General features: G+C 68.0%; 93 protein-coding genes (2 of these 93 only partly in view). 48 read left to right on the forward strand and 45 right to left on the reverse strand.

All coding sequences use genetic code 11. From position 1 onward, the window contains the following. From ACGLHS_RS24260 to ACGLHS_RS24300, 9 genes are all read left to right on the forward strand, one after another. Positions 1–212 carry the final stretch of a DUF1439 domain-containing protein gene (locus ACGLHS_RS24260; protein WP_093238998.1) on the forward strand. Its footprint begins 373 nt before the window's first position, so only the last 212 of its 585 coding nucleotides appear in the window; its start codon lies off the left edge, out of view; the stop codon is at positions 210–212. Continuing rightward, complete coding sequence (locus ACGLHS_RS24265; RefSeq protein WP_394483934.1) at positions 209–1,201, forward strand: glycerophosphodiester phosphodiesterase; 993 nt, start codon at positions 209–211, stop codon at positions 1,199–1,201. Before ACGLHS_RS24260 ends, ACGLHS_RS24265 begins: the two co-directional genes overlap by 4 nt. Further along, positions 1,198–1,482, forward strand: coding sequence for a hypothetical protein (locus tag ACGLHS_RS24270; protein WP_394483936.1), 285 nt, complete (start codon positions 1,198–1,200; stop codon positions 1,480–1,482). The genes ACGLHS_RS24265 and ACGLHS_RS24270 overlap by 4 nt, the downstream gene beginning before the upstream one ends. A 24-nt stretch (positions 1,483–1,506) precedes the next feature. Further along, positions 1,507–1,929 carry a hypothetical protein gene (locus tag ACGLHS_RS24275; protein ID WP_394483938.1) on the forward strand — a complete coding sequence of 141 codons (423 nt, stop codon included), beginning with the start codon at positions 1,507–1,509 and terminating at the stop codon, positions 1,927–1,929. 167 nt (positions 1,930–2,096) lie between these two features. Continuing rightward, on the forward strand, positions 2,097–3,524 hold the full coding sequence (locus ACGLHS_RS24280; protein WP_394484346.1) for a TolC family protein: 1,428 nt from the start codon (positions 2,097–2,099) through the stop codon (positions 3,522–3,524). Position 3,525: 1 nt separating this feature from the next. Further along, positions 3,526–4,917, forward strand: a complete 1,392-nt coding sequence (locus ACGLHS_RS24285; RefSeq protein WP_394483940.1) for a multicopper oxidase family protein — start codon at positions 3,526–3,528, stop codon at positions 4,915–4,917. A gap of 25 nt (positions 4,918–4,942) precedes the next feature. Then, positions 4,943–5,461, forward strand: a complete 519-nt coding sequence (locus ACGLHS_RS24290) for a plastocyanin/azurin family copper-binding protein (RefSeq protein ID WP_394483942.1) — start codon at positions 4,943–4,945, stop codon at positions 5,459–5,461. A 19-nt stretch (positions 5,462–5,480) separates the two neighbouring features. Continuing rightward, positions 5,481–5,948 (forward strand): DUF411 domain-containing protein, encoded by a 468-nt coding sequence (locus tag ACGLHS_RS24295; RefSeq protein WP_394483944.1) that lies wholly within the window; start codon positions 5,481–5,483, stop codon positions 5,946–5,948. 32 nt (positions 5,949–5,980) lie between these two features. Continuing rightward, complete coding sequence (locus tag ACGLHS_RS24300; protein ID WP_394483946.1) at positions 5,981–6,271, forward strand: copper-binding protein; 291 nt, start codon at positions 5,981–5,983, stop codon at positions 6,269–6,271. Between the two features lie 83 nt (positions 6,272–6,354). Here the strand turns inward: ACGLHS_RS24300 and ACGLHS_RS24305 are convergent, their stop codons facing one another. Continuing rightward, positions 6,355–7,656 carry an NAD(P)/FAD-dependent oxidoreductase gene (locus tag ACGLHS_RS24305; RefSeq protein ID WP_394483948.1) on the reverse strand — a complete coding sequence of 434 codons (1,302 nt, stop codon included), beginning with the start codon at positions 7,654–7,656 and terminating at the stop codon, positions 6,355–6,357. 39 nt (positions 7,657–7,695) lie between these two features. On the opposite strand from ACGLHS_RS24305, the gene ACGLHS_RS24310 reads away from it, so the two are divergent. The 5 genes from ACGLHS_RS24310 to ACGLHS_RS24330 are packed head-to-tail and all read left to right on the forward strand — an operon-like array spanning position 7,696 to position 12,858. Then, a complete protein-coding gene (locus tag ACGLHS_RS24310) occupies positions 7,696–8,727 on the forward strand; it encodes a P1 family peptidase (protein WP_394483950.1) in 1,032 nt (343 codons plus the stop codon). Between the two features lie 18 nt (positions 8,728–8,745). Continuing rightward, positions 8,746–10,143 carry a TAXI family TRAP transporter solute-binding subunit gene (locus ACGLHS_RS24315; protein WP_394483952.1) on the forward strand — a complete coding sequence of 466 codons (1,398 nt, stop codon included), beginning with the start codon at positions 8,746–8,748 and terminating at the stop codon, positions 10,141–10,143. Further along, positions 10,118–11,932: an aminodeoxychorismate synthase component I gene (gene pabB / locus ACGLHS_RS24320; RefSeq protein ID WP_394483954.1), complete on the forward strand. Its 1,815-nt coding sequence runs from the start codon at positions 10,118–10,120 to the stop codon at positions 11,930–11,932. Before ACGLHS_RS24315 ends, pabB begins: the two co-directional genes overlap by 26 nt. Positions 11,933–11,984: 52 nt before the next feature. Continuing rightward, positions 11,985–12,476 (forward strand): MerR family transcriptional regulator, encoded by a 492-nt coding sequence (locus tag ACGLHS_RS24325; protein ID WP_394483956.1) that lies wholly within the window; start codon positions 11,985–11,987, stop codon positions 12,474–12,476. Beyond that, positions 12,400–12,858, forward strand: a complete 459-nt coding sequence (locus ACGLHS_RS24330) for a carboxymuconolactone decarboxylase family protein (protein ID WP_394483958.1) — start codon at positions 12,400–12,402, stop codon at positions 12,856–12,858. Before ACGLHS_RS24325 ends, ACGLHS_RS24330 begins: the two co-directional genes overlap by 77 nt. Positions 12,859–12,926: 68 nt before the next feature. Here the strand turns inward: ACGLHS_RS24330 and ettA are convergent, their stop codons facing one another. Further along, a complete protein-coding gene (gene ettA, locus ACGLHS_RS24335; protein ID WP_394483960.1) occupies positions 12,927–14,588 on the reverse strand; it encodes an energy-dependent translational throttle protein EttA in 1,662 nt (553 codons plus the stop codon). A gap of 288 nt (positions 14,589–14,876) precedes the next feature. Here ettA and ACGLHS_RS24340 point away from each other — a divergent pair, with 288 nt between their 5' ends. Beyond that, complete coding sequence (locus ACGLHS_RS24340; protein WP_394483962.1) at positions 14,877–16,670, forward strand: DEAD/DEAH box helicase; 1,794 nt, start codon at positions 14,877–14,879, stop codon at positions 16,668–16,670. A 110-nt stretch (positions 16,671–16,780) separates the two neighbouring features. Then, the gene (locus tag ACGLHS_RS24345) at positions 16,781–17,821 is read left to right on the forward strand and encodes an endonuclease/exonuclease/phosphatase family protein (RefSeq protein WP_394483964.1); all 1,041 of its coding nucleotides are present in this window, start codon (positions 16,781–16,783) and stop codon (positions 17,819–17,821) included. A gap of 19 nt (positions 17,822–17,840) precedes the next feature. Here the strand turns inward: ACGLHS_RS24345 and ACGLHS_RS24350 are convergent, their stop codons facing one another. The 5 genes from ACGLHS_RS24350 to ACGLHS_RS24370 all read right to left on the reverse strand — a co-directional run bounded on the left by ACGLHS_RS24350 (position 17,841) and on the right by ACGLHS_RS24370 (position 22,930). Further along, a complete protein-coding gene (locus ACGLHS_RS24350) occupies positions 17,841–18,911 on the reverse strand; it encodes an ABC transporter ATP-binding protein (protein ID WP_093238975.1) in 1,071 nt (356 codons plus the stop codon). A gap of 19 nt (positions 18,912–18,930) precedes the next feature. Then, positions 18,931–19,782, reverse strand: a complete 852-nt coding sequence (locus ACGLHS_RS24355; RefSeq protein ID WP_394483966.1) for a carbohydrate ABC transporter permease — start codon at positions 19,780–19,782, stop codon at positions 18,931–18,933. Next, complete coding sequence (locus ACGLHS_RS24360) at positions 19,779–20,660, reverse strand: carbohydrate ABC transporter permease (protein WP_093238972.1); 882 nt, start codon at positions 20,658–20,660, stop codon at positions 19,779–19,781. Before ACGLHS_RS24360 ends, ACGLHS_RS24355 begins: the two co-directional genes overlap by 4 nt. A 40-nt stretch (positions 20,661–20,700) precedes the next feature. Then, the gene (locus ACGLHS_RS24365; protein ID WP_093238970.1) at positions 20,701–22,083 is read right to left on the reverse strand and encodes an ABC transporter substrate-binding protein; all 1,383 of its coding nucleotides are present in this window, start codon (positions 22,081–22,083) and stop codon (positions 20,701–20,703) included. Between the two features lie 103 nt (positions 22,084–22,186). Then, positions 22,187–22,930 (reverse strand): FadR/GntR family transcriptional regulator, encoded by a 744-nt coding sequence (locus ACGLHS_RS24370; RefSeq protein ID WP_093238969.1) that lies wholly within the window; start codon positions 22,928–22,930, stop codon positions 22,187–22,189. Between the two features lie 147 nt (positions 22,931–23,077). Between ACGLHS_RS24370 and ACGLHS_RS24375 the strand changes: the two genes are divergently transcribed. The 5 genes from ACGLHS_RS24375 to ACGLHS_RS24395 all read left to right on the forward strand — a co-directional run bounded on the left by ACGLHS_RS24375 (position 23,078) and on the right by ACGLHS_RS24395 (position 27,692). Then, positions 23,078–24,814 carry an IlvD/Edd family dehydratase gene (locus tag ACGLHS_RS24375; protein ID WP_093238967.1) on the forward strand — a complete coding sequence of 579 codons (1,737 nt, stop codon included), beginning with the start codon at positions 23,078–23,080 and terminating at the stop codon, positions 24,812–24,814. Then, on the forward strand, positions 24,815–25,723 hold the full coding sequence (locus tag ACGLHS_RS24380; protein WP_394483970.1) for a 2-dehydro-3-deoxygalactonokinase: 909 nt from the start codon (positions 24,815–24,817) through the stop codon (positions 25,721–25,723). Next, a complete protein-coding gene (locus ACGLHS_RS24385) occupies positions 25,720–26,361 on the forward strand; it encodes a 2-dehydro-3-deoxy-6-phosphogalactonate aldolase (RefSeq protein ID WP_394483972.1) in 642 nt (213 codons plus the stop codon). The genes ACGLHS_RS24380 and ACGLHS_RS24385 overlap by 4 nt, the downstream gene beginning before the upstream one ends. Beyond that, positions 26,361–27,149 carry an aldolase gene (locus ACGLHS_RS24390; RefSeq protein WP_394484348.1) on the forward strand — a complete coding sequence of 263 codons (789 nt, stop codon included), beginning with the start codon at positions 26,361–26,363 and terminating at the stop codon, positions 27,147–27,149. The genes ACGLHS_RS24385 and ACGLHS_RS24390 overlap by 1 nt, the downstream gene beginning before the upstream one ends. A gap of 219 nt (positions 27,150–27,368) precedes the next feature. Continuing rightward, positions 27,369–27,692, forward strand: a complete 324-nt coding sequence (locus tag ACGLHS_RS24395) for a hypothetical protein (RefSeq protein ID WP_093238961.1) — start codon at positions 27,369–27,371, stop codon at positions 27,690–27,692. A gap of 69 nt (positions 27,693–27,761) precedes the next feature. Here the strand turns inward: ACGLHS_RS24395 and ACGLHS_RS24400 are convergent, their stop codons facing one another. The 4 genes from ACGLHS_RS24400 to ACGLHS_RS24415 all read right to left on the reverse strand — a co-directional run bounded on the left by ACGLHS_RS24400 (position 27,762) and on the right by ACGLHS_RS24415 (position 31,859). Continuing rightward, complete coding sequence (locus ACGLHS_RS24400; protein ID WP_394483974.1) at positions 27,762–28,478, reverse strand: SDR family oxidoreductase; 717 nt, start codon at positions 28,476–28,478, stop codon at positions 27,762–27,764. 26 nt (positions 28,479–28,504) lie between these two features. Continuing rightward, positions 28,505–29,938, reverse strand: a complete 1,434-nt coding sequence (locus ACGLHS_RS24405) for an MATE family efflux transporter (protein ID WP_394483976.1) — start codon at positions 29,936–29,938, stop codon at positions 28,505–28,507. A 30-nt stretch (positions 29,939–29,968) separates the two neighbouring features. Continuing rightward, entirely contained in the window at positions 29,969–31,294 is a 1,326-nt protein-coding gene (locus ACGLHS_RS24410) for an MFS transporter (RefSeq protein ID WP_394483978.1), read from the reverse strand. Between the two features lie 109 nt (positions 31,295–31,403). Continuing rightward, a complete protein-coding gene (locus ACGLHS_RS24415) occupies positions 31,404–31,859 on the reverse strand; it encodes a MarR family winged helix-turn-helix transcriptional regulator (protein ID WP_394483980.1) in 456 nt (151 codons plus the stop codon). A gap of 75 nt (positions 31,860–31,934) precedes the next feature. Here ACGLHS_RS24415 and ACGLHS_RS24420 point away from each other — a divergent pair, with 75 nt between their 5' ends. The 8 genes from ACGLHS_RS24420 (at position 31,935) to ACGLHS_RS24455 (ending at position 39,798) form a co-directional block, all read left to right on the forward strand. Then, entirely contained in the window at positions 31,935–32,486 is a 552-nt protein-coding gene (locus tag ACGLHS_RS24420) for a PaaI family thioesterase (RefSeq protein ID WP_394483982.1), read from the forward strand. A 371-nt stretch (positions 32,487–32,857) separates the two neighbouring features. Further along, a complete protein-coding gene (locus tag ACGLHS_RS24425) occupies positions 32,858–34,183 on the forward strand; it encodes a hypothetical protein (RefSeq protein ID WP_394483984.1) in 1,326 nt (441 codons plus the stop codon). 294 nt (positions 34,184–34,477) lie between these two features. Beyond that, positions 34,478–35,545 (forward strand): Fe(3+) ABC transporter substrate-binding protein, encoded by a 1,068-nt coding sequence (locus ACGLHS_RS24430; protein WP_394483986.1) that lies wholly within the window; start codon positions 34,478–34,480, stop codon positions 35,543–35,545. A 43-nt stretch (positions 35,546–35,588) separates the two neighbouring features. After that, positions 35,589–37,274, forward strand: coding sequence for an ABC transporter permease (locus ACGLHS_RS24435; protein ID WP_394483988.1), 1,686 nt, complete (start codon positions 35,589–35,591; stop codon positions 37,272–37,274). Beyond that, the gene (locus ACGLHS_RS24440; RefSeq protein ID WP_394483990.1) at positions 37,271–37,957 is read left to right on the forward strand and encodes an ABC transporter ATP-binding protein; all 687 of its coding nucleotides are present in this window, start codon (positions 37,271–37,273) and stop codon (positions 37,955–37,957) included. Before ACGLHS_RS24435 ends, ACGLHS_RS24440 begins: the two co-directional genes overlap by 4 nt. Positions 37,958–38,060: 103 nt before the next feature. Next, positions 38,061–38,741, forward strand: coding sequence for a glutathione S-transferase family protein (locus ACGLHS_RS24445; RefSeq protein ID WP_394483992.1), 681 nt, complete (start codon positions 38,061–38,063; stop codon positions 38,739–38,741). Between the two features lie 63 nt (positions 38,742–38,804). Continuing rightward, a complete protein-coding gene (gene gloA, locus ACGLHS_RS24450; protein ID WP_081268016.1) occupies positions 38,805–39,218 on the forward strand; it encodes a lactoylglutathione lyase in 414 nt (137 codons plus the stop codon). Between the two features lie 22 nt (positions 39,219–39,240). After that, entirely contained in the window at positions 39,241–39,798 is a 558-nt protein-coding gene (locus tag ACGLHS_RS24455; RefSeq protein WP_093239452.1) for a DUF1697 domain-containing protein, read from the forward strand. On the opposite strand, the gene ACGLHS_RS24460 is transcribed toward ACGLHS_RS24455, so the two are convergent. From ACGLHS_RS24460 to ACGLHS_RS24475, 4 genes are all read right to left on the reverse strand, one after another. Beyond that, positions 39,799–40,527 (reverse strand): haloacid dehalogenase type II, encoded by a 729-nt coding sequence (locus ACGLHS_RS24460; protein ID WP_394483994.1) that lies wholly within the window; start codon positions 40,525–40,527, stop codon positions 39,799–39,801. It lies immediately after the preceding gene. Between the two features lie 5 nt (positions 40,528–40,532). Then, on the reverse strand, positions 40,533–41,168 hold the full coding sequence (gene eda, locus ACGLHS_RS24465) for a bifunctional 4-hydroxy-2-oxoglutarate aldolase/2-dehydro-3-deoxy-phosphogluconate aldolase (protein ID WP_093238945.1): 636 nt from the start codon (positions 41,166–41,168) through the stop codon (positions 40,533–40,535). Positions 41,169–41,214: 46 nt separating this feature from the next. Then, positions 41,215–43,050: a phosphogluconate dehydratase gene (gene edd, locus ACGLHS_RS24470; protein ID WP_394483997.1), complete on the reverse strand. Its 1,836-nt coding sequence runs from the start codon at positions 43,048–43,050 to the stop codon at positions 41,215–41,217. A gap of 189 nt (positions 43,051–43,239) precedes the next feature. Then, positions 43,240–43,788: an OmpA family protein gene (locus ACGLHS_RS24475; RefSeq protein WP_394483999.1), complete on the reverse strand. Its 549-nt coding sequence runs from the start codon at positions 43,786–43,788 to the stop codon at positions 43,240–43,242. A gap of 135 nt (positions 43,789–43,923) precedes the next feature. Here ACGLHS_RS24475 and ACGLHS_RS24480 point away from each other — a divergent pair, with 135 nt between their 5' ends. Together ACGLHS_RS24480 and ACGLHS_RS24485 are read left to right on the forward strand one after the other, a co-directional pair. Then, positions 43,924–44,640, forward strand: coding sequence for a gamma-glutamylcyclotransferase (locus ACGLHS_RS24480; protein ID WP_394484001.1), 717 nt, complete (start codon positions 43,924–43,926; stop codon positions 44,638–44,640). After that, positions 44,637–45,176 carry a superoxide dismutase family protein gene (locus ACGLHS_RS24485; RefSeq protein WP_093238939.1) on the forward strand — a complete coding sequence of 180 codons (540 nt, stop codon included), beginning with the start codon at positions 44,637–44,639 and terminating at the stop codon, positions 45,174–45,176. The genes ACGLHS_RS24480 and ACGLHS_RS24485 overlap by 4 nt, the downstream gene beginning before the upstream one ends. 7 nt (positions 45,177–45,183) lie before the next feature. On the opposite strand, the gene ACGLHS_RS24490 is transcribed toward ACGLHS_RS24485, so the two are convergent. Next, the gene (locus ACGLHS_RS24490; RefSeq protein ID WP_394484003.1) at positions 45,184–45,750 is read right to left on the reverse strand and encodes an NTP transferase domain-containing protein; all 567 of its coding nucleotides are present in this window, start codon (positions 45,748–45,750) and stop codon (positions 45,184–45,186) included. A 30-nt stretch (positions 45,751–45,780) separates the two neighbouring features. On the opposite strand from ACGLHS_RS24490, the gene pdxH reads away from it, so the two are divergent. Then, positions 45,781–46,434, forward strand: coding sequence for a pyridoxamine 5'-phosphate oxidase (gene pdxH, locus ACGLHS_RS24495; RefSeq protein ID WP_394484005.1), 654 nt, complete (start codon positions 45,781–45,783; stop codon positions 46,432–46,434). A gap of 102 nt (positions 46,435–46,536) precedes the next feature. Here the strand turns inward: pdxH and ACGLHS_RS24500 are convergent, their stop codons facing one another. Further along, a complete protein-coding gene (locus ACGLHS_RS24500) occupies positions 46,537–47,760 on the reverse strand; it encodes an OmpA family protein (RefSeq protein ID WP_394484007.1) in 1,224 nt (407 codons plus the stop codon). A 30-nt stretch (positions 47,761–47,790) separates the two neighbouring features. Here ACGLHS_RS24500 and ACGLHS_RS24505 point away from each other — a divergent pair, with 30 nt between their 5' ends. Beyond that, complete coding sequence (locus tag ACGLHS_RS24505) at positions 47,791–48,156, forward strand: hypothetical protein (protein ID WP_394484009.1); 366 nt, start codon at positions 47,791–47,793, stop codon at positions 48,154–48,156. A 140-nt stretch (positions 48,157–48,296) separates the two neighbouring features. On the opposite strand, the gene ACGLHS_RS24510 is transcribed toward ACGLHS_RS24505, so the two are convergent. The 6 genes from ACGLHS_RS24510 to msrA all read right to left on the reverse strand — a co-directional run bounded on the left by ACGLHS_RS24510 (position 48,297) and on the right by msrA (position 55,208). Next, positions 48,297–49,247, reverse strand: a complete 951-nt coding sequence (locus tag ACGLHS_RS24510; RefSeq protein WP_394484011.1) for an AEC family transporter — start codon at positions 49,245–49,247, stop codon at positions 48,297–48,299. Between the two features lie 146 nt (positions 49,248–49,393). Further along, positions 49,394–51,496 carry a TonB-dependent receptor gene (locus tag ACGLHS_RS24515; protein WP_394484013.1) on the reverse strand — a complete coding sequence of 701 codons (2,103 nt, stop codon included), beginning with the start codon at positions 51,494–51,496 and terminating at the stop codon, positions 49,394–49,396. A gap of 79 nt (positions 51,497–51,575) precedes the next feature. After that, entirely contained in the window at positions 51,576–51,962 is a 387-nt protein-coding gene (locus ACGLHS_RS24520; protein WP_394484015.1) for a hypothetical protein, read from the reverse strand. An 8-nt stretch (positions 51,963–51,970) separates the two neighbouring features. Next, positions 51,971–54,169: a TonB-dependent receptor gene (locus tag ACGLHS_RS24525; protein WP_394484017.1), complete on the reverse strand. Its 2,199-nt coding sequence runs from the start codon at positions 54,167–54,169 to the stop codon at positions 51,971–51,973. A gap of 78 nt (positions 54,170–54,247) precedes the next feature. Further along, positions 54,248–54,637 carry a hypothetical protein gene (locus ACGLHS_RS24530; RefSeq protein WP_394484019.1) on the reverse strand — a complete coding sequence of 130 codons (390 nt, stop codon included), beginning with the start codon at positions 54,635–54,637 and terminating at the stop codon, positions 54,248–54,250. A gap of 19 nt (positions 54,638–54,656) precedes the next feature. Then, positions 54,657–55,208 (reverse strand): peptide-methionine (S)-S-oxide reductase MsrA, encoded by a 552-nt coding sequence (msrA, locus tag ACGLHS_RS24535; RefSeq protein ID WP_394484021.1) that lies wholly within the window; start codon positions 55,206–55,208, stop codon positions 54,657–54,659. A gap of 102 nt (positions 55,209–55,310) precedes the next feature. Between msrA and ACGLHS_RS24540 the strand changes: the two genes are divergently transcribed. The 4 genes from ACGLHS_RS24540 to ACGLHS_RS24555 all read left to right on the forward strand — a co-directional run bounded on the left by ACGLHS_RS24540 (position 55,311) and on the right by ACGLHS_RS24555 (position 58,677). Continuing rightward, positions 55,311–55,988: a TetR/AcrR family transcriptional regulator gene (locus ACGLHS_RS24540; protein ID WP_093238922.1), complete on the forward strand. Its 678-nt coding sequence runs from the start codon at positions 55,311–55,313 to the stop codon at positions 55,986–55,988. Between the two features lie 89 nt (positions 55,989–56,077). Beyond that, positions 56,078–56,755: a protein-L-isoaspartate O-methyltransferase gene (locus tag ACGLHS_RS24545; protein WP_093238920.1), complete on the forward strand. Its 678-nt coding sequence runs from the start codon at positions 56,078–56,080 to the stop codon at positions 56,753–56,755. A gap of 16 nt (positions 56,756–56,771) precedes the next feature. Then, positions 56,772–57,110 (forward strand): rhodanese-like domain-containing protein, encoded by a 339-nt coding sequence (locus tag ACGLHS_RS24550; protein WP_093238919.1) that lies wholly within the window; start codon positions 56,772–56,774, stop codon positions 57,108–57,110. 22 nt (positions 57,111–57,132) lie between these two features. Then, positions 57,133–58,677, forward strand: coding sequence for a TolC family outer membrane protein (locus tag ACGLHS_RS24555; RefSeq protein WP_394484024.1), 1,545 nt, complete (start codon positions 57,133–57,135; stop codon positions 58,675–58,677). Positions 58,678–58,815: 138 nt separating this feature from the next. Here the strand turns inward: ACGLHS_RS24555 and ACGLHS_RS24560 are convergent, their stop codons facing one another. Both ACGLHS_RS24560 and ACGLHS_RS24565 read right to left on the reverse strand, forming a co-directional pair. Then, positions 58,816–60,198: a 3-deoxy-D-manno-octulosonic acid transferase gene (locus ACGLHS_RS24560; RefSeq protein ID WP_394484026.1), complete on the reverse strand. Its 1,383-nt coding sequence runs from the start codon at positions 60,196–60,198 to the stop codon at positions 58,816–58,818. 168 nt (positions 60,199–60,366) lie between these two features. Continuing rightward, positions 60,367–61,749 (reverse strand): phosphomannomutase/phosphoglucomutase, encoded by a 1,383-nt coding sequence (locus ACGLHS_RS24565; protein ID WP_394484028.1) that lies wholly within the window; start codon positions 61,747–61,749, stop codon positions 60,367–60,369. A 110-nt stretch (positions 61,750–61,859) separates the two neighbouring features. On the opposite strand from ACGLHS_RS24565, the gene ACGLHS_RS24570 reads away from it, so the two are divergent. From ACGLHS_RS24570 to ACGLHS_RS24580, 3 genes are read left to right on the forward strand one after another with little or no spacing between them, the layout of a single operon-like run. After that, entirely contained in the window at positions 61,860–63,455 is a 1,596-nt protein-coding gene (locus tag ACGLHS_RS24570; RefSeq protein WP_394484030.1) for a DNA-3-methyladenine glycosylase 2 family protein, read from the forward strand. 6 nt (positions 63,456–63,461) lie between these two features. Further along, positions 63,462–63,959, forward strand: a complete 498-nt coding sequence (locus tag ACGLHS_RS24575) for a methylated-DNA--[protein]-cysteine S-methyltransferase (RefSeq protein ID WP_093238909.1) — start codon at positions 63,462–63,464, stop codon at positions 63,957–63,959. A 34-nt stretch (positions 63,960–63,993) separates the two neighbouring features. Next, positions 63,994–64,932, forward strand: coding sequence for a DMT family transporter (locus ACGLHS_RS24580; RefSeq protein WP_394484032.1), 939 nt, complete (start codon positions 63,994–63,996; stop codon positions 64,930–64,932). Positions 64,933–64,961: 29 nt separating this feature from the next. Here ACGLHS_RS24580 and ACGLHS_RS24585 read toward each other — a convergent pair whose 3' ends face one another. The 4 genes from ACGLHS_RS24585 to ACGLHS_RS24600 all read right to left on the reverse strand — a co-directional run bounded on the left by ACGLHS_RS24585 (position 64,962) and on the right by ACGLHS_RS24600 (position 69,204). Continuing rightward, a complete protein-coding gene (locus ACGLHS_RS24585) occupies positions 64,962–65,615 on the reverse strand; it encodes a DUF1345 domain-containing protein (protein WP_093238906.1) in 654 nt (217 codons plus the stop codon). 37 nt (positions 65,616–65,652) lie between these two features. Then, on the reverse strand, positions 65,653–67,194 hold the full coding sequence (locus ACGLHS_RS24590) for a long-chain fatty acid--CoA ligase (protein WP_394484034.1): 1,542 nt from the start codon (positions 67,192–67,194) through the stop codon (positions 65,653–65,655). Between the two features lie 5 nt (positions 67,195–67,199). Continuing rightward, on the reverse strand, positions 67,200–68,339 hold the full coding sequence (locus tag ACGLHS_RS24595) for a DUF5938 domain-containing protein (RefSeq protein ID WP_093238902.1): 1,140 nt from the start codon (positions 68,337–68,339) through the stop codon (positions 67,200–67,202). A 61-nt stretch (positions 68,340–68,400) separates the two neighbouring features. Then, positions 68,401–69,204: an SDR family NAD(P)-dependent oxidoreductase gene (locus ACGLHS_RS24600; protein WP_394484036.1), complete on the reverse strand. Its 804-nt coding sequence runs from the start codon at positions 69,202–69,204 to the stop codon at positions 68,401–68,403. A 241-nt stretch (positions 69,205–69,445) separates the two neighbouring features. Between ACGLHS_RS24600 and ACGLHS_RS24605 the strand changes: the two genes are divergently transcribed. Then, entirely contained in the window at positions 69,446–70,090 is a 645-nt protein-coding gene (locus tag ACGLHS_RS24605; RefSeq protein ID WP_218121919.1) for a TetR/AcrR family transcriptional regulator, read from the forward strand. A gap of 36 nt (positions 70,091–70,126) precedes the next feature. Here the strand turns inward: ACGLHS_RS24605 and ACGLHS_RS24610 are convergent, their stop codons facing one another. Further along, complete coding sequence (locus ACGLHS_RS24610) at positions 70,127–70,564, reverse strand: nuclear transport factor 2 family protein (protein WP_394484038.1); 438 nt, start codon at positions 70,562–70,564, stop codon at positions 70,127–70,129. Between the two features lie 158 nt (positions 70,565–70,722). Between ACGLHS_RS24610 and ACGLHS_RS24615 the strand changes: the two genes are divergently transcribed. Both ACGLHS_RS24615 and ACGLHS_RS24620 read left to right on the forward strand, forming a co-directional pair. Continuing rightward, the gene (locus ACGLHS_RS24615; protein ID WP_394484040.1) at positions 70,723–71,682 is read left to right on the forward strand and encodes a TIGR03571 family LLM class oxidoreductase; all 960 of its coding nucleotides are present in this window, start codon (positions 70,723–70,725) and stop codon (positions 71,680–71,682) included. Positions 71,683–71,733: 51 nt separating this feature from the next. Next, positions 71,734–72,438, forward strand: coding sequence for a glutathione S-transferase N-terminal domain-containing protein (locus ACGLHS_RS24620; RefSeq protein WP_394484042.1), 705 nt, complete (start codon positions 71,734–71,736; stop codon positions 72,436–72,438). Between the two features lie 73 nt (positions 72,439–72,511). On the opposite strand, the gene ACGLHS_RS24625 is transcribed toward ACGLHS_RS24620, so the two are convergent. From ACGLHS_RS24625 to ACGLHS_RS24645, 5 genes are all read right to left on the reverse strand, one after another. Beyond that, positions 72,512–73,675 carry a glutamate carboxypeptidase gene (locus ACGLHS_RS24625; RefSeq protein WP_394484350.1) on the reverse strand — a complete coding sequence of 388 codons (1,164 nt, stop codon included), beginning with the start codon at positions 73,673–73,675 and terminating at the stop codon, positions 72,512–72,514. 225 nt (positions 73,676–73,900) lie between these two features. Then, positions 73,901–76,339: a penicillin acylase family protein gene (locus tag ACGLHS_RS24630; protein ID WP_394484044.1), complete on the reverse strand. Its 2,439-nt coding sequence runs from the start codon at positions 76,337–76,339 to the stop codon at positions 73,901–73,903. 89 nt (positions 76,340–76,428) lie between these two features. Beyond that, positions 76,429–76,680, reverse strand: coding sequence for a hypothetical protein (locus ACGLHS_RS24635; protein ID WP_394484046.1), 252 nt, complete (start codon positions 76,678–76,680; stop codon positions 76,429–76,431). A gap of 137 nt (positions 76,681–76,817) precedes the next feature. Then, complete coding sequence (locus tag ACGLHS_RS24640; RefSeq protein ID WP_394484048.1) at positions 76,818–78,119, reverse strand: lysine N(6)-hydroxylase/L-ornithine N(5)-oxygenase family protein; 1,302 nt, start codon at positions 78,117–78,119, stop codon at positions 76,818–76,820. Positions 78,120–78,181: 62 nt separating this feature from the next. Then, entirely contained in the window at positions 78,182–79,861 is a 1,680-nt protein-coding gene (locus tag ACGLHS_RS24645; protein WP_394484050.1) for a cyclic peptide export ABC transporter, read from the reverse strand. A gap of 262 nt (positions 79,862–80,123) precedes the next feature. Here ACGLHS_RS24645 and fhuF point away from each other — a divergent pair, with 262 nt between their 5' ends. The 4 genes from fhuF (at position 80,124) to ACGLHS_RS24665 (ending at position 85,379) form a co-directional block, all read left to right on the forward strand. Continuing rightward, a complete protein-coding gene (gene fhuF, locus ACGLHS_RS24650) occupies positions 80,124–80,915 on the forward strand; it encodes a siderophore-iron reductase FhuF (RefSeq protein WP_394484052.1) in 792 nt (263 codons plus the stop codon). A gap of 115 nt (positions 80,916–81,030) precedes the next feature. Beyond that, on the forward strand, positions 81,031–81,894 hold the full coding sequence (locus ACGLHS_RS24655) for a formyltransferase family protein (protein ID WP_093238882.1): 864 nt from the start codon (positions 81,031–81,033) through the stop codon (positions 81,892–81,894). After that, on the forward strand, positions 81,891–83,003 hold the full coding sequence (locus ACGLHS_RS24660) for a GNAT family N-acetyltransferase (protein WP_394484054.1): 1,113 nt from the start codon (positions 81,891–81,893) through the stop codon (positions 83,001–83,003). Before ACGLHS_RS24655 ends, ACGLHS_RS24660 begins: the two co-directional genes overlap by 4 nt. A 150-nt stretch (positions 83,004–83,153) precedes the next feature. Then, entirely contained in the window at positions 83,154–85,379 is a 2,226-nt protein-coding gene (locus tag ACGLHS_RS24665) for a TonB-dependent siderophore receptor (protein WP_093238878.1), read from the forward strand. 118 nt (positions 85,380–85,497) lie between these two features. On the opposite strand, the gene ACGLHS_RS24670 is transcribed toward ACGLHS_RS24665, so the two are convergent. The 10 genes from ACGLHS_RS24670 to ACGLHS_RS24715 form a co-directional block, all read right to left on the reverse strand. Beyond that, positions 85,498–89,583 carry an amino acid adenylation domain-containing protein gene (locus ACGLHS_RS24670; RefSeq protein WP_394484056.1) on the reverse strand — a complete coding sequence of 1,362 codons (4,086 nt, stop codon included), beginning with the start codon at positions 89,581–89,583 and terminating at the stop codon, positions 85,498–85,500. Positions 89,584–89,588: 5 nt separating this feature from the next. Beyond that, positions 89,589–97,517, reverse strand: a complete 7,929-nt coding sequence (locus ACGLHS_RS24675) for an amino acid adenylation domain-containing protein (protein WP_394484058.1) — start codon at positions 97,515–97,517, stop codon at positions 89,589–89,591. Next, positions 97,517–100,870, reverse strand: a complete 3,354-nt coding sequence (locus ACGLHS_RS24680; RefSeq protein ID WP_394484060.1) for an amino acid adenylation domain-containing protein — start codon at positions 100,868–100,870, stop codon at positions 97,517–97,519. Before ACGLHS_RS24680 ends, ACGLHS_RS24675 begins: the two co-directional genes overlap by 1 nt. A 79-nt stretch (positions 100,871–100,949) precedes the next feature. Next, positions 100,950–105,527, reverse strand: a complete 4,578-nt coding sequence (locus ACGLHS_RS24685; protein ID WP_394484062.1) for an SDR family NAD(P)-dependent oxidoreductase — start codon at positions 105,525–105,527, stop codon at positions 100,950–100,952. Positions 105,528–105,529: 2 nt separating this feature from the next. After that, complete coding sequence (locus tag ACGLHS_RS24690) at positions 105,530–110,833, reverse strand: amino acid adenylation domain-containing protein (RefSeq protein ID WP_394484064.1); 5,304 nt, start codon at positions 110,831–110,833, stop codon at positions 105,530–105,532. A gap of 22 nt (positions 110,834–110,855) precedes the next feature. After that, the gene (locus tag ACGLHS_RS24695) at positions 110,856–111,848 is read right to left on the reverse strand and encodes a TauD/TfdA family dioxygenase (RefSeq protein WP_394484066.1); all 993 of its coding nucleotides are present in this window, start codon (positions 111,846–111,848) and stop codon (positions 110,856–110,858) included. A gap of 75 nt (positions 111,849–111,923) precedes the next feature. Next, positions 111,924–112,676, reverse strand: a complete 753-nt coding sequence (locus ACGLHS_RS24700; protein WP_394484068.1) for a thioesterase II family protein — start codon at positions 112,674–112,676, stop codon at positions 111,924–111,926. A gap of 8 nt (positions 112,677–112,684) precedes the next feature. After that, positions 112,685–112,930 carry an MbtH family protein gene (locus tag ACGLHS_RS24705; protein ID WP_394484070.1) on the reverse strand — a complete coding sequence of 82 codons (246 nt, stop codon included), beginning with the start codon at positions 112,928–112,930 and terminating at the stop codon, positions 112,685–112,687. Between the two features lie 262 nt (positions 112,931–113,192). Beyond that, the gene (locus ACGLHS_RS24710) at positions 113,193–113,465 is read right to left on the reverse strand and encodes a FecR/PupR family sigma factor regulator (RefSeq protein ID WP_394484072.1); all 273 of its coding nucleotides are present in this window, start codon (positions 113,463–113,465) and stop codon (positions 113,193–113,195) included. Positions 113,466–113,582: 117 nt separating this feature from the next. After that, positions 113,583–114,116, reverse strand: a complete 534-nt coding sequence (locus ACGLHS_RS24715; protein WP_394484074.1) for a sigma-70 family RNA polymerase sigma factor — start codon at positions 114,114–114,116, stop codon at positions 113,583–113,585. 167 nt (positions 114,117–114,283) lie between these two features. On the opposite strand from ACGLHS_RS24715, the gene ACGLHS_RS24720 reads away from it, so the two are divergent. Beyond that, positions 114,284–114,530 carry the start of a 4'-phosphopantetheinyl transferase family protein gene (locus ACGLHS_RS24720; protein ID WP_394484076.1) on the forward strand. The gene runs 716 nt beyond the window's last position, so 247 of the gene's 963 nt are visible here — the first part of the coding sequence; its start codon is at positions 114,284–114,286; its stop codon lies beyond the right edge, outside the window.

Here is a 114,530-nt window from a genome sequence, read left to right on the forward strand (position 1 = left end):
ACCAGCCCAAGGCGGAAAAGCTCGAACTGCAGGGCGTCGAAGGCCGCGATGCGCAGCGGCTGCAGAAGGTCGGCGGCGTGGTCGCGCAAGAGCTGCTGCAAGGCCAGGTGCTGCGCAGCTTCACGGCCGATGAACTCACGGTCGGCCGCAAGACCTACGAGATCGGCGACATCACCGTGACAGACAACGGGATCAAGGTCCAACTCAAATGAAACACGTCCTTCTTGCCGTCGCCCTGGCAGCCACCGGCTGCGCGGCCATCATGCCCACGGCCCGGCAGCACTTCGACCTGGAAGCCCACCGCGGCGGGCGCGGCCTGGCGCCCGAGAACACGCTGGCCGCGTTCTCGAACGCCATCGACATGGGCGTGACCACGCTCGAACTCGACATCGGGCTCACGGCCGACGACGTGGTGGTGATCTCGCACGACACCTCGCTCAACCCCGACCACACGCGCGACGCTGGCGGTACTTGGCTTGCGCCGAAGAGCGGCGCGTCGATCCGCTCGCTCACGCTGGCGCAATTGCAGACCTACGACGTGGGCCGCCTCAACCCCGCGAGCGACTATGGCAAGCAGTTCGCGCTGCAGCAGCCGCGCGATGGCGAGCGCATCCCGACACTGGCAGCCCTCTTCGCGCAGGTGCAGGCACGCGGCGCCGATGCAGCCACGGTGCGCTTCAACATCGAGACCAAGATCGACCCGAACAAGCCGGGTGAAACCGCCGCGCCGGAGCCCATGGTGCGCGCGCTGCTGGCCGAGATCGACAAGGCGAAGATGGCCGACCGCGTGACCATCCAGAGCTTCGACTGGCGCACGCTGGCGCTGGTCGGCCAGCTCGCGCCGCAATTGCCGCGCGCCTACCTCACGACGCCCCGCACGCTGAAAGACAGCCGCTGGACGGCCGGCTTCGACGCGGCCGGCTTTGCCTCGGTGCCGCAGATGGTCAGGGCCGCATCGGCCAATGCGCCGGGCCCGGTGATCTGGTCGCCGGCCTACGCCGACCTCACGCCCGCCGTCATCAAGGAAGCGCAGAAGCTCGGCCTGAAGGTGCTGCCCTGGACGGTGAACCAGCGCGCCGACATGCTGCGGCTGATGGACTGGGGCGCGGACGGCCTCATCACCGACTACCCCGACGTGCTGCGCGACCTGATGCGCGAGCGCGGCCTGTCGCTGCCGCCTCCCGGAAAGGCTTCTTCATGAGCGCAAATGCCAGCCAGCAGCTCGACGCCATCGCCACGCACCTGGGCGCCTTGCGCAACGGCGGCAGCGGGTCGGTCACCGCGCTGTCGAACGAGGCCCGCGCCAGCACCGAGCTGCTCGCCGCCTTGCCACCGCGCTACGGCGAGGTGCTGCTGAACCTGCTCGACCGGCTCGAATCGAGCGCACTCTTCAGCGAAGAGAGCTGCTCCTTCAGCCAGAAAGACCTGCTCGACAACCTGCAGGTGTGGGCCGGCAAGGCCCGCGGCCAGCTGGTGTCTTAGGCCACCGGTTTATCATCGCGCCCCATGCGCACCCTGCTGCTCGCCTTGATGATCGCCCTGCTGCCCATTCGCGGCTGGCTCGGCGACGCCATGGCGTTCGAGATGGTGCGGCATTCGCTGCCAGCGGCGGCAGCCGTGTCGATGGCTTCTTCGGCCACCACGGCCAGCGAAGCGCATTGCCATGAAGGCATGGCGGCCGAGAGCGGCGCCATGTCGATGGACATGAACATGGCCGACCACACCGGCGGCCACGACAACAGCGACAACGGCGCGGGCCACCAGGGCTGCGGCACCTGCACCGCCTGCCAGGTCTGCCACACCGTCGCACTCGGCGGCATGCCCCTCATCGACATCGTGCACAGCGCGCCCCAGGCGCCACCGGCTGCACACGCGGCCCGCTTCGCCAGCGCGGAGCCCGCCCCGGGCCTGAAGCCGCCCATTTCCTGATCTCCCTGCCCGTAGTCCGTCCGCAGTGAGCCTTTGCAGGCTCGCGGCGTCCGTCGAATTGCTCATGGAGATCGAGCGTGAACCCTTTTGTTCGCTGGCAAGCTGCCGGCATTCCCGGCCATGCGGCACCGCCGCCGCATGCCGATCCGCGTCCGCCCGGCGGCCGCATGGTCCCTCATTCATTCATCCGCAGCGCCATCGCGCTGGCCGGCGTGTTGACGCTGGCCGGCTGCGCCAGCCTCTCGTCCGACGGCGGCACGGCCGACGTGCAGGCGCTGGTCAACGGCAACCCGCTGATGGCGGGCACCACGGCCCAGCGCGCGCCTGACGAGGCCTCGCAAAAGAGCGTCGATGCACTGCTCGCCAAGCCGCTGGACGCCGAAGCCGCCGTGCGCATCGCACTGGTCAACGGCCCGCGCGTGCAGGACGCCTTTGCCACGCTGCAACTGAGCGACGCCGACCGCGTGCAGGCCGCGAGCCTGCCGAACCCGGTGCTTTCGTTCAGCCGGCTGGCACAGGGCAGCGAGCGCGAGTTCGAGCGGATGCTTCGCTTCAACGTGCTGGGCCTCGTCACGCTGCCGTGGCAGGCCCGCTGGGCCGGCCAGCGGCACGAGGCCGCCAAGCTGCAGGCCGCGCAAAGCGTGCTGATCCTGGCCGCCGACACGCGCCGCGCCTGGGTGCGCGCGGTGGCGGCGCAGCAAAGCGTGGCCTACCTGCGCGATGCGAAGGAGGCCACCGAAGCCGGTGCCGAACTCGCGCACCGCATGGCCAAGGCCGGCAACTGGAGCGCCCTGCAGCGCACGCGCGAACAGCTCCTGCTGGCCGACGCATCCGCACAGCTTGCGCGGGCCGAACAGGCCGCCGTCGCGAGCCGCGAGCAGCTCACGCGCCTGATGGGCCTGAGCGGCACGCGCACCGGCTACACGTTGCCCGACCGCCTGCCACCGCTGCCGCAAGCCGCGCCCGAACTGGGCGACGTGCAGGCGTTGGCCTTGCGCGACCGGCTCGACGTGCGCGCGGCACAGGCGCAGAACTCGGCCGTGGCCGGCTCGCTGGGTCTCACGCATGCAACCAGCGTCATCAACGCGATGGAGTTGGGCGTGGTGCGCAACACCACCTTCGACAACGACGCCGATCGCACGAAGAAAACCAAGCGCGGCTTCGAGCTCGACCTGCCCATTCCGATCTTCGACTGGGGCCAGTCGCGCAACGGCCGTGCCGAGGCGCAGTACCTGCAATCGGCCGCGCGCGTGCGCGACGTGGGTGTGCTGGCCACGAGCGAGGCGCGCGAAGCCTGGCAAGGCTGGAACACCGCCTACGCCATCGCCCGCCGCTACCGCGACGAGGTGCTGCCGCTGCGCAAGCAGGTGAACGAAGAGATGGTGCTGCGCTACAACGGCATGCTCGCGAGCGTGTGGGAGCTTCTCGGCGAAACGCGCGCAAGCATGTTGCTGGTGAACGCCGGCATCGAGGCGCAGCGCGACTTCTGGCTGGCGGACACCGATCTGCAGCTGGTGCTCACGGGCAGCTCGCCCGGTGGAATGACGGCCCTGCAGACCGCGGCGGCCAGCGAACCCGCGGCGGGAGGCCACTGACATGAACCGTCGCAATTTCTTTGCTGGCGCAGCCACGGCCGTTGCCGCCACCACGGTCAGCCGCGTGTCGATGGCCGCGCTGCCCGAGCCGGTGACGCAAGGCTCCACGGCCACCGCGCCGCCGCTCGTGCCGCCGAACGGCCGGCCGTACAACCCGGTCGTCACCCTCAACGGCTGGACCTTGCCGTGGCGCATGAATGCCGGCGTGAAGGAGTTCCATCTGGTCGCCGAGCCCGTGGTGCGCGAGATGGCGCCCGGCTTCAAGGTCAACATGTGGGGCTACAACGGCCAGTCGCCAGGCCCGACCATCGAGGTGGTCGAGGGCGACCGCGTGCGCATCTACGTCACCAACAGGCTGCCCGAGCACACGACCGTGCACTGGCACGGCCAGCGCCTGCCCAACGGCATGGATGGCGTGGGCGGCATCACGCAGCCGCACATTCCGCCGGGCAAGACCTTCGTCTACGAGTTCACCGCACGGCGCCCCGGCACCTTCATGTACCACCCGCATGCCGACGAGATGGTGCAGATGGCGATGGGGATGATGGGCTTCTGGGTCACGCACCCGAAGGCCGAACACCCGCTGATCGAGAAGGTCGACCGCGACTTCTGCTTTCTGCTCGGCAGCTTCGACGTCGAGCCCGGCAGCGCCACGCCCAAGGTCAACACCATGACCGACTTCAACATCTGGAGCTTCAACAGCCGCGTGTTCCCGGCCATCGACACGCTGAACGTGCGCAAGGGCGACCGCGTGCGCATCCGCGTGGGCAACCTCACGATGACCAACCACCCCATTCACATCCACGGCCATGAGTTCGAGGTGACCGGCACCGACGGCGGCCCCGTACCGCGCACCGCGCGCTGGCCCGAAGTGTCGGTCGACGTGGCGGTGGGCCAGATGCGGCAGATGGAGTTCATCGCCGATGAAGAAGGCGACTGGTCGCTGCACTGCCACAAGGCGCACCACACGATGGGGCCGATGGGCCACGACGTGCCCACCATGATCGGCGTCGACCAGAAAGGCGTGGTCGACAAGATCCGCAAGCTTGTGCCCGACTACATGGTGATGGGCGACAAGGGCATGGCCGACATGGGCGAGATGGAAATGCCCATCCCCGACAACACCGTGCCCATGATGACCGGCACCGGCCCCTTCGGATCGGCCGAGATGGGTGGCATGTTCACGCTGCTCAAGGTGCGGCGCGACCAGAAGCCGGGCGACTACCGCGACCCAGGCTGGTTCAAGCACCCGGCCGGCACCGTCGCGCGCGAAGTGCCCGGCGCGGCCGTTCCACCGGCCGCGCGCAACGCCCCTGCCATCAAGGGCGGCGACAGCAACAAGACCGACGCCACCGTGCGCAAGCCTTCGGGCCAGGGCGCGCACAACCACTGACCACTCTTTTTCTGGAACCCATCTCATGAACAAGACACTCGCATCCATCGCCGCCTGCCTTGCCCTTGCAGGCGTCGCCGCCACGACGGCACAGGCCCACGAGAACCATGGTGCCAAGCCCCACGGCACCCGCACGGCCGCACCCGAGCAGAAGCCCTGGGGCATCGCCGGCGAAGCGCGCGCGGTGAAACGCACCATCGACATCGCGATGGCCGACGACATGACCTTCACCCCCTCGGTGATCGAAGTGCGCGAGGGCGACACCGTTCGCTTGCGGCTGAAGAACCGCGGCAAGGAGCTGCATGAACTGGTGCTGGGCACCACGGCCGAGATCGAGGCGCACGCGGCCATGATGAAGAAGTTTCCAGACATGGAACACGACGACCCGTGGATGGTCCACGTGCCCGCCGGCAAGACCGGCGACATGGTCTGGACCTTCAACCGCGCCGGCGATTTCGACTTCGCCTGCCTCGTGAAAGACCACTACGAACTCGGCATGGCCGGCCGCATCCGCGTGCTGGCCGCCGCCGCACCCAAGCCATGACGACAAGGAGAGAAAAAGCATGCAACGACGAACCCTGCTGAAGCGCGCCGCCCCGCTGCTGGCGCTGGCCTCCACCGCCACGCTGCCGATTGCCGCACTGGCGGCGGCGCCGATGGTCGAGATCTGGAAAGACCCGAACTGCGGCTGCTGCCAGGACTGGGTCAAGCACCTCAACAAGAACGGCCTGGCCACCCGCGTGCACGACGAAGGCAACAGCGCCGCGCGCGAACGACTGGGCGTGCCCGCCAAGCTGGGCTCGTGCCACACCGGGCGCGTCGGCGGCTACGCCATCGAAGGCCATGTACCGGCACGCGAAGTGCATCGCCTGCTGAAGGAAAAGCCCAAGGCCATCGGCCTTGCGGTGCCCGGCATGCCGGTCGGCTCGCCCGGCATGGACGGCCCGGCGTATGGCGACCAGCGCGATCCGTATGACGTGCTGCTGGTGCTCGCCGATGGCAGCACACGCGTCTACCAAAGCTATCGCTGAACCCTCTGAAAAACCTCGAAAGAAAATTCATCATGAAGAAACTAGTTACCGCTCTCTCCGCTGCCCTGCTCGCCGCAGCCGCCTTTGCCCAGGCCGCACTGCCGTCCGTCGAAGGTGAAGTGCGCAAGATCGACACCGACGCGAAGAAGATCACCCTCAAGCACGGCGACATCCAGAACCTCGACATGACCGGCATGACGATGGTCTTCCGCGTGAAAGACCCGGCCCTGCTCACGAAGGTCAAGGCAGGCGACAAGGTGCGCTTTACCGCCGACAAGGTCGATGGCGCGCTCACGGTCATGTCGATCGAAGCGGCCAACTGACGCACTGAGTCACGCGAAGCTGTCGACGCTTCGTTAGCATCAAGGCCAGCGCCGGCGGTCGCTGACCGCCGGCGACCAAAGGCTCAGCCGAAGCGCTTCGGAGCGAAGGGCACCAGCGAGATTTCGGGCGCGATGCCGGCGAGCAACTGGGCCGCGAGCCGGCCTGTGCGCGCCGAGCCGCAGAGGCCCACGTGGCCGTGGCCGAAGGCCAGCACGATGTCGGCACTTGCGGCCGACGGGCCGATGCAGGGCAAGCCATCGGGCAGGCTGGGGCGATGGCCGAGCCAGTGCTTCACGGCGGTGGCACCGGCCGTGTCCGCCAACGCCGGAAACATCGATTGCAGATGGCGATGCAATATCTCTGCGCGGCGCCAGTCGGGCGCGGCGTCGAGGCCGCCGATCTCGACCTGGCCCGCGGCGCGCAGGCCACTGTCCATCCAGTGGGCGATGAGCTTGCCGTCCGCCACCATCACCGGCGTGCGCGGCCCCACCGGGGCCCCTTCGACGACGACGTGGTAGCCGCGCTCGGATTCGAGCGGCACGGCAGAGCCTGCCGCTGCCGCCAGCGCGCCGGAACGCGCACCGGCACAGATGGCCGCGGCGTCGCAGGCGATCTCGCCGGCCTCGGTCAGCACCGCGCGCAATCGGCCGCCTTCGATGCGAAAACCCGTCGCGCGCGCGGCAAGGCGATCGGCACCACCTGCCTGCGCATGCCGTGCCAGTGCCGCCACATAGGTGCCCGGATCGCGGCAATGCCCGGCTTCAGGCACGAAGATGCCGAGGGTGTAGCGCGCATCAAGGTCCGGCTCGCGGCGGTGCAGCTCCTCGGCCGACCATTCCTCCCAACGGACACCCGTGCGCTGGCGCACGCGCCACGCCAGCGCATCGCCCTCGAATTCGGCGCGCGAGCGATAGGCATGCAGCAGGCCGCGCTGCTCGATGAGCTGCGGCACGCCCGCCTCGGCCGCGAGCCGGGTGTGCAACGCAGGCGCATCCGCCAGCAGGGTGCGCAGGGCGTCGGCGGTGCGCTGCACGCGCGCCTCGGTCCAGCCCGATGCCAGGTAGCGCAGCAGCCAGGGCGTGGCGCGCGGCAGGTAGCGCCAGCGCAACGCGAGCGGCCCCAGCGGGTCGGCCAGCCAGCCCGGCACCTTGCGCCAGGCACCAGGCAGCGCGGGCGGCACCACCGAATGCGACGAAAGCCAGCCCGCGTTGCCGTAGCTCGTGGCGTGCGGACCACCGGGTTCGCCGGGCTCGACCACCGTCACGCGCAAGCCGGCACGCAACGCCTCGATGGCGGTGGCACTGCCCACGGCGCCCGCGCCGATCACCACGACGTGACGCCTCGTATCGCCGGCCCCCGAGAAACTACTTCTTGCAACTGTCATGGCGCCTATCGTAGAGGCGCGGTCTCATAATCGGCCGCCATGTCAGCCCCCTCTTCCATCTCTTCTCGTTCCGCCGGTTCCATCACCGACGTCGCCGGCATCGAAGTCGGCCATTTCTCCGACACCCGCCGCCCCACCGGCTGCACCGTGGTCATGGCGCGCGACGGCGCGGTGGGCGGCGTGGACGTGCGCGGCGCGGCGCCCGGCACGCGCGAGACCGACCTGCTCGCACCCGGCAACCTGGTGCAACAGGTGCACGCCGTGATGCTCGCGGGCGGCAGCGCCTGGGGCCTGGCCGCCGCCGAGGGCGCCATGCGCTGGATGGAAGAACGCGACATCGGCATGGACGTGCGCTTCGGCACCCTGCCCATCGTGCCCGCCGCCGTGCTGTTCGACCTGCCGATGGGCGACGCACGCATCCGCCCCGATGCAGCCGCCGGCTACGCGGCCTGCGAAGCGGCCAGCACCGCCGCCCCCGCCGAAGGCAATGTGGGCGCGGGCACTGGCGCGCTGGTGGGCAAGCTCTTCGGCGTGAACCGCGCGATGAAGGGCGGCGTCGGCACCGCGTCGGTCACGGTCGGCGGCGTCACGGTGGGCGCGCTGATCGCGGTCAATTCGCTGGGCGACGTGATCGACCACAACACCGGCCAGCCCGTGGCCGGTGCGCGCACCGAAGACGGCAAGGCCCTGCTCGACACGCGCCGGGCCCTGCTGCGCGGCGACCTGCCCAAGCCGCTGCTGGCGGGCACCAACACCACCATCGGCGTGATCGCCACCGACGCCGTGCTCACCAAGGTGCAGGCCAACCGCCTCGCCAACGTGTCGCACGACGGGCTCGCGCGCGCCATCAACCCGGTGCACACCATGAGCGACGGCGACACGCTGTTCGCGCTGGCCACCGGCCGCGTGCCGCTCGAAGGCAACGCACCGGGCATGACGGTGCTGAGCACCATGGCGGCCGAGGTGGTCGCCATTGCCACGCTGCGCGCGGTGCACGCGGCGCGCGCCGTGACGGTCGGCGAGCTGCACATCCCGTGCGCCGCGGACCTGGCCGCAACGCGCGGCAGCTGACATACCGAAAGGACCACCATGGCGTTCCCCAGAACCCTGAAGCTGATCCTGCTGTCGATCCGCGACCTGATCGCGTCGGCGGGGCCCATCGTGTTCCTCGTCATCGGCCTGCTGATCGCTGCCTACTGGTGGCTGCAGCCGCAGCCGCCCAAGCACGTGACGCTGGCCACCGGCCCGACCGGCAGCGCCTACGCACAGTTCGGCAAGCACTATGCCGAGGCCCTGAAGCGCAGCGGCATCGAGGTCGAGCTGAAGGCCACCTCGGGCTCGACCGAGAACCTGCAGCTGCTGCGCACCGGCGGCGCCGACGTGGGCTTCGTGCGCGGCGGCAGCGCCGACCCGGTGGCCGACGAAGAGGCGGGCCTCAGCTCGCTGGGCAGCCTGTTCTTCGAGCCGATCTGGCTGTTCTATCGCACCGACTCGGCGCAGAAGATCGACCGCAAGACCAGCACGCTGAGCTCGCTCACGCAACTGCGCGGCCTGCGCGTGAACGTCGACATGCCGGGCAGCGGCCTGCCCGACATCATGGAACGGATGCTCAAGGCCAACAAGCTCGGGCCCGACGACGTGCTGCTGTCGAACCTCGAACAGGCCGCCGCGGCCGGGGCCCTGGAGGCCGGGTTGCTCGACGCCATCGTGCTGTCTTCGGCGCCGCAGTCGCCACAGGTGCAGCACCTGCTGCGCGCGGACGGCATCAAGCTGATGGACTTCGGCCAGGCCGATGCCTACTCGCGGCGCTTTCCCTTCCTGTCGGCGGTGACGCTGCCGCGCGGCGTGGTCGACCTGTCGAAAGACCTGCCGCCGCACGACGTGTCGCTGCTCGCGGCCACCACCTCGCTGCTGTCGCGCGAAGAAACCCATCCGGCCCTGCGCCAGCTGTTCGCGCAGGCGGCGCAAAGCGTGCACAGCGGCGCCGGCTGGTTCAACCGCGCGCGCGACTTCCCGAACACGCGCACCAGCGAACTGCCGGTGAGCCCCGAGGGCGACCGCGCCATCAACGGCACGCCGCCGGTCTGGCAGCGCTACCTGCCCTTCTGGGCCAGCAATCTCGTCGAGCGCATGTGGCTGGTGCTGGGCGGCCTGCTGGTGCTGATGCTGCCGCTGAGCCGCGTGATTCCGCCGCTGTACCAGTTCCGCGTGCGCCGCCGCGTGTTCCGCTGGTATGCGCGGCTGCGCGACATCGAAGCCAAGGTGGACGCCCGTCGCGGCGAACCCGACACGCTGCTCAAGGAGCTGGACGAGCTCGACCGCGTGGTCAACAAGGTGGCCGTGCCGCTGTCGTATGCCGACGAGCTCTATGCGCTGCGCAACAACATCTACGCGGTGCGCAAGCGGGTGCTGGCGGGCTCGCCACCGAAGGACGGCATGCCACCGCCGCCCGCCAGAACCGGTGAGCCTGAAGCTGAAGCAGCCTGACGACGCCACGCCCTTCGTGCAGACGCTGATCGATTTCGCCGAGCCGCGAAGCGACGGAAGGACGCGGCTGCGCGCGGCCTTCGGTGCGCCATCGCGCGTGCTCGTGGCGCGCACGCCCGACGAAGTGCGGCCCGTGCTGGAAGCGGTCGAAGCCTTCTCCCGCGAGGGCCGTTGGTGCGTGGGCTACCTGCGCTACGAGGCGGCCGCCGCCTTCGACCCCGCATTCGCCGTGCATGCGAGCGACGGGCCGCTCGCGTGGTTCGGCGTGCACGATGCCGCACTGCCCTGGCCTTCGGAAGCATCGGATGCGCAGGCGCCCGCGGTCGAATGGCAATCGGCACTGTCGCGGGCGGCATTCGACAAGAACATGGCGGCCATCCACCGCGCCATCCGCAACGGCGAGCTCTACCAGCTCAACTACACGGCACCGTTGCGGGCCGGCTTCCACGCCGATCCGCAGGCCTGGTTCATGGCGCTGCGGCGGGCACAGCCGAATGGCTACGCCGCCTTCATCGACACCGGCGAAGAGCAGGTGCTGTCGGTATCGCCCGAGCTGTTCTTCGACTGGCAGGGCGAGCGCATCCTGTCCCGCCCCATGAAAGGCACCGCCCCGCGCGGCGCGACGCCCGCCGAAGACGAGGCATTGGCGCTGCAGTTGCGCACCGTGCCCAAGGAGCGGGCCGAGAACGTGATGATCGTGGACCTGATCCGCAACGACCTGTCGCGCATCGCGCAGCCTTTTTCGGTGCGCGTGCCCCGGCTCTTCCACACCGAGGCGCTGCCGACCGTGTGGCAGATGACCTCCGACGTCGAGGCGACGGTGCGCGAAGGCGTCTCGCTGGTGGATGTGTTCGCGGCGCTGTTCCCCTGCGGCTCGATCACCGGCGCGCCGAAGGTCAGCGCGATGCGGATGATCCGCGCGCTGGAGCCCGAGGCGCGCGGCGTGTACTGCGGTGCGGTGGGCGTGGTGCGGCCGGGTGGCCATGCGACCTTCAACGTGCCGATCCGCACCGTGACCCTGCACGGCACCGACGCGCGATGCGGCATCGGCAGTGGCATCACGGCCGATGCGCGCGCCGATGCGGAATGGGACGAATGGCGGCACAAGCGGGCCTTTCTCGGCAAGGGCTCCGCGCCTGCGCCCGCGCCAGTGGCTGCCGAAACGCCCTTCGACCTGCTCGAAACCATGGCGCTGGTGCAAGGCGATCTGCGCGATGCACACGCGCACCTCGCGCGCATGCAGAACGCGGCTGCGCACTTCGGCTTTGCGTGGAACGAAGCGCTTGTGGCGAACTGCCTGCATCGCCTGGCCGCCGCGTATCCGGCGGGCGCATGGCGTGTGCGCCTGCTGCTCGATGCACAAGGGCAGCCGCGCGCCGAAGCCTTTGCCATGGACGCGGCCCCGGCGCGTGTTCGATTGCAACTCGCCGCACACGCCTTCGACGAGGCCCACAGTGCGTTCTCGCGCTTCAAGACCACGCGCCGCGCCCACTACGAGGCCTTCGCCCCCACCGAGCCGGGCGTGTTCGACACCCTGCTCTGGAACCGCCACGGCGAGATCACCGAATGCACGCGCGGCAACATCGCGCTGCAACTCGATGGCCGCTGGGTCACACCGCCGTTGCGCTGCGGGCTGCTCGATGGCATCGGCCGCGCCCGCCGCCTTCGCGAAGGGCAGCTTGCCGAAGCCGTCGTGCGGGTGGACGATCTGCCCCGGGTGCAGGCCTTCGCCTTCGTGAACAGCCTGCGCGGCTGGCTCGATGCGGACCTGCAGCTTCCGCAAAAATAGTTCGACAAAAGCGCTTGACTTAGAGCGCGCTCTAATTTCGAGAATCAACGCCATGGAAACCAGTCTGACCATTGCGGAAGTCGCCCAGCGCACGGGCCTTACGGCCTACACGCTGCGCTACTACGAACGCATCGGGCTGATTGCCGCGGTGCCCCGTGCGCCCGGCGGTCAGCGGCGCTATGCGAGCGCCGACATGGACCTGCTGGATTTCCTGTTGCGCCTGCGCGAGACCGGCATGTCCATCCAGGGCATGCAGGCCTTCGTCAGGCTTCGAAGCCAGGGGGACGCCAGCGTCGGCGAACGGCGCGAGATGCTCGAGGAGCACCTTGCCGAAGTTCAGGCCAGGGTGGCGGCGCTGCAGCAATCCATGCAGGCGCTGTCGTTCAAGATCGACCACTACCGCGAGGTCGAGAAGACGAACAAGCGTCCTCCTCTGTCGGGCAAGGCCCGGGAAGGAAAGACGAGCAATGACGAACAACACACAACAGGACCTGAGCCAAAGCGACAGCCTGCGCTACGTGCGTGGCCTGGCCAAGCTTCATGAGATCGATGGCGAAGGCGGCGTCAAGGTGGTCGAGAGCCTGGCCAGCATCGCGCCGGACTTCGGCCGCCTGGTGATCGAGTTTCCGTTCGGCGACATCTACTCGCGCCCCGGCCTCGACCTGCGCGCCCGCGAGATCGCCACAGTGGCCGCGCTCACCGCCATGGGCAATGCCGCGCCGCAGCTGAAGGTGCACATCCACGCGGCGCTGAACGTCGGCGTGACGCGCGACGAAGTGGTCGAGGTCATCATGCAGATGGCGGTGTACGCAGGCTTTCCGGCGGCGCTGAACGGCCTCTTCGCGGCGCGCGAGGTGTTTGCGGCCGAGGATGAAAAAAGCGCGCGGCCCCTTGCGGAACCGCGCGCTCTTGTAGAAGCAGACTGAGCTTATTCGAAGGCCGTCGTGCCCCCACCCCGACCCTCCCCCGGAAGGGGAGGGAGAAAGACCAAGTCTTACTTGAGGGCCTTGTAGCGCATGCGCTTCGGCTTGGCGCCTTCTTCGCCGAGGCGCTTCTTCTTGTCGGCTTCGTACTCCTGGTAGTTGCCGTCGAAGAAGGTCCATTGGCTGTCGCCTTCGGCCGCGAGGATGTGCGTGGCGATACGGTCGAGGAACCAGCGGTCGTGGCTGATGACCATGACCGTGCCGGCGAATTCGAGCAGCGCGTCTTCGAGCGCACGCAGCGTTTCGACGTCCAGGTCGTTCGAGGGTTCGTCCAGCAGCAGCACGTTGCCGCCGGCGATCAGCGTCTTGGCCAAGTGCAGGCGGCCGCGCTCACCGCCCGACAGCGTGCCGACCTTCTTCTGCTGGTCCGCGCCGTTGAAGTTGAAGCGGCCCGCATACGCGCGGCTGGCCATCTGGAACTTGCCGACGTTGATGATGTCCAGGCCGTTCGAGATGTCTTCCCACACGGTCTTCTGGTTGGCGAGTTCGTCGCGGTGCTGGTCGACGAAGGCCATCTTCACGGTCTGGCCGATGACGACCTCGCCGGTGTCAGGCTGTTCCTTGCCCGCGAGCAGCTTGAACAGCGTCGACTTGCCGGCGCCGTTCGGGCCGATGATGCCGACGATCGCGCCCGGCGGCACGGTGAAGCTGAGGTTGTCGATCAGCATGCGGTCGCCGAAGGACTTGCTCACGCCGTGGAACTCGAACACCTGCTGGCCCAGCCGCTCCGCCACAGGAATGAAGATTTCCTGCGTTTCGTTGCGCTTCTGGTATTCCATGTCGCTCAGCTCTTCGAAGCGGGCGAGACGTGATTTGCTCTTGGCCTGGCGTGCCTTCGGGTTCTGGCGCGACCACTCCAGTTCCTTCTTCAGCGCCTTGGCGTGGGCTTCTTCGCTCTTTTGCTCCTGTGCCAGGCGTTCGCCCTTCTGCTCGAGCCAGGTGCTGTAGTTGCCCTTCCAGGGAATGCCACGACCGCGGTCCATTTCCAGGATCCACTCGGCCGCGTTGTCCAGGAAGTAGCGATCGTGGGTGATGGCCACCACGGTGCCCGTGAAGCGCTGCAGGAACACTTCGAGCCACTCGACCGATTCGGCGTCCAGGTGGTTGGTCGGCTCGTCGAGCAGCAGCATGTCGGGCTTGCTCAGCAGCAGGCGGCACAGCGCCACGCGGCGCTTCTCGCCGCCCGACAGCACGCCGATCTTGGCGTCCCAGGCCGGCAGGCGCAGCGCGTCGGCGGCGATCTCGAGCTGGTGCTCGGAATCGGTGCCGGCGGTGGCGATGATGGCTTCGAGCTGGGCCTGCTCGGCCGCCAGCGCGTCGAAATCGGCGTCTTCGGCGCCATAGGCGATGTACACCTCTTCCAGGCGCGCCTTGGCCGCGAACACCGCGCCCATGGACTCTTCGACCGATTCGCGCACCGTGTGGTCGGGGTTGAGCTTGGGTTCCTGCTCCAGGTAGCCGATCGTCATGCCCGGCATGGGCAGCGCCTCGCCCTCGAACTCCTTGTCCACACCCGCCATGATCTTGAGCAGCGTGGACTTGCCCGAGCCGTTCAGGCCAAGCACGCCGATCTTGGCGCCGGGGAAGAAAGAGAGCGAAATGTCCTTCAAGAGCTGCCGCTTGGGCGGCACGGTCTTGCTGACGCGGTTCATCGAATAGACGTATTGAGCCATCTGTGGATAGTTACCTGGGTACAAAGATCGGGGAAAAGCGCGGGCGCCGGAAAGGAGCATTCGGGCGCGGCAAACCACCGATTATCGACTCATGCGACAATAGCCACCGTTGCCGGGTCCAGTTGCCCGCAACACCGGCTCTCTGCCGGGGACGAAGAAAGCCCTTTTCACAGTGGGTTTTCAGGCTCCCACCCCTGACCTTCATCTGCCTTGACTGGCTCGGTGTCAACAAATAAGACGCCAAGCGGGCCGATGCCACTGCGCCGTGTATGGCGCTTATTGTTTCCAATGAATTTTGATGAACTGAAGCTGGCTCCCGCCATCTTGAAGGCTGTGCACGAGCACGGTTACGACTCCCCGACCCCCATTCAGGCGCAAGCCATCCCCGCCGTCCTCGAAGGCCACGACCTGCTCGGCGGCGCCCAGACCGGCACCGGCAAGACGGCCGCCTTCACGCTGCCGATGCTGCACAAGCTCAGCATGAGCCGCAGCGCTACCAACAAGTTCGGCGGCACCGGCATCCGCGCCCTCGTGCTGACCCCCACGCGCGAACTCGCGGCCCAGGTCGAAGAGTCGGTTCGCACCTACGGCAAGTACCTGCAGCTCGACTCGACCGTGATCTTCGGTGGCGTCGGCATGAACCCGCAGATCAGCAAGCTCAAGAAGGGTGTCGACATCCTCGTGGCCACCCCCGGTCGCCTGCTCGACCTGCAACAGCAAGGCATGCTCGACCTGAGCCAGGTCCAGATGCTGATCCTGGACGAAGCCGACCGCATGCTCGACATGGGCTTCATCCACGACGTGAAGAAGATCCTGGCGCTGGTGCCCAAGGAAAAGCAGAGCCTGCTGTTCTCGGCCACCTTCAGCGACGACATCCGCGACCTGGCCGCCACGCTGCTCAAGAACCCGCAGAGCATCCAGGTCACGCCGCGCAACACCACCGTGCAGCGCATCACCCAGGTGATCCACCCCGTGGGCCGCGGCAAGAAGAAGGCGCTGCTCGCGCACATCATCAACGAGAACAAGTGGAGCCAGGTGCTCGTGTTCACGCGCACCAAGTTCGGCGCCAACAGCGTGGCCGAGTTCCTGACCAAGAACGGCATCGAGGCGATGGCGCTGCACGGCAACAAGAGCCAGAGCGCCCGCACGCAGGCGCTGGCCGGCTTCAAGAGCGGCGACATCCGCGCGCTGGTGGCCACCGACATCGCGGCCCGCGGCATCGACATCGACGAGCTGCCGCACGTCGTGAACTACGAAATCCCGAACGTCAGCGAAGACTACGTGCACCGCATCGGCCGCACCGGCCGTGCCGGTTCGAGCGGCGAGGCCGTGAGCTTCGTGTGCCTGGACGAAGAAGGCTTCATGCAGGAAATCGAACGCTTCACCAAGCAGACGATTCCCGTGCAGATCGTCGAGGGCTTCGGCCCCGAAGAAGGCGAACGCGCCGAGCCGATCGCCATGGGTCGCCAGACGATCTGGGGCGGCGCCGGCCGTCCGCCAAGCCGCGACGTGATGCAGGCAGCCGCCAAGGCCGCCCGCACCGAGATGCTGCAACGCATCCGCGAGAACAAGGCCGGCCAGGGCGGTGGTGATCGCGCTGGTGGTGGCGGCAACGGCGGCGGTCAACGCCGTGGTGGCGGCCAGGGCGGTGGCCAAGGCCGCAACGCCAACGGTGGCGGCCAGGGTCAAGGCCAGGGCCCGCGCGGCCAGGGCGCACGCCCGCCGCAAGGCCGCGGCCCGCAGGGTCCGGCACGCACGCCGCACCATGCACCGCAGAACCACATGCCGCATGACGAGCGCCAACCGCGCCATCACGGCAACAGCCACAGCCCGACGCAGGCCAACCAGGTCGCGCACCTGCGCGCCGAAGCCGTTGCGGGCGGTGCCGGCCAGCCGGACCCGTTGCGCACGAGCGTCGACCACATGGGTGGCGGCCGCGGACGCGGTCGTCCGGGTGGCGGCGGCGGTGGTGGCTACGGCGGCAACCGTTCGGGCGGCGGTGGCCGTTCGGGTGGTGGCGGTGGCTACGGCGGCGGCGGTGGCCGCTCCGGTGGCGGCGGCGGTCGTTCGTTCGGACGCTGAGGCACACACATCTGGACGGCTCGGCTGCCCGGAACCTGATCAAGGGCACTTCGGTGCCCTTTTTCTTTGCTGATGCGGCGGCGCCATACCCGGGCCACAATCGTTGCGCCATGCAATACATCCCACCCAACTACGCCACGCTCTTCGTAGCCACCTGCAACCTGCTCAATCTCGCGAACCCCAATCGCGTGTACTACGAGAACCAGGACGCCTACACCGAGCGCGAGTACGAGCGAAAGATCGACTGGACCGGCGAGCGCTTTCACGCGCTCAATGCCGATGTGCTCGCGGTGCAGGAGGTGTGGGACGAAGCGGCACTCAAGGCCGCCATTGCGCGCAGCGGCTTGCGCTACGACTTCGTCTCGGTGCCGGGCGCCGAGAACACGCCGCCGCCCGGCAGCCCCGCGGGCACGCCTGCAAGGCCGGGTGCGCAGGGCACGCCCCGCGTGGGCATTGCGACGCGGCTGCAGGTCGATCACATCGAGTCTTTCGTCGATTTCCCGCCGGGCTTCGGCGTCGAGGTGCCGGGCCTGGGCGCACACACCCGCTTCGAGCGCCCGCCCCTTCTGGCCACGCTGCGCATGAAGCACGGCCAGCAGGTGCATGTGCTCACGGTGCACCTGAAGTCCAAGCGGCCGAAGTTCCTGCAGGACGCGCAGGGCAACCACCTCGAAGACCGCGACGACCGCAAGGTGGGCGCGATGGCCTCGTTGCGCTCGCTGCTGATGCGCGGTGCCGAAGCCGCGGCCCTGCGCTGCATCGTCATCGACCTGCTGCAGGGCACGAACACGCCGCTGGTGGTGATGGGCGACTTCAACGACAACCCGCACAGCGTGACCACGCAACTGGTGGCCGCGACTTCCGACGTCGCGTACGACAAGTCCGCGCGCGACGTGGCGCTGTTCAACGCCTACGAGATGCAGGGCGAGTCGGCGCTGAAGAAGGACGTGGCCTATTCGCACATCCACCAGGGCTTTCCGGAGGTGCTCGACCAGATCCTGGTGAGCGAGGAGTTCATCGCGAACAGCCGCCACAGCCTGGGCGACGTGCGGCGGGTCGATTACTTCAACGACCACCTGCACGAAGGGCGCGACCGCTCGCGCTCGGACCACGGGTTCGTGCGCGCGCTGCTGCGGCTGCGCACGGCCTGAAAGCCGCGGCCGGGCCCGCTCAGCCCAGGCGCCGGCCGGTCTGCCGGTCGAACAGGTGCACGCTCTCGGCGTCGATTGCGAGCCGCACGGTCTCGTCGGGCCGGGCATCGACGCGGCCATGGACGGCCAGCACCAGCTTGGCCTCGCCGACCTGCACCAGCAGTTCGGTCTCGGCGCCGGTAGGCTCGACCACGATCACCTTCGCCTCCACGCCGTGCGAGCCGCCGCCCAGCGTGATGTCGCCGGGCCGGATGCCGTAGTGCACCGGCTGGCCATCGGGCGCCGAGGCCCCCATGGCCACGGGCCAGCGTGCGCCCTGCGCCTCGACCCAGCAATCGCCGCCCGAACGCCGCACCGTACCCTCGATCACGTTCATCGACGGCGAGCCGATGAATTGCGCGACGAACAGGTTGTCCGGCCGGTCGTACAGATCGAGCGGCGTGCCGATCTGCTCGACGATGCCGTCGTGCATCACGACGATGCGGTCGGCCATGGTCATGGCTTCGATCTGGTCGTGCGTCACGTACACGGTGGTGGTCTTCAGGCGCTGGTGCAGCGCCTTGATCTCGGCGCGCATCGCCACGCGCAGCTTGGCGTCGAGGTTCGACAGCGGCTCGTCGAACAAGAACACCTTCGGGTCGCGCACGATGGCGCGGCCCATGGCCACGCGCTGGCGCTGCCCGCCCGACAGCTCGCGCGGATAGCGCCCGAGCAGCGCATCGAGGTTGAGAATTTTCGCGGCCCGCGCCACGCGCTCGTCGGTCACCGACTTCTCGGCGTTGCGCAGCCGCAGGCTGAAGCCCATGTTCTCGCCCACCGTCATGTGCGGATAGAGCGCGTAGCTCTGGAACACCATCGCGATGTCCCGGTCCTTCGATTCGAGGTCGTTGACCACGCGGCCGTCGATCATGATCTCGCCGCCGCTGATGTCTTCCAGGCCGGCGAGCATGCGCAGCAATGTCGACTTGCCGCAGCCCGAGGGCCCCACCAGCACCACGAACTCGCCATCGGTGATGTCGAAGCCCAGGCCCTTGATGATCTGGACCTTGCCGAAGGATTTCTGGATATTGCGAAAGGATACGGATGCCATGTGTTGTCCCTGAAATCGTTCAGCTCTTGACGGCGCCTGCAGTGAGGCCACCGACCATGTAGCGCTTGAATGCGTAGTAGATGGCCGCGGGCGGCAGTGCGTAGATCAGCCCGGTGGCCATCAACAACTCCCACGGTGAATCGTCGGCCGACAGGAAATTGCCCAGCGCCACGGCCAGCGTCACGCTCTTGTCGTTCGACAGCAGCAGAAAGGCATACAGGTACTCGTTCCACGCCAGCAGCAGCGAGTACGTGCCCACCGCCACCAGCGACGGCACCATCAGCGGCAGGTACACGAGGCGGAACAGCTGCAACGGCGAGGCGCCGTCCATGCGCGCGGCCTCGTCCAGCTCGTAGGGCAGCTTGTCGGAGGCCTGCTTGAGCACCCAGATGCAGTACGGCGAAGCGATCGTCACCATCGCCAGGATCAGTGCCCACTGGCTGTTGAGCAGCCCGTAGTTGCCCATCGTCTTGTACATGGGCACGGCCAGGAAGGCGGCGGGAATGAAGTAGGTGAAGAGCGCCAGATTCATCACCGTGCGGCCACCCCTCACGCGCAGCCGGCTGATCGCGAACGCGGCCGTGGTCGCCACCAGCAACGTGAGCGCACCCACCGACAGCGCGATCACCAGCGAGTTCCACAGCTGCAGCCAGAAGTGGTCGAGGTAGAAGTGCTTCTGCTGGAACACGATGCGGAAGTTGTCCAGCGTCGGGTTCTTGGGCCACAGATGGCCCGAGGTCGCCGAGTCTTTCGACGAGATCGCAAACAGCACCATGTGGTAGACCGGAATCAGCGTCCACAGCAGCACCGGAATGCCGATCAGCAGCAGCTTGGCCTCGGTCAGCACGGCCTTGGGAGTCCAGCGCTTCATTTCGAGAGCCTCTTCATCATGAAGTACACAAGAGGCAGCACGAGTGGCAATGCCACCACGATGGATGCCATCGACAAGTCGACCTGGTCGAGCCGCAGGTAGCGGATGCCCAGCGTGGCCAGCACGTGCGTCAGGTCGGCGGGGCCGCCGCCGGTCAGCAGGTACACGCTGTTGAAATCGCCCAGCGTCCAGATCATCGAAAGAATGAGCGAGGTGATGTAGAGCGTCTTGAGCGCCGGCCAGCTTACGAAGCGGAACTTCTGCCACGACGAGGCGCCGTCCACCGACGCGGCCTCGTACTGCTCCGTCGGAATGGCCAGTCGCCCCGCCACCAGGATCAGCGTCCAGAACGGCAGCGACTTCCACACGTGCACCACCATCGCGAAGGCCAGTGCCAGCGCAGGGTCGTTCAGCCAGTTGGGGCCGTCGGCGCCGGTCAGGCGAAAGATGGTGCTGTTGATCACGCCCCACTCCGGGTTGAGCATGAAGCGGATCGACAGGATGGTCGGGATCGACGGCATCGCCCACGGCAGGATGAAGATCGCCGAGACGATCTTGATCCACCAGCGCGAGGTCACGAAAAAGCCCGACAGCACGAGTGCCACGAGCATCTTGAGGTTGATCGCCACGACCAGGAACACGGCCGTGTTGATCACCGAGCGGAAGAAGATCGGGTCTTCGACCAGCTTCACGTAGCTTTGCGGATGGCGCGCGAGCCACAGCCCGTACCCCACCGGATAGAGCACGAACACCACGAACACCAGCAGGTAGGGCACGACCATCACCGCGCCCCAGAACTGCCAGCGCGCATGCCGTGCTCCGGGATTGACAACAGGCGCCGGGGACGGCGCGGCGGTGGCAGTGGCGGTAGAGCTCATGCGAAGAAGCCGCTGGTGTGGGTGATGCCGTGCCGCGGGCTTACTGCGCCGCCACCGTCTTGATGCGCGCGATCATCTCGTCGACCGCCTTGTCCACCGGCACCTTGTCGGTGACGATGCGGCTCATGGTCTTGGCCCACACGTTCTCGTTGTTCAGCACGGTGAACTTGTAGTTCTTGGTGAACTCGAAGGTCACGGTGCCGGCCGCGTACTGGTTGTAGACCGACAGGCGATGCGGATCGGCCTTCCAGAAGTCGCGCTGCTGGGCGGCCTTGGTGACGGGGAACCAGCGACCCAGTGAGCCCTCGACGTACGGCGTGAGGTTTTCTTCCTGCAGCAGGAAGGCCACGAACTCCTTGGCGCGCGCCTTGTTCTTGGCGTCCTTGAACACCACGCCGGTCTTCACCGCCGTGCGGTAGACCATCTTGCTGCCATCGGGCTTGTTCGGAAAACCGGCGGTGCGGATGCGCTCGGTGTAGTTCTTACGCGCTTCCTCGCGCTGCTCGGGCGTGAGCGAGGCGTTGGTCGAATCGTCGAGCCACTTGGCGGCGATGGAGATGGTCGCGTTGTGCGTCATCACGGTCGTCTTGTTGTGGAACGCGACGTTGTTGTCCGGGTCTTTCCAGCTCGTCGACGACGGCGGCGTGCAGCCCTTGGTGTACGGCGCGGTGTAGTCGGTCATGGCGCCGATCAGGCCGGTGCGCACCTTCGGGTCATCGACCAGCAACTTGCCGTTGTCGTCCACCAGCTTGACGTTGTAGGCGTCCATGAAGGTCAGGAACGAATAGAACGCATCGCTCGAATCCACGCCCATCGGCTGGCCGATGCCGAAGGTGCGCTTGCCCGTTGCCTTGCGGCTGCCGGGCTGCACCTTGTCGCACCAGAAGGACCAGTAGTCCTTCCAGTTGGTGGGCACGTCGGACTCCTTGAAGCCGGCCTCGGCGAGCATGTCGATCCAGTACTCGATATGCATCGTCTGCTGCTTGATGGGGAAGGCGTAGTAGGCCTTGGCCTTCGTCTGGTTGTTGTAGAGGTACGTGGTCTCCAGCGTGTTGGGCGCGAAGCGGTCCTTCATGGGCGTGAGCACGCTGCCGATGTCTTCGAGCTTGCCGTCGTAGGCCCACTTGCCCGTGACCTGGAAGTCGTACACGTCGGCGTACGCCACGTCGGGCGGGCTGCCGGAGTCGAGCGCGGACACGGTCTTCGGAATCATGTCCTGCACCGGGTACTGCGACAGCTCGATCTTCACGTTCTTGTTCTTTTCCTCGAACTTCTTGATGGCCGCGAACAAGGCGTCGTCTTCCGCCTTGTAGAAGCCCTTGACCCACCAGACGGTGAGCTTCTCCTGCGCCGCGGCGTTGCCCGCGGCTATCAGACCCAGCGCGACCAGCGTCGGCGCGATCAGCGACTTGACGAGTTTCATGGTTTGTCTCCTTCTTCTTGGGTGGAAATTGCTCGGGGCGCGAGCGTAGGGTGAAAGAACCGGATGCGAACTGCGGACAAACGCCTAGGCGGCGCCAGGGTGCCTAGCCGCCCTTGAGCCTGGGCGGGGGCCTGCTCAAACGGGGCAAGCGCCGGCGCGAGCCGAGCACGTCTTCGATGTCCTGGCGCGCGCCGTCGATGAGCCGGATGACCGCGCGCTCGGCCTTGGCCGGCTCGTGCGCGATCACGGCGTCGAGCACCGCGCGATGCATCGGCAGCGAGAGCGCGGGCCCATCGGGCTTGGCCGTCGATATCTCGAAGCTGGTGCGCAGCAACGCGTTGAGCGCCTTGCTCATCTGCGCGAGCATGCGGTTGTGCGCGGCGTTCAGCAGGCCGTTGTGAAAGCGCAGGTCGAAAGTGACGTAGTCGCCACCGTTTTCTATGGCGTCTTTCATGCCCGCGTAGGCGCCTTCGATTTCCTCGATGTCTTCGGCGCGCGCGCGCTGTGCCGCAAGGCGCACCGCCGCGGGCTCCACCACGCGGCGCAAGTCCTGCAGGTCGCGCAAGAACTCGGGCGTGAGTCCGGCGCGCGCCTGCCAGGTGATGACGTCGGGGTCGAACCAGTTCCACTTGTCCTTGGGCAGCACGCGCGTGCCGACCTTCGGCCCGGTGACGATCAGGCCCTTGGCCGCGAGCGACTTGATGGCCTCGCGCACCACGGTGCGGCTCACGCCGAGTTCTTCGCCCAGGATGGGCTCCGCAGGGATCGACGCACCGATCGCATAGCGCCCCGCCACCACGGCTTCACCGAGCAGCTCGAGCGTTCGACCGTGGATGTTCTTGACCATGCGATGTGAATTTCGGTATCTCGTCGTTCCAAAAAACCAAGGCTCTGGCAGGCCCTCCGCGCTTATCATATGATGATTGAAATTGCCCTCCGGCAGGACAAACCCTGAGGTTTGACGCCGCAAAATCAGCAATCGGAGACAAACCCCATGAGCACAATCCCCAAGAAAAAAACCAGCGAACTGCGCAGCCAGCAATGGTTCGGCCGCAACGACCGCGACGGCTTCATCTACCGAAGCTGGATGAAGGGCAAGGGCGTGCCGCACGACCAGTTCGACGGTCGCCCGGTCATCGGCATCTGCAACACCTTCAGCGAACTCACGCCCTGCAACTCGCACTTCCGCACGCTCGCGGAGCAAGTGAAGATCGGCGTGTACGAGGCGGGTGGCTTCCCGCTCGAGTTCCCCGTGATGTCGCTCGGCGAGACGCTGCTGCGCCCCACGGCCATGCTGTATCGCAACCTCGCGAGCATGGACGTCGAAGAGAGCATCCGCGGCAACCCGCTCGACGGCGTGGTGCTGCTCATGGGCTGCGACAAGACCACGCCCGCGCTGATGATGGGCGCGGCCAGCGTCGACCTGCCGACCATCGGCGTGTCGGGCGGCCCGATGCTTTCGGGCAAATGGCGCGGGCAAGAGCTGGGCTCGGGCACCGGCGTGTGGCAGATGAGCGAGCAGGTGCGCGCCGGCACGCTCAAGCTGCAGGACTTCTTCGAGGCCGAGAGCTGCATGCACCGCAGCCACGGCCACTGCATGACGATGGGCACGGCGAGCACCATGGCCAGCATGGTCGAGGCGCTGGGCATCGGCCTGCCGGGCAATGCCGCCTACCCTGCCGTCGATGGCCGCCGCAACGTGCTGGCGCGCCAGGCGGGCCGGCGCATCGTCGGCATGGTGCATGAAGACATGAACATGTCGAAGATCCTCACGCGCCAGGCGATCGAGAACGCGATCAAGGTCAACGCGGCCATCGGCGGCTCGACCAACCTCGTGATCCACCTGCTGGCCATCGCGGGCCGCATCGGCGTGGACCTGACGCTCGACGACTTCGACCGCCTCGCTTCCGAGCTGCCCTGCCTGGTGAACCTGCAGCCCTCGGGCCAGTTCCTGATGGAAGACTTCTGCTACGCGGGCGGCCTGCCGGTGGTCATCAAGGAAATCGCGGATCACCTGCACAAGGACATCCTCACGGTCACCGGCCAGAGCGTGTGGGAGAACGTGAAGGACGCCGAGAACTACAACCCGCAAGTCATCCGCACGCAGGCCGAGCCCTTCAAGGACAAGGCCGGCATCTGCGTGCTGCGCGGCAACCTCGCGCCCAACGGCGCGATCATCAAGCCCAGTGCGGCCACGCCCGAGCTGCTGGTGCACAAGGGCCGCGCGGTGGTGTTCGAAAGCGCGGACGACCTGCACAAGCGCATCGACGACGAGAACCTCGACATCGACGAGCACTGCATCATGGTGCTCAAGAACTGCGGGCCCAAGGGCTACCCCGGCATGGCCGAGGCGGGCAACATGCCACTGCCGCCGAAGGTGCTGCGCAAGGGCATCACCGACATGGTCCGCATCAGCGATGCACGCATGAGCGGCACGGCCTACGGCACCGTGGTGCTGCACACCGCACCCGAAGCAGCCGCCGGCGGGCCGCTGGCACTGGTGCAAGACGGCGACATCGTCGAGCTCGACGTGCCCAACCGCAAGCTGCACCTGCATGTGAGCGACGAAGAGCTGGCACGCCGGCGCGAGAAGTGGGTGGCGCCCAAGGCGCCGCTCGACTCGGGCTACTGGAAGCTCTACGTCGACACGGTGCTGCAAGCCGACCAGGGCGCGGACCTGAACTTTCTTCGTGGTCGCCGCGGGGCCTTCGTGCCGCGCGACAATCATTGAATGACAAGACTGGTAGCAATCGACTGGGGCACAAGTTCACTGCGCGGCGCGCTGCTCGACGCTGACGGCAAAGTGCTCGAAGAGCGCAGCGATGCGCGCGGCATCCTCACCGTGCCCGAAGGCGGCTTCCCCGCCGTTTTTCAAACGCTTTTTGGCGACTGGATGCAGGCCGAAGGCACGCGTTGCCTGATCTCCGGCATGGCCGGCAGCAAGCAGGGCTGGGTCGAGGCGCCGTATTGCGCCTGCCCCGCGGGGCGCGTCGAAGTGGGCCGCAAGATCATCGGCATCGACGCCATTCCCGGTGCGCGCATCGCGATCGTGCCGGGCCTGAGCGACGCGCACGACGGCGTGCCCGACGTGATGCGCGGCGAAGAAGTGCAGATCTTCGGCGCCATGACGCTCACCGGCCTTGCCGATGGCGTCTTCGTGCTGCCCGGCACCCACAACAAGTGGGCCACGGTAAGCAAGGGCCGCGTGACCGGCTTTCGCACCTACATGACGGGCGAGTTCTACGCGCTGCTGAGCCAGCATTCGATTCTTGCGCGCACGCTCGACGCGGCCGCGCCGCTCGACGAAGCCGCTTTTCTCGAAGGCGTGACGCGCTCCGGGAACGGCCATGGCCTGCTGCACAACGCCTTCGGCGCGCGCACGCTCGCCTTGTTCGAGTGCATGCCCAAGCAGGAGCTGTCGAGCTACCTCTCGGGCCTGCTGATCGGCGAAGAGCTGCGCACGCAGTCGCTGCACGCGGCCGGCGAGGTCGTGCTGATCGGCTCCCCCACCCTCACCCAGCGCTACACGCTGGCCCTGCGTGCCACCGGCGTCGCCACGCGCACGCTCGGTGCCGAGGCCACCTGGGCCGGACTGCATGCGCTGTCCGGCTTTCTGGCCGCAGACAACATCGCACCATGACCACTTCTCTCGAAAAATTCAGCGCAGCCATGCGCGAGCTGCCACTCGTGGCCATCCTGCGCGGGCTCTCGCCCGCCGAGGCCGCCGACGTGGGCGATGCCATCGTCGAGCCCGGCTTCAGGCTGCTCGAAGTGCCGCTCAATTCACCGCAGCCCCTGGACAGCATCGCGCTGATGCGCAAGCGCTTTCCGCAGGCGCTGGTCGGCGCGGGCACCGTGCTTTCCGCGCAGCAGGTGCGCGAGGTGCATGCCGCTGGCGGCGAGCTGATCGTGTCGCCCAACTTCAATGCCGAAGTCATTGCCGAAGCCGCGCGGCTCGGCATGGTCTGCCTGCCCGGCGTGATGACACCGACCGAGGCCTTCGGCGCACTCGCGGCCGGTGCCACCGGGCTCAAGCTGTTCCCCGCCGAACTGGCCTCGCCCGCCGTGGTGAAGGCGCTGCTGGCCGTGTTGCCCTCCGGCACGCCGGTGATGCCCGTGGGTGGCATCGCGCCCGCGAACATGGCCGTATGGCGCGCGGCGGGTGCGGCAGGCTTCGGCATCGGCTCCGCACTCTACAAGCCCGGCAAGCAAGCCACTGCGGTGCGTGACGATGCGAAGCAGTTCGTCGCGGCCTGGACGGGCCTGGCGCACGCCTGATCCCCCAGCCCAAGCCCCGACCCCAAAGAAAAACAGAAGGAGACCCCACGATGTCCGCCGATGCCACCTACGCCAGCCCCGTCGTGCGCCAGCTGCGTGAAGACCTCGCCCTTGCCTTGCGCGCCGCTGCCCATCACGGTTTGTCCGAAGGGGTCTGCAACCATTTCAGCGTGATGCTGCCAGGCACGCAAGACCGCTACCTCATCAACCCGCGCGGGCTGCATTGGAGCGAGATCGGCGCCGACGACATCGTGCTGATCGACGTGCACGGCGAGGTGCTCGCCGGCCGGCACCGCGTGGAGCCGACCGCGCTCTTCATCCACGGCGCGGTGCACCGGCTCACCGGCCACGCGGTGGTGCTGCATTGCCACATGCCCTATGCCACGGCGCTCACGCTCACGGTCGACCGCGCGCTCGACCCGACCGCGAGCCAGAACGCGATGCGCTACATGAACCGCATCGCCATCGACGCCGAATACAACGGCCTGGCGCTCGACGATGCGGAAGGCGAGCGCATCGCGCGCGCGATGTCGAGCAAAGACGTCGCCTTTCTTGCGAACCACGGCGTGATCGTCGCGGGCGCCACCATCGCGCATGCCTACGACGACCTGTACTACCTCGAGCGCGCATGCCTGCACCAGGTGATCGCGCAATCGACCGGGCGCCCGCTGGTGCCGGTGAACGCGAAGCTGGCCGCGCACGTGGCGGCGCAGATCCAGGGCGAGCGCGAGCAGTCGGACCTGTTCTTCGAGGCGCTGCGCCGGATGCTGCCGCCACCGCGCCGCTGAACGACTGAGCGACCGCTCTATCGACCCATCGACCTATGGCCGATGGAAGACGCCCGGTGGTGCTTTTCCGGCAGCAAAGCCCCCAGGATCGGCTGCGCGGCCCGTCTGCGTCCTACGCGCATGGGCTTACAGCTCTTCATCCGATTTCGCTCCAGCCTTACAACAACTTCACAAAAGGCCGCGAGGATGAAGCTTCCAAATCAAACCACTGGGGGATCAGTGAAAAAGCTTACTTTCGCAATCGGCGCTGCGGCCCTTCTGTCGCTGGCCACGCTCAGCATTCCGGCCCAGGCCCAGACGGGCGGCCGCTTCATCCAGGCGCAGGTCTACGTGGTGCCCGCACCGCCGCCGCCGCGCCGCCACTACTACGCGCCGCCACCGCCGCGCTACTACCACGGCCCGCGCTACTACCGTGGCCATGACCGCTACTACGACCACGGCCGCCGCTGGGACGACCGCCGCCACAGCGGTCGCCGCGACAACGACCATGACGGCGTGCCCAACCGCTACGACCGCCGGCCGAACAATCCTTACCGCTACTGATCTTCCGGCCTAGGCGGATCAACGACGACCCGGGTCGCGCGCCCGGGTTCTTCTTTGTGCGGCAGCGTTCTATGCCGCAGCGCGCGCGGGCGAAGCCGCATAGGCCGGCGCTTCGCTCGACAGGCCCTGCTTCAGTTGGCGCGTGACGGTGTCGGCCAGCACCTCGGGCTTGCCGGCTTCCATGCCTTCCAGCGCCTGGCGCGCCACGTCGTCGGGCGATGCCTTGGCGCCGGGCACGTGCGCGGCCATGTCGGTGTCCATGAAGGCCACGTGCAGGCTCGTGACCTGCGTGCCCTGCCCCGCCAGTTCGTTGCGCAAGCCATTGCTCAGCGACCACGCTGCCGACTTCGTCGTGCTGTAGGTGGCCACGCTGGGAAAGGTGGTCCAGCTCAAGGCCGACAGCACGTTGACCACGGCACCGCCACCGTTGGCCGCGAGCACGGGCGCGAAGGCCTTCGTCAGCGCCCAAGGGCCGAAGAAGTTGGTCTCGAACTCGGCACGCGCGGCATCGACGGCACCCGCGCCGAGCAGGTTCGATCCGCGAGAGATGCCGGCGTTGTTGACCAGCAGCGTGACGTCGCCGCAAGCACGCACGGCCGCCTCGATCTGCGTGGCTTGCGTCACGTCGAGCGCCACCGGCGTCACACCGGCGAGCGTGATGCGCTTCGGATCGCGCGCAGCGCCATAGACCTTGCGCGCGCCTGCCGCCAATGCGGCCTTGGCGAAAGCCAGTCCCAGCCCACGGTTCGCGCCGGTGATGAAGACAACGGAATCCTTGATTTTCACGGGAAGCCTTTCGGTGAGAAATTGATTCAGGCCTGCGCCACGCGGCGCAGCAATCCGGTGGTGCTGCGAGGCCAGCCCACGCGGCCGAACCATGCGCCGCCCGCGATGGCCGATGCGATCACGATGCCGTACACCACGAGCGCCACGCCTTGCGCCGCGAACACGCCGGTCAGGCCACCGCCCCAGCGCAATGCCAGCCACCCGCCGGTGCCCGCCACGGCCAGTCGCGCGATGTTGCCGAGCACCGGCCACAACAGCCGCCCCGCGCCCTGCGACGCGAAGTACAGCACCAGCCCGACACCGAAGAAGCCATACAGCGGCCCGACCACGCGCAGGTAGTGCGTGCCGGTTTCGAGCATCGCCGGGTCACTGCCGAACAGCAGCAGCCAGGGGCGTGGAAAGAACGCGGCCGCGAGCCCGATGGTTTCGGTCAGCGCAAAGGCGAGCCCTGCGCCGGCCCACGTGGCACGCAGCGCGCGCTCGCGTTGCCCGGCGCCCATGCAGGTGCCGACCATCGCGACCAGCGGCGCGCCGAGGCCGAACACCAGCGGCACCAACAGGTATTCGAGCCGCGATGCCGTGCCGTAGCCGGCCAGCGCGCCCGAACCGAAGTGCCCGGTCAGCGCGGTGGCAATGCCGATCGACAGGTTGGTCGCCACGGTCGACACCGCGCCCACCAGCCCGATGCGCAGGATGTCGCGGAACAGCGGCCAGCGCAGCTTGAGCGCCGCCATCGTGGGCCGCAGCAGGCTGCGCGGCGAACGCAGGTAGGTGATGAGCGCGATCGAGCCCAGCAGGTAGTACAGCAGCAGCGCCATCGCACCGCCCGCGATGCCCATGCCCGGCAGCGGCCCGACGCCGAAGATCAGCAGCGGCGATGCGGGAATGAGGAACACCACGCCCACCACCGTCACGTTGGCCGGCACCGACATGTTGCCGGTGCCGCGGATGATGGCCGAGAGCGAATTGAAGAGCCACACCAGCACCGCGCCCGCGAAGACCCAGTTGGAGTACGTGAGCGCTGCATCGAGCGCAGGGCCCGTGCCGCCCATGACGCCGTACAGCCAGCGCCCGCCGAACAGCAGCGCCAGCGTGAAGCACAGGCCGAAGCCCAGCGCGATGACGATGGCATGCCACACCAGCGCATCGGCATCGGCGCGCCGGCGCGCACCGAGCGCGCGCGCAATCGACGAAGCGATGCCGCCGCCCATCGCGCCGCTGGAGGTCATCTGCATCAGCATGACGATGGGAAACACCAGCGCCATGCCCGCGAGCGCATCGGTGCCGAGCTTGCCGACGAAGTAGGTTTCGATGAGGCCGACGGAGGCCTGCGCCACCATCACCAGCACGTTGGGCGCGGCAAGGCGCAGCAACGTGGGCACGATGGGCGCTTCGAGCAGGCGGCGCGTGCGGGGGTCGAGGTCGGCCGACGAGGCGGCGGAAGAAGTCGCGGTGGACATGGCGGTTGCGGGCGTTCGGTTGCGTGCGTATCAGGCGCGTGCCGCCGATGTCGATGCCGACGTCGAGGCTGGCGCACCGGTCTTGGCGGCCGGGCGGCGGATCAGCATCACGATCAGTGCGGCCACCAGGCAGGCTGCGCCGGCCGCGTAGAGCGCGGGGGTGTAGGTCAGCAGCAGCGTGCGCGCAAAGCCGGCACCGTAGGCGGCCGTGGCGGCGCCCAGTTGGTGCGCGGCGAAGACCCAGCCGAACACGAGGCCGACCTTGGCCGGGCCGAAGGCGGCACCGGCGAGCTTGACGGTCGGCGGCACGGTGGCGATCCAGTCGAGGCCGTAGAACATCGCGAAGATGCCCAGCCCGTAGATGGTGAACTCCGAATGCGGCAACCAGAACAGCGACAGCCCGCGCAGGCCGTAGTACCAGAAGAGCAGCTTGCGGTTGTCGTAGCGGTCCGAGAGCCAGCCCGAAAGAATGGTGCCCACGAAGTCGAAGGCGCCCATCATGGCCAGCACCGAAGCGGCGGGCACGGCGCCCATGCCGTTGTCGCCGCACAGCGAGATGAAGTGCGTCTGCACCAGGCCGTTGGTGCTGAGGCCGCAGATGAAGAAGGTGCCGGCCAGGATCCAGAAAGTGCGGTTGGTCGAGACTTCCTTCAGCACACGGAATGGCGTGGCGAAGTTCATGGGCGGCACTGCCGCGGCCGGCGCTGCGGGTTGGGTGCCGGGCGCTTCACCGTAGGGCAGCAGGCCGATGTCGGACGGCCGATTGCGCATGAGGCACAGCGCGAGCACGCCGATCAGGATGGTGCCGATCACGATCGGCACGATGGCCGAGCGCCAGCCCCAGTGTTCGATCATCCACGCCGCGAACGGCAGGAAGGCGAGTTGCCCCGTGGCCGAACTGGCCGTGAGCATGCCGATGACCAGGCCGCGGCGCGCCACGAACCAGCGGTTGGCCACCACCGCGCCGAGCACCAGCGCGGTCATGCCGGTGCCCAGGCCCAGCATCAGGCTCCACAAGAAGAAGAGCTGCCAGAGCTGCGAAGCCATGGTGACCAGCGCCATGCCCAGGCCGACGAGGGCAAGGCCGGTGCAGATCACTGCGCGCAGGCCATAGCGCTCCATCAGCACCGCGGCAAACGGGCCCATGAGCCCGAACAATGCGAAGCGCAGCGCGAGCGCCGACGAGATCTGCTCGGTGCTCCAGCCGAACTCCTTGCCCAGCGGCTGCAGCATGGCGCCCGGCAGACCCAGCGCGGCCGACATGGTCAGCATGGTCAGGAAGGTGATGGCGGCGACGATCCATCCGTAGTGGATGCCGCGGCGCTGGAGCCATGCGGAAACGGGGGTGGCGAACATGGGACCTCGGCTGTTGGAATGAGATATGGAGGAGGAAGGAGAAACGGGAAAAGCGGTGCCCGACGCGCCCATGCGCGGGAAGGGAATGGGGTGTTGCGGGGTGCCCGGTTCAGTCGCCGCTGTCGGGCCCGTCTTCGGTGCCGAGCAGTTCGAGCGACTCGTCGATCAGCAGGTGCAGCGCCAGCACGCGCTCGACCCCCAGCAGCGCATTGAGCTTCTGCTGCGCGGTCTTCCAGTGCTGCTGCGCTTCGCGCCATTTGTCTTCGCCTTCGGGCGTGAGCGCCACCAGCCGGCTGCGCGCATCGGCACCGGCTGTCTGCTCTACCCAGCCGGCGGCGATCAGCGGCTGCAGGTTGCGGCTCAACGTGGAAGCGGTCATCTTGAGTTCGGCCGCGAAGTCGACCGGGCGCGTGGCACCCAGCCGCTTGAGGTGCGACAGCAGCGAGTACTGCGTGGTCTTCAGGCCGCTTTGCGACACCTCGGCGTCGTAGTGCTGCGAGAGGCGTCGCATCAGTTGCCGCACCTTGAAACTGGTGCAGCCGCGGGGTTTGGTCTGGATGTCCATGGGGTATTATTGTATGTGCAACCATTGCATATACAACTTACCCACCACGCCAAAGCCCCCAGAAGGAACACAGGCATGACGACGAACCCCATCAACCTGCTCGACGCATGGATCGCCGAAGAGCGACAGATCACCGACCGCCTCGACGGCGGCCCTGGCCCCGGCCTGGCCCGCCCCGACCAGCTCGCGGGCAAGACCGGCCTCGAAATCATGCAGGCCATGCTGAACGGCGACATCCCCTACGCCGCGATCGCCAAGACGCTGGACTTCACCATCCTGTCGGTGAGCAAGGGCGTGGCCGTGTTCCAGGGCACGCCGCTGCCGCAGCACCTGAACCCGCTGGGCACCATCCACGGCGGCTGGGTCGCCACCCTGCTCGATTCGGCGTTGGGCTGCTCGGTCCACACGATGATGCCGCCCGGCCGCGCCTACACGACCGCCGAACTTGGCGTGAACTATGTGAAGGGCCTCACGCCCAAGGTGCAGCGTGTGCGCGCCGAGGGCAAGGTGATCCATTGCGGCAAGCAACTTGCCACCGCCGAGGCGCGCCTGTTCGGACCTGATGGCACGCTGTACGCGCACGCGACGACGACCTGCCTGGTGTTCGAGATTCCGCCGGCACGATAGAGCGGCGCCTCACGTATGAAGATGTGATCGTATTAACAGCGAGTACCGAATCGGGCGAAACCGGAAATGGCGAATGCTAGTGCGGAGTTACAGAGAGACTAGGCCCACTGAATCTCGTCGACGCACTTGGTATCGACTACGACAAAGAAAACAGAATTGCGTTTGAAGAGCCATGGTTACTCATATGCAGGGCCAAGCAAGAAAACAACGACGCCGATTTCCGTTTTCATCGCCTCATTTCCATCCGCCGCTCCGATCATCTGAGGCCGAATCGCTTCGACTCTATGGGTCAGGTCAGCGATCCCCGCACACGTTATTGTCCTGTTCCCGCTCGTGGTGAGACGGGTCGTACTCCTGAAGGGATCAGAGGAATGATTGAAGCGTTTTTGATTGCTGCGGAATCTTGGCTTTGTGACGGTTACTGGAGTGACATTCGATATGTCGCAGAAAGAGGATCGACCGGTATCAACCTTTGGCAAGCGTCGATTCATCTCAGCCCGTTGAGACCCAACATCGACTCGAATTTTCAGATCGCGACATCCCGCCTCGTCGCTGGGCAAGTACAGCGACTAGTTAAAAAAAAAGCGGAAGTCCTGGGGCTGCTCCGTGAGGCCATCGGTGGTCGCATCGAAACTCACGACCAAGAGCTAAAGTTACAAGTCCTAGACTATTCCTCCGAAATGGCACTTCGGGATCACTGGTACTCCACGCTTCATCTCTCGATGCTCTCCGACCACAATGAGATGCCACTGAGCACCAATTTGGCGGAAATCGACAATGCGCTAAGGATGGAGGGGCTGCCATTCGACGGACTGGTTGACCTGTGTGGATGGCTGGGTCTGCAAACACCAGGGACGGGAGCCGCGCCACAGATTCATTTGCGGGTGGCCCCCCCGTGCGACCTGATCATTGCGGCATCTTCTTTGAAACAGAACAGATTCAAGTTAACGTTCCACGCGCATCCGACTTTCAAAGCCGACCGAATGAACGTAGCTATCCGCGTGGCTCCTGGGCAGGGTCTAGCAGCAAGAAAGCAAGTTGCGGATCAAGTCCGCTGGCGCCGGCCCAAAAGCGGACTGCGTGTGGGAGTGGCTGAGGTCGAAGTGGCAGACGCCGACTCCGCACTTGCCATGCTAATGATTGATGGCACAAGCGTGCGGCGCCAATGGTTCGTTGACCCAGATAAGGCCCGAAATAGTCGACTGTTTGCTATTCAGCATTTCGACAAAGACCTTCGAATGATTCGGTCGGCCGTCTTCGAAACAACAGAGTCTGCGAAGTTCGAACGGGGTGTAGCAGCCCTCTTATTTTTGCTCGGATTCACCCCCGCAATTCCGCTTGAGACAGACTCTCCAGACATCGTGGCAACTACACCGGGTGGGCGAGTTGTCATAGTCGAGTGCACAACGAAGGTCGCGGACTTTGTGTCGAAGGTGGGCAAGCTGGTTGACCGGCGAACCTCCTTGGTTCGCGCCCTGACGGAAAACCACCATCCTCATCCTGTATCAGCGGCACTAGTTTGCAGGGTTCCTCGCGAACAGATCGCCAACCAAGACCAAGCGCTCCGGCATGGAATCATTTTGCTAACCAGCGAGGATCTCGCCGCCGCATTTGATCGCACCCTTGTGCCCGGAGATCCAGATGCATTGCTTCAGGAGGCATTGGCGCGTCTACCAGAGAGTCGCGCGGCGCAATAGGCTGGAGCCCCGAGCATTGGCGGACGCCCATTGACCTGTTTTTGAACGGCGTAGCACCCCGAAATTTCGCTACGTGCCAATACATGGCCGACAGATGTCGGCTTTTTTGTTGCCTCGCCCTCAACAATCTGGGACATACGCACTCACTTCACCTACCGATTGAGTAGGCCTTCGACCCGTAAGTCCAAAGGCAACGCGCTTCCTCCCCTCAGTGATAATTATTCTCATCGGCCCGCAGGCTCGCTCTGCCGCCGATGCATTCCAGAACACGTCACTGCTCCCGGAGGATCCTTCATGACCGAACGCTCCCGCGTCCAAGGCCGCCGCGCTGCGCGCGCACTTCTCGGCGTCAGCGCCACCTGGCTGGCCATCACCGCCCTGCCCGCACAGGCGGCCGCCGCCGACGAACTCACGCTCTACACGACGCGCGAGCCCGCACTGATCCAGCCGCTGATCTCGGCCTTCAGCGCGCAGAGCAACATCAAGGTCAACACCGTGTTCGTGAAAGACGGCCTGCTGGAGCGCGTCAAGGCCGAAGGCGCACGTTCGCCGGCCGACGTGCTGATGACGGTGGACATCGGCAATCTGATGGACCTGGTCGATGGCGGCGTGACGCAGCCGGTGAAATCGGCCGCGCTCGAATCGGCCATTCCGGCCAACCTGCGCGGCACTGATGGCCAGTGGTTCGCGCTGTCGCTGCGCGCCCGCGTGCTGTATGCCGACAAGAGCCAGCCGCTGACCAGCTTCCGCTACGAAGACCTGGCCAACCCGAAGTACAAGGGCAAGGTCTGCATCCGCGCGGGCCAGCACCCCTACAACACCGCGCTCGTGGCCGCGCTGATCGCGCATGACGGCGAGGCCAAGGCCGAGCAGTGGCTGCGCGGCGTCAAGGCCAACCTGGCACGCAAGGCAACCGGCGGCGACCGCGACGTGGCACGCGACATCCTCGGCGGCATCTGCGATGTCGGCCTGGCCAACTCGTACTACGTCGGCCAGATGAAGAGCGCCAAGGAAGGCACCGACGCGCGCAAGTGGGGCGATGCGATCAAGGTGGTCCGCCCGACCTTCGCCAATGCCAAGAGCGGCGGCACGCACGTCAACATCAGCGGCGCATCGATCGCCAAGAACGCGCCGCAGCGCGCCAACGCGGTCAAGCTGCTCGAGTTCCTGGTGTCGGAGCCGGCCCAGTCGCTCTATGCGCAGGCCAACTACGAATACCCGGTGCGCAAGGGCGTGGCGCTCGACCCGATCATCGGCCAGACCATCGGCGAGCTGAAGGTCGATCCGCTGCCGCTGACCGAGATCGCCAAGTACCGCAAGCAGGCCAGCGCGCTGGTCGACAAGGTCGGCTTCGACCAGTGACGGAGACGGCCGGGCACGCCTTGCCAGTGCCTGAAGAAAAAGAATGTCGTTGATTGCTCGGCGCCAGCCGCCGGGCCTGCAAGCCGCAGGCCCGGCCTGGCGCTGGACGTCGTTTGCGATTGCCCTCGGCGTGCTCGCGCCGGTGCTCACGCTGGCGTGGCTCGCCTTCGGGTCGGGCGTCGGGCATTGGGGGCCGCTGTTCGCGCATGTGCTGCCGCAGGCGGCGCTCAACACCGCCCTGCTGCTCGCCGGCGTCGGCACGCTGGTGCTGGTGATCGGCACTGGCTGCGCATGGCTGGTCACGGCGCATGACTTCCCGGGGCGCGGCACGCTGCACTGGGCGCTGCTGCTGCCGCTGGCGATGCCGACCTACATCGTCGCCTTCGCGTACCTCGACCTGCTGCACCCGATCGGCCCCGTGCAGGGTGTGATCCGCTGGATGCTGGGCTTCGACAGCCCGCGGCAGTTCCGCCTGCCCGACCTGCGCTCGATGCCGGGCGCGATCTTCGTGCTGGGCTTCGTGCTGTACCCCTACGTCTACATGACGGCGCGCGCGATGTTCATGACGCAGCCGGCGCACCTGATGGAAGCGGCGCGCACGCTGGGCGAAAACCGGCGCGGCGCCTTCTTTCGCGTCGCGCTGCCGCTCGCGCGGCCGGCGCTGGCCGTGGGCCTGAGCCTTGCATTGCTCGAAACGCTCAACGACATCGGCGCCTCCGAATTCCTCGGCGTGAACACGTTGACGGTGGCGGTCTACACCACCTGGATCACCCGCTCGGACCTGGCCGGCGCCGCGCAGATTGCGTGCGCGATGCTGTTCGTGGTGGTGGCCCTGGTCTGGCTCGAACGCAACGGCCGCCGGCATCAGCGCTTCGGCTCGGCGCAGCGCATGCGCGCTGTGCAGCCCAGGCGCCTGTATGGCGCGGCAGGATGGGCTGCCACGGCCATCGCGACGTTGCCGGTGCTGATCGGCTTCGTGGCACCCGCGCTGTATCTCGTCTGGGAAAGTGCCAAGCGGCTGCATCAGGGCGGTGGCATTTCGCGGGGGCTGGTCGCCAGCCTCGGCAATACGCTCGCGCTGGCAGCGGGTGTCACGGCGGTGGCCGTGGCTGCGGGGCTGGTCGTTGCCTGGGCCTCGCGCAGCCAGGGTACGGATTTCAACCGCGCGCGTTGGCAGGCCCGCGTCGCCACGCTGGGCTATGCGGTGCCGGGCACGGTGCTGGCCATCGGCCTGCTCACGCCGGCGCTGGCCTTCGACGCCGCGCTGGCCACCGCACTCGGCCTGCAAGGCCTGCCGCTCATGGGGGCCGGTGTGGTGCTGGTCGTGGCCTGTGCGATCCGCTTCCTGGCAATGCCGGTCGGCGGCATCGAGGCCGGGCTTGCGCGCATCCCGCCCGCCATCGAACAAGCCTCGCGGCTGCTCGGCGAAACCACCGGCGGCACGCTGCGCCGCGTGCACCTGCCGCTGCTGCGGCCTGCGATGGCAGCCGGTGCACTGCTGGTGTTCGTCGACGCCATGAAGGAACTGCCGGCCACGCTGTTATTGCGGCCCGCCAATTTCGACACCCTCGCCACCTGGCTCTATGCCGAGGCCGCGCGCGGCACTTACGAAGAAGGCGCGATTGCCGCGCTAGCCATCGTGCTGGCCGGCCTGCTGCCGGTGGTGCTGCTGGCACGTAACCAGTTGGGTGCATCCACGGTGACGACCACCGATCCGGAAAAGACATGAGTTCCCCCCTTCACCTGGACGCGCTCCAGCTCGCCTACGACACGCCGCGCGGCCTGCACACCGTCGTCGACGGCTTCTCGCTCTCGATGGCCGCCGGCGACATCGCCTGCCTGTTCGGCCCCTCGGGCTGCGGCAAGACGACGGTGCTGCGCGCCATCGCGGGCTTCGAGCCGGTGCGCGCCGGCACGGTCCGACTGGGCGACGTGCTGCTGTCTTCCGCGCAACAGCACCTGCCGCCCGAGCAGCGTCGCGTGGGGATGATGTTCCAGGAGTACGCGCTGTTTCCGCACCTGTCGGCCGCGAAGAACGTGGCCTTCGGCCTGCGCCGCCTGGGCCGCGCGGCGCAGCAGGCCCGCGTGGCCGAGATGCTGGCGCTGGTCGGCCTGGCCGAAGCCGGCGAGCGCTATCCGCATGAGCTGTCGGGCGGCCAGCAGCAGCGCATCGCACTGGCCCGCGCGCTGGCGCCCTCGCCCGCGCTCCTGCTGCTCGACGAGCCCTTCTCGAATCTCGACGGTGGTACCCGCGAGCGCCTGACCGCCGAGGTGCGCAACATCCTCAAGCAGGCGGGGCAAACGGCCATTCTGGTCACGCACAACGAGGCCGAAGCCCACGCCATGGCCGACCGCATCGGCGTGATGCACGGCGGCCGCATCACGCACTGGCTGAACACGACGGCGCGCTAGCACAAGTCCGATTTTTTCGAATGAGCTTTCCGGGAAAAGGTTGTTCGAGGTCGCAAGAATCGCAGCGATCCGAAACACCTCTCCCCGCCAGAACGGAAAGCCCATGCCGCAAGCCCTCACCCTCGTCAGCCACCTGCTGTGCCCCTATGTCCAGCGCGCCGCGATCGCGCTGCATGAAAAAGGCGTTCCCTTCGAGCGCATCGTGATCGATCTCGCGAACAAGCCCCAGTGGTTTCTCGACATCTCGCCGCTCGGCAAGGTGCCGCTACTGAAGGTGCGGCGCCCTGATGGCAGCGAGGCCGTGCTGTTCGAAAGCAACGTGATCTGCGAGTACCTCGAAGAGACGCAACCCGGCGCGCGCCTGCACCCCGAAGACCCGCTCACCCGTGCCGAGCACCGTGCATGGATGGAGTTCGGCTCCGCCATCCTCGCTGACCTGTGGGGCTACGAAACCACGCAGGACGCGGCCGTGTTCGAGCAGAAGCGGCTCGCGCTCGTCGCCAAGTTCGCGCGCGTCGAGGCAGCGCTGAGCGCGGGCCCCTACTTCGCGGGCGCGGGCTTCAGCCTGGTCGACGCGGTCTTTGCGCCGGTGTTCCGCTATTTCGAGGTGTTCGATGCCCTGCACGACTCGCACATCTTCGACGCCCTGCCCAAGGTGAACGCCTGGCGCCGGACCCTGGCGAGCCGCCCGAGCGTGCGCGACGCGGTGGTGCCCGAGTACCCGCAGCACCTGATGGCCTTCCTGCAACGCCACCAGGCCCACCTGCTGAAGCTGGCGGCTTGATCGCCGCGCCGGGAAGCCGACAATAGCGGCTCCCCATTCGATATCACTACACGGCACCACGAGATGCGACTTCTTCACACCATGCTGCGCGTTGGCAACCTCCAGCGCTCCATCGACTTCTACACCAAGGTGCTCGGCATGAACCTGCTGCGCACGTCCGAAAACCCCGAGTACAAGTACAGCCTGGCCTTCATCGGCTATGGCAAGGGCAACCCCGACCAGGCCGAGATCGAGCTGACCTACAACTGGGGCACCGAAAGCTACGAGCTGGGCACGGCCTATGGCCACATCGCGCTCGGCGTGCCCGACGCCTACGCGGCCTGCGAGAAGATCAAGGCAGCGGGCGGCAACGTCACGCGCGAAGCCGGCCCGGTCAAGGGCGGCACCACCGTCATCGCCTTCGTGACGGACCCCGACGGCTACAAGATCGAGCTGATCCAGCGCGACGAAGGCGCCGCAGGCGGCGGTCTTCGCTGAAGCACGGCCGGGAGCAAGGTTGGTGGCGGGCTCGAAGAAACCGGCGACCACGACACGCCACGTCGCGCTGCTGCGCGGCGTGAACGTCAACGGCATCACGATCAAGAGCGCTGACCTGAAGGCGCTCTTCGTCGAGCTCGGCTTCGGCGCGGTGCGCACCGTGCTCGCCAGCGGCAACGTGCTCTTCGACACCGCCGAAAGCGATGCCGCCGCATTGCGCACGCGCATCGAACAAGCCCTGCGCAAGCGCTTCGGCTACGACGCGTGGATCGTGCTGCTCACGCAAAAGGCCGTGGCCGACATGGCCGCGGGCTACCCCTTCGAGCGCATCGACGAAGAGCGGCACCCCTACCTCGTGTTCGGCTCCGACGCCGCGATGCTCGACGAGATCATCGAGAAGGCCAGCGCGTTCGACCCGGCCACCGAACGCCTGCAACGCGGCAAGGGCGTTCTCTACTGGCAGTGCCCGCGCGGCGAGAGCACCGACACGCCGGTCTCGAAGCTGCTGGCAAAGACGCGCTACAAGTCGAGCACGACCACGCGCAACCTGCGCACGGTCGAGAAGCTGATCTCGGACTGATCAGCAGCCGAGCAGGTCGGCCAACGCGTTGATGTCGCGCGCGTGCAGGTTGTTGTCAGGCTGCGGCGACACGTCCTTCGGCTTGGCACGGCCGAACTCGTACGGTCGCTCGATGTAGCCGGTCTTGAGGCCACATGCGCGCGCGGCCGCCAGGTCGTCGTGGTGCGCGGCGGCCAGCATCACCTGGCCGGGCGTGGCGTCGAACACGCCCGCCACGCCCAGGTAGGTGCGCGGGTCGGGCTTGTAGGCCTTGAACACCTCGGCCGACAGCACGCAGTCCCAGGGCAGGCCGGCGCGCTTCGCCATTTCGGTGAGCAGGCCGATGTTGCCGTTGGAGAGCGTGCAGATCGTGAACTTCTTCTTGAGCCGCGTGAGCCCCTCGACCGAATCGGGCCACGCGGGCAGGCGATGCCAGGCGCGGCTCAGGTCGCGCCGTGCGGCGGCGTCGAGGCGATCGCTCAAACTGAAATCGCTCAGCACCTGCTCCAGCATGCTCAGGTGCAGTTCGTCGAGCAGCGTGAAGCCGCCCTCGCCCGCCGCGATGCGTTCCATCACGGCCTTCATGGCGGGCTGGTAGCCCGCGCGCCATGCCAGCGCGAAGGCGGCGCCATCGACACCCGGCAAGGCGCGCTCGGCCTCCGCGGCAATGCCGCTGTGCCAGTCGACCACGGTGCCGAAGACGTCGAAGGCGATGACCTTCAGGTCGCTCGCGTCGAAGTCGGTGCGCATGGCGATCAGCGCGGCAACTGGCTCGCGGCGCGCGCCAGTTGCTCGATCAGCGCCCAGTTGCCTTCGCGGATCGCATCGGCCGGCACGATCCACGAACCGCCCACGCAGGCCACGTTCGACAGCGCGAGAAACTCGGCCGCGTTGCCCGCATGGATGCCGCCGGTGGGGCAGAAGGTGACGTCGCCGAACGGGCCCTGCCATGCCTTGAGCATCGGCAGGCCGCCGGCCTGCAGCGCGGGGAAGAACTTGAGCTGGGTGTAGCCGTCTTCCTGCGCCGTCATGATCTCGCTGCCGGTGGCCACGCCGGGCAGCAGCGGCAGACCGAGGTCGTGGCAGGCCTTGCCGACCGCGCGCGTGTAGCCCGGGCTCACGCCGAACTTTGCGCCGGCCAGTGCCGAGGCTTGCGCATCCGCAGCGCTGCGGATGGTGCCGGCGCCGGCCACGGCCTCGGGCACGTCCCTGGCGATGGCTTCGATGCATTGCAGCGCCTGCGGCGTGCGCAGCGTGACTTCGAGCATGCGGATGCCGCCGGCCACCAGTGCGCGCGCCAGCGGAATGGCATCTTTGACGTCGTTCAGCACGATGACCGGGATGACCGGGGCGTCGCGCATCACGTCGAGCGCAGTGAGTTTGTCTGTCATTTCATTTCTCCAATACGTTGCGCATGGCCTCGGGGGCGATGCATTTTCACAGCCAGGAGCAGGCGCCCTCTTCGGCGGCCAGTGCATTGCGGCGCATGCCGGCGAACAGCTCGCGGCCGAGGCCGTGTCCGTCGGCGATGCGCTGCGCTTCGGGCTGCGCCTCGGTTTCGCGCGCCGCCCATTCGTCTTCAGGCAGCAATACCGCAAGCGTACCCGCGACGGCATCGAGACGGATCAGGTCGCCGTCGCGCACCTTGGCGAGCGGGCCGCCCGCGGCTGCTTCGGGCGAGACGTGGATCGCGGCCGGTATCTTGCCCGACGCGCCGCTCATGCGCCCGTCGGTGACCAGGGCCACGCGGAAGCCCTTGCCCTGCAGCACCGACAGCGGCGGCGTGAGCTTGTGCAGCTCGGGCATGCCGTTGGCCTGCGGGCCCTGCCAGCGCACAACGCAGACCACGTCGCGCTCCAGCTCGCCGGCGGTAAAGGCCTTCTGCAATGCGGCCTGCGAGTCGAACACGCGCGCGGGCGCTTCGATCACATGGCGGTCGTCGGGCACGGAAGACACCTTGATGACGCTGCGCCCGAGATTGCCGCTGAGCAGCTTGAGACCGCCGGTGGCGCTGAACGGCTGCGCGACGGTGCGCGCGACCGCGTCGTTCTTCGAGGGAGCGGCGGGGTGCCATTGCAGGCGTTGCCCGCCACCTTCGACCAGCGCCGGGATGTTCGCGAATTCGCGGATGCCGCCGTCGCGCACGGTGAGCACGTCGCCGTGCATCAGGCCGGCATCGACCAGTTCGCCGATCACGAAGCCGGGGCCGCCCGCGGCCTGGAACTCGTTCACGTCGGCGCTGCCGTTGGGGTACACGCGGGTCAGCAGCGGGATCACGTCGGAGAGCTTCGAGAAATCGTCCCAGTCGATCACGATGCCTGCGGCGCGTGCCACGGCCACCCAATGGATCAGGTGATTGGTGGAGCCGCCGGTGGCCAGCAGCGCCACCATGGCGTTGACGATGCAACGCTCGTCGACCATCTCGCCGATGGGCGGGCAGCTGAACGCGGCCTCGCTGGCCTTGCCCAGCACCGTGCGCACCGCCTCGCGCGTGAGCGTCTCGCGCATCGCATCGCCGGGCTGGATGAACGCCGTGCCGGGCACGTGCAGGCCCATGGCTTCGAGCAGCATCTGGTTGCTGTTGGCGGTGCCGTAGAAGGTGCAGGTGCCGACCGTGTGATAGGCGGCCATCTCGGCGTCGAGCAGGCCCTGCCGGCCCACGAGGCCTTGCGCGGCCTGCTCGCGCACCTTCGACTTGGCGTTGTTCGACAGGCCCGAAGGCATCGGCCCGGCCGGCACGAACACGGTCGGCAGATGGCCGAAGTGCAGCGCGCCGATCAAGAGGCCCGGCACGATCTTGTCGCACACGCCGAGCATCAGCGCACCGTCGAACATGTCGTGCGTGAGCGCGATGGCGGTGCTCATGGCGATCACGTCGCGGCTGAACAGGCTCAGTTCCATGCCGGGCGTGCCCTGCGTGACGCCGTCGCACATGGCCGGCACGCCGCCGGCCACCTGCGCGGTGGCGCCGAGGCGGCGGGCCTCGTGCTTGATGATGTCCGGGTAGCCTTGGTACGGCGCGTGGGCCGAGAGCATGTCGTTGTAGGCGGTAACGATGCCGATGTTGGGCGCGCGCTCGGTCACCACCCTGAACTTGTCGTTGGCCGGAATGCCGGCCACGGCATGCGCCACGTTGGCACAGCCCATGCGGTCGGAACCGCGATCGCGGCCGCGGATTTCGGCCAGCCTGGAGAGGTACGCACTGCGCTGCGCATGGCTGCGCTCGCGAATGCGATCGGTGACGTCGCGAACGATGGAATGTGTGCTGCTCATGGGGGTCTTTGGCTCTTGCTGCGTGTCGCGGATGCGACTGGAGGCCTGGAGACCCATCGTACCAAGTTGACGGAAAAGAGCTGATGAAATCCGGGCGCCGAACAATACGAATTTACTCAGGCATGGCCCCCATGCGGCAGGCACAAAAAAGCCCGGCATTGCCGGGCTTGTTCTGCGGGCGGGTGGCGCTCAGTCCACCAGCTTGACTTCGACGCGGCGCGCCTCGGCGTTGTTGCCCGTGCCGGCGGTCACGGCCGGCTTCTGCAGGTCGATCTTGTCGGCCGGCACGCCCAGGCCCGTGAGCACGTCGCGCACCATCTGGGCGCGCTTCTTGGCGAGTTCTTCGTTGATGGCCGCGTCGCCCGTGGCATCGTGGAAGCCCGAGACCACGGCCTTGTGGCCGCTCTCGACGCCCTTGATGACCGCGGCCAGCGCTTCGGCGGCGCCCGGTGCGAGGTCGGCGCTGCCGGTCGCGAAGTAGAAGTTCACCACGCCGTCGACCACGCGGATGCTGGCGCCATCGGGGATGGTGACCGTCACCGTCTCGGTGACTTCGGCCAGCTTGGTCTCCTGGCCCGGTGCCGGCGCCGAGATCACCACGGCGGGCTTGACCGGGGCGGCAGCCGCGTTGTGGCCCTTGTGCCAGAGCACGATGCCCACCACGAAGAAGATCACCAGGGCGATCAGGGCCATCACGAATCCGAGGATGAAATTTTGCTGGCTGTCGTCGTCGCTCATTGCGGGTCTTGCTCCGTAGGAAAGGGGTCGGTAAATAATGGTGCGGTGAACCATGATCACGAAATTGTAGGCGCCGCCCCTGACACCCCCGTGTCGGACCCCGCGCCGGATCCCGGACCGCCGGGCCTCGACCCGATGCCCAAGCCCCTGCGCGACCCGCAGCCGATGCTCGAACGCGCCATCGCCGACTGGGGCGGGCACGAAGACCTCTGGCTGTTCGGCTACGGCTCGCTGATCTGGCGGCCCGACTTCGGCTTCACCGAACGGCGCCCGGCCTGGGTGCACGGCTGGCACCGCGCGCTGAAGATGTGGAGCCGCGTCAACCGGGGCAGCGTCCAGACGCCGGGCCTCGTGTTCGGGCTGCTCTCGGGCGGCAGTTGCCGCGGCATGGTGTTCCGCGTGCCGAAGGCCGAAGGGCTCGAAACGTTGAAGCGGCTCTGGCTGCGCGAGATGCCGACCGGCGTGTACGACCCCAAGTGGCTGCGCTGCGGCACCGACGACGGCCCCGTGCGCGCGCTGGCCTTCACGCTGTCGCGCCGCAGCCCCAACTTCACGGGCGAGTTGAGCGAAGAGCGCTATCGCCACATCTTCGCCAATGCAGTCGGCCGCTACGGCAGCTCGCTCGACTACGCACAGCAGACGCTGCTCGAACTGCAGCGCCACTCAATCCACGACGCCGCGCTGGCCCGGCTGGTGGCGCTGGCGCCGCCCCCTGCATCCGCCCCCGGAAAGCAGGCACCGCAGCCATCCAAGGCCGCCGCCGATTGCGATGCGCCACCGGCTCCGGTATATGTTCCGGGGTCTCCCGACTCTTCCTCCCAACCTTCCGGACCGTCCAAGGAAAACACATGAACCATCGTCGTCTCATCGCCACCGGTGCCGCCCTCCTCGCCACCGCCGTCCTGGCCGCCTGCGGCAGCATGGGTGGCAAGCCGAGCACGGCCGTCGAGCTGGTGCCGACCGCCGCGATCACGCCCAACCCGACGCGCGGCACCGTGACCTTCACCGCGCTGGAGCACGGCGTGCGCGTGTCGGGCGAGGTGCGCGGCCTCGTGCCGGGCAGCGAGCACGGTTTCCACATCCACGAAAAGGGCGACTGCGGCGACAACGGCAATGCCTCGGGCGGCCACTTCAACCCGACCGGCGGCACGCACGGCAAGTTCGCCGCGCCGGGCAGCCATGCCGGCGAACTGCCGAGCCTCGTGGCCGACGCCGGGGGCGTGGCCCGCTTCAGCGTGGAAGACCACTCGATCTCGCTGACCGACGGCGCCGCCAACAACGTGGTGGGCCGCGCGCTGGTGGTGCACCGCGACCGCGACGACTTCACGACGCAGCCGGCCGGCAACTCGGGCCCGCGCATCGCCTGCGCGGTGATCCCGAAGCCCTGATGAACCGCTAACGGCCCGCGCGCGCCAGCCAGAGCGCTTCGGCGCGCGCCAGGGCCTCGGGCGTGTCGATGTCGGTCACGACGCCGACATCGTCCACCACCAGGTTCGCTACCGAATCGATAGCGCGCATCGACCGCAGGATGGACGATGCGCCCAGCGGGCCTTCCAATGCCGCCAACTGCGCATGGCAGCCCGCCGCAAAGCCCACCGGATGCCCACGCTCGCCCTCGTACTGCGGCTGCACGGCATTCACCCGGCCACCGAGCGCGGCTGCAACCGCCTGCAGCGTCTCGGGACGCACCAGCGGCAGGTCGCCCGGCAGGATCAGCCAGCCCCTGGCGCCCGGCGTGGCGCGCACGGCCGCGGCGATGGAGTCGCCCATGCCCGGGTGGCCGATGTCTTCCAGATGCCACGGCAGCCCGCTGGCGCGCACCGCATCGAGCGTGCGCTCCAGCACCGGCTTGCCCGCAAGCATCGCCTTCAGCTTGGAGCCCGTGCCACCGGCCGCAATGAAGCGTTCGCCCCGGCCCGAGGCCAGCACGATCACCACCGGGGAATTCGCCTTGGTCGTCATGGGCCGAAGTATGTGCGCAACAATTCGGCCATGACTTCCTCTCCAACCAATGAAACGCTGGCCGCGCTGCGCAAGAGCTACGAGCGCGCCGAACTCGGCGAGGCCCACAGCGCCGGCGATCCGCTCAAGCAGTTCGAGCGCTGGCTCACCGAGGCCATCGACGCGCAAGTGCCCGAGCCCAACGCCATGACGCTGTGCACCGTGGGCAGCGACCTGCGGCCGTCGAGCCGCATCGTGCTGATCAAGGGCTACGACGCGCGCGGCATCGTCTGGTACACCAACTACGAGAGCCGCAAGGGCCAGGAGCTGTCGGGCAACCCGTATGCGGCGCTGCAGTTCCACTGGGTCGAGCTCGAGCGCGTGGTGCGCATCGAAGGCCGCGTCGAGAAGGCCGGCGCCGACGAGAGCGACGCCTACTTCGCCAGCCGCCCGCTCGATTCACGCATCGGCGCCTGGGCCAGCCCGCAGAGCGAGGTCATCAGCGGACGCGACGTGCTGGTGAAGAACGCCGCGGTGGCCGCCGCCAAGCACCTGCTGTCGCCACCGCGCCCACCGCACTGGGGCGGCTTTCGGCTGGTGCCCGACCGCTGGGAGTTCTGGCAGGGCCGCAAGAGCCGGCTGCACGACCGGCTGCGCTACCGGCTCGAAGGCGCCGATTGGGTGCGCGAGCGACTGGCCCCCTGATCTGTTCGCGAAACACCGCGGAACCGGCTTGCCGGGCCGCAGGTGTTGCCCCCGGACGGGGGTTGGCGCAGCGACACGAAGTGCGCGAAGCCTGGGGGCGAGTCAAGCCTCGCAACCCACCACCTTGAACTCGACGCGCCGGTCCAGCGCGTCGCTCGCATCGTCGGCCCCGGTGCCGACGATGTTCTCGCGAAAGCCCATGCCGGCCTCGCGCAGCTTCTTCGACAGCGGCGGCGCCTCGGTCACCAGCCGGCTCTTGACGCTCGCGGCGCGCTGCAGCGACAGGCGCTCGTTGACCGCCTCGGAGCCCGTGCGGCTGGTGTGCCCCGTCACGACCACGCACGAATCGATCTGCGCCGCCTGCCGCGCGATCTGGCGCAGCCACATCGGATAGGCCGCGCTGATCTTCGGGTCTGCCAGAAAGTCCGTCGAGCCCGGCTTGAACAGGAACTTGACGCTCAGGTTGTTGGTTTCGAGCCCCAGGCGCGCGATGGTGCCGAAGGTTTTCTCGGCATCGGCCGTGCGCCCCAGCTGCGATTGCGTGAGGTACAAGCCGCTGTAGATGCGCAACTGCTGCCCGTCGGGCCGCTTCGATGCCGCCTCGTAGCGGCTCAGCGCCTCGCTCATGCGGCCGGCCTCGTAGGCGGCGGTGGCCTCCTGCAGCACGGTCGAGGTCGGCAGGCGTTCGAGGTACAGCGCATCGGCCGCCTGGCCCGGCTGGGTTTCCGCGGTGCGGATGTAGCCCTCGACGCCGCGGTCCTTGCCGTTCACCGGGCTGTCGCGAAAGAAGGCGGTGGGCCGCGTGTCGAGCGATGCGTCGCTGATGCGCGCCACCGACTGCGCGATCACCACGCCGCTCTTGATCTCCGTCAGCGCAAGGTTCAGGCGGTACGGGCCGCCCGACGCGTCCTTGTCGCGTACCAGCGTACCGTTGAGCACGTACTGCGCGTTGCCGATCTCGGTGGCGTTGAACGGCGTCACGGTGAACTGCTTGAACTGGGCCTGCATGCGCTGGACGATGCGCTGCTCGGCCACACGGGTCACCTCGGTCTGCTGGCCGCTCGCGCCTTCGAGCAGCGGGTCGATCACGATGCGGCTCTGCTTGAGCGACGACTCCACTTTCGCCAGGAAGGCCGGCAGCTTCTGCGTCTGCACCATCAGGTCGTCCACCGCCTGGTTGACGGCCTGGTCGAAAGGCATGGCGTTGCCGGGCACGGGGCGGTGCGCGCAGGCGGCGAGCACGACGGTGGCGCACAGCACCAGCACGCGCAGCGACGCGCGGATGCGGCGCGGAGTGCGCAAGGTGGTCAGGGAGATGTTCGTCATCATCATCAGCATTGGCTCCTCAATGTCTTCATGTCCTGGTCCGACAGCGGCTCGCCGATGGCGGCGCGCATGTTGATGTCGCCGCAGCGCTTCGAGGGCGCGGGCCTTCTGGCGACGGGTTCCCTTTGCGCGTCCTGCGATGTCGTCGAGGCCTGCGCCGTGGCTTGCGGCCGGGGCTTCGCGGCCGGCCGCGCCACGGCCGCAGGCGCGGGCTTCGGCTCGGGCTCCGGCGCTTTTTCTGGCGCCTTCTCCGTCGGCTCGCGGGGCACGTTGACGGACAGGCACGGCGTCCTGCAGGGCTTCGCATCGGCCGCCGCCTGCGCGGGCGTGCATTGCAGCGCGATCACCGTCGCGACCAACGCCATAGCAGGAAGGGGCGAAGAGCGCGCCGGGTAAATCATCAGCCGGCAAATGTAGGGCCGTGGGCGCCGCGCGCCATCCCACCAAACGGCCACCCTGCCGAACGGCATAGGGCACCCTAAGGAACGCGCTAGGGCGAAAGTTCGCGACGCGCTACGAAGAGAGAACCGAAGGGCTCAGGGCAGCCACTGCACCCAGACCATCACCAGCGTGAGCGTGCCGAGCGCCAGCACGGTCGATACCGCCACGCTGGCCGTCACCAGGTCTTCGGCGGTGCGGTAGCGCTGCGAGAACAGAAACACGTTGGCGCCGATCGGCAATGCCGCCGCCACCACCATCACGGTGAGCGGTATGCCGCGCACGCCGAGCACCCAGCCGATGCCGGCCACCAGCAGCGGGTGCAGCAGGTTCTTGACCAGCGCCTGCACCAGCGCGCCACGCCAATGCCGGCCGATGGGCGTGAGCGCGAGCGTGATGCCGACCATCACCAGCGCGACCGGGCCGAAGGCCTGGCCGAGCAGCTGGATCGGCTTGTCGATGACTTCGGGCATCGCAAGGCCGGTCTGCGCGAACAGCAGGCCCGCCATGATCGGCAGAGGCACCGGATGGATGATGGCGTTGCGCAAGGCACGCAGCACGGTGCGCACCATCGAGCGCTTTTCCGCACCGCCGACCACCGCGTGCTCGCGTGCAACGGCCAGTTCGAGCACGACGGTGGCACTGGTCAGCAGCACCAGCGAGTGCAAGGAGATCAACGTGAGCAGCACCACCATGCCCTCTTCGCCATAGGCCAGGCCGATGAGCGCGATGCCGATCATCACGGTGTTGCTGTAGGTGTTGGCCAGCGCGATCACCGCCGCCGTGCGATTGAAGCCGCGCAACGCGAGCGTGCCCGCGAACAGCAGGCCCGAGGCGATGAAGTACGCCGCGACCGGCTTGAGGCTGAGTTGCTCGACGTGCACCGTGCTCATGGCACGGAACAGCAGCGCGGGCGCGAGCAACAGGAAGATGAGGTTCGACAGGTCCTTGACCGCATGGCCGCTGATCCAGCGACGCCTGCCTGCGAGGTAGCCAGCGGCGATGAGAAGGACGACGGGCAGGAGCGAGGAGATGACGAAGGAATTCACCCGCGTGAGGATAGTCGAGGGCTTGCCGTGTATTGCTCCTTCCCCCTCTGGGGGAAGGCTGGGATGGGGGCATGCAGAGCGCCCGATCGGTACGCCGCTTGCCCCCACCCCTGCCCTCCCCCAGAGGGGGAGGGAGCAAGAAAGGGTTAGAACGTCACGCGCAATCCGACCTTCAGCGAGCGCCCCGGCAGCGGCGCATTCGGATACACCGTCGTCGTCAGGATCGACGTCGGGCTGTAGGCCAGCTTGTTCGTGATGTTGTCCATGCGCGCATACCACGTGAGGTTGGCGCGCTGCACCTTCATGCGGTAGGTGATCGCCGCATTCCACAGCGTGTACGCATCCGTCTCGCGGGCGCCGACCGACGGCACGCGATGCTGCGCCGCGTTGTAGTCGAAGCCGAAGCGCGCGCCCCACGGGCCGTTGGCGTAAACCAGCGTCGCGCCCAGGCGCAGCGGTGCGATGCGCGGCAGCGGCTCGCCGGTGTCGAGGTTCTTCGCGCGCACGATGTCGCCGCGCCATTCGAGGTCGAGCGTGGACGCATCGGCCATCCGCGCGAAACCGTCGGTGCCCAGCAGGCGCAGGTTGCCGCTGGCCTCGATGCCGGTGAAGCGCGCGCGCACCCCGCGGTACAGGTACTCGGCCAGCGTGTCGGTCACCTCGGGGTCGGTCACGACCTGGCCTTCCTTGTCGAGCGTGCGGCCCGACGCGGTCAGGCCGATGTAGTTGCTGAAGCGCGTGACATACGCATTGACGCGGGCCGTGTTGGCGCCCGACTTCCACTGCGCCCCGAGGTCGAAGCCGGTGGACTTTTCCTTCTTCAGGTTCGGGTCGCCCACCTCCCACGCGGCCGTGGCCACGTGCGGGCCGTTGGCGAGCAGTTCGTAGTCTTTCGGCGCGCGCTCGGTGTAGGCAAGGTTCGAGGTCAGCTGCCACTGCGGCGCGAGGTTGACCAGCGCACCGAAGGCCGCGCTGTGCGGATTGAAGGTGCGCTCGCCAATAGCGAAGCGGGTGACGGTCGGATCGTCCGGGTAGCCCAGCGAGCGGATGCGGACCTTCTCGGTGCGCGCGCCGAAGCTCAGGCGGCCCCACGAGGTGCCGTACTCCTCATACAGGAACAGCGCGTTCGAGCGCGTGCGGCTGTGCGGCGCAAAGGCCTCTTCGCCATCGGCGGCGAAGCGGTTGGTCTCGCTGCTGAAGCCGACCAGGCCTTCGAAGTTGCCGATCTTCTCGTGGCGCGCCTCGATGCGCAGGTCGTTGCTCATGTTCGAGAACTTCGTGCCGGGCTGGCTGCCCTCGAACTCGGTATGGCGGTAGTTGGTGTGGCTGAGCTTGGCGTGGACGCTGCGGATGATGCCGCCCGGGCGCCACTCGCCCTCCAGCGCGTAGCGGTCGGACTTCATGCCGATGGTCACGTCGTCCTCGGCCACGGTGCCGTAGGTGCTGCGGTAGGTGGCGACCGATGCGCCGATGTAGCCCTGGTCGAAGAACAGCGTGCCGCCGATCGCGCCGCCGTGCGCCTCGTTGGCCGAGTTGCAGATCTTGCGTGCACGCCACGGCGAGCCGGGCTTCTCGCAGTTCAGGTCGATGGGCACCGAGGCGTCTTTCGAGTCGCGCTTGAAGGCATCGACGTGCACCGCGAAGCGGTCGTTGCCGCCTTCGAGCACCACGCCGCCGTTCTTCTCCTTGTTGCCGGTGGCGTAGCCCAAGTCGGCGCGGCCACCGAAGCCATTGATCGGTTCGGACGGAATGCGGTTGTCGATCACGTTGACCACACCGCCGACCGCACTGCCGCCGTACTGCAGCGCCGAGGGGCCGCGCAGCACTTCGATGCGTTCGGTGACCAGTGCGTCGACCGGCACCGCGTGGTCGTAGCTGAGGGCCGAGGCATCGGGCGCGCCGCCGCCGTTCTGAAGGATGCGGATGCGGTCGCCGTCCTGTCCGCGAATGATCGGACGGCTCGCGTTCGGGCCGAAGTAGCTGCTGCTCACGCCGGGCACGTTGTTGAGCGTTTCGCCGAGCGTCGATTCGGAACGCAGCAGCAGCTTGTCGCCCGACAGCGTGGTGGTCGGCGCGATCAGCTCGCTGGCGCCGAGCGGATTGCCGGTGACGGTGACTTCGCGCAGGCTGGCGGGGTCGGCCGGTTGGGCCGGGGCCGCATCCTGGGCCTGCGCATGGGACGTGCCCGCGAACGCGGCGAGCGAGAGAACGGCAACGCCGATGGCGTTGCGACGGAAATTGGGAATCATGGATGGACACTCGTTGAATCGATGGGCGGCCCACCGCCCCCGCGCAAGGCGGGTTCGGCAGCCGGAACACAAGGGAAATTCAGCGAGCGGCAGGTGGACCGCGTGCATCGAACAGCACGATCCATCGAGAGACGGCTTCGCCCTGCAAATAGGCGAAGGTGGCCGACGGCAGCAGCATCGGCAACACCACCAGCGGCACGCCCGGCGCGCTGAAGCCGTGCGCCAGCTGGTCGTACAGCCGGCATTCGGCGTCGGTCTTGTCGCCGAACAGCGCATACAGGCCGTCGTGCCGTGGCACGAAGCCCGAGGCCTTCGCGGCCATGGCCGTGCGCTCGGCCGCCATGGCCCAGCCGCGGTCGCCCGGCATGTGCAGCGTGGCATGCACGAGGCCGAGCGTCGACGCCATCCACACCGCGAAAAGCAGTGCGAGGGCGACGGTGCGCGACAGCCTCGGGTTCATCGTCATGCGGCGGTTCAGAAGTGCGTGGTCATGCTCACGTACAGGCTGCGCCGCGTGCCGTACTGCGGCGCGCCCACGCCGACGCCCGTGCCGTCGCGCAGCAGGTAGCTCTTGTCGAACAGGTTCAGGACGGCGATGCGCCCGACGATGTCACCGCCCGACGCGTCCTTCCACGTGTGCGAATAGGCGGCATTGACCACCGCGTAGTGCGGCAGCGCCGCGCTGTTGGGCGCGCCGCCGTCGGGCGTGCGGCGCAGGCCGCTGCCGAAGATCAGGTCGCCGCTGACCTGGTTGTCGCCGAAGCGGTAGCTGGCGCCGCCCGACAGCGTGTAGGTCTGGTCGTGGTCCAGGTACACGTAGTGGTTGGCAATGTAGGCCAGCTCGTCGGTGCCGAACAGCGACTGGCTCGACACGATGTCCTTGCCCATCGCCTTCTGGTAGGCGAAGTTGGCATAGGCCGACCAGTGGTCGTCGTTGTAGCGCGCCGACAGCTCCAGCCCGCGCGCGAAGCCCTTGGCGTAGTTGAAGGGCGACAGGATCAGCGCCTGGCCGAACTGGCCTTCGTCGAGCAGGTTGGTGATGTTCTTGTAATAGACATCGGCCGACAGCGACAGGTTGGCGTTCACCTTGTGGTCCACGCCCAGGTCGAAGTAGTGGGTGCGCTCCGCCTTCACCGGGTCGGACGTGGGCACCGCGGGCTGGTTGGTGGTGCCCGCATACAGGTTGATGCTCTGCTGCGACGCCAGCTCCTGCGGCGGCGGCGTGAAGTAGCGCGCATAGCCCGCGTGCAGCGCGGTGTCGTCCGACAGCTTGTACGCGAGGTTCAGGCGCGGGCTCCACTGGTGCTCTTTGGTGAACGCATCGACGCTGTCGTAGCGCAGGCCGTAGTTGAGGGTCAGCTTCGGATCGATCCGCCATTCGTCCTGCACGTAGACGCTCGCGAGCTGGCCGACCTTGCCGGAGTTGTCGTTGATGAGCACCGGCGTGTTGCCGACCTGCGCGCCGCTGTCGTCGACCGGGAACACGTTCACCGCATTGATGCTGCGCGTGGTCTGCCGCGTGTAGGCGCCGCCGAAGCGCAGCGTGTGCGCGTCGTTGGCCTTGTACGACGCATCGGCCTGCAGGCCGTTCGACGAGTTGGAGCGCAGCGTGTCGGAGGCCACGCCGTTGTAGATCAGGTCGCCCACCGGATCGGGCAGGTAGTGCAGGTTCGAGTACTGGTGGAAGGCCGAGACCTGGAAGTCGAGCGCACCCACCGTCTTCTGGAACGACAGCGCCACGAAACGGGTGGCCTCGGTCTGGCGCTCGCGCACGCTGGACGAAGGCAGCGCATTGAAGCCCGTGCCCAGGTCGCTGTAGCCGGCCAGCGAGAAGGCCGGCGACTGGTTCGGATTGGTCGGGATCTGGAACTTGCCGTTGTAGGTGCCGAACATCAGGCCCACGCGCGTGTCCGCATCGAGGTAGTAGGACAGGTTGCCGAAGGTCTTGCCCTGCCGTGTGCGGTCGTTCTGCGCGTTCAGCGTCGGCTGCGGGTTCTCGATGCCGTTGGTGTTGGAAACCAGGCTGCCCGACAGGTAGTAGCTGAGGTTGCCCTTGGTGCCGTAGATCGATCCGCTTTCTTCCAGCGTGTTGTGGCTGCCGAAGGTGAAGCCGAGCGAGCCGCCGGGCTTGCCGAAGCCCTGCTTGGTCTGGATGTCGACCACGCCCGCGGTGCGCAGGCCGTACTGCGCGGGCAAGGCGCCGGTGAGGAAGTCGACCGAGTCGATATAGCGCGTGTCCAGCGACTGGCCAAAGCCCGAAATGCCTTCGGGCAGTTGCACGCCGTTGACGCGGTACTGCACGTTGCCGTGGTCGTCGCGCACGTGCAACGAGCCGGAGGCCTTCGAGTCCTTGGCGACGCCGGGCAGCGTGAGCAGCACGTCGTCGAGCGGGGTGGCGTCACCCTTGCCGAGCGCGTCGATGGCCGCGCGGTCGATGCGGTAGACGGTGGCGCCGACCTCGGGCGAAAGCTCCATGCGCGCCTTCTTCAGGCGCTCGGACTGGATCTCCACCGTCGACAGCGTGCCGGCGGCGCTGGGCGGCTCGACCGTCGTGGTGGTGGAGTCGGCGGCGGATGGGGAAATCGGGGCGGCTGCGTCCTGGGCGAAGGCCGGCCAGGACAGCAGCGAAAGAACGGCAATGCCGATGGCATTGCGACGGAAATTGGGAATCATGATGGGCACTCGTTGAATCGATGAACGACCTGCCTCCAACCGCTCAGAGCGGATGTGGCAGCCGGAACACGGAGAGATTCAGCGAGTGGAAGGCGGACCGCGCGCGTCGAACAGCGCGACCCACCGGGCGATGGCCTCGCCCTGCAGATAGGCGAAGGTGGCCGTCGGCAGCAAGATCGGCAGCACCACCAGCGGCACGCTGGGTGCAGTGGAGCCGTGCTCCAGTTGGTCGTACAGCCGACATTCGGCGTCGGTGTGCTCGCCGAACAGGCTGCCCAGGCCATGGTCCGCATGCTTGTGCACGCCGCCCTGGCTTGTCGCCTGCACGGCCGCCGCGGCCTTGGCGAGGCCGGGAACGTGCAGCGAGCGGTGCATCACCCCCAGCGTGCCCGCGATCCACAACGCGAACGCCAGCGCGACGATGAACGCGCGCGACGAACGGGTGGAAGCGGGGCGGGCGGCGTGCACGGGAGACAGGGCCGAAGGCTCAGGCCTTGACGCGCGAGGCGAAGGTCTTCTGGAACTTCTCGACCTTCGGGCCCACGACGAATGCGCAGTAGCCCTGGTTCGGGTTGTTCAAAAAGTAGTCTTGGTGGTAGGCCTCGGCCGTCGAGTAGTTGGCCAGCGGCGCCACTTCGGTCACCACGGGCGAGCGGTAGGTCTTGCTGGCCTCGATCTCGCGGATGACGTCTTGCGCCACCTGCTTTTGCGCGTCGTTCGTGTAGTAGATGCCGCTGCGGTATTGCGTGCCGACGTCGTTGCCCTGGCGGTTGAGCGTGGTGGGGTCGTGCACGACGAAGAAGATCTCGAGAATCTCGCGCAGGCTGATCTGCGCCGGGTCGAATTCGAGCTTCACCACCTCGGCGTGGCCTGTGCGGCCGGTGCAGATCTGCTCGTAGGTCGGGTTGACGACCTGGCCGTTGCAATAGCCCGATTCGACGTCGACCACGCCCTGCACCCGGTCGAACACCGCCTCGGTGCACCAGAAGCAGCCACCACCGAGCACGATGGTTTCGTTGGGCGACGATGAGGGGGTCATGGCACGGCTCCGGCAGGTTGGAAAAAGGCGAACCCGATATTGTCGCGGCTTGACGCGCCGGATGCCGGTCACTACATTACTAACCCGTCAGTCATTAACAACATGTCCACGCCCCGCTCCTTCGTCGACAAGATCTGCCCGGTCCGCGCCAAGCGCGAGCGCCGCAAAGAGGCGCGCCCCGGTGAATTGCTCGCCGCCGCGCTCGATCTGTTCGTGGAAAAAGGCTTTGCCGCCACCCGCTCCGAGGAGGTCGCGGCACGTGCCGGCGTCTCCAAGGGCACGCTCTTTCTGTATTTTCCGAGCAAGGAAGAGCTGTTCAAGGCCGTGGTGATGGAAAACCTCGGCGGCCGTTTCACCGAGTGGAACGCCGAATTCGAGGCTTTCGAGGGCACCTCGGCCGAAATGCTGCGCTACTGCATGAAAGTCTGGTGGGAGCGCGTCGGCATGACCAAGGCCTCGGGCCTGACCAAGCTGATGGTGTGCGAAGGCGCCAATTTCCCCGAGCTGGCCGAGTTCTACCGGCAGCAGGTGGTGCGCCCCGGCCACGTGCTGCTGCGGCGCATCGTGCAGCGCGGCATCGACCGCGGCGAGTTCGCACCGGTCGACGTCGACCACGCGATCTATTCGGTGGTGGCGCCCATGGTCTTCCTCATGCTCTGGAAGCACTCGGCCATGGTCTGCGTCGACGGCGCCAGCGCCCTCGACCCCGAAAAGTACCTCGCCACGCAGGCGGAAACGGTGCTTTACGGGCTCAGCGTGCACGCCGGGGACAAGGCATGAAAGGCCATGGATGGCCGACCGGGCGGCGGGTGTCATCGGCGCAACCTAAAATTGAAGGTTTGTCCTGAGCCCACAAGGAAAGCCACGCCATGAACCCCACCCCTACCCTCGAGCGCTTGCGCTTCAACATGATCGAACAGCAGATCCGCCCCTGGGATGTGCTGGAGACGGACATCCTCGAGCTGCTGGCCGAAATCCACCGCGAGGACTACGTGCCGGACGAACACCGCACGCTGTCGTTCTTCGACATGGAACTGCCCCTGCTCGACGGCTCCGTGCCCGGCGAGTTCATGCTCTCGCCCAAGGTCGAGGCCCGCACGCTGCAAGACCTGCACATCCAGAAGCACGAGTCGGTGCTTGAAATCGGCACCGGTTCCGGCTTCATGGCCGCCCTGCTCGGCGCCCGCGCCGCCCAGGTGCTGTCGCTTGAAATCAACCCCGTGCTGGCCGCCCGCGCCGCCGAGACGCTGCGCCAAAACGGCGTGACCAACGTCGAAGTGCGCCACGCCGACGGCGCCGTGCCCCTGGCCAGCGGCCCCAGCTTCGACGTGATCGTGCTGAGCGGCTCGGTCGCCCGCATTCCGCAGAACCTGCTCGGTTCGCTCAAGGTCGGCGGCCGCCTGTCGGCCATCGTGGGCGAAGAGCCGATGATGCGTGCCCACTTCGTCACCCGCACGAGCGAAAGCAAGTGGGAAACCATCCAGCCCTGGGACACGGTGGCACCGCGCCTGCTGAACTTCCCCGAGCCCTCGCGCTTCTCGTTCTGAGCGGACGGTCCACCGAATGATCGACCAAGTCCGCCCCGCCGACCTTGCCGCCTGGTTCGCCCAGGACGCCGATGCCGCCCCCGTGCTGCTCGACGTGCGCGAGCCCTGGGAGCTGCAGACGGCGAGCGTCGTGCCCCAGGGCTTCACGCTGGTCGCGATCCCGATGAACGAGATTCCCGGGCGGCTGGCCGAACTGGGCGAGGGCCATCGCATCGCCTGCCTGTGCCACCACGGCGCGCGCAGCCAGCGCGTGGCCGCCTTTCTGAGCCAGAACGGCTTTGACCAGCTCGCCAACGTGGCGGGCGGCATCGACGCCTGGTCTTCGCAGCACGACCCTTCCGTGCCGCGCTACTAGCTTCTCTCTTCAAGGACGTTCAATGCCTCCAAGGCCCCGGCTTCTGCCTCTTTCCGCAGCATTCGCAAGCGCCATTGCGTCACTGCTCGCACTGCCGGCCCAGGGCCAGACACTGAACGAACTCTATGAAGCCGCCCGCGGCTATGACGCCACCTACCAGGGCGCGCGGGCCCAGTACGAGGCCAACGTGGCGCGCGCCGCGCAGGCCAAGGCCGGCATCCTGCCCGCCGTGGGGCTCACCGCCGGCGTGACGCGCACCGACCTCGAGATCGACACCCTCACCGGCACCAGCCGCGGCACCACGCCGCGCGACTTCAACACGCAGAACGTCGGCATCAACGCCACGCAGCCGCTGTACCGGCCCGCCAACTGGGCCACCTACGAGCAGGGCAAGCGGCAGGCCGACATTGCGCAGGCGGTGCTCACCATCGCCGAGCAGGACCTGATCGTGCGCGTGAGCCAGGCCTACTTCGACGTGCTCGCAAGCACCGACAGCCTGGCGCTGGTGCGCGCGCAAAAGGTCGCCGTGGCCGAGCAGCTCGCGTCGGCCAAGCGCAACTTCGAGGTCGGCACCTCGACCATCACCGATTCGCGCGAGGCCCAGGCCCGCTACGACCTCGTGATCGCCCAGGAGATCGCGGCCGAGAACGACCTGCAGGTCAAGAAGATCGTGCTCGACCAGCTGGTGGGCCGCCCCGGCAGCGTGCCGGTGCCGCTCGCGGTGCCGGTCGTGCTGCCGACCGCGATGCCGGCGGACATCAACGCCTGGGTCGCGCAGGCCAACGACGTGCATCCGGCGATCCGGCAGGCGCGCCTTGGCCTCGACGTGGCGGGGCTCGAAGTGCAGAAGGCCCAGGCCGGGCACAAGCCCACGCTCGATGCCAACCTGGGCTACAACGTCACGCGCAATCCCACGGGCACCAGCACCAGCGCGGTGGGTACGCGCGTCAACGCCACCACCGTCGGCGTGACCTTCAACCTGCCGCTGTTCGCGGGCTTCGCCACCGAGAACCGCATCAAGGAAACGCTGGCGCTCGAAGACCAGTCGCGCAGCGTGCTCGATGGCACCCAGCGCAGCGTGGCCCAGGCCACGCGCGCGGCCTACCTCGGGCTGGTGTCGGGCGCGGGCCAGGTCAAGGCGCTCGAAGCCGCCGAGGCATCGAGCCAGAGCGCGCTCGATGCCAACAAGCTCGGCTACCAGGTGGGCGTGCGCATCAACATCGACGTGCTGAACTCGCAAAGCCAGCTGTTCCAGACCAAGCGCGACCTTGCGCAGGCGCGCTACAACGTGCTGCTGGGCAACCTGAAGCTGCGCCAGGCCAACGGCACGCTGTCGACCGACGACATGAACGCGATCAACGCGACGCTGGCGAGCAATGGCAGCGTGCCGGCCGTGCCCGCAGCCATCACGTCGACGCCCGACCGTGTGCCCGCGCCGTATGTGCCGGTCACGCCGCCGAGCATTCCGGTGATTCCGCCAGTGCCGCTGCAGCCGTTCAATCCGCCTGCGCCGGTGATGCCTTCGGCGCCTGTGCCGCCGGTGATCCTGAATCCGCCGGTGCGCTGAGGCGCGCGTTCGCGGTCTTTCTCCCTCCCCTTCCGGGGGAGGGCCGGGGTGGGGGCCAGCGGCGCTTCCATCGCGAGCGCCGTCGAGCCCCCATCCCAACCTTCCCCCAGAGGGGGAAGGAGTGAAGACAAAGGCCGATCAGTCCAGCGTGGGTTCCGCTCTGGGTGGCTCGCTCTCCAGCGGTGCGCTGGCAGTGGCCACGGGCTCGGCAGCCTGCGCAATCGCCAGCACCGCAGCCGCCGTGCGTTCTGCGGCGCCACGGTTCGATGACGAAAACGCCAGCGCGGCCTGTGCCATGACAGCGCGCCGCTCGGGGTTCTCGACCAGCTTCAACGCCGCCGTCACCGCCTGCTCCATGCCTTCGACACGCAGCGATGCGCCCGCCGCGAGCGACAGTTGCGCCGCCTCCGCGAAGTTGAAGGTCGACGGTCCCATGATCACCGGGCAACCGCAGGCCGCCGGCTCGATCAGGTTCTGCCCACCCAGCGGCTCGAAGCTGCCGCCCAGCAGCGCCACGTCGGCCAGGCCGTAGTACAGCGCCATTTCGCCAAGCGAATCGCCCAGCCAGATCTCTGCGTCGGTCGGCTGCCCCGCCGCGCTGCGGCGCGCAACCGCAAAGCCTTCGGCCTCGATCAGCGCAGCCACTTCGTCAAAACGTTGCGGATGGCGCGGCACGATCATCCATTGCACGTCGTGCACACGCTTGGCGATCGAACGGATCGCGCCCTGCTCGGGTGGCACGGGCGAGGTCGCGCCGAAGCGCTTGAGCACTTCGAGCAGCAGCCGCTCTTCGCCGTCGCGCGAGCTGGCGAGCACCACCATCGGCCGCGGCAGATGCTCGCGCAGCGACACCGCCGTGGCCAGTTGCCGCGTGTCGGGCGTGGCGTCGAACTTGAGGTTGCCATAGACGCCGGCCACCTTGGCACCGAGCGACACCAGACGGTGCGCGTCGGCTTCGGTCTGCGCCCACACGGCGGTGAGCGCCGAGTACGCGGGCCGCGCCAGCCATGCGAGCCGTTCGGCCGCCGCCAAGGATTTTTCGTTGAGCCGCGCGTTGGCCAGCACCAGCGGGATGCGGCGCTCGGCACAGGCCGCAGCCATTTCTGGCCAGACCTCGGTTTCCATCAGCACGCCGATCTGCGGCTGGAACTTGTCGAGAAAGCGCGCCACGGCACCGGGCGTGTCCCACGGCTGCCAGACCTGTGTGTCGCCCGGTTCGAGCAGCTTGGCGCCCTCTTCGCGGCCCGTGGCCGTGCCGTGCGTGAGCAGGATCGGCACGCCCGGGTACTGCCGCCGCAGCTCGGCGATCAGGATGGCGGCGGCACGCGTTTCGCCGAGCGAGACGGCGTGCACCCAGCATTGGGCGTGGCCCGTGATGCTCTCGTCGTAATGGCCGAAGCGCTCTTCGACGGCCACGCCATAACCCGGCTCGGCCTGCGCCCGGCGCCGCAGCTTGCGGCGCACGAGGGGTTGCACAACAGTGGTGAAAGCGCCGTAGAGACGCAACAAGATAGAACGCACGGGCTTAACGCTCCATCACGCGATGGCGAAGCTCGCAACGCGTGAAACCGAAGCGGCCCTCTGCGCCAGGGATACCGTGGAACCGGCTTTGCCGGGCCACTGGTATCGCCCCCTGGAAGGGGGTTGGCGTAGCGACACGAAGTGCGCGAAGACTGGGGGTCATCCTGTTCAGTGTGAAGCTTCGGCCAGCTTGGCGTCGGGCTTGACCGTTCGCAGCAGCGCCAGCATCTCGGTTTCGATGCGCTTGAGCGCCGCGTCGGTCTGGCCTTCGAAGCGCAGCACCAGCACGGGGGTGGTGTTGGAAGCGCGGATCAGGCCGAAACCATCGGGCCAGTCCACGCGCAGGCCGTCGATGGTCGAAACCTTCGCCGGGGCCGCGAAGTTCGCGCCCTTCACGAGCTTGTCGACCACGGCGTGCGGCTCGCCTTCGGCGCACGCCACGTTGAGCTCGGGCGTCGAGAAGCTGGTGGGCAGCGCGTTGAGCACATCGCTCGCGTTCGGGCTCTTGCTCAGGATCTCGAGCAGGCGGCAACCGGCATAGGTGCCGTCGTCGAAGCCGAACCAGCGCTCCTTGAAGAAGATGTGGCCGCTCATCTCGCCGCCCAGCGGCGAATCGATTTCCTTCATCTTCGCCTTGATGAGCGAGTGGCCGGTCTTGAAGATCATCGGCACGCCGCCCGCGGCCTCGATGGCCGGTGCCAGGCGCTGCGAGCACTTCACGTCGTAGACGATGGTGCCGCCCGGCACCCGCGACAGCACGTCCTGTGCAAAGAGTTGCATCTGGCGGTCGGGAAAGATGTTCTGGCCGTCCTTGGTGACGATGCCCAGGCGGTCGCCGTCGCCGTCGAAGGCCAGGCCCAGTTCGGCATCGCCCTTGGCGAGCGCGGCCATCAGGTCCTTGAGGTTCTCGGGCTTGCTCGGATCGGGGTGGTGGTTGGGGAAGTCGCCGTCGACCTCGCTGAACAACTCGGTCACCTCGCAGCCGATGGCGCGGAAGATGGCCGGGGCCGTGGCGCCCGCGATGCCGTTGCCGGAATCGACCACGATCTTCATGGTCCGGGCCAGCTTGATGTCGCCTGCAATGCGCTTGACGTAGGCGTCGGTCACGTCGACCTTGCGCACGCTGCCGCCGGGGGCGAGCTTGGCGCTGCCCTCTTCCATGGTCCTGCGCAGGCCCTGGATCTCGTCGCCGTAGATCGCGCGGCCGGCCAGAACCATCTTGAAGCCGTTGTAGTCCTTGGGGTTGTGGCTGCCCGTGACCTGGATGCCGCTGGAGGCCAGCGTGTGGGCCGCGAAGTACAGCAGCGGGGTGGTGACGGCACCCACGTCGATCACTTCGATGCCGGTGGCCACCAGGCCCTTGATGAGTGCTTCGACCAGCGCCGGGCCCGACAGGCGGCCATCGCGCCCCACGGCCACGGACTTTTCGCCGGCGGCGCGGGCGGCGCTGCCAAAGGCCCGGCCGAGCGCTTCGGCCACTTCGGCATCGAGAGTGACGGGCACGACGCCGCGAATGTCATAGGCCTTGAAGATCGAAGCGCTGAGCTGCATGAAAGGCGTTTCCCTGTTGGATTTGGAACGGGGCATTGTAGGCAACGCTCCACGGGCCCATATGTCCGAAAACGGCCAGTTGAAACGAGTCGAAACCGTATCATTTGCCCATGCCTACCACCCACGCCCCCACCGAAGCGCTCGAGAGCGACGCCTGCTACCTGGCGATGAAGACGCACGACGCGCGCTTCGACGGGTCGTTCTTTACCGCCGTGACGTCCACCGGCATCTATTGCCGGCCGGTCTGCCGCGTCAAGCTGCCGCGGCGCGAGAACTGCCGGTTCTTCCGCCACGCGGCCCAGGCCGAGGCCGCGGGCTTCCGCCCCTGCCTGCGCTGCCGGCCCGAACTGGCGCCCCGCGCGGCCAGCTGGTCGACCGAAGACGCCTCGCGCATCCTGGCGCTGCAGGCGGCCCGGCTGATCGACGAACCCGATGCATGGTCCGAAGAAGGCCCCGGCGCAGCGCAGATCGCGGCGCGGCTGGGCGTGAGCGACCGCCACCTGCGGCGCATCTTCGAGGCGCAGTTCGGCGTGTCCCCATTGCAATACCTGCAGACGCGCCGCCTGCTCGCCGCCAAGCAGCTCATCGCCGACACGCGGCTGCCGATGACGCAGGTGGCGCTGGCCAGCGGCTTCGCCAGCGTGCGCCGCTTCAATGCGGCCTTTGTCGAGCACTATGGGCTCAACCCGAGCGCGCTGCGGCGCGCGGGCGGTGCCACCGCCGAGGGCGGCGGGGGCAAGGCCATCGAGGTGCGGCTCGGCTTCCGGCCGCCCTACGACGTGAGCGCGATGCTCGGCTTCTTCGCGCGCAGGGCGTTGCGCGGCGTCGAGGTCGCCTCGACCGCCGACGGCAAGGAGCCCACCAAGGGCAGCACGCCCACCTACGTGACGCTCGCCCGCACCCTGCGCGTATCCCAGGGCGGACAGATGCACGCCGGCTGGCTGCAACTGCGCTTCGACATCGAGCGCGAGCAAATGCTGCTGTCGGTGAGCGATTCGCTCGCGGCGGTGCTGCCCATCGTCATCAGCCGCGCACGCGCCATGCTCGACCTCGATGCCGAGCCGATGGCCATCAATGCCGCACTGCATGCCGCCTTTCCGCATGGCGACGGGCTGCGCGTGCCGGGCACGGTCGACGGCTTCGAGCTGGCGGTGCGCGCGGTGCTGGGCCAGCAGATCACGGTGGCTGCGGCGCGCACGCTGGGTTCGCGGCTGGTCGAGGCCTTCGGCGAGCCCATCGCCACGCCCATCGACGGCCTCAACCGTCTGTTTCCCACACCCGCCGCCATTGCAGCGGCAAGCGGCGATGCGCTGGGCCAGCTCGGCATCGTGCGCCAGCGGCAGACCGCGCTGCAGGCCATCGCCCGCGAAGTTGCCGCCGGCAAGCTCGCCCTGCATGCGGGCGCCGACGTGCCATCGACCATCGCCGCGTTGCAGGAGCTGCCCGGCATCGGCGCCTGGACCGCGCAGTACATCGCGATGCGGGCCCTGCGCTGGCCCGACGCCTTCCCGGCCGGCGACGTCGCGCTGCAGAAGGCGCTGGGCGTCACCACCGCCCGCGCGGCCAGCGAAGCCTCGCAGGCCTGGCGGCCCTGGCGCAGCTACGCTGTGCTGCGTGCCTGGCACGCGCCCTCGCCTTCCACGGTTGTCGCCGAACCGGTTGCCTCCGAATCTCCCATCATCACCACGGCAGGCCTCACCGCCTGAAATGTCATGAAGTTCAAGAGCAAAGTCATCTACACCTCGCACATCGACACGCCGCTGGGCGGCATCACGATGGCGGCCACCGACCAGGGCCTGGCCGGCGTCTGGTTCGACCAGCAACGCCACTGGCCCGACACCACGGGCTGGATTCCGAAGGACGACCACCCCGCGCTGGTCGAAGCCGCCGCGCAACTGCGCGACTACTTCGCCGGCAAGCGCGACCGCTTCGACATGAAGCTCGACCTGTCGCACGGCACCGCGTTCCAGCAGAGCGTGTGGCAGCAGCTGCTGGCCATTCCGGCCGGCGCGACCACGAGCTACGGCGCGCTCAGCGTCAACGTGGGCAACCCGGCCGCCGTGCGCGCGGTGGGCGCGGCCGTGGGGCGCAACCCGATCAGCGTGATCGTGCCCTGCCACCGCGTGCTCGGCGCCGACGGTTCGCTGACCGGGTACGCTGGCGGGCTGGATCGCAAGACGGCGCTGCTCGAACTCGAAGGGGCGCTGTAAGCACCTGCCGCCGCAGAACCTGGACGAAAGACGCATGACCACAACGAACAACAGCACCGTCGCCGCCCCCGCAAACGCCACCTCCTGGGTCGTCGACCTGGTGCTGCTGGGTGCACTCTGGGGTGCGTCTTTCCTCTTCATGCGCATCGGCGCGGCCGAGTTCGGCGCACTGCCGACGGCCGCCGTGCGGGTGGCGATTGCCGCGCTGTTCCTGCTGCCGATCGCGCTGCTGCGCGGCCAGGGGCCGATGCTTGCGAAGCACTGGAAGACCAGCTGCGTGGTCGGCGTCTTCAATTCGGGCATGCCGTTCGCGCTGTTCTGCTTCGCACTGCTGACCATCAACAGCGGCCTTGCCGCCGTGCTCAATGCCACGACGCCGATGTTCGGCGCGCTGGTGGCCTGGGCCTGGTTCCGCGAGCGGCCCAATGGCTCGCGCCTCGTCGGCCTCGTGATCGGCTTTGCCGGCGTCGCCATGCTCGCCAGCCGCAGCGCCGGCCTGCATGCGGGTGCCAGCGGCCATGCGGCGCTGTGGGCGGTGCTCGCCTGCCTGGGTGCGTGCCTGTGCTACGGCATCTCGGCCAGCGCCACGCGCCGCCACCTGAGCGGCGTTCCCGCGCTGACCACCGCCACCGGCAGCCAGATCGGTGCCACCGCGTTCCTTGCCCTGCCCGCCATCTGGCTGTGGCCCGCGCAGATGCCCAGCCTGCGTGCCTGGCTCGCGCTGCTGGCCCTGGGCATCGCCTGCACCGGCGTGGCCTACATCCTGTTCTTTCGCCTGATCGAGCGCGCCGGCCCGGCCCGCGCGCTGACCGTCACCTTCCTTGTGCCGGTGTTCGCGCTCTTCTATGGCGCGGTCTTCCTGAACGAGAGCATCACGCAGTGGATGCTGACCTGCGCGGTGGTGATCGTCTGCGGCGTGGCCCTCTCGACCGGCATCGTCAAACTGGGGCCCACGCGCAAGGCCGCGACCTGAGCGCGCGCGGCCCGAGGTGAGTCAGGCAGTCAGATCGCCCCGGCCACCACGTTGACCGAAAGCGCCAGCACCAGCATGTTGAAAGCGAACGACAGCACGCTGTGCATCAGCGTGATGCGCCGCATCTCGCGCGAGGTCGCCTGCACGTCCGACACCTGCGAGGTCATGCCGATCACGTACGAGTAGTAGAGAAAGTCGAAGTAGTCCGGCTCGTCCTTGCCCGGAAAGTCCAGGCCGCCGTCGGGCGAGCCGCCCTTGCGGTCGATGTAGTAGCGGTGCGCGTAATGGAACGCGTAGATCGAATGCATCATGAGCCACGACCCCACCAGCGCCACCAGCCCGAGCGCGATGTGGCCGGCCCGCGCGATGCCGTCCATCTGCTTGACCTCCTGCAGCATCATCGCGATGGCCACCACGCTCACGCCGACCGCCACCAGCATCGAGACCAGGATCACGATGTTGGGCTGGTCGAGCAACTGCGCCCGCTCGCGCGTGCGCTTCGCATCGAAGGTGTCGGCCAGCCACCACGTCAGCACCTGGTAGACCAGCACGCCCGCGCACCAGCCGGCCAGGCCGCGCGCCGTCATGCCAAGGGGCCAGGGCACCGACGCGACGGCAATGCCGACCACGCCGCCATAGAGAAGACGCTGGGGCCCGGTGGTGGTGGAGAGATGTTGGCGCATGCGGCACTGTAGCGCCGCACACCTGCGCGCACCGTTGTCAGTGCGGCGAAGGCGGCAGCAGCGCGGCGCGCACTTCCTTCTTCAGCACCTTCCCCACCTTGGAGCGCGGCAGGTCGACCCACACCTCGATCTGCTTGGGCGCCTTGACGCTGCCGATGCGTGCCTTGACGAAGGCCTTGATGTCTTCCGCGTTCACCTGCCGGCCGGCGTGCAGCTGAAGCACCGCCACCACGCGCTCGCCCCACTTCTCGTCGGGCAGGCCGACGACGGCGCTGTCCTGCACGTCGGGGTGCTGCATCAGCACCTGCTCGACCTCGGCGGAGTAGACGTTGAAGCCGCCCGAAATGATCATGTCCTTCGCGCGGTCGACGATGTAGAGAAAGCCGTCGGCATCCAGGTAGCCGATGTCGCCCGTGTGGTGCCAGCCGTGGCGCGAGGCCTCTTGCGTGGCCTTCGGGTCTTTGTAGTAGCCGAGCATCACGAGCGAGCCGCGCACCACGATCTCGCCGCTTTCGCCGGTGGGCAGCAGCATGCCGTCGCCGTTCATCACGCCGACCTGCACCAGCGGGCCGGGCCGCCCCGCCGAAGCCAGCCGATGCCGCGCCACGGTGCCGTCGGCATTGAAGTGCTCGCGCGGCGACATCATCGAGATCATCATCGGCGCCTCGGTCTGGCCGAACAGTTGCGCCATGACCGGGCCGATCTTCTGCAGCGCCTCTTCCAGCCGCGCGGCCGACATGGGCGCGGCGCCGTACCAGAAGCACTGCAGCGAATCGAGCTTCGTCTCGGCGAGCTTCGGATGCTGCAGCAGCATGTAGATCAGCGTCGGCGGCAGGAAGGTGTGGGTGATGCGGTGCCGCTCGATCAGTTCGAGGAACTCGCCCAGGTCGGGCTTCGGCATGATCACTACCTGCCCGCCCAGCGCCATCACCGGCAGGCACAGCACGCCGGCCGCATGCGTGAGCGGTGCGAGCGCAAGGTAGGCCGGCCGCCCTTCGAAGGGGTAGCCCATCAGCGTCAGCGCCGACATGGCTTCGAGGTTGCGGCCCGAGAGCATCACGCCCTTGGGCTGGCCGGTGGTGCCGCCGGTGCCGGCGATCATTGCCACGTCGTCGATCACCGGCACGTCGATGGGCGCATCGCTTGCATCGGCGAGCCATTGGTCGAGCGAAGGGGCAAAGGGCATCGGCTTGTCGATGCACACCAGCGTCGTCACCTTGGGCAGGTCGGCGCGCATCTGCTCGACCAGCGGTGCGTAGTTGCTGTGGAAGATCAGGCAACTGCAGTCGAAGGCATCGAGCACGAAGCGGTTTTCGGCCGCCTCGTTGCGCGGGTTGATCGGGCACCACACGGCCGCCGCGCGCGAGAGCCCGAAGACGCAGGCGAACGCGACCGGGTCGTTGCCCGACAGCACCGCCACCTTGCTGCCCGGCGCGATGCCGCTGCGCTGCAACGCGCGGGCCACGCGGTGGCTGAGCCGCTGCACGTCGCCGTACGAAAGCCGCGTGTCGCCCATGCCCAGGCAGGGCGCGTCGGTGCCGAGCGAGGCACCCTTGTCCAGGTAGTCGACGAGGCGCATCGGGGTCAGCCCATCCGCGTGAGCACGGGCTCCTGCACGAGCCCGAAGCTGCGCAGCGCGCCCAGCAACTCATGGTGCCCGAAGGCCTGGCACCCCGACGCGAAGCCGACGCGCCGCGGCGCCTGCTGCAGCAGCGAGGCTGCCGCGAAGGCCTGCAGCAAGCCGGTCTGCTTGTAGTTGCAGTTGCCGAAGATCACGCAGTGCACGCGGCCCAGCGGACCGGAGGCATGCACCGAATCGACGGACTTGTTGATGCGCGGGTTCTCGCGCGGGGGCATGGTGTTCATCACGCCGGCGGCTGTCTGGGCCAGGGCGGCATAGCGGTCTTCCTCGTTCATGCCTTCGGTGGCCTTGAGCGCGGCGGCCACGATCTGCGGCACGCCCAGCATCAGCGGCTTGTTGAAGACGCCGCCGAGCACCTTCACGTTGGCCACGCGCGGATCGCGCTTGAACCACACCGGGTGCGAGGTGCCGCCCCACGGCAACGCCAGCGCTGCCTCGTGCTGGCCGGGAATCGACAGGTGGTAGAGGCCCGCGTCGGGTTGCCATTCCACGTACGCGTTCTGCTCCAGGTAGTAGGCCTTGGACGTGGCCGCATTGACCAGGATGGTCTGGGTCGATGCGATGGTCGGGCTGCCGCCCCAGAACACGGCGATGTCGAGCGTGTCGAGGCCGGGTGTTTCCAGGCACAACTGCGCCGCGATTTCGCCGGTGGTGTACATCTGCGCCAGGCCGGGCGAAAGCAGCAGGCCCGCGGCAGCGAACTTGGCGCCGTACTTCTCATCGAGCGTGATGAGCCAGTCCTGCTCGCCCGTGGTGTCGGTGTAGTGGCAACCGGCGGCAAGGCAGGCTTCGACGACCTCGGGGCCGAACTTGGCGAAGGGCCCCACCGTGTTGAGCACCACCGAGGCGCCGGTGAAAAGCTCGGTGAGCGCCGCCAGCGAATGCGCCACCTCCACCACCTCGTAGTTCGCGGTCTCGATGCCGGGCACGTTCGACTTCATCGCCGCGTCCAGCTTTTCCTTGCTGCGGCCCGCGGCGATGAAGGGGATGTTGTACTCGCGCAGGTACTCGCAGATCAGCCGCCCGGTGTAGCCCGAGGCGCCGTACACGATCACCGGCTTCTTCTTGTTGTTGCTGCTCATGTTGTCTCTCCTGTTTGTCTGGTGTGTGAGTTGTCGTGTGTGCGCACGGTGCGTGCCGTGCTCACATGCCCATGCCGCCGTCCACCGCGAGCCCCGCGCCGGTGATGAACCTGGCGGCGTCGGAGCAGAGGAAGACCACCACGTCGGCCATGTCGCCGACCTCGCCGAGGCGGCCCAGCGGCGTCTGGCCGATCACGTCGCCCACGGCCGCTTCAACGCTGGGCGCGAGCCCGGCGGCCACGATGTCGTTGGCGAGTTTCATGCCCATGTCGGTCGGCACCAGCCCGGGGTAGATGCAGTTCACGCGCACGCCGTAGCCCAGCTTGCCCGACTCCATGGCCGCGACGCGCGTGGCGCGGTCGACGGCCGACTTGGTAGCGGAGTAGCCGGCGATGGCCGGGAACGCGATGGTTGCCGCGACCGATGCGATGTTGACCACCGCACCACCACTGCCCGCGCTGCCGCCCGGACGCATCGCGCGAAACGCGTGCTTCATGCCGAGCAGCGTGCCGGCCACGTTCACGTCGAGCATGCGGCGCAGGTCGTCGCCGTTGACGTCGATCACCAGCGAGGTGATCTCGATGCCGGCGTTGTTCACGAGGATGTCGAAGCCGCCCAGCTCCTTGACGGTGGTCTCCACGGCCGAAGCCCAGTCGCCGTCTTTCGTCACGTCGAGCGGAACGAAACCCACCTTCGCGCCTGAAGAAGAAAGCCGGGTGGCGGTCTCTCGCCCCAGGTCGGCGAGCACGTCGCCGATCATCACGGACGCGCCGGCAGCCACCAGCGCTTCGGCAATGCTCGCACCAATGCCGCGCGCACCACCCGTCACCAGGGCCTTGCGCCCTTTCAAGTCGAACTTGGCCATCACTTGTCTCCTGTGGATATGTTGTGAGATGGAGCGGTCATCCTAGAAATCGACTTGACGTGTGTCAAGTTTTTATTTGACGACTGTCAAATTTCCTAGAATGACATGCGTGGCATACCGGATGCGGGTTCTCCCGCTTGCATGCTATGGTTTGAAATCACAAAGAAACATGGAGGCCGGCAGACATGCGGCCTCGCCAGAAATGACGACACATCAACGGGCAAAGAAACACGCCGAACGAGTGCCCAAGGCACGGGTCGACAAGTTCTCGGAACGGCGCGCCGAACTCGGCGAAGCCGCACTGACCACGCTGGCCGCACTGGGCTATGCACGCACCAGCCTGCGCGAGATCGCGCAGAACTCCGAGTTCTCGCACGGCGTGCTGCACTACTACTTCAGCGACAAGGTCGACCTGATCATCTGCAGCGTCAAGCAGTACAAGGCGCGTTGCGTGAAGCGCTACGACCACGCGGTGGAAAGCGCCAGCACCTTCGACGAACTGATGGAAGGCTTCCTGCAGAGCCTGGCCGACACGCTGCGCGACGAAGGCCACGTGCATCGCCTCTGGTATGACCTGCGCTCGCAGGCGCTTTTCGAAGAGGCTTTTCGCACCGACGTCGTCCAGATCGACAAAAGCCTGGAAGACATGATCTGGCGCATCATGAGCCGCTTCGCCGAACTCTCCGGCGAGCCTCCCGGCATGCCGCCTTCGGCCACCTACGCGCTGTTCGACGGGCTGTTCCAGCAGGCGCTGCTCAAGCACCTGTCGGGCGATGCCAAGGCAATTGCCGACATGCAGGCGGATGTGCGGCAGTCGATCACGCGGCTGTTCGCCGCGTCGGTACCGAAGGCAGCCCCCGCGGCCGCGCGCAAGCGCCGCGCCTGAGCCGTTCAAAGCCCGAGCCGCAGGCGCCACAAACGCCTACGGTGTCGCGCGGTCGCTGATGGCCATCAGCGACTGGAAGCCCGTCCACCCCCAGTACACCCGGTGATGCGTGATGAGCCCATGCGCAACATCCATCACCTCGACCAGATCGATCTGATCGCCCTGCGGCGTTGCGCGCGGGTACTCCCAGGTGAGCTGCCGCCCGTTCGAGAAAAAGGTGCCGGTGCGATACCAGCGCCCCAGTTCGCCCGGCAGCTTGCGCAAGCCCGCATCGAAGAAGGCATGGATCGCAGCCTTTCCTTCGAGCATGCCCACCTTCTTGTCGCGCAGCGTGGCAAGGATGAGCGGGGTCTCGAGGATGGCGTCTTCGGCGTAGAGCGCCATCAGGCCGTTGATGTCGCGCGACACCACCGTGTGGTGCCATTGCTCGTAGATGCGGCGGATGTCCGCTTCGGTGTTGTCGTCGTCGTGCATGCGTGTGTGCGCCTCTGTACGAGGGCTCGTTGATGAGGGCCCAGTCTGCAAGACTCGGGTGCAGAACGCTTCGCCCCACGACGAAACGTGGCATGCGATCGATGCGATCATCTTCGCAAGCAAGCAAGCAAGCAACGCCTCACGAATTCCACGCCCCCATGACCGAGTTCAACCGCGCCTACCGGCAGACCCTTCTTGCCGGTCGCCTCACCCTGGGCCTGATGACGCCCGCCGCACGCGCCAACGGCGCCATGGCCGACATCGACCTCGAGCGCCGCATCGCACAGCGCGCCGACCAGCTCGGCTTTGCGGCCCTGTGGACGCGCGACGTGCCCGTCATGGTGCCGCAGGGCGAAGAAATCTCCGTGCTCGACGAACCCTTCCTCTGGCTCGCCACGCTGGCCGCTTCGACGCAGCAGATCGCGCTCGGCACGGCGGCGGCGGTGCTGCCGCTGCGCCACCCCTTGCACGTGGCCAAGGCCGCGTTGTCGTTGAACCGCCTGTCGCAAGACCGCTTCATCCTGGGCCTCGGCTCGGGCGACCGCGAAGCGGAATTCGCGATCTTCAAGCAAGACATCGCACTGCGCGCCGAGACCTTTCGCGAGCGATGGAACATGGTGCGCTCGGCGCTGTCGCCCGACGCAGCCGGGCGTGCCGCGCTGCACGAAGCCACGGGCGGCTACGACCTGATGGCTCCGCCCGCCACGCGCATCGGCATGCTGGTGGTGGGCTCGGCGCGCCAGTCGCTGCAATGGACGGCCACCCATTCGGACGGCTGGGCCACCTACCACCGCGACGAAGCGCGCCAGCAGGGCCGCATCGGCCTGTGGCAATCGGCCTTGCGCGAGCGCGCGGGCAGCGAGCCCAAGCCCTTCGTGCAGTCGCTGCAACTCGATCTGCTGCAGCGGGCCGATGCACCGGCCGAGCCCATCGAACTGGGCCTGCGCACGGGGCGCGATGCGCTGGTCGGCTATCTCGACCGCATGGAAGACGCGGGCGTGAGCCACGTGCTGCTGAACCTCGTGCGCGGGCCGCGCCCGGCGATGGAGGTGATCGACGAACTCGGGCGTGACGTACTGCCGCGCCTGCAAGGCCATGCGCGCGCGCCGGTGGCCTGACACGGGCAGAATCCGGCGCTCTTGCCGCCATCTTTCTCAAGGAACCTACCCATGACCGATCTCTCGAGCTTCCCCATCACGAAGAAGTGGCCCGCGCAGCACCCCGACCGGCTGCAGCTCTATTCACTGCCCACGCCCAACGGCGTGAAGGTGTCGATCATGCTGGAAGAAACCGGCCTGCCCTACGAGCCGCACTTCGTGAGCTTCGAGACCAACGACCAGATGTCGCCGGAGTTCCTGTCGCTCAACCCGAACAACAAGATCCCCGCGATCGTCGACCCCAACGGCCCGGGCGGAAAGCCGCTGGCGCTGTTCGAGTCCGGTGCGATTCTTCTGTACCTTGCCGAGAAGACCGGCAAGCTCATTCCGCAAGACGCCGCCGGCCGCTACGAAACCATCCAGTGGGTGATGTTCCAGATGGGCGGCATCGGCCCGATGTTCGGCCAGCTCGGTTTCTTCAACAAGTTCGCGGGCAAGGAATACGAAGACAAGCGCCCGCGCGACCGCTACGTTGCCGAGTCGAAGCGCCTGCTCGGCGTGCTCGACAAGCGCCTGGCCGATCGCGCATGGATCATGGGCGACACCTTCACGATCGCCGACATTGCATCGTTCCCGTGGATTCGCAACCTCATCGGCTTCTACGAAGCGGGCGACCTGGTCGGCTTCAAGGACTTCAAGAACGTTGCACGCGCGCTCGAAGCCTTCGTCGCGCGGCCGGCAGTGGTCAGCGGCCTGACCATCCCGAAGAAGGGCTGACCCGGCCCATTCCAAGGGCACCGCGGAACCGGCTTTGCCAGCCGGCCCGCAGGTGCCGTGCGGTGCGTGCCGCCTAGTTGGCCGACAGGTCCATCAGCATGCGCGAGAGCAGGTAAAGGCGCGGCACCACGCTCTCGACCTCCGCATATTCTTCCGGCGTGTGGATGCCGCCACCCACGATGCCGAATCCGTCGAGCACCGGCACGCCGACACCCGCCACCAGGCTGGCATCGGCCGCGCCGCCGCTGCTCTCGATGGTGAGCTTCTTGCCGATCTCCGCGTAGATGCCTTCGGCCATCGCCACCAGCTTGTCGGACGAAGGCAGGCGCGGCATGGGCGGCAGGCCACGGCTCAGACGCACGCGCACCTCGGAATCGGGGATGAGCTTGTTCTGCGCGATGCGCACCATGTCTTTCTCGACGCGATCGAACTCCTCCGGCGTGGCCACGCGCACGTCGGCCTTGGCGCTTGCGGTGGCAGGAATCACGTTGGTCGGCCCGTTGGCGGTGAGCACCGTGAAGTTGACCGTGGTCTTCTTCACCGGGTCCGCCGTCTTCGACAGTTGCAGCACCTGGTGCGCCACTTCCATCGCCGCATTGCGGCCCGCCTCGGGCGCCACGCCCGCATGCGCCGCCACGCCCTTCACCTCCAGCAGCGCCGTCGCCGAGCCCTTGCGCTCGACCACGAGGCCGTCGGCCGGGCGGCCCGGTTCCAGGTTGAGCGCCACGTCGTGCTGCTTGGCCACGCGCTCGATGAGCGCGCTGGTGCCGACCGAGCCGACTTCTTCGTTGGTGTCGAGCAGGAAGGTGATCTGCCCATAGTCCTTGAAGCCGATCTGCTGCAGGATCTTCAACGCATAGAGGCCGGCCACCACGCCGCCCTTGTCGTCCATCACGCCGGGGCCGTAGGCGCGGCCGTCCTTGATGTAGAACGGCTTGGCCGCCGCCGTGCCTTCCTTGAACACGGTGTCCATGTGGGCCAGGATCAGGATCTTCTTCTTGCCTTGGCCGGTCAGCGTCGCGACCACGTTGGTGCCGGGGTGCGGCTCGGCCGGAAAGGTCTCGATGCGCGCGCCGAGCTTGCGCAGTTCCTCGACCGCCATCTCGCGCACCTTGGCGAGGCCTTCGGTGCTGGCCGAGCCGGAGTCGATGTTGACCATGCGCTCCAGCATCTTCAACGCGCCGTCCTTGCTCTGCGTGGCCGCATCGAGCACACCCTGGTGCGGCTTCTGCGCCATCGCCTGGCCCGCGAGCAGCGCACATGCCAGCACCGCGCCGTGGCAGGCGGTGCGCGCCCACCGGGGCGCGAGGTTGCGGGCGAAAGACGTGGGGCGCGTTTGAATCTTCATGGGGTCCGTTCTGTGTTCGTTCTGTGAAGGAGGAAGAAGCCGATGCGAAGAAAGGCGCGGCAGGCTATCACCCGCGTTGCGGGCGGGTCAAGCCGCGGGCCGCGCGCCCATTCATCAAGGCCGAACGGTCACGCGCCGCAGCAGCGGATCGCGTGCGATGTCTTCCTCGCGGAACGGAAAGCGCAGCCAGTCCTTTCTTGCATAGCGCGCCACGGATGCAAGTCCCGGGCCATTCGCCACCGCGGTTTCGGGCTCGCCATGCGCAAGCAGCGTGCGCGCCTGCACGCCGTGCCGGTCGAAGTACACGACCTGCAGGTAGGTATTGCCATGCGAGCGATTGCCCATGGTGTAGTCGCCGTCGTTGGCGCAAGACACCGTGAAATAGCCTTCGATGTCGCAGCCGCCGAAAAGGGGAACCTGCCGGCCTTCGCTGCGGGCGAAGCGGTGTTCGCCCAATGGCGCGTCCAGCGCCCAGCCATGCCTGGCCATGTCTTCGACCGCACCGGCCAGGGCGCGCGCCACGCGCGGGTCGGCGGCGTTGACGCCGGCCGGTGTCTGCAGCGGTGCGGCGGCCGAGAACGCCTGCGTGTAGAACTCCTGCGCGGGAATCTTCTGCAGCCTTTCCCAGAAGGCGTCCCACAGCAGCACGCCCCGGTCCTGTGCGCCGGCGCGGTTCGACCAGCGCCGGAGCACCTCACAGGCCGACCGCACATCGACCGTGCGCGGCTTGGCATCGTCGGCCGCCAACTCGACCCGCCCCGGCGCGCAGGCACCATCGAGCAGGACTGTCTTGAACTGGTCCGCGCTGTAGGAGCGGGCTTCCTGCGTCGTGCGCATCAGCCGGTCGGCCAGGCCCTTGGCGGAGCTTTCTCCCGCGCCGGCAAGCGCGCCCGCCATGCGGTGCCCCGCCTGTCCGCGCATCGACAGGGCCTGCCCTTCTCCGCCGAGGATCGACGGCAGCCCCGTCAACGGCTGCGCGGGGTTCGTGAGCCAGTAGCTGTCGTTCATGTTCGCAACGTAGTCCTCGCGCAGCAGGCTGGGCATGCGATCGACAGGCAAGGTGCCGGCCTGCACCGCGTTCCGTGCGGACTGCCACTCGCAGGCCGAACGGCTGCCGTCGAGCATCGGCGTTGCCGGATCGAGCGCGGCGAAGGCCTTCGACAGCGGGGTCGCGCAGCTTGCGCGCAGCGCGTCGGGAACACCGGGAATGGCGCCGATGTCGGCGTACCAGACCCGCCCGTCGCCGCGCCCGATGGCCGCCGTATTGACCCAAGGCATCGCCAGCTCTTCGCGCTGGATGCCGATGAACTCATCGAGCGAACGCGCCTGGTCCCATCGGAAGAAGTTGCGGAAGATGCGCCGGTTGTCGGCGTTGACGTCGCGGATGGCGATGGCCTTGTGGGCGCTCCAGCCGAGCGCGGCGTTGCGCGCGCCCAGGTCGACCACCGGGCCGAAGCGCGTGCGATAGAGCGTGCGGCGAACGAGGTCCACCGTGCCGTCGGGTCGGCGCACCGCCACGGCCAGCGGCCGGGCCTTCATGGGCTCGGCAACCCCATCGACGAGGTAGCGCGTGGGGTCGGCCGGATCCAGCGTCAGCTCGAACAGGCCGAAGCGCCGTGCGGCAGACACCGTGTGGCTCCAGGCCACGTCGTTGTTGAAGCCGATCATGACGAGCGGAATGCCGAGGAAGGACACGCCCGCCACGTCCAGCTTGCCGGGCAGCGTGAGATGCACCTGGTAGAAGCGATCCGGCCCGCCCCAGTACCAGTGCGGGTTGCCGAACAGCACGCTGCTGCCGCGCTCGCCGGTGGCGGCCTGCCCGAAGGCCAGCACGTTGCTGCCGATGCCCCGCGCATCGCCCACCGGAATGTCGAGCCTCGAGGACAGCGAGAACTTGTCTGCCGGCACGGGCGGCGCGGTGGCTGCGGGTTGGGCTTTGACGATCTCGGGGATGAAGTGCGTGTACCCACCCGCCAGCCCGGCGGCGATCATCCGGCGATACACATCTTCGGGCCCGATGGTCCGCACCCACGAGGCATTGGCACAGGCATGCAATGCGCCAGTGCGCCCCCGCTGTGATTGCAGCGAACGCACATGGCGGTTATAGCCTTCCGCATAGCCGGCAATGAGTTCATTCAGCTCGGCCGGCTGCTCACGCTTGAGCGCCTCGACCGCATCGTTGCCCGCGAACGCCTGGAAGAAAAAATCCAGATCGAGGTTCGCAGCTTCGCCGAAGGTCGAGCGCGTCGCCGGCTTGCCTTCGGCGCCGAAGTACAGCGAACGCTGCCCGCTGTAGGTGACGAAGGCATCGGCCAGTGTGCACAGCGCGTCTTCGGCCTGTGCCTGGCCGTAGCCGATGCCGAGCCCTCGCCAGCTGTCGGCGCGAACATGCGGAAGGCCGTCGGCGGTGCGACGGATCTCGATCGAGGCGGCCGGCGTCGACGCCTCGCGCCGGGCCCATGCCGGCGCAGCGCCGATGAAGGTGCCCGCAAGGGCGATGGCGAGCATGCGGCGGCCCAGCGCGCAGGCGCGCAGTCTTGGTGTTGTTTTCAAGGTTTTCCCCGGGGACATGACAGGCGGGCACCGGCGATGAAGCATGTCCATCCGCGGTGCTGCCGAAAAGTTGTCGCGTCGGCGCCTGCTTATTGCAGGTCAGGGCCGTAGCGCTGCGCCTCCTCGAGCACGGGCTTGATCAAGGCGACACCGGCGAGCGCCCACAGCGTGAGCGCTTCGTCGAACGCGCGCACGTGGCGCGGGTCTTCGCCCAGCCAGTGAACGAGCTGGTCGGCATGGTCGCGTGAAGGCGCGTCGTGCAGCTGGCAAAAAAGCGCCCAGGCCATATCGAAGGCAGCCTCTGCGGAAACAGGAGTTCTGGTGACCATCGTCGACTGCATGGGTTCTGTGCCCGGGTTGGCTTCGTTCCCCTATTGACGTGGAAGCCCCGCATATGTTCATTTCGGGGACTTCCGAAGAAGCATGCGCTCACCCGATGCACGTGGCGCGGCCCGGTCCGGGCCGGCCGGCTTGCGGGCTAGACCCGGACGGCCTGCGCCTCGTCCCGCACGGCATTGCGCGCGCGTGACTGCGCGGCGAGCAACGCATTGCCGATCTCGCCCGTGCGCACGGAGGTCACCGAGAGCAGCGTGTCGCTCAGGCCATGGCTGTCTTCGCAAGCGCCCTGCAGGTAGATGCCCGGATGGAAGTCGGGCGTGGTCTTCAGGCGGTAGTAGCGATCGACGTCGTAGTCGCCCAGGTGCGGTGCGAGCGGCAGCAGCAGGTCTTTGTGCTGGTCGCGCGCATAGCCGGTGGCCAGCACCACGGCGTCGTAGCGCACCGTGCTCTCGCGTCCGGCGTCCTGGTCGAGCAACGTGAGATGAACGCCGTCGGAAGCGGCGCGCACCGCGCGCACGTCGTGCTGGCGCAGCATGCGCAAGCGGGTGCCGCGCGCCACCTTCTGGTCGTAGAAGACCTTGAAGATCTGCTGGATCAGGTCGAGGTCGGCCACCGCATAGTTGGTCTGCGAGAACTCGTCGAGCAGCGCGGCCCGCTCGTCGCTGGCGCGGCTGAACATGTAGTCGGTGAAGTCGGCGTTGAAGACTTCGTTCACGAAGGGGCTGTCGTCCGACGGCCGGATGGACCGTGCACGCATGACCAGATCGACCTGGAGCCCGCCAGCGCGCCCCTGCAGGTCCATGAAGATCTCGGCCGCGCTCTGGCCCGCACCGATGACGGCGACCCTGCGCGCCTGCGAATGGCGCGCCATGTCCTTCAGGTAGCTGCTGGAGTGGAACACCCGTCCGTCGCCCCGCAGCGCTCGGAAGCTTTCAGGAATATTCGGCGTGCCGCCAATGCTGACGACGAGGTTGCGCGCCAGCCGCTCCTGCACCCGGCCGCCCTCGCTGCGCGAGCGCACGCGCAGCAGCGACACCTCGCCGCCCTGCGTTTCGGGCAGCACCTCGAACACCTCTTCGCCGTAGCGGCAGGCGTCCTCGAACTGGCTCGCGGCCCAGCCCAGGTAGTCGTTGAACTCGTGCCGGCTCGGAAAGAAGCTCTTGAGGTTGATGAAGTCCGTCAGCCGACCCTGCTCGTGCAGGTAATTGACGAAGGTGAAGCGGCTGGTGGGGTTGCGCAGCGTCGCGAGGTCTTTCAGGAAAGAGATCTGCATGTGCGCCTGGTCCAGCAGCATGTGCGGATGCCAGGCGAAGCGGGGCTGCCGCTCGATGAACAAGGCGTCGAGCGGCTTTCCGCTGTGGCGCTTCTCATCGAGTGCGATGGCCAGCGCGACGTTCGACGGGCCGAATCCGATTCCGATCAGGTCATGGATGTGCTGCATGCGATGTCAACTCCTCTGTGCTCGGTGGCTCTGTGTAGGGATGCGGATGAACTGGCGGGGCGTCACGCGGCCAGTCCTTGCGGTGTGCGCGCCCGGTCTTCGGCGATGCGTCCGGCCTTCATGGTGATCACGCGGTCGGCCAGGTGGAAATAGCGATCGTCGTGCGAGATCACCACCAGCAGGTGGCCCTTGGCACGCAGCTCCGGAAGCAGCTCGGTGTAGAAAAGATGGCGGAAGGTCGGGTCCTGGTCGGCGGCCCATTCGTCGAACACCAGCACCGGGCGGCCTTCGAGATAGGCATGCACCAGCGCCAGCCGCTTGCGCTGGCCGGTCGACAGGTCGACGGTGCTGAAGGAGCCGTCTTTCACGCTGACCTTGTGGGCGATCTCCAGCCGCTGCAGGTAGGGCAATGCCGCCTGCGGCAGCGTGCCTTCGCCCTTGTCGCTGGCCACGAGGTCTTCGAACAGGTAGAAGTCGGAGAACACGGTGGTGAACAGCTGGCGGTAGTCGTCCCGCGCCTCGGGCGTCACGACGGCATCGTCGCGCAGCACCTCGCCCTCCTGCGGCACATAGAGGCCGAGCAGCAGCTTGATGAGGGTGGTCTTGCCCGAGCCGTTGTCGCCCACGACGAACACCATCTCGCCGCGCTGCAGCTGCAGGTCGATCGGGCCGAGCACGAAGGGCTCGCTGCCCTCGGCCGTCTCGAAGGCATAGCGCACGCCGCGCATGCCGATGCCGCGCGAGAGCGTGGCGATGCTCGGCGGGCGCTCCAGATGCAGGTGCGGCTCCGGCGTGGCGAAGCGCGCCGAAAGATCGCCGATGCGCTGGAACGCGATCTTGGCGCGGCCGACGTTCGGCAGCGCGCCGGCAATGACGTCGATCGGCCCCTTCAGGAACAGCAGCACCAGCACGAAGCCGCTGAGCACCACGGGCTCGGTGCTGCGGAACGCGGCCCAGCCGAGGATCAGCGCGATCAACAGGAAGAACAGCGCCGAACCGAAGGCGGTCGCCATCACGTAGGTGTTGATCGCGCGACCGTTGACGCGGCGGATGTCGTCGACGATGCGTTCGACCTGGCCACCGAACATGCGCGTGCGGCGGTCGCGGTGCATGCGCAGTTCTTTCGCACCTTCGCTGATCGCGCGGTAGGCCTTGTGCAGCTGGTCTTCATGCTCGCGCGCCTTCCAGAAGCCGGTCTCGGCGCGGGTCTGCGCCATGGTCTGGACCGTGGCGCCGATCACCAGCGCCACCACCAGCAGGCAGAACAGCGGCAGCGACAGGAACGCCAGGTAGGCCAGGCAGCCGAAGGCGACGGCCACCGCGATCAGCGTGGAAGACAACACGAAGGCGGCGTCGCTGATCATGTCCACGTCTTGCGACAGCACCGGCATCAGGCGGTGCGTGCGGTAGCGCTCCAGCGCGTCGATGGGCGCCGAGAGAATCTTCTGCGCGAGGCTCTTGCGCACCTGGGCCACCAGCCGCTGGCCGACGAAGTTGGTCGACACGTCCGAGGCCATGCGGCCGAACAGCGCAACGCCGCACAGCGCGATGAAGGTCAGCAGCAGGCCACCGGCCATGCCGCCGTCCTGGTTCAGCACCTGGTTGATGGTGCGCAACAGCGCGACCGTTGCGGCGCCCGCGCCGACGCCCGTGATCGCGGACAGCACGATCCACGGAAGGAATGGTTTCAGCAGGCGCCCGATTTCCCCGCGAGGGCCACTGGCGTCATTGGTGGATGTCATGCACGAACTCTTTCCGCCCCGGGAGGCGACTGCGGCCCGGTCGCGCGGAAGACCCGCGGCCGAGCCGAAAACGGCTGGAGAAAGGCCCTGCCCCCTGTGCACGGCCTGGCGGCACCACGCCACCCTTTGCATAGACGGCCGGGCCGCGCCGATGTTCATGCGAAAGATGCTGTCCGGCCGCGAATGAACATGCGGGCACGCTGGCGCGTCTTGTCTGGATGCACCCTGCGCACCGCTCCATCGCCCTGTGGCGGGCCGGTCCATGATCCCGCTGCTGGAGCCCCTCTTCCAGGGCGAACTGGCCCCGCTCGGCGAAAGACTCCAGCACGCGGACACGCCTCCGGCGGACGCCGTGCGCGTTGCCGACCTGCTGCGCTCCACCGACATGCTGGCCGAGGTGCTGCAGCGCCACGCGCGATTCAGGAAGAGCACCGGGCATGACCTGCGGGCCGTTGCCTCGGCATGGTGCCTCGAGTACGTGGCCGCGTTGCTGCCGCCGGTTGCCGCGGCAGCGAGCGTGCTGCAGCATGTCTTTCCGATGGCTGCCGAGCAGGTCTGGGTACGACTGGACGGCGATGGCGCTCCCACAAGCTTTCACATCCGCGAGACCGGCCAGGCCCTGTACGGCACCAGCACCGCGCAACGCTACGCCCCGCTGCTGCGGCAGCACCTGCGGCCGCTGTTCGCGACGCTCTGCAGCCTCACGCGGGTCGCACCCAAGATCCTCTGGGGCAATGCCGCGCGCCAGCTCGACCCGATCCTTGCCCAGGCACTGGCGCTGACCGGCGGTGCAGCGGTGATCGCGCAAGACCAGGCGCACCTGCTGCACAGCCCCGAGTGGCCACGCGATGCCGGCAACCCGCCGGAGCCCAACCCGCTCTTCAGTCGGCAGCGCGAGGTGCACCGCATCGACGGCGACGAGTGCGTGGCCATCAAGCTGCACCGGCAGTGCTGCCTGTACTACCTGCTGCCCGAAGAAGGCTACTGCGGTGCCTGTCCTCTGGCGCCACAGCACCGCAAGGGCGGCGTCGAGGTCGGCGAGGCGGACACCTGAAGGCGCCGGTGAACAGATCGCGCCGCATTCCGTCTCCCTCTGGAGGCACATCGGGCGGCTGCGCGCCGCCCTGCGCCGAATCCAGCGAAGAAGCCCATCCATTCATCCCACACCCATGACCAAGGCAAAGCTCGTCTACATCCTGTCCTTGAGAAACGCCGCGGCCGACCGGGCCGGCCAGCACATCGACTACAAGGGCGAGCCGCGCTACATGAAGTCGCCGCTCGAATACCTGGCCGAGGCGCTCGACACCACGCCGCTGGGCGATGCCTATTCGCTCGAAGGCATCGTCTACGACGACGATGCGCAATCGCCGCGCGACCAGGCGGCGCTGGCGGACTACGGGTTCGCGTGGCATCCCGACAGGCAATGGATCTTTCCGAAGGACCTGCGGGCCCAGGGGCAACTGCTGCGCGACATGCTGCATGCGGTGCCCTCGACCTACCGGCGCCTGCCGCTGGACGCGGCCACGCGCCCCGCGGCCAAGAGCGACTACGAACGCAAGCTGCTCGACAAGCTGCTGACGCTGCAGGCCGACGTGGTGGTGCTCGACGGGCTGCTCATCATCCTGGACGAACTGGTGCGGCCCGGCGCGCGTTTTCACCGCCGGATCGTCAACATCCACCCCGGCATCACGCGCATCGAGTCGCCGTACGAACGCCGCGGCGCCTGCGCGACGCTCGACGCGCTGCATGGCGCGCAGGGCCGCAAGGTGACCGACTGGACCACGATGGCCACGGTGCCGGTGCCGCCGGTACGCAAGACCGGCGCCTCGCTGCACTACGTGGACAACGGCATCGATTCGGGCGAGGTCATCTTCGACGTGCTCGGCACCGACATCGCGCCCGAGGACTCGATCCTCGAGTTGCGCTGGAACAACTTCAACCGCAGCCTCTTCCCGGCGCTGCACCAGGGCCTGGCCCTGCTGGCCCCGCACATCCGACGCCCGAGCGGCGCACACACCCAAGGAGACCTATGAAACCCGCTACATCCACGTCGGCCCCGGCCTTCGATACGCGACCGAAGACCCCGCTGATTTCCTATGCGGACGGCGTGCCGCACGAGGTCACGCTCGAAGGCACGAGCCTGATGGTTCGCACCCAAAACAATGGTGCGCTGTCGCAGTGGCGGATCGAGCCGTCGCCATCCGCCGGCACCGGCCTTGCGCTGGCGCAGGTCGAAGGCGAAACCTCGGGCCCTGGCGCGGCAGCCCATCTGCTCGCGGCACTCGAAGCCACGTTCGCGCACCATCCCGCGAACCGCACGGTCACCGTGGCCGATGCGGACCGCTTCGCCGACCTCGCACAGGCCGGCGTGCTGCTGCCCGGCACCGATGGCCGCGCGCGCGCCTGCAGAGACATGCTGTGGCAGCAGGCGCGCCTGTGGCTGCCCGCGGTGCACACGCCGATCGCGCTGCAATACGCGCTGACCGGTGGCAAGCGCCACCCGGTGCGCCCGCCCAAGCCGCGCGGCGTGCTCTACCAGCGCTTCATTCCCTGGCTGGGCCAGACCTTCTCGTTCCGCAGCATCGACATCGAGCGCGACCTGCCGATGTTCAACCGCTGGATGAACGACCCCGACGTGGCCCGCATCTGGGAAGAAGAAGGCGACTTCGACAAGCACCGCGCCTACCTCGGCGCCATCGACCGCGATCCGCACATGTACTCGATGATCGCGAGCTTCGACGGCGAGCCCTTCGCCTACTTCGAGATGTACTGGGCCAAGGAAAGCCGCATCGCGCCCTTCTACGACGTCGACGACCACGACCGTGGCTGGCACGTGCTGGTGGGCGAGCCCGCGTTCCGCGGCAAAGCGTATGCAACGGCCTGGCTCACGTCGATCTCGCACTACATCTTCCTGTGCGATCCGCGCACCGGTCGCGCCATGGGCGAGCCGCGCATCGACCACGTGCAGCAGATCCGCAACCTCGACAAATCGGGCTACGCCAAGGTGAAGGAATTCGACCTGCCGCACAAGCGCGCGCTGCTCGTGATGATGCTGCGCGAGCGCTATTTCTGCGATGCGCTCTGGCTGCCGCGCGACGACAGCGCCGTGATCTCGGGACGCCCGTTGTCTGCCACGCCCTGAGCGCCGTCTTCAGCCGCCAACCGGCGGCCAGCCAACTTTGAATCTGTCGCGGAAATACGCCAAATGCAACAACGTGTGGCGGTGAATTAATAAAATGAGAACCATTCTCATTAAAATCCGCGCGGTTCAATCATCCGTGAGTCCTATTTCATGCGCACTCTTCCCCCGCCTCGCCAACGCCTGCTGAACGCTTCGCTCGCAGCAGCGTTCGGAACCGCCGCCACGCTCTGGAGCCTGTCGGCCTCGGCACAGACGACGACCCAGACACCCGCCCAGCCGGCCGCCCCGCAACAAGGCGCCGCCGTCTCGTTGCCCCCGGTGACCGTGAGCGCCGACACGGAGGAAAGCGGCACCGGCCACGTCAACGGCTACGTGGCCAAGCGCAGCGCCACCGGCACCAAGACCGACACGCCGATCATCGAGACGCCGCAGTCGATCTCGGTGATCACGTCCGACCGCTACGACGCAATGGGCGCCAAGACCGTGAAGGACGCGCTGAGCTACACGCCCGGCGTCATCCCCACGCGCTATGGCGCGGACTCGCGCTACGACTGGATCACGCTGCGCGGCTTCGACGCCTACGCGCCGGGCTTCTACCTGGACGGCATGCCGCTGCGCAACAACGGCAACTGGGGCGTGTGGCAGACCGAGAACTACGGCGCCGAGCGCATCGAACTGCTGCGCGGCCCGTCCTCGGTGCTGTACGGCCAGAGCGGCCCCGGTGGCCTCGTCAACGTGGTCAGCAAGCGCCCCACCGCCGATCCGGTGCGCGAGATCCAGATGCAGTTCGGCGACTACGGCCGCCGCCAGATCGCAGCCGACTTCTCGGGCGCGATCGACACCGAAGGCAAGCTGCTCTACCGCGTCACGGGCCTCCTGCGCGACGCCAAGCTGCCCGTCGGCAACATGCCCGATGACCGCACCTACATCGCGCCTTCCTTCACCTGGAAGCCGTCGAGCGACACCAGCTTCACGCTGCTCTCGCAGTTCAGCCGCACGCGCGCGGGCGTCTACTCGCGCATGAACCCCGCCGTGGGCTCGCTCGTGCCGACGCCGATCGGCACCTACATTCCTTCTTCGCTGTTCACGAGCGACCCGATCAACAACCGGTTCAACCTCGACCAGTCGATGATCGGCTACCTGTTCGAGCACCGCATCAACGACACCTTCACGGTGCGCCAGAACGCACGCTACGGGCAGCTCAAGGTCGACTACGCCGCGGTGCAGGGCCGCGCCTTCCAGACGATCAACCCCGACAACGACAACGATCCATCGAACTTCGCGTTCATCCGCCGCACGATCTCGGGCAGCCGCGAGAAGGTCAAGGCCTTCAACCTCGACAACCAGCTGCAGGCCAGCCTGAAGTCGGGCGACTGGCAGCACAAGATCCTGGTGGGCCTAGACTACCAGCGCAACCGCATCGAGCAGTACAGCTACACCGGCGGCAGCGCGGCCCCGCTGAGCATCTTCGCGCCCGTCTACGGCGGGCCGATCCAGTTCCCCGACCCCTGGTTCAACGCCACCAGCACGCTGTCGCAGACCGGCCTGTACATCCAGGACCAGATCAAGTGGCGCGACAAGTGGATCCTGACCCTGGGCGGCCGCTACGACCGCGCCACCAGCAACATCGACAGCCGCCTGGACAACACGAACACGCGCATCTCCGAGCACAAGGCCACCAAGCGCATGGGCCTGACCTACGTGGCGGACAACGGCCTGGCGCCCTACTTCTCCTACGCCGAATCGTTCGCGCCGACGGCCACCCTCAACGCCGACACCAAGCAGCCCTTCAAGCCCGAGACCGGCCGCCAGTACGAAGTCGGCGTGCGCTACCAGCCACCCGGCCGCAAGGAAAGCTACAGCGCCGCCGTCTTCGACCTGCGCCGCAGCAACTACATCACCGCCGACGAGAACTACAAGCCGCGCCAGACCGGCGAAGTGGTGGTGCGCGGCCTCGAACTGGAAGCCACGGCCGAGGTCATGCCGCGCCTGAACATCACGGGCTCATATGCCTACACGCCCACGGCCAAGATCACGGCCAGCAGCACGCCGAGCGAGATCGGCAAGCCGCTGACGGCCGTGCCGCGCAACACCCTCGCGGTGTGGGCCGACTACCGCTTCACCAATGGCCTGAAAGTGGGCCTGGGCGCGCGCTTCATCGGCGCCAACCACGGCGACCTGAACGCCGCGCCGGCCAAGGTGCCATCGTCGACCGTCTTCGACGCGATGATCGGCTACGACTACGAACGCTGGAGCCTCGCGCTCAACCTGCGCAACCTGACCAACAAGACCTACTTCGCCAACTGCGACCAGTACGGCAGCTGCTACTACGGCGACCCGCGCCGCGTGACGGCCACGGCAACCTACCGCTTCTGAACCAACCCGGGCCAGCAGGCCCGGACCAAGAAAAAAGCCCCGGAGGATGCAGCGTTCGCGCTGCGCCTTCCGGGGCTTTTTTTAGTGGCCTGCGCGTTGTCGCGCAGGCCGGCCGGCGTCATGCCGTCGCGGTGTCGGTAGCGCGCAGCGCCTTCGCAAGCGCCGCGCACAACTGCGGATGGCGAATGATGTCCAGGTGGCTCGCCTGCGGCAGCACCTCGGTCGCGACGACCTGCGCGTGGTCCTGCCAGCGGCGCAGCACGCCCTCGGCCGCCAGCGAACTGTCGGCCTGGAACACATGGACCGGCAATGCCGATGGCTCGTACGCATAGCGCTGCGCCTGCACGCGCTTGTCGAGCGTGGCCCACATCAGGTACTCGGCCGCCTCGTCGCCGGGCCCGTCCACCGGAAAGTCCTGCGCCGCGTCGAGCACCTGCAGCGCGACCCAGCTGCGTTCGCCGTCGTCCATGCGGGCGATCAGCGCCTGCCACTGCTCGGCCATCTGCGAACGCGCGAGCCACGCCGCGAGCGCCTCGTCGGCCTGCGCGCGCTGTGCCGGCGCCAGCTCGCGCGAAGGCACCAGCGGCTCGGTCTCGAACACATCCACCAGCGCGGTGAAGACGATCTCGACGCGCCCCTGCAAGCGCCGCGCGACCTCGAAGGCGAGGTCGCCGCCCGAAGACCAGCCCAGCAACGCGCAGCGCCCGCCCGTGGCCGTCGCGGCGATGAAGTCCGCGTACTCGGCCGCCATCTCCTGCACCGCAAAGCCGCGCCAGCGCTTGCGCGTGTAGACGTGGCTCACGAAGCCGTACACCGGCCGGTCGGCCTGCAACGCCTCGGCCAGCGGCAGGAACTCGCGCGTGTTGACGATCAGCCCCGGCAGGCAGAACAGCGGCGTGCCCGCGCCGGTGGCGGCAAGGCAGACGGCATCGTGCGAAGTCTCGAACTTCTGCCGCAGGCGTGCCGCCAGGCTTTGCAAGCTCTCGGCCTGCATCACGTCGGGCAGGCTCAACTGGGCGCCGCCGGGCAACTGCTTGCGGATGCGCGCCACCAGCTTGAGGCTCAGGATCGAGTCGCCACCGAGCGCGAAGAAGTTGTCGCCACGCGCGATGCGCTCCACACCGAGCACCTGGCGCCAGATGCCGGCCAGTGCCTCTTCGACCGGGCCACGGGGCGCATCGAAGGCCTGCTGCAGCTGCTCCGCCGCATCGGGCTCCTGCGGACGCGGCAGTGCACGCCGGTCGATCTTGCCGTTGGCCGTCAGCGGCAGTGCATCGAGCACGACGATCTTCTCGGGCACCAGCCACGCCGGCAGGCTGCCCTGCAGCGCCCGTCGCAGCCCTTCGACATCGAAGGCCGCACCCCGCGCCTTCGGCACCACGTAGGCCCACAGCACCGCGCTGTCGTGCGCGCCCGCATCCGCCACGACCACCGCATCGCCGACCTCGGCGAACTGCCGCAGGCGCGCCGCCAGCTCGCCCGGCTCGACGCGGTAGCCGCGAATCTTGACCTGGTCGTCGTTGCGCCCGAGAAACTCCAGCGTGCCGTCGCTGCGCTGCCGCACCCGGTCGCCCGCGCGATACAGGCGCTGGCCATCGCCGAACGGCGACGCGACAAAGCGCTCCGCACACAGGTCGGCGCGCCCGAGGTAGCCACGCGCCACACCCGGCCCGCCGATGTACAGCTCGCCCGGCATGCCTGGCTGCACGGCCTGCAATTGCGCGTCGAGCACGTAGGCATCCATGTTCGGTATCGGGCGTCCGAGCGGCAGGTTGTCCATCGCCGCACCGGTGGGTGCTTCTGCAAAATGCGTCAGCATGCCGACCGTCGTCTCGGTCGGCCCGTAGTGATTGAAGATGCGCAAATCGGGCCGAAGCATGCGGATCGTCTGTAGCGTGGCCGCATCGGTGACCTCGCCGCCCAGCACCAGCGTGTGCAATGGCAGCACCGCTTCGGGCCGCTGCGCGTTGAGCAGCCCCTTGAGGTGGCTCGGCACGATCTTCAGCACGCCCGGCTTGTGCCTTGCCATGCTTGCGGCGAAGGCATCTGGGTCGAACGCCTCGTCGGCCGTCAGCAGATGCAGGCTGCCGCCCGAACACAGCGCGCCGAACAGCGAGGTGTGGCCCAGGTCGGCCGAGACGGTGGAGACCATCGCGAAGCGCTCGCCCGCCTGCAGGCCGAAGCGCACGAGCACGCCTTGCGCGTAGTTCGCAAGCGCACCGTGCGACACCGCCACGCCCTTGGGGCGGCCGGTCGAGCCCGAGGTGTAGATCACATAGGCCGCCTGGTCCGGGTGCACCTGCATCGCGATGCGCGGCGGCTCGGCATTGGCCGGCAGATCGAAGTGCACGCCCAGTTGCGGCACCGCCGGCTGCCACGGCAGCGGCGCGGTGACCAGCACCATCGCTGCGCCGCTGTCCTCCAGCAGATCGGCGATGCGCTGCGGCGGCAGTGCAGGGTCGACAGGCACATAGGCACCGCCGGCCTTCAGGACCGACAGCAGCGCGAGCACGAACTCCGGCGAGCGCTCCATGCAGACGGCCACGCGGCTCTCTGGCCCGACGCCACGGCGCCGGAGTTCGGCGGCCCAGTGCGCGGAGGCGCGGTCGAGTTCGGCGTGGCTGCGCATGCGGTCGCCGCAGACCAACGCGGAGGCATCGCCCCGCTGCGCCGAAGCGTTGGCCAGCATCTGCAGCACGTTGTCGAACGGCCATGCCTTGCGCTCGCCGCGCAGGCTCGATTCGCCGGCCAACTCGGTGCCGGCCAATGCCAGTGCGGGCCGGTCTGCCACCTGCGCGGCAAGGCTGCGGAACGCATCGGCGAGCCGGTCGATGGTCACGCGGTCGAAGATGTCGGTGGCGTAGGCCAGCTCAAAAGACAGTGCACTGCCCGTGTCGATCAGGTCGAAGCTCAGGTCGAAGTGCACTTCGTCGACGCCGATGCCATCGGCCGTCATGCCGCCCGCATCGGGCGCCGCCGCAGCAGGCGCGCCGCCCGTGGCCTGCTGCGTGGACTTGATCTGGAACAAGGGCTGCAGGCCCGGCGTGCGCTCGACGGCCAGGGCTTCGATCAACATGTCCAGCGGCAGGTCCTGATGGCTCTTGGCTTCGAGCACCCGCTCGCGCACCTGCCGCAGCAGGCTCGCGAAATCGGCCGACGGATCGATCTTCAGGCGCAGCACCAGCACGTTCGTGAAGTGCCCTACCAGCCCGGCCAGCTCAGGCCGGTCGCGCGTGGTCGAGGGCGACCCGATGCAGATGTCGCGCTCGCCGCAGTAGCGCCAGACCAGCAGGCCGAGCAGCGCGATGGTCACCATGTAGGGCGAAGCCGCATGCTGGCGCCCCAATTCCTTCAGGCGCTGCGAGACATCGGGTGCGAGTGCGAACGCGACCATGTCGCCCTGTGCACTGCGCGTGGCCTGGCGCGGGCGGTCGAGCGGCAGCGCAGTGCTCGGCGGCGCGTCGCGAAGCTGTTCGCGCCAGTAAGCGATCTGCCGTTGCAGCTCACCGGCCTCGAGCCACTGCCTCTGCCACACGGCGTAGTCGGCATAGTCGAGTGCGCCCACCGCCGGGGCGGCCGGGGCCACCGGGGCAACAGGCTGCGCAAGCAGTGCCATCAACTCCGCCATCAGCAGTTCGACCGATTGCCCGTCGGCAGCGATGTGGTGCACGCCCAGCAGCAGTTCAGACACGCCATCGGCAAACACATGCAGCTCGCCCCGGAACACCGGGCCATGCTCCAGATCGAAAGGCGCGGCCGCGAAATCCCTCGCCGCAGCCTGCAGCGTTGCTTCGCTGTCGCGATGCGCCGAACTCCACTCGCGCACCGCCCAGCCAAAGCCGCGCTGCGGATCGATGCGCTGCAGCGCCTGCCCATCCGCATCGGCAGGATAGGTGGTGCAAAGCACCGCATGCCGTTGCACCAGCAAGGCGACGCAGGCGCGAATGCTGTCGGCGCCGCGCGCATCGGGAATGCGCAGCCGGCCCGCCAGGTTGTAGGCCGGCGAATGCGGCGCACGCTGCCAGGCCAGCCACAGGGCCCGTTGCGCGTAGGCCATCGGCACCGGCGCGCCGGCGTCCCTCGGGATCATCGGCAGCGTGTCGAAGTCGATGCCGTTGGCGCGCAGCTTCTCCAGAAAGATCCGCTGCTTGTCGGCCGGCAGCGCGACGAAGCGCCGCGACAGGGCATTCAGTTCCGGGCTCATGCTTTCTATATCTCCAGTTCGCCAAGCAGCGCGTCGATGCGATCGGCGCTGCGGTCTTCATGGGCCACGAGGCCCAGGCCCGCGGGAATTTCCGCCGCCACGCCGGCGGCGAAATCCGCGAAGGACGGTGTCTCGAACACCGCGCGCAGCGGCAGCTCGATACCGAAGCGCCGCTTGGTGGCCGACACCAGCCGCACCGCCAGCAGCGAGTGGCCGCCCAGCTCGAAGAAGTTGTCGCGGCGGCCGATGCGCGCCACCTGCAACACCTCGGCCCAGATGGCCGCGAGCTTTTCTTCCACCTCGCCTTGCGGCGCCTCGTGGGCGTCGACGCTTTCCAGGTCGGGCGCCGGCAGCGCCTTGCGGTCCACCTTGCCGTTCGGGTTCAGCGGCAACGCCGCGAGCACCACGATCGCGCTGGGCACCATGTAGTCGGGCAGCGCTTCGGCGAGCGCCGCGCGCAGGCCCTGTCCTTCGAGCGAGCCCGAAGCCGGGGCCTCGCCCGACACATAGCCCACCAGCCGCGCACCACCGGGCGCCTGCTGCGCCACCACCACGGCCTCGCGCACGCCGGGCTGCGCAAGCAGCGCAGCCTCGATCTCACCCAGCTCGATGCGAAAGCCCCGCACCTTCACCTGGTGGTCCGTGCGGCCCAGGTACTCCAGCGCGCCTTCCGCGCTCCAGCGCACGACGTCGCCGGTGCGGTACAGGCGCCCGCCTGCTTCACCGCCGAAGGGATCGGCCACGAAGCGCTCGGCACTGAGCGCCGGCCGCCCGTGATAGCCGCGCGCCAGCAACTCGCCACCGATATAAAGCTCGCCGGCCACGCCAGGCGGCGCGAGCTGCAGCTCGGCATCGAGCACATAGAGCCGGCGCCCCCCCAACGGCCGGCCGATCGGCATCTGCGCCGGCAGGGCCTGCGTGCCGTCGAGGTAGCCGCCGCAATCGTGCGAGGTGGCGCTGACCACGGTCTCGGTCGGGCCGTAGACGTTCAGCAGCCGGATGTGGCCCATGCCCGCTTCGCGCCAGGCCTTCACGCCTTCGGCGGGCATCGCCTCGCCGCCGGTGTTCATCTGGCGCAGCACGCCGTAGTCGCGCACGCCCTGCTGCGCGAAGTCTTGCGCCAGCAGGTGCCAGTAGGCCGTCGGCAGGTCGGCGACGGTGATGCCGCGCACGATCAGCTCGCGGTAGAAGGTGTCGCTGTCCCACAGCACCGGCCCGCGCAGCACGACGGCGCTGCCGGCCGCCAGCGGCGGGAACAGCTGCTCCACGAAGCCATCGAAGTTGATGGTCGAGAACTGCAGCATGCGTTCGCGCGGGGCAAGGCCGAACAACGCGATCGACACGCGGCTGTGCGCGGCCAGCGCACCGTGCGCAATGCCGATGCCCTTGGGCCGCCCGGTCGAGCCCGAGGTGTAAATCACGTACGCAAGGTGGTGCGCGTGCTGCGCGACTTCGGGGTCGTGCACCGCTTCGTCGTCGAGCGCGAGTCGGTCGAGCTCGAGCAGCGTGAGCGGCTGGCCGCCTTGGGCGATGCGCGCGGTCAGCGGGCCTTGCGTGAGCAGCAGCCCGATGGCGCTGTCCTCGACCATGTAGGCCAGCCGGTCCGCGGGGTACTCCGGGTCCAGCGGCACGTAGGCGCCGCCGGCCTTCAGGATGGCCAGCAAGCCGACGACCATGTCCATCGAGCGCTCGACCATGAGGCCGACACGCACGTCGGGGCCCACGCCGAGTGCGATCAACCGGTGCGCGAGGCGGTTGGCGCGCTGGTTCAGCTCGCCGTACTGCCACTCGGCCTCGCCGTGGATCAACGCCACGGCGCCGGGCTGCTGGCTCGCATGCCGCTCGAATTCGCGGTGCACGAATGCATCGGTCCCGGTGGACACGCCTGCCACATCCCATTGGCCGAACTGCCCCAGTTGCGCGCGCTGCGCATCGCCCAGCATCGATACCTCATGCACCGTGCGCGCGGCATCGACTGCCAACGCCTGCAGCAACTGGCCCAGGTGTGCGGCGATGGCAGCGGCTTCGCGCTCGCCGATCAATGCGCGGTCGTGATCGAACTGCAACGTGAGCGTGGGCGCCAGCACGACCGACACCGTCAGCGGATAGTGCGTCTCGTCGCGCTGGCCGGCCATGGCCACGCGCATGCCGCCGGGCATGTTGTCGCGCAGCGCCTGGTCGACGGGGTAGTTCTCGAACACCAGGATGGTGTCGAACAGGCCCGGGCCGTTCTGCCCGGCCCAGCGCTGGATCTCATAGAGCGGCGTGTGCTCGTGCTCGCGCACCTCGACGTTCTGCGCCTGCAGCTCGCGCAGCCATGCGCCCACCGTCCGCTCGGGCCGGGGCGTGCAGACCACCGGCAGCGTGTTGATGAACAGGCCCACCATCTGTTCGACCCCGGCCAGGTCGCCGGGGCGGCCCGCCACGGTGGAACCGAAGGCCACCGCCTGCTGGCCGCAGTACCGCTGCAGCAACAGCGCCCAGGCCGCCTGCACCAGCGTGTTCAGCGTGACGTGCTCGCGCTTGGCGAAGGCCACGAGGCGCTGCGTGGCGTCGGCATCGAAGGCGTGCTCGAAGTTGCCGTGGCCGGGTTGTGCCTCGGCCACCTCGGCGGCCTTGGGCAATGCATCGACCAGCCGTGTCGGCCCTTCAAGCCGCTGCAGCTCGCGGCGCCAGTAGCTTTCGCTGGCGGCTGCGTCCTGTGCCTGAAGCCAGCCGATGTAGTCGCGGTAGCGGCCTTGCAGTGCGGGCAGTGGCTGTCCGCCGTAGTGGCGCAGCACTTCGCCCAGCAATTGCGAAGTGCTCCATCCGTCCAGCAGCAGATGGTGCACGGTCCAGACGAAGTGATGGCTGCGCGCGCCGGTGCGCACCAGCACGAAACGCGCGAGCGGCGGCCGCTCCAGGTCGAAGCCGCGCGACAGCTCGGTACGCGCCAGCGCGGCAAGGTCTTCGGCCGACGCCGCCTTGCCCTGCCAGTCCTCCTCGCGCCAGGGCAATTGCGTACCACGGTCGATCCATTGCAGGGGTTGGCTTTCACGTTGCAGGAAGCCGGTACGCAGCACGTCGTGCCGTTGGAACACGGCCTCCCATGCGGCGCGGAAGCGCGTCGCGTCGAGCCCCTCGAAGTCGAGCCGCAGCTGGTTCTGGTAAGTGTTGGCACCCGGCTCGAAGACGCTGTGAAACAGCATGCCCGACTGCATCGGCGACAGCGGGTACAGGTCCGCCAGTTGCGCGGCCGGCACCGGCAGCGCATCGAGTTGTTGCTGGTCGAGCTTCGCAAGCGGAAAGTCCGACGGCGTGGCGCCGCGCGCGCCGCTCGTGCAGTGGCGCACCAGCGCTTCGAGTTCCTGCCGGAAGCGTTGCACCCAGCCTTCTACCGCCGCGCGCTCGTGGCGCGCCGCGCTGTAGCTCACGCGCAGCGTCAGCACGCCGTCGAACACCTGCCCGTTGACCGAGAACTCGTGCGTCAGCGGAGCCCCGCCGTCCACCGGGGCGCCGCTGGACTCCTGCGCGGGCATCCACTGCGCGCGCTCGTCGAAGCCGCCGTCGAACTGGCCGAGGTAGTTGAAGACCACCTGCGCTTTCGGCACCGCCTGCAGCGCCTGCCGTTGCGCGGCATCGCCCGCGTGCTTGAACACGCCGTGGCCGAGCCCCTTGTTGGGAATGCGGCGCAGGCTTTCCTTCACGCGCTTGATCGCTTCGCCGATCTCGCCCTGCGGTGCGAGTGCCACCGGGAACAAGGCGGTGAACCAGCCCACCGTGCGCGACAGGTCGATGTGCGCGAAGAGATCCTCGCGGCCGTGGCCTTCGAGATCGATCAGGATGCGCGTGTGGCCGCTCCAGGCGCACAAGGCCCGGCCGAGTGCGGTGAGCAGCAGGTCGTTGGCCTGCGTGTGATAGGCCGCGGGTGCGTCTTTCAGCAATGCGTCGGTGGTCGCCTTGTCGAGTTGAAGTTCGACGGTCTGCTGGTCTTGGGCCGTGTTCGAGGCTTGCGGGTGCGCACAAGGCAGTGTGGCCGGCACACCGGCCAATGCGCGCCAGTGGTCGATCTCGTCGCCGTGGGCGGCGGCATAGCCTTGCAACGCGAGCGACCAGTCCTTGTAGCTGCTGGTCTTCGCGGGCAGCGCGACCGGCTGGCCCGCAAGGCTCTGACGGTAGGCGTCCTGCAGGTCTTCGAGCAGGATGCGCCACGACACGCCATCGACCACCAGGTGATGGATGGCCAGCAGCAGCCGCGACTCGCCCTCGGGCAGCTCGATGACCAGCGCACGGATCAGCGAGCCTTGCGCCAGGTCGAGGCTGCGCTGCGCCTCTTCGCACAGCGCTTCGATCTGCGCCGCATCGCTGGCGCTGCGCACCCAGAGAAGCTCCGCGAACTCGTTGTCGGAGACCGTTCCGTAGTGCTGCTGCCAAGTTCCCTCGCCATCCAGCGTGAAGCGCAACCGCAGGCTGTCGTGGTGCTGCACCACCGCGCGCAGGGCCTGCCGCAAGGCCGGCAATTTCAGCGGCTCGCGGTTCTTCAGCAACACGGCCTGGTTCCAGTGATGGCGCGCCGTCATCTTCATCTCGAAAAACTCGCGCTGGAACGGCAGCAGCGGCACCTCGCCCTGCGCCGCTGCCTGCAACTCGGCAGCGGGCCGCTTCGCATCGCCATTCGGCACGATTGCGCCCGCCAGCTGGGCCACGGTCTGGCGCTCGAAGATCTGCTTGGGCGTGGCCTTCCAGCCTGCCAGCCGCAGCCGCGCCACGATCTGCAGACTCAGGATCGAATCACCGCCCAGCTCGAAGAAGTTGTCGTTGCGGCCCACTTGCGCCAGCCCCAGCACATCGCGCCAGACCTTGGCGAGCGCTTCTTCGGCCTCGCCCTGCGGCGCCTCGTAGGCGCGGCCGGTCTCGGCCGTGGGTTCAGGCAGCGCATGGCGATCCACCTTGCCGCTGGGGCTCAACGGCAACGCGTCGACCACCATCACGACGGCCGGCACCATGTAGTCGGGCAGCGCACGCGCGAGCCTTTCCTTGAGTTGTGCCGCATCGGCCTGCAGGCCGCTTCGCGGCGACACGTAGGCCACGAGCCGCGCGCCACTGAGGCCGGCGGCGGCAATCACCACCGCCTGCCGCACTTCGGGCTCGGCCAGCAACCGCGCCTCGATCTCGCCCAGCTCGATGCGAAAGCCCCGCACCTTCACCTGGTGGTCGATGCGCCCCAGGTATTCGAGCTGGCCGTCGTCGCGCCAGCGCACCCAGTCGCCGGTGCGGTAGAGCCGGCCGCCGGCCCCGTCGAAGGGGTCGGCGACGAAGCGCTCGGCGCTCAGGCCCGCGCGATGCAGGTAGCCGCGTGCAAGGCCAGTGCCGCCGAGGTACAGCTCGCCGGCCACGTTGCGCGGCACACGGTTGAGGTCGCCATCGAGCACATAGGCCTTGCGTCCGCCCACGGGCTGCCCGATGGGCGCATAGCCCTCGCTGAAGCTCGCGGCCGCATCGACCTTCCACAGCATCGGCGTGACCACCGCTTCGGTCGGTCCGTAGCCGTTGATGAGGATCTGCGGCTTCAGGTGCTTGCGCACCGCATCGAAGCTCTCGCGCGACATCGCCTCGCCGCCGAAGGAGTACAGGTGCACGGGCGGGCAGCGGCCGGTGTCGCGCGCCCAGTCGGCGAGCTGGCGCAGGTAGACCGGTGGAAAGCCGGCGTTGGTCACGCCATGCCGCTGCATCGCGTCGAGCGTCTGCTCGGCGGTCCAGAGCGTGGCATCGCGCAGCAGCAGCGAGGCGCCGCAGCACAGCGCCGTAAAGAGCCGTTCGTGCGCGCCGTCGAAAGAGAAAGACAGGAAGTGCAGCTCGCAAGAGCGCGGCCCCATCTCGTAGAGCACGGCCGTGTCGACGCAATGCGCGGCGAAGGGACCGTGCGCCACCATCACGCCCTTGGGCATGCCGGTCGATCCCGAGGTGTAGATGATGTAGGCCAGTTGGCCGGCGTGCACCGGCACCTCGGGCGCCAGCTCGCTGTCGGTTGCCAGGTCGGCGGTGTCGAGTTCGAGCGCCCGCACGCCCTCGCGCAGGGGAACGCGCGAGCGCAGATGGCTCTGGGTCACGAGCAGCGCGATGCCGCTGTCTTCGGCCATGTAGGCCAGCCGGTCCACCGGGTACTCGGTGTCCATCGGCACATAGGCGGCGCCGGCCTTGAGGATGCCGAGCAGGCCGACGACCATGTCCATCGAGCGTTCGACCGCGATGCCGACGCGTGCCTCGGGCGTCACGCCCCATGCGATCAATCGGTGCGCGAGGCGGTTGGCCCGGCGGTCGAGTTCGCCATAGCTCAAGACCTGGTCGCCGAAGATCAACGCGGTGGCATCGGGTTGCGCCTTTGCCTGCCGCGCCATCAGGCGGTGCACGGGTTCAGCATCGCCCCCCTCTGCCCGCAGGTTCACGCCCCATTGCGTGAGCTGCCGCGTTTCGTCGGCGGCCAGCAGGTCGATGTCGCCGATGCGCCGGTCCGGCGCGTGGGCCAGCACTTCCAGCACCGCGAAGTAATGCGCCGCCATGCGTTCGACGGTCCGCGCGTCGAACAACTCGCGGGCGTAGTGAAAGTTCAGCTGCACCTGCCCACGGCCGTCCTCGATGGCGCCCAGCGTCAGTTCGAACTGGGCCGCCTGTTCGCCCAGCGCGTAGTCCTGCAACGCCAGCCCCGGCAGGCTTTCGAGCGCCCGGTGATCCTGCTGCAGGTGGTTGAACATCACCTGGAACAGCGGCGCCGTGCTCAGGCTGCGCTCGGGCTGCAGGGCTTCCACGAGCTGCTCGAAAGGCAGGTCCTGGTGCGCCTGCGCGCCCAGTGCCGCTTCGCGCGTGTTCGCAAGCGCCTGCTTCAGGCGCGTGCGGCCGTCGAGCGCGTTGCGCAGCACCTGCGTGTTGACGAAGAAGCCGATGATGCGTTCGGACTCCACCCGATGGCGGTTGGCGATCGGCACGCCGACCCGGATGTCCTGTTGCGCGGTGTAGCGGTTCAGCAGCACCTGGAAGCCCGTGAGCAGCACCATGAACAGCGTGGCGCCATCGGCCTGCGCGCGCCGTCGCAGCGCCTCGGCCAGCGATGGCGGCAAGGCCGTGCCGTGGTGCGCGGCGCGGTACTTGCCGTCCGCGCTGCGCGGATGGTCGGTGGGCAGCTGCAACACCGGATGTTCGGCGCCGAGCTGGGCCTTCCAGTAGTCGAGCTGCCGGTCTTTCTCGCCGGCTTCGAGCCAGTGCTTCTGCCAGATCGCGTAGTCGGCGTACTGGATCGGCAGCGCCTCCGCTTCCGGCGCCAGCCCCTGCACGCGTGCGCGGTACTGCGCGACGAATTCATCCACCACGATGCGCATCGACCAGCCATCGGACACGATGTGATGCATCACCACCGCCAGCACATGCGCGTCGGCACCGAGGCGGATCAGCGCGACCCGCAGCAGCGGCCCGGTCGTCAGATCGAAGGGGGTGTCGGCGATGCGGCGGGTTTCTTCCTGCGCGCGGGCCTCACGCTGCGCGGCGTCCAGCGACGAAAGATCGACGAGGGGAATGTCCAGCACGACGTGCGGCAGCACCCGCGGCTCGACCAGCCCCTCGGCCGTTGCACTGAACACGGTGCGCAGCGATTCGTGGCGCGCGACCAGCGCGTTGAAGCTTTCCTTCAGCGCCTCGATGTCCAGTTGCCCCTCGAGCCGCAGCCCGCCCGAGATGTGATACGCCGAGCTGCCCGCATCGAGCTGCCACAGGAACCACTGGCGCATCTGCGCATACGAGGGCACGCAGGCCGGCTGCGCCGACGCGTCGCGCGCAACGATCGGGAACTGCCCGATGGTGAAACCTTCGGCGCGGATCTTCTGGTACACCGCGCGGCGCTGCGCCGGGTTCAGGCGCGAGAAGCGGCGGCCGATGTGGTCGTGGGTGGCTGTCGTTGTTTCCATCAGGTTGTTTCTTCCATGGCGTCGATGAAGGCATCGATGTCGAGCAGCGACTGCGCGTGCGGCTTGCGCGCGCCCGCTTCGGCGATCAGGGCGGCCATGTCCCTCAGAACCGGGTGTTGAAAGATGTCCTTGACCGCAAGGTCCGAATGCAGGCCGGCCTGCACGCGCGCCACCACCTGCATCGACATCAGCGAATGCCCGCCCAATTCGAAGAAGTGGTCATTGCGGCCAATGCGCCCCATGCCCAGCACTTCGGCCCAGATGGCCGCGAGCGCAACTTCGGTGTCGCCCTCAGGTGCTTCGTGAGCGGCTTCACTGCTGCCACCGCGCCCGGGGTCGGGCAGCGCCTTGCGGTCGACCTTGCCGTTCGCATTGAGCGGCAGCGACGCCAGCGTCACGATGACGCCGGGCACCATGTGGTCGGGCAGCACGCGGCCGAGGCGCGTGCGCAGTTGCGCCGTGTCGACGGCCTGCCCCGCCTGCGTGGACAGGTACGCCACGAGGATCGCGGCGCCGCCGCGCTCCCTTGCCACGACCACGGCTTCGCGGACCTCGGGCTGCGCCAGCAACTGGGCTTCGATCTCGCCCAGCTCGATGCGAAAGCCCCGGATCTTCACCTGGTGGTCGAGCCGGCCAAGGTAGTCAAGCTGACCCTGCGCATTCCAGCGCACGAGGTCGCCCGTGCGATAGAGGCGCCCGCTCTTCGCATCGAAAGGATCGGCCACAAAGCGTTCGGCCGTCAGGCCCGCGCGCTTCACGTAGCCGCGCGCCAGGCCGATGCCCCCAAGATAAAGCTCGCCAGCCACGCCCGGCGGCACGAGGTTCAGCGAGGCATCGAGCACATAGGTGCGGATGCCCGAGATCGGCCGCCCGATCGCAACCTGGCTGCGGCCGTCGTTGCGGCAGGTCCAGTGCGTGACGTCGATGGCGGCCTCGGTCGGGCCGTAGAGGTTGTAGAGCGTCGCGCCGGGCAGCCGTGCATGCACGCCGTTCTGCGCTTCGGCGGGCAATGCCTCGCCGCTGCAGACGATGCGCCGCAGGCTCGTGCAGGTCTCGACGCCTTCATGCGCAAGGAACGCCTGCAGCATCGAAGGCACGAAGTGCAGCGTGCTGACTTCATGGCGGCGGATCAGCTCGACCAGCCGTGCCGGCTCGCGATGATCGCCGGGCCGCGCCACGACCAGCCGCGCGCCCTGCATCAACGGCCAGAAGAACTCCCACACCGACACGTCGAAGCTGAACGGCGTCTTCTGCAGCACCGTGTCTTCGGGGCCGAGGCCGTAGGCCTGCTGCATCCAGGCCAGGCGGTTGTGCAGCGCGCCGTGCCGGTTGGCCGCGCCCTTGGGCTTGCCGGTGGAGCCCGAGGTGTAGATCACGTAGGCAAGGTTTTCCGCATGGAGCGCCACCACGGGATCGGTCTCGGCGCATCCGGCGAAGTCCATCGCGTCGAGTGCCCACACCGCAACGCCGGCGGGCCATGACAGGCGTTCGCGCAGGTGGCCTTGTGTCAGCACCAGCGACAGCTCGCTGTCTTCCGTCATGTGGGCGAGCCGGTCGGCGGGATATTCCGGGTCCAGCGGCACATAGGCGCCGCCGGCCTTCATGACGCCGAGCAGCGCCACCACGAGCTCGATGCTGCGCTCCAGCGCCACGCCGACCTTGGTCTCGGGGCGCACGCCCTGTGCGATCAGCCGGTGCGCAAGCTGGCTGGCGCGCCGGTTGAGTTCGCGGTAGCTCAGTGTTTGCTCGCCGAAAACGAGTGCGACCGCATCGGGCTGCGCCGCAGCCTGTCGTTCGATCAGGCGATGCACCGGCACTGGCGCACCGTGGTGCGCCGCGTTGACTCCCCATTGCGCGAGCTGCGCATGCTCCACATCGCCCAACAGGTCGAGATCGCCCAGTGCAAGCGTCGGTTGCGCCACCAGGGCTTCGAGCACGCGCCGGTAGTGCCCGGCAAGACGCTCGATGGTGCCGGGCTCGAACAGCTCGGCGGCGTAGCGGAAGGCTGCGCGAATTCCGCCGTCCGCGCGTTCGATGGTTTCGAGCGTCAGCTCGAAAGGCGCGGCGCGCTCTTCCAGATCGATGCGGCGCACCTGCAGGCCGGGCCATCCGCGCAACGGCCGGTCGCCCTCGCCGAGGTGGTTGAACATGACCTGGAACAGCGAGGCACCGGCGTGCCCGCGGTCGGGGCGCAGCGCCTGCACCAGTTGCTCGAAGGGCAGCTCCTGGTGGGCCTGCGCCTCGATCGCGGTTTCGCGCACCTGGGCCAGCAGGTCGCCCAGGGGCATGCGCGCGTCCATGCGCGCATCCATCACCACGGTGTTGATGAAGGCGCCTACCACGCCGGCCGTTTCGGGCCGGCTGCGACCCGCGACAGGCACGCCGACACGCACTTCGCACTGCCCGGTGTAGCGGAACAACAGGGCCTGGAAGGCGGCGAGCAGCACCATGAAGAGCGTGCCACCCTGTGCGCGGGCCTGCCGCTTGAGTTCGCTGGCCAGCTGCGCGGGAATGTCGAGCGCGTGCTGCGCCGCGCTGTAGTTCGCGCCGGCCGAACGCGGCCGATCAGTCGCAAGGTCGAGCACGGGCTGGCCATGGCCGAGCCGCTGCTGCCAGTAGGCAAGCTGCCGCGCTCCCTCTTCGCCTTCGAGCCACTGGCGCTGCCAGCGCGCGAAGTCGATGTAGCGGATCTCGGGCTCGGGCCCCGCCGGCGCTTGCGAGCCTTCGCAGCGCAACGCATAGAGCCGTGCCAGTTCATCGAGGATCAGTTCGACCGACCATGCGTCGGAGCCGATGTGATGCATCATCAACAGCAGTTGATGGTCGTCGGGCCCCATCTTCAGCAAGGTGCCGCGCAACAGCGGCCCGGTTGTCAGGTCGAAGGGCGTGCGGCACACCTGCAGCACCGTCTCGCGGTAGCGCGCATCGCGGGCCGTGGCATCGAGCCCGGCAAGATCGACGAAGGGAATCTCGATGCGGCTCCCGGCTTCGACGAACTGCTCCGGCAGGCCCTGCGCGCCCGCGCGGAACACGGTGCGCAGCGTGTCGTGGCGCATCGTGAGTGCCTGCACCGCCTCTTGCAGCGCGGCCACGTTCAGCGGCCCCGAAAAACCCAACCCGCCACCGACGTGATAAGCCGTGTTGCCCGCATCGAGCTGCCACAGGAACCACTGCCCCTGCTGCGCGAACGAAACCGGCGCGGCGCCATGGTCGGTGCCGCGCGCGATCGCATCGCGCGATGGCGCCGGGGGCGCACCGGCATTGCCGTCGCGCTTCAGGCGACGCTGCAGCATCTCCAGCTGCGCCGGCGACAACTGCGCGCGGCGCGCGGAAAGATCCTTGCTCTGATTCATTGGATAACCTTCGCAGCACATGCTGCGGTGCGAGCCCCGTTCGGGGCGTTCCATGCGTTCGAAGAGGCCGGACGGGAGCTCATGGTGAAAGACTCGCGGTGGTCGCTTCGGGGGCTTCGGCGGCTTCGCGCTCGATCTCTTCGATCAGCCGCATCTCGACCAGCACCGCCAGTTCGGCGATGGTGGGTGCCTTGAAGAAGACGGCCGGATGCAGCTCCACGCCGAAGGCCTTGCGCACCCGCGCCAGCAGCCGAATCGCGAGCAGCGAATCGCCACCGAGTTCGAACAGGTTGTCATCCACGCCCACGGGCGCGATGCCGAGCGCTTCGCGCCACAGCTCGGCCAGCCCTTCTTCGAGGTCACCTTCGGGCGCGCGGTAGGCGGTCGGCAGCACCGGGCGCGAATGGCTGGCGCGGTTCTCGGCGGCAGGCGTGGCGGCATCGTCGTCCAGCGCGTCGAGCAGGCCTTCGAGCGGACGCAGGCGCGGCGCCAGCGGCGTGATCGACACCACGGTCTGCGGCAGGTCAGGGCCGTTGACGATGCGCTCGAAAGCCAGCACACCGGTGCGCTCATCGAGGCCGACGCCCTCGGGCATGTCCATGTCGACGGCCACGCCCACGTCGCGCCAGGCGTCCCAGTTCACCGAGAACACCGGCAGCGCCGAGTGGCGCCGGTGCGCGTGCGCGAAAGCGTCGAGGTAGGCGTTGGCCGCGGCATAGTCGCTGCGGCCAAGGCCGCCGATGAGGCTGGCGACCGAGGAGCAGAACAGCACGAAGTCGAGCGGCTCGGCGCGCAGTGCATCGAGCAGTGCGATGGTGCCCGCGACCTTGGGTGCGAACGCGGCTTCGACCAGCGCCTGCGTGCGCTGCGCGATCATCCCGCGGTCGGGCTGCACGACCGCGTGGACCACGCCGTTCACCGGACCGAAGCGCGCATGCACCTCGGCCAGCGCGGTGCGCAGTTGCGCGGGGTCGGTGACGTCGGCCGCCACCGCCAGCACCTGCGCGCCATCGGCTTCGAGGTCGATCAGTTGCTGCAGCCTGCGCCGCAGCGATGCGGGCTGGTCGGCAGCCGAGGCAAGGCGTTCCCAGTCGGCACGCGCAGGCAGCGGCGTGCGGCCCATCAGCACGAGCTTCGCTTGCCAGTGCTTGCTGAGGTGGCGCGCCATCGCCAGGCCGACACCCCCCAGCCCACCGGTGATGAGGTAGACACCGCCCTGGCGCAGGCGCTGCGTGCTTGTCGTCTGTGCGGGCACCGGCTCGTAGTGCTTGGTCCAGCGATGCGGTCCCCGGTAGGCGACGACGAAATCGTCGGCCGATGAATCGGCCTCTTCGGCGACACGGCGCGCAAGCTCGGCCTCGGCCGTGCTTTCCGGCGCGGGCAGCACCACGTCGACGACGCGGCAAGTCACGGAAGGCGACTCCTGCCCCAGCACCTTGGCGATGCCGAGCACGGTGGCTTTTTCAGGCGCAAAGGGCTCGGTGCCCGCCACGTCTTCGACGCGGTCGGTGACCACGGTGAGCGCCAGCGGCGGGCGGCTTGCGGCGCCGACGGCATCGAGCGCCTGGGCCAGTGCGAGCAGGCTGAAGTAGCCTGCCTCGAAGACCGCCGCATGCGTGGCGGGTGCCGGCTTGCTGCCATCGAGGCTCCAGAGGTGGAAAAGACGCGTGACGGGGCCGGCCTCGGCTTCGACTTCTCGCAACAGGGCTTCGTGGTCGGCGCGCTCGGCCGGGCGCATCGCGTACTGCCGCTCTGCCGTGCGTGTGAATTTCTTGCCGCGCAATGCCAGCACGACCTGATCGCCCCGGGCGCGCAGCGTGCGCGCCAGTCGGTCGGTGAAGCTGTCGGCGTCGCCGAGGATCAGCGTGCAGCCTTGCGGCACGGCCTTCGCTTCGGACGGCTGCGCGGCGGGAGCACGCACCCACGTCGGCGCATAGAAGAGCCCCGATGCGGACGACGACGAAGAAGACGATTGCGCGGCCTCGCCGGCTTCGATCCAGAAACGCCGGCGCTGGAAGGCGTAGGTGGGCAGCGGCACGCGGCGGCGCACGGCGCCTTCGCGGGCGGCGTCCCAATCGATCGCCACGCCGGCGGTCCACAAGCTTGCGACAGCGTTCGCAAGCTGCTGCGCATTGCGTGCGTGCTGCTGCGGATGCGCCTGGCTGGCCCAGATGCCGGCGGCCGACTGGCTGCCGGGGTGCTGGCGTGCCAGGCCGGTGAGCGTTTCACCGGGCCCGACTTCGAGCAGCACACGGCCCGGCGCAGCAAAAAGACCGCGCAAGCCATCGACAAAACGGACCGTGCCGCGCAGGTGCCGCCCCCAATAGGCAGGGCTGGCCGCTTCTTCCGCGGTGATCGGCTGGCCAGTGAGGTTCGACATGAAGGGAATGCGCGGCGCATGGCGCGGCACCGAAGCAATCAGGCGCTCGAGCTCCGCGACGATGGGGTCGGCCAGCCGCGAATGCGAGGCTGTCGACACATGCAGCCGGCGCGGCTGGTGCTGGTGTGCGCGCAGTGCCTCTTCGGCGCGCTCGATCGCATCGACCGGCCCCGAGAGCACGCACAGCTGCTCGGCGTTCACGGCGGCAAGGTCGCAGCCGAACGCGAGGTACGGCGCAAGCTCGGCTTCGGTCAGCGGCACAGCCGTCATGGCGCCGGGGGCCATGGTCTGCATCAGCCGGCCGCGCGCGGCGACGATGCGCAACGCATCTTCGAGCGAGAACACGCCCGCCAGGCAGGCAGCGACGTACTCGCCGAGACTGTGGCCCAGCATCATCGATGGCGCAACGCCGCGGTGCATCCACCAGTGCGCCATCGCGTACTCGACCGCGAACAGCGCGGGCTGCGCGAACTCGATGCGGGCCAGGCGCGCGTTGGCGGCCTGCTCATCGCCGGCAGCGGGGAACAGCAGCTCCAGCAGGTCGATGCCGGCGTCCTGCTTCAGCAGTGCGGCGCAGCGGTCGAGCGTCTGGCGGAAGACCGCGCTGTCGCGATACAGGGCCTGCCCCATCAGCGCATGCTGCGTGCCGCCACCCGGAAAGAGAAACACCACGCCGGGCGCAGCAGCCGGCACGCGGGTCGCGGCGACCACGGGCGAGGCCAGCATTTCGGCAGCCAGCCCGGACTGGTTCGCCACCACGGCGCTGCGCCATGCGAAGGCACGCCGGCCGCTCTGCAGCGTGTGGGCCACGTCTTCCAGCGCCTGTTCGCCATGCGACTGCAGATGCGCCGCGAGTTGCGCGCGGCCCTGCGCCAGCGCTGCCTCGTCCTTGGCCGACAGCGGCAGCACCTGCCATTGCGACGTTGCCGCCGTCGCCTGCGCGGCGGGTGCCTCTTCGAGCACCACGTGCACGTTGGTGCCGCCGATGCCGAACGAACTCACGCCCGCGCGGCGCGGCGTGCGGCCTTCCGCCCAGGGCTGCGACTGTGCGCTGACGTAGAACGGGCTCCCCGCGAAATCGATCTGCGGGTTCGGCCGCTCGAAATGCAGGCTCGGCGGCAGCACGCGGTGCTTGAGCGCGAGCGTGGCCTTGATGAGCCCGGCCACGCCGGCCGCCGCATCGAGGTGGCCGATGTTGGTCTTCACCGAACCGACCGCGCAGAAGCCGCGCCGCTCGGTGTCGGCACGGAAGGCCTGCGTGAGCGCGGCGATCTCGATCGGGTCGCCGAGCGTGGTGCCGGTGCCGTGGGCCTCGACATAGCCGATGGTGTCGGCCGACACGCCCGCGATCAGCTGCGCGGCGCGGATGACCTCGGCCTGCCCGTCCACGCTGGGCGCGGTGAAGCCGACCTTGGCCGAGCCGTCGTTGTTGGCCGCGGTGCCCTTGATGACGGCGTGGATGGTGTCGCCGTCGCGCAGCGCGTCGTCCAGGCGCTTGAGCGTGACCACGCCGGCGCCGCTGCCGATCACCGTGCCGGCGGCATCGGCGTCGAAGGCGCGGCAATGGCCATCGGGCGAAAGAATCGCGCCGGCCTGGTAGCGGTAGCCGCCTTCCTGCAGCAGGTTGAGCCACACGCCGCCGGCCAATGCCATGTCGCAGTCGTGGCTCAGCAGCGCCTGGCAGGCGGTATGCACGGCCACCAGCGACGTCGAGCAGGCGGTCTGCACGCTCACGGCGGGGCCGCGCAGATCGAGCTTGTAAGCCACCCGCGTGCAGAGCGATCCGCCCGAGTTGCCGCTCATCAGGCCCAGCAGGTCGGCGATGCCGCTGTGCGCGCCGAGGCCGAAAGACGGCAGCAGGTTGCGGATCAGGTAGACGTTGGCGCCCTCGCCCGCATACACGCCGACCTTGCCGGGCCAGCGCTCGGGATCGCAGCCGGCATGTTCGAGCGCGGCCGATGCGCACTCCAGGAACACGCGTTGCTGCGGGTCGAGGGTTTCGGCCTCGCGCGGCGTGTAGCCGAAGAAGCTGGCGTCGAACTTGTCGAAGCCCTCGAACAGCACGCCAGCCTTCACGTAGTCGGGGTCGTCGAGCAGGCTTTGCGGCACGCCGCGCTCGCGCAGTTGCTCGTCGGTGAAGCGCGACATCGATTCAACGCCGTCGCGGATGTTGCGCCAGAAGGCGTCGACGTCGTCGGCGCCAGGAAAGCGTCCGGCCATGCCGACGATGGCGATCTCGAGGCCGGTCGGGCCGGTGGTGTCGTTGAAGTTCGACATGGTCAGTGCACTCTCTCTGCCGCCTGGCGGCGTTGAAGCATCGCGGCGCGCTGGCGCAGCGCGCGCTCGTCGCTGGCGGCGGAAGAAGAGGAAGACGCCGCCTTGGCGCCGCCCTGCTCGATCCACTGGGCCAGCGATTCGACGGTGGGGTACTTGAAAAGATGAACCAGCGGAACCGTCGCCTGCAGCCGGTCTTCGAGCAGCCGGTGTGCGCGGATCAGCAGCAGCGAGTGGCCGCCAAGGTCGAAGAAGTTGTCGTGCAGGCCGACCTGATCGACCTTCAGCACCTCGGACCAGATGGCCGCGAGCATGCGGGCCACCTCGCCCTGCGGCGCCTCGTAGGTGCTCGCGCGGCCCATGCCCTCGGGCTCGGGCAGCGCCTTGCGGTCGACCTTGCCGTTGGCATTGAGCGGCAGCGCCGCCAGCACGACGATGGCGCGCGGCACCATGTAGTCGGGCAGCACTTGCGCAAGCCGCTCGCGCAGGGCCGCGGTGTCGACGGCCTCGTCCGCATGGGCCGCGATGTAGCCGATGAGCGAAGCGCCGGCCGGGCCTTCGCGGGTCACGACGACGGCTTCACGCACGGCGGGCTGGGCGAGCAGCTGCGCCTCGATCTCGCCGAGTTCGATGCGGAAGCCGCGAACCTTCACCTGATGGTCGATGCGGCCCAGATATTCGATCTGGCCCTCGGTGTTCCAGCGCACGAGGTCGCCGGTGCGGTAGAGCCTGCCGCCCTGCCCGAAGGGATTCGCAACGAAGCGCTCGGCGCTCAGTGCCGGCTTGTTCAGGTAGCCGCGCGCCAGGCTCACGCCACCCAGGTACAGCTCGCCGGCCACGCCGCGCGGCACCTGGTTCAGGCCGGCATCGAGGATGTAGGTCTGCGTGTCGCTGATCGGCAGGCCGATGGGCACGAGGCTCTGGCCATCGTCCCTGCAGCTCCAGCGTGTGACGTGGATGGTGGTCTCGGTCGGGCCATACAGGTTCTGCAGCGTGGCACCGCTCAGGCGCCGCAAAGCCTCTTTCTGCGTCTCCGAGGGCATGGCCTCGCCGCCGCAGATGATGTGCTTCAGCCGCGTGCTGGCTTCGATGCCCGGATGCGCGAGGAAGGCCTGCAGCATCGCGGGCACGAAGTTCAGCGTGGTGATCTGGTGGCGCTGGATGAGCGCCACCAGCCGCGCCGGATCGCGGTGATCGCCGGGGTTGGCGACCACCAGCCGCGCGCCTGCGGTCATGGGCCAGAACATTTCCCACACCGACACGTCGAAGCCGAACGGTGCCTTGTGCAGCACGGTGTCGTCATGGCCGAGGCCATAGACCCGCTGCATCCACGCCATGCAGCTGTGCAGCGCGTCGTGGCGCACGGCCGCGCCCTTGGGGTTGCCGGTGGAACCCGAGGTGTAGATGACGTAGGCAAGGTTCTCGCCATGCAGGCGCACCTGCGGATCGGATTCCGGCTCTGTGCTCAGGTCGAGCCCGTCGATCTCGAGCACGGCGACATCGCGCGACACGGCGATGCAGTCGCGGGTGGCGCGGTGGGTGAGCAGCAACGCGATGCGGCTGTCGGCCACCATGTACGCGAGCCGCTGCGCCGGGTACTCCGGGTCCAGTGGCAGGTAGGCGCCCCCGGCCTTGAGGATGGCCAGGATGCCGACGACCATCTCGACCGAGCGTTCCATCACGATGCCGACGGGCACGTCGGGGCCGACGCCCAGCGAGCGCAGGCGCCAGGCCAGGCGATTGGCGCGGCGGTTGAGTTCGGCAAAGCTCAGGGCCTCGTCGCCCACCAGCAGTGCCGTGGCCTGGGGCCGGCTGTGCGCGTGCTGCTCGAAGATGCGGTGCACCGGCTGGAGATCGGGCTCGCGGTGCGTGTTCACGCTCCATTGCGTGAGTTGCGCTTTCTCGGGTTCGGCGAGCAGGTCGATGTCGCCGACGGCCTGATCGGCACGGACAGCCAGCGCGCCGAGGATGGCCACGTAGTGATCGGCCATGTGCCCGATGGTTGCGGGCTCGAACAACTCGGCCGCGTAGATCAGGTCGAGCTTCAGCCGCCCGTCGGGCCGTTCGCGCGCTTCAAGCACCAGCTCGAACTGCGCCTGCAGGTCGGGCAGTGCGTGATCGGCGACCGCGATGCCGTCGATCTGCGCCAGCGCCCGGTGGTCTTCGAACAGGTGGTTGAACATCACCTGGAACAGCGGGCTCTGGCTCATGCTGCGCTGCGGCTGCAGCTTCTGCACCAGTTGCTCGAACGGCAGGTCCTGGTGCGCCTGCGCGCCCAGCACGGCCTCGCGAGCCTGCGCGAGGGCACGCGACAGCGGCGTGCGACCGTCGATCGCATTGCGCAGCACCAGCGTGTTGACGAACAGGCCGATGACGTTCTCGAATTCGACGCGGTTGCGGTTCGCGATGGCGGCGCCGACGCGAATCTCCTGTTGGCCGCTGTAGCGATGCAGCAGCACCTGCAGCCCCGCCAGCAGCACCATGAACAGCGTGGCGCCTTCGGCCTGCGCAAGCTCGCGCAACTGCGCGAGCAAGGGCGCCGGCAACTCGAAGGCATGGCGCGCCGCACGGTAGCTGCCCTGCGGCTGGCGCGGATGGTCGGTGCGCAATTCGAGCACCGGGTGTTCGTCGCCTAGCTGCGAATGCCACCAGGCCAACTGGCGCTCGCCCTCGCCGGCCGCGAGCCATCCGCGCTGCCAGACGGCGTAGTCGGCGTACTGCACCTGCGGCGCGGGCAGCTGTGCCGCACCACCTTGCAAACGTGCGACGTAGCCCGCCGCCAGTTCGTCGAGCAGCAGTTGCATCGAGGCGCCATCGGACACGATGTGATGCATCACCACGACCAGCACCTGGGCGTCGTCTGCCGTGCGGATCAGCGCGGCGCGCAACAGGCCGCCTTGCGTGAGGTCGAAGGGCTCGGCCTTGAGGCGGCGCGCCTGTTGTGCCAGTTGCGCGTCTTGCTCGCCGGCGGGCGTGCCGCGCAGGTCGATCAGTTGCAGAGGCAACGCGCCCGTGGGTTGAATCCACTGCGCGGCCGTGCCATCGGGCTCGGCGCGGAACACGGTACGCAGCGATTCATGGCGCGCGGTGAGATCGCCGAGCGCTGCGCGCAAGGCATCGGCATCGAGCGCACCGTGAAGGCGCAGCGCGCCGCTCATGTGGTACGCGGCACTGTGCGGGTCGAGCTGCCAGAGGAACCACTGGCGCTCCTGCGCATGCGACAGCGGCAGGCCTTGCTGCCTGCGCGCGGCCGGCAACACGGCAACGGGTGCGGGGCGTTCGCGCGAACCTTGCGCAAGCCGTTGCCGCACGGCATCGGCGCAGGCGTGCAGGCGCGGATGCTCAAACATCAGGCGCGCTGGAAAGTCGATGTCCCACTGCGCGGCGATGCGCGCCGCGGCCTGCGTGGCGGTGAGCGAACTGCCGCCGCGGGTGAAAAAGTGGGCGTCGCGCGCGAAAGGCTTCTCTGCCGTGGCCTTCAGCACCTCGCGCCAGATGGTATCGACCGCGCGCTCGGTGTCGTCGAGTTCGACGGCCGGCGCCTCGGACGACGAACCGCCCTTGACGAACTGGCCGTGCTCGAAGATCGCATACGCATCGGCCGTGCGATCCAGCCAGCCCGCGCGGCAGGCGCTGCGCTGCAGCTTGCCGCTGGTGGTCTTGGGCATGCCGCCCGGGTTGAGCAGCAGCACGGCCGACAGCGGCTCGCCGAACACTTCGCTGACCGCTGCGCCGAGCGCCTCGACCAGCACGTGCGGCGGCACCAGCTTCTGCATGCTGCGCGACACCTCGGCCGCGGCGCCGATGCCTTCGCCATCGGGCCCCGTGGCCGCGAACACCGCGACGCGGCCCTTGCGCACCGCGTCCACCTCGGCTTCGATGACCCGCTCGATGTCTTGCGGATAGATGTTGTGGCCGCGCACGATGATCAGGTCCTTGATGCGGCCGGTGACGTACAGCTCGCCGTCGCAGACGAAGCCCAGGTCGCCGGTGCGCAGCCAGCGCTTGCCCGCCACCTCGACGAAGGTCTCGCGCGACTCGCGCTCCTTGCCCCAGTAGCCGGCGCCGATGCTCGCACCGCTCGCCCAGATTTCGCCGATGCGCCCGGGCGCAGCAACCGACAGCGTGGCGGGGTCGACGATCTCGACCTCGTGCTCGACGGCCACCGCGCCGCAGCCGACCAGCGGTGTGCCGCCTTCGCTCGGTGTGCCGGTGCCACTGGCCAGCCCGTCGGCGCTGAAGCCGCGCGCGACCATGCCGGCGCCACGCCGCCCGCCGGTGACGAACAGCGTGGCCTCGGCCAGTCCGTAGCAGGCGTAGACCGCGCCCGGATCGAAGCCCGCGGGCGCAAAGCGCTCGATGAATTCGAACTCGGTGTCGGCGCGCACGGGCTCGGCGCCGGTGTAGGCCACGCGCCAGCTCGACAGGTCCAGTTGCGCGAGCTGCGCATCCTTCACGCGTTCGAGGCACAGGCGAAATGAAAAGTCGGGCCCGCCGCTGAGCGTGGCGCGATGGCGCGAGATCAGTTCGAGCCAGCGCACTGGCCGTTCGAGAAAATAGCGCGGCGAGGTCAGCACCAGCGGAATGCCGCTGTAGAGCGGCTGCATCAGCCCGCCGATGAGGCCCATGTCGTGATACAGCGGCGCCCACGAGACGAACTTGTCGTCGGGGCCGATGCCCATGCCGACCTGGATCGCATGTTCGTTGGCCATCAAGTTGCCGTGCGTCACGATCACGCCCTTGGGCGCCGAGGTCGAGCCCGAGGTGTACTGCAGGAAGGCGATGTCGTCGTCCACGGGCTCGAAGGGCTGCCATGCCTCGGCGCGCGCGACGTCGACCGCATCGACGGCAACGATCTGCACCTTGCCGAACTGGTTGCCCGCGGCCGCCATCGCGTCGCACAGCGCGGACGAAGTCAGCACGCAGCACGCCTGCGAATCGGTCGCCACGCCGGTGAGCCGCGCCAGATGCTGCGGCCGCGTGGATTCAGGCGGAAACACCGGCACCGCGATCACGCCGCTGTAGAAGCAGGCCAGCATGCTCACGGCGTAGTGGTCGCCGTTGTCGAGCATCACCAGTGCGCGGTCGCCCTTGCTGAACTGCTGTTGCAGTCGGGCCGCGAGTGCGCGCACGCGCTGCTCGAACGCGCGGTAGGTGAAAGGCTGCTCGCTGAACACGCCATCGACTTCGTCTGCGATGGTGAGCCAGACATCGTCTGGCCGCTGTTGTGCCAACGCGCGCAGATGCGCCACGAAGTTGCGCGGTCGCGCGCTGCCGCCCTGCGCCGGCGTCGATTCGTTGTTTGTCATTCTGTGGACTCCGGTGCCTGGCTCAGAAACTGCGGTCGAGGTTGCCGTGCGGCTCGGCCATGGCGACGATCACCTTGCGCGGGCCCTTGAACGGCGATCGCGCGTGGGCCACGAGCATGTTGTCGAGCATCAGCACGTCGCCCTCTTCCCAGAGGAAGGACACGGTCTCGGCATCGAGTGCCTCGCGCACCTCGGCGAAGATCGCGTCGCTGATGGTCGAGCCGTCGGCAAAGAAGGTGTTGCGCGGCACGTTCTCGATGCCGTAGAGCTCTTCGAGCACTTCGCGCTCTTCGGCTTCGCGCGCCGAGATGTGGAACAGGTGGGCCTGGTTGAACCAGACCCGCTCGCCGGTGACCGGGTGCGTCTCGATGGCCTGGCACAGCTGGCGCGTGCGCAAGCCGTCGTCGTCCTTCCACTCCCAGGTGATGCCTGTGCGGGTGCAGAAGGCTTCGACCTCGGCGCGGCTCTCGGTGTTGAAGACCTTCTGCCAGGGCACGTCCATCTCGCCGAAATTGCGCACGTAGAGAATGCCCGGCTCGAAGAGTTCGCGGATGCGCGCCGGAATGCGCCGGTAGACCGCACGGCTGTCGGCGATGGGTGTTTCACCGCCCTCGGGCGAGGCGGTGATGCAGTGGAACCAGATCTTCATCGGCCACTCGCGCGTGTAGGCCTGCTCGTTGTGCAGCGGAATGCTCTGGTGCGCCGGATATTCGGTCGATGTGTAGACGCCCGCGCCAGTGGAAGCAGAGACCGCGGAGCGCGGCGTGGAGGCAAACTCGTACTTCAGCAGCGGATGGCCGAACGACGAGGCGAACTGCTGGAAGGTTTCGACGCCGGGCACCGAGAAGCCGCGCAGCAGCACGCCGCCGGTCACGAGCAGCGACTGCTCGATCAGCGGACGCAGGCGCTCCACGGCCGAGAGCAGGTTTTCGCCGGATTCGCCAGGCGTCATCAGCACGGGAAGATCGGACCCGGCTGGCGCCTTGCGCTCGAAGCGCGTGAGCATTTCATTCATGTCGTCGACTCCTTTGCGCGCGGCGCCGAGTGCGCCGTCGCTTCAAAATTCGGACACCTGGCGCGCGCGGCGCGCTCAGGCAAGGGCGTGGGGTGCATGGGTTTTTTCTTGCGCGATGACCTGGCCGAGGCGCCGCACGAGCGCCTCGAGGAACGCGGCCTCGTGCTGGCGGATGAAGAAGTGGCCGCCATCGAAGACATCGAGCGTGAAGGTGCCGGCGGTCTCGCTTGACCATGCCTCGATGCGCTGGATATCGATGTCGTCATGACGCCCGGCGAAGGCATGGACCGGCATTGGCAGCGGCGGGTTGCCGGTGGCTGCGTCGTGCGCGAAGCTGCGGCAGATGCGGTAGTCGGCGCCCAGGGCATCGAGGGTGATGCGCATGAGTTCGGCGCTGGCGAACACGTCTTCGGGCGTGCCGCCCTGCTTGCGCAGGTCGGCGGTGAGCGAGGCGTCGTCGTCCTTGCCTTCGAAGCGCTCAGGGTCGCGCTGCGAAGGTGCGGCGCATGCCGAGACCAGCAGTGCGCGCGGCAACGTACGGCCCGCGTCGTGCAGCCGGCTGGACATGCCGTGCGCCAGCAGTGCGCCCATGCTGTGGCCGAAGAGCGCGAAGTCGCCGCCCTGCATCGCCTCGGCCTGCTCGTCGCACAACTGCGCGACGAGCGCCTCGTAGTTGTCGGCGAAGGCCTCGCCCATGCGCGCACCGCGCCCGGGCAGTTCGACGGGCACGATCCGCACCCACTGCGGCAGGAAGCGGCGCCAGCGCAGGTACATGGTGGCGCTTGCGCCCGCGCAAGGCAGGCACAGCAACGAGAGCGTCTGCGGCATGCGCGACATCAGGCGGCGGCGCTCCCGGCCTGCTGCTTCTGCTCGCGCATCCAGTCGCGCAGCGAGCGGGGGCGCATGTCGGTCCACGCGCCCTCGACGTGCGCGAGCACGGTCTTCTTGTCGCCCTTGATGCCATCGACCGCGGTCCATCCGGCCGGGACGGCCTTCCAGTGCGGCCAGATGGAGTACTGGTCTTCGTGATTGACCAGAACGATGAAGGTCTCGTCTTCGCGGTCAAAACAACTCGTCGACATCGGTGCATCCTTAAGTGATTGAACAAAAGGAGGCGCCCGATGACCGGACCGGTGTCAGGCGGAATCGCGGCGCTCCTGCAAACAGGACGCTTCTCGGGCGAATCTGTTCATTTCGGGAGGGGCCGTGGGGCGTGGAAAGGAGGCGTGCGCGGATGGCGCGGCCGGGATCGGCAGGCGCTGACGCAGGAAGGGTGCGGGGCGGTCGTGCGCGGCGGCTGGCGGCGCGTTCGCGAAGGACGCGAGGGGAGCGAGGGAGGCGGGCTTAGTTGCCGGCGCGAGGGGTTGGGTGGGGGGCGGTGTCGGGCACGTCGTCACTGTCGCCATCGCCATCGCCGAAATCGTTGGTCGGCGGAACGAAGCCCGCGAGCAACCACAGTTGGGCGGCCCTGTCGTAGGCACGGCGGTGCGCGGGCTGCGCCAGGAGCCAGGCGGTCATCTCGGCGCGCGCGCTTTCATCGAAGCTGTCGGCGTCGTGTTCGCGCTGCACCCATTGCCATGCGGCGTCCCAGACGGGATCGTCCTTGTCCTGTTTCATTCGTGAAGCTGCTCGCGTTGTCGATGCGGGCCGGGTCTGGAGCGACGCCTGCCCTTGCAGCGCGCATTCTCGCGGCAAATCGGCGAGGCTTCTTTTTGCGCGATCTTCCCTGCGGGGCTAGCGGGCGTCGCTTTCGAGCAGCAGGTGGCCGCACGACTTGATGGCCGTGGCGGCCTCTGCGATCAGGCCGTTCACAAGACCCAGCGCGCAGCCCAGGCGCGCGGCGATCTCGCGTTGCGTCAGGCCTTCCAGACGATAGAGCTCGAAGACCAGCCGCGTTCGCGGGGCGAGACCCGAAAGAACCTTGTCGATCGCGCTGATGACCTGGCGCTCGCACATCATGCGGTCGGGCGTGGCGGTGGCGGGCACGTCGAGCAGTTCCACGTCCACGTCGAAGGTTCGATAGCTGGCTTCGACGCGATGGCGACGGCAGTAGTCCAGCGCCATGTTGCGCACCACCTGGCAGCAATAGCCGATGGGCCGGTCGGCGTGCCGCACGCAGGGGCCGTCGACGATCTTCAGGTAGGCGTCCTGCACGACGTCGTCGGCCAGGTCCGCCGTGTTGACGATCTTCCGGGCAACGCGCCAGAGTTGCGCGCGATTGGCGATGAATACCTCCCCGAGCGACGGCTCGGGCAAATGCGATGGCATGTTCAACACCTCTTCTCCTGTGAGCGAGCCGGCACGGGCCGCGAATCCGATTTACTACTTTTGATGGACAAATCTAAATAAGAATCATTTCTATTTATATGCGGATTTCGAGTCATCTTGATGACCCTTCCGAGTCAGTTTTCAAACGAATGATGTGAGGCCCCCGGATGAATTCGGCATGGCGAATCACGGGATCTGGCGTTCCGCTGGAAATGCGGAATCCGGCATCGCGTGTGTGGGGGACCGCGATGATAGACCACTTCGCGCCGTGTCATCATCCGCTCCACATTGCGATCGCGGCCATGCGCTGCGGCTCCTTCATGCCAAGCGCCGCCCCTCTCATTTCATTGCCTGCGGGCGACATTCACCTCTGGTTCTGCTTTCACGGCAAGTCCGGCGATGCCACGCAGGACG

The organism is Variovorax sp. VaC1 (assembly GCF_043658315.1).
In the GTDB taxonomy this organism is placed as follows: Bacteria; Pseudomonadota; Gammaproteobacteria; order Burkholderiales; family Burkholderiaceae_C; genus Variovorax.

What these genes read in the sequence shown, in the direction of transcription:
- ACGLHS_RS24475 (WP_394483999.1), bottom strand. Translation starts at nt 43,788, where the DNA reads ATGAGCGACGACGACAGCCAGCAAAATTTCATCCTCGGATTCGTGATG.
- ACGLHS_RS24545 (WP_093238920.1), top strand. Translation starts at nt 56,078, where the DNA reads ATGAACCCCACCCCTACCCTCGAGCGCTTGCGCTTCAACATGATCGAA.
- ACGLHS_RS24385 (WP_394483972.1), top strand. Translation starts at nt 25,720, where the DNA reads ATGACCACTTCTCTCGAAAAATTCAGCGCAGCCATGCGCGAGCTGCCA.
- ACGLHS_RS24655 (WP_093238882.1), top strand. Translation starts at nt 81,031, where the DNA reads ATGACCAAGGCAAAGCTCGTCTACATCCTGTCCTTGAGAAACGCCGCG.
- ACGLHS_RS24570 (WP_394484030.1), top strand. Translation starts at nt 61,860, where the DNA reads ATGCCTACCACCCACGCCCCCACCGAAGCGCTCGAGAGCGACGCCTGC.
- ACGLHS_RS24540 (WP_093238922.1), top strand. Translation starts at nt 55,311, where the DNA reads ATGTCCACGCCCCGCTCCTTCGTCGACAAGATCTGCCCGGTCCGCGCC.
- ACGLHS_RS24485 (WP_093238939.1), top strand. Translation starts at nt 44,637, where the DNA reads ATGAACCATCGTCGTCTCATCGCCACCGGTGCCGCCCTCCTCGCCACC.
- ACGLHS_RS24635 (WP_394484046.1), bottom strand. Translation starts at nt 76,680, where the DNA reads ATGCAGTCGACGATGGTCACCAGAACTCCTGTTTCCGCAGAGGCTGCC.
- ACGLHS_RS24325 (WP_394483956.1), top strand. Translation starts at nt 11,985, where the DNA reads ATGGAAACCAGTCTGACCATTGCGGAAGTCGCCCAGCGCACGGGCCTT.
- ACGLHS_RS24660 (WP_394484054.1), top strand. Translation starts at nt 81,891, where the DNA reads ATGAAACCCGCTACATCCACGTCGGCCCCGGCCTTCGATACGCGACCG.
- ACGLHS_RS24705 (WP_394484070.1), bottom strand. Translation starts at nt 112,930, where the DNA reads ATGTCGACGAGTTGTTTTGACCGCGAAGACGAGACCTTCATCGTTCTG.
- ACGLHS_RS24315 (WP_394483952.1), top strand. Translation starts at nt 8,746, where the DNA reads ATGGCGTTCCCCAGAACCCTGAAGCTGATCCTGCTGTCGATCCGCGAC.
- ACGLHS_RS24290 (WP_394483942.1), top strand. Translation starts at nt 4,943, where the DNA reads ATGAACAAGACACTCGCATCCATCGCCGCCTGCCTTGCCCTTGCAGGC.
- ACGLHS_RS24550 (WP_093238919.1), top strand. Translation starts at nt 56,772, where the DNA reads ATGATCGACCAAGTCCGCCCCGCCGACCTTGCCGCCTGGTTCGCCCAG.
- ACGLHS_RS24690 (WP_394484064.1), bottom strand. Translation starts at nt 110,833, where the DNA reads ATGACAAACAACGAATCGACGCCGGCGCAGGGCGGCAGCGCGCGACCG.
- ACGLHS_RS24365 (WP_093238970.1), bottom strand. Translation starts at nt 22,083, where the DNA reads ATGAAACTCGTCAAGTCGCTGATCGCGCCGACGCTGGTCGCGCTGGGT.
- ACGLHS_RS24270 (WP_394483936.1), top strand. Translation starts at nt 1,198, where the DNA reads ATGAGCGCAAATGCCAGCCAGCAGCTCGACGCCATCGCCACGCACCTG.
- ACGLHS_RS24680 (WP_394484060.1), bottom strand. Translation starts at nt 100,870, where the DNA reads ATGAATCAGAGCAAGGATCTTTCCGCGCGCCGCGCGCAGTTGTCGCCG.
- ACGLHS_RS24695 (WP_394484066.1), bottom strand. Translation starts at nt 111,848, where the DNA reads ATGAATGAAATGCTCACGCGCTTCGAGCGCAAGGCGCCAGCCGGGTCC.
- ACGLHS_RS24675 (WP_394484058.1), bottom strand. Translation starts at nt 97,517, where the DNA reads ATGGAAACAACGACAGCCACCCACGACCACATCGGCCGCCGCTTCTCG.
- ACGLHS_RS24350 (WP_093238975.1), bottom strand. Translation starts at nt 18,911, where the DNA reads ATGGCATCCGTATCCTTTCGCAATATCCAGAAATCCTTCGGCAAGGTC.
- ACGLHS_RS24490 (WP_394484003.1), bottom strand. Translation starts at nt 45,750, where the DNA reads ATGACGACCAAGGCGAATTCCCCGGTGGTGATCGTGCTGGCCTCGGGC.
- ACGLHS_RS24405 (WP_394483976.1), bottom strand. Translation starts at nt 29,938, where the DNA reads ATGTCCACCGCGACTTCTTCCGCCGCCTCGTCGGCCGACCTCGACCCC.
- edd (WP_394483997.1), bottom strand. Translation starts at nt 43,050, where the DNA reads ATGAGCAGCACACATTCCATCGTTCGCGACGTCACCGATCGCATTCGC.
- ACGLHS_RS24460 (WP_394483994.1), bottom strand. Translation starts at nt 40,527, where the DNA reads ATGCGCACCGACTTCGACGCGAGCGACCTGAAGGTCATCGCCTTCGAC.
- ACGLHS_RS24345 (WP_394483964.1), top strand. Translation starts at nt 16,781, where the DNA reads ATGCAATACATCCCACCCAACTACGCCACGCTCTTCGTAGCCACCTGC.
- ACGLHS_RS24620 (WP_394484042.1), top strand. Translation starts at nt 71,734, where the DNA reads ATGACCGATCTCTCGAGCTTCCCCATCACGAAGAAGTGGCCCGCGCAG.
- ACGLHS_RS24565 (WP_394484028.1), bottom strand. Translation starts at nt 61,749, where the DNA reads ATGCAGCTCAGCGCTTCGATCTTCAAGGCCTATGACATTCGCGGCGTC.
- ACGLHS_RS24500 (WP_394484007.1), bottom strand. Translation starts at nt 47,760, where the DNA reads ATGACGAACATCTCCCTGACCACCTTGCGCACTCCGCGCCGCATCCGC.
- ACGLHS_RS24590 (WP_394484034.1), bottom strand. Translation starts at nt 67,194, where the DNA reads ATGCGCCTCGTCGACTACCTGGACAAGGGTGCCTCGCTCGGCACCGAC.
- ACGLHS_RS24505 (WP_394484009.1), top strand. Translation starts at nt 47,791, where the DNA reads ATGTCCTGGTCCGACAGCGGCTCGCCGATGGCGGCGCGCATGTTGATG.
- ACGLHS_RS24310 (WP_394483950.1), top strand. Translation starts at nt 7,696, where the DNA reads ATGTCAGCCCCCTCTTCCATCTCTTCTCGTTCCGCCGGTTCCATCACC.
- ACGLHS_RS24360 (WP_093238972.1), bottom strand. Translation starts at nt 20,660, where the DNA reads ATGAGCTCTACCGCCACTGCCACCGCCGCGCCGTCCCCGGCGCCTGTT.
- ACGLHS_RS24575 (WP_093238909.1), top strand. Translation starts at nt 63,462, where the DNA reads ATGAAGTTCAAGAGCAAAGTCATCTACACCTCGCACATCGACACGCCG.
- ACGLHS_RS24625 (WP_394484350.1), bottom strand. Translation starts at nt 73,675, where the DNA reads ATGGCGCAGAAGCCGCACCAGGGTGTGCTCGATGCGGCCACGCAGAGC.
- ACGLHS_RS24480 (WP_394484001.1), top strand. Translation starts at nt 43,924, where the DNA reads ATGCCCAAGCCCCTGCGCGACCCGCAGCCGATGCTCGAACGCGCCATC.
- ACGLHS_RS24700 (WP_394484068.1), bottom strand. Translation starts at nt 112,676, where the DNA reads ATGCCGCAGACGCTCTCGTTGCTGTGCCTGCCTTGCGCGGGCGCAAGC.
- ACGLHS_RS24670 (WP_394484056.1), bottom strand. Translation starts at nt 89,583, where the DNA reads ATGAGCCCGGAACTGAATGCCCTGTCGCGGCGCTTCGTCGCGCTGCCG.
- ACGLHS_RS24415 (WP_394483980.1), bottom strand. Translation starts at nt 31,859, where the DNA reads ATGGACATCCAGACCAAACCCCGCGGCTGCACCAGTTTCAAGGTGCGG.
- ACGLHS_RS24445 (WP_394483992.1), top strand. Translation starts at nt 38,061, where the DNA reads ATGCCGCAAGCCCTCACCCTCGTCAGCCACCTGCTGTGCCCCTATGTC.
- ACGLHS_RS24615 (WP_394484040.1), top strand. Translation starts at nt 70,723, where the DNA reads ATGACCGAGTTCAACCGCGCCTACCGGCAGACCCTTCTTGCCGGTCGC.
- ACGLHS_RS24600 (WP_394484036.1), bottom strand. Translation starts at nt 69,204, where the DNA reads ATGGCCAAGTTCGACTTGAAAGGGCGCAAGGCCCTGGTGACGGGTGGT.
- ACGLHS_RS24425 (WP_394483984.1), top strand. Translation starts at nt 32,858, where the DNA reads ATGATTGAAGCGTTTTTGATTGCTGCGGAATCTTGGCTTTGTGACGGT.
- gloA (WP_081268016.1), top strand. Translation starts at nt 38,805, where the DNA reads ATGCGACTTCTTCACACCATGCTGCGCGTTGGCAACCTCCAGCGCTCC.
- ACGLHS_RS24355 (WP_394483966.1), bottom strand. Translation starts at nt 19,782, where the DNA reads ATGAAGCGCTGGACTCCCAAGGCCGTGCTGACCGAGGCCAAGCTGCTG.
- ACGLHS_RS24280 (WP_394484346.1), top strand. Translation starts at nt 2,097, where the DNA reads ATGGTCCCTCATTCATTCATCCGCAGCGCCATCGCGCTGGCCGGCGTG.
- ACGLHS_RS24440 (WP_394483990.1), top strand. Translation starts at nt 37,271, where the DNA reads ATGAGTTCCCCCCTTCACCTGGACGCGCTCCAGCTCGCCTACGACACG.
- ACGLHS_RS24300 (WP_394483946.1), top strand. Translation starts at nt 5,981, where the DNA reads ATGAAGAAACTAGTTACCGCTCTCTCCGCTGCCCTGCTCGCCGCAGCC.
- eda (WP_093238945.1), bottom strand. Translation starts at nt 41,168, where the DNA reads ATGACAGACAAACTCACTGCGCTCGACGTGATGCGCGACGCCCCGGTC.
- ACGLHS_RS24380 (WP_394483970.1), top strand. Translation starts at nt 24,815, where the DNA reads ATGACAAGACTGGTAGCAATCGACTGGGGCACAAGTTCACTGCGCGGC.
- ACGLHS_RS24275 (WP_394483938.1), top strand. Translation starts at nt 1,507, where the DNA reads ATGCGCACCCTGCTGCTCGCCTTGATGATCGCCCTGCTGCCCATTCGC.
- ACGLHS_RS24520 (WP_394484015.1), bottom strand. Translation starts at nt 51,962, where the DNA reads ATGACGATGAACCCGAGGCTGTCGCGCACCGTCGCCCTCGCACTGCTT.
- ACGLHS_RS24580 (WP_394484032.1), top strand. Translation starts at nt 63,994, where the DNA reads ATGACCACAACGAACAACAGCACCGTCGCCGCCCCCGCAAACGCCACC.
- ACGLHS_RS24715 (WP_394484074.1), bottom strand. Translation starts at nt 114,116, where the DNA reads ATGCCATCGCATTTGCCCGAGCCGTCGCTCGGGGAGGTATTCATCGCC.
- ACGLHS_RS24685 (WP_394484062.1), bottom strand. Translation starts at nt 105,527, where the DNA reads ATGTCGAACTTCAACGACACCACCGGCCCGACCGGCCTCGAGATCGCC.
- ACGLHS_RS24645 (WP_394484050.1), bottom strand. Translation starts at nt 79,861, where the DNA reads ATGACATCCACCAATGACGCCAGTGGCCCTCGCGGGGAAATCGGGCGC.
- ACGLHS_RS24375 (WP_093238967.1), top strand. Translation starts at nt 23,078, where the DNA reads ATGAGCACAATCCCCAAGAAAAAAACCAGCGAACTGCGCAGCCAGCAA.
- ACGLHS_RS24595 (WP_093238902.1), bottom strand. Translation starts at nt 68,339, where the DNA reads ATGAGCAGCAACAACAAGAAGAAGCCGGTGATCGTGTACGGCGCCTCG.
- ACGLHS_RS24555 (WP_394484024.1), top strand. Translation starts at nt 57,133, where the DNA reads ATGCCTCCAAGGCCCCGGCTTCTGCCTCTTTCCGCAGCATTCGCAAGC.
- ACGLHS_RS24265 (WP_394483934.1), top strand. Translation starts at nt 209, where the DNA reads ATGAAACACGTCCTTCTTGCCGTCGCCCTGGCAGCCACCGGCTGCGCG.
- ettA (WP_394483960.1), bottom strand. Translation starts at nt 14,588, where the DNA reads ATGGCTCAATACGTCTATTCGATGAACCGCGTCAGCAAGACCGTGCCG.
- ACGLHS_RS24610 (WP_394484038.1), bottom strand. Translation starts at nt 70,564, where the DNA reads ATGCACGACGACGACAACACCGAAGCGGACATCCGCCGCATCTACGAG.
- ACGLHS_RS24285 (WP_394483940.1), top strand. Translation starts at nt 3,526, where the DNA reads ATGAACCGTCGCAATTTCTTTGCTGGCGCAGCCACGGCCGTTGCCGCC.
- ACGLHS_RS24420 (WP_394483982.1), top strand. Translation starts at nt 31,935, where the DNA reads ATGACGACGAACCCCATCAACCTGCTCGACGCATGGATCGCCGAAGAG.
- fhuF (WP_394484052.1), top strand. Translation starts at nt 80,124, where the DNA reads ATGATCCCGCTGCTGGAGCCCCTCTTCCAGGGCGAACTGGCCCCGCTC.
- ACGLHS_RS24330 (WP_394483958.1), top strand. Translation starts at nt 12,400, where the DNA reads ATGACGAACAACACACAACAGGACCTGAGCCAAAGCGACAGCCTGCGC.
- ACGLHS_RS24435 (WP_394483988.1), top strand. Translation starts at nt 35,589, where the DNA reads ATGTCGTTGATTGCTCGGCGCCAGCCGCCGGGCCTGCAAGCCGCAGGC.
- ACGLHS_RS24525 (WP_394484017.1), bottom strand. Translation starts at nt 54,169, where the DNA reads ATGATTCCCAATTTCCGTCGCAATGCCATCGGCATTGCCGTTCTTTCG.
- ACGLHS_RS24640 (WP_394484048.1), bottom strand. Translation starts at nt 78,119, where the DNA reads ATGCAGCACATCCATGACCTGATCGGAATCGGATTCGGCCCGTCGAAC.
- ACGLHS_RS24340 (WP_394483962.1), top strand. Translation starts at nt 14,877, where the DNA reads ATGAATTTTGATGAACTGAAGCTGGCTCCCGCCATCTTGAAGGCTGTG.
- ACGLHS_RS24305 (WP_394483948.1), bottom strand. Translation starts at nt 7,656, where the DNA reads ATGACAGTTGCAAGAAGTAGTTTCTCGGGGGCCGGCGATACGAGGCGT.
- ACGLHS_RS24665 (WP_093238878.1), top strand. Translation starts at nt 83,154, where the DNA reads ATGCGCACTCTTCCCCCGCCTCGCCAACGCCTGCTGAACGCTTCGCTC.
- ACGLHS_RS24295 (WP_394483944.1), top strand. Translation starts at nt 5,481, where the DNA reads ATGCAACGACGAACCCTGCTGAAGCGCGCCGCCCCGCTGCTGGCGCTG.
- msrA (WP_394484021.1), bottom strand. Translation starts at nt 55,208, where the DNA reads ATGACCCCCTCATCGTCGCCCAACGAAACCATCGTGCTCGGTGGTGGC.
- ACGLHS_RS24710 (WP_394484072.1), bottom strand. Translation starts at nt 113,465, where the DNA reads ATGAAACAGGACAAGGACGATCCCGTCTGGGACGCCGCATGGCAATGG.
- pdxH (WP_394484005.1), top strand. Translation starts at nt 45,781, where the DNA reads ATGACTTCCTCTCCAACCAATGAAACGCTGGCCGCGCTGCGCAAGAGC.
- ACGLHS_RS24410 (WP_394483978.1), bottom strand. Translation starts at nt 31,294, where the DNA reads ATGTTCGCCACCCCCGTTTCCGCATGGCTCCAGCGCCGCGGCATCCAC.
- ACGLHS_RS24370 (WP_093238969.1), bottom strand. Translation starts at nt 22,930, where the DNA reads ATGGTCAAGAACATCCACGGTCGAACGCTCGAGCTGCTCGGTGAAGCC.
- ACGLHS_RS24515 (WP_394484013.1), bottom strand. Translation starts at nt 51,496, where the DNA reads ATGATTCCCAATTTCCGTCGCAACGCCATCGGCGTTGCCGTTCTCTCG.
- ACGLHS_RS24585 (WP_093238906.1), bottom strand. Translation starts at nt 65,615, where the DNA reads ATGCGCCAACATCTCTCCACCACCACCGGGCCCCAGCGTCTTCTCTAT.
- ACGLHS_RS24430 (WP_394483986.1), top strand. Translation starts at nt 34,478, where the DNA reads ATGACCGAACGCTCCCGCGTCCAAGGCCGCCGCGCTGCGCGCGCACTT.